This is a genomic window from Streptomyces sp. ADI96-02, from assembly GCF_003846185.1.
Taxonomy (GTDB): domain Bacteria; phylum Actinomycetota; class Actinomycetes; order Streptomycetales; family Streptomycetaceae; genus Streptomyces.
In genome coordinates this window covers 2,828,879-2,911,795 of the sequence record NZ_ML123034.1, presented here as the reverse complement: position 1 = coordinate 2,911,795, position 82,917 = coordinate 2,828,879, and the positions used below count along the sequence as shown (strand labels likewise).

Below are 82,917 nucleotides of genomic sequence, written 5' to 3'. Positions count from 1 at the left end.
ACTAGAAGGGTCCGTTGAGAAAGAGTTTGTCCGGCCTGTTTTGCTCGGTGAGCACGTCGCCCCTTACAGGATTTTGGGCGCCGACAAGGCCGTTCTGCCTATTGAGGGAACGAACACCCTCATGCACGGTGAACATGAGCACCTCGATCGTTACCCGGACCTGGCAACGTGGTGGCGCAACGCGGAACGCCTCTGGAATGACAACCGTTTCAGCGGGCGCCCTCGTTGGCCGAGAGGCTCAACTTCCGTAGGGGGCTGATTGACCAGCTTCCCGGTGCTCCGCTGAGAGTGGTTTACGGAGCCTCGGGCATGTACGTCACAGCAGCGCTCGTAGACGACCCGAACGCGGTCATCGAGCACAAGTTGTACTGGGGAACCGTCGCCACGCGGCAGGAGGGCATGTACCTGCTGGCGGTCCTCAACTCCCCGTACACCACCGAAGCCGTGCGCCCGCTCATGTCCTACGGCAAGGATGAGCGTGACATTGACAAGGCCGTATGGGAGCTGCCTATCCCGGACTTCGGCCCGGCCGACGCCAAGCACGCACGAATCGCGGAGATCGGAGAGGCGGAAGCCGAGCGGATCGCGGAGCTGAAGTTCGAGGACGGCAAGAGTTACATCCAGATCCGCCGTACCCTGCGTGACTTCCTCCTCAGCTCTACCGACGCCGAGGAACTGGACCTACTGATGACCGAACTGCTCGGCTGAGAGGCAGCGCCCCCTCAATCACTTCAATCGTTCGCCTCCCTTACTCGTCTTTGGCACTGACCCCTGGCGGCGAGGAGGGGCCGGAGGGGCTGCTCAGGTCTACATCGCCCCTATGTTGCGTGAGCGGACCCGCTGGCATCAGGGTGGATACGGTGTCAGGCTCGTGGCTGCACGCTCCTGACCAGCGGATACGAGATTCTGTGGCATCGAGCGACACCGTCCGGGATGATCTTGCAGGTCCTCGTGATGCGTAGGTCTCGGGTTCGAATCCCGAAGGCGGCTCAGAAGAGCCCCAGGTCGGATGCCTTCCGGCCTGGGGTTTTCTGTTGCTCGGGCGCGGCGGGCGCGGTCAGTCCGCGGGCTCGTTCGGGTAGGCCGTGCCGAATGCCGTGTGGAACAGGGCGATGACGTCCTGGCCCGTGAGGCCCTCGGTGCGGGCCTGGAGCATCCAGTCCGTCAGGGCCGTCCGCAGCGGGGAGTCGGGGCCGGACTGCGGCTGGGAGAGGGAGCGGGTGATGAACGTGCCCGCCCCCTGGCGCACTTCGGCCAGTCCGGCTCGTTCCAGTTCGCGGTAGGCCTTGAGGGTCGTGTTCGGGTTGACCTTGGTGGTCGCGGCGACCTGGGCGGCGGTGGGCAGGCGGTCGCCCTCCTCCAGTGCGCCCATGCGCAGCGCCTGTTCGACCTGGCGGACGATCTGGAGGTAGGTCGCCACCCCGCTGCGCCGGTCGATGCGGAACACGACCACACACTTCACCCATCGCTCGATTGCCGACACTTTACGTAGGAGGTTCCGGCCACTGCTACAGCGGTCTGCGCGAGACCCGCCACACGGTGACCGCCGTGAGCAGGGCCGTTCCGGCCAGGAGCAGGCCGGCCGCCGTCCACTGCATGGCGGCCATCTGGCCGAAGTCGAGGTACTCGACGACGTTGTCGACGATGCCCTTCTCCGCGACGCACGCGTTCTGCGCCTTCTCGGTCGCCTCCGCGCAGGAGCCCCAGCCGTAGAGGTTGCCCTGGGCGTCGGCGACCCAGCGGTCCACTTCGTACGACTCGCTCAGCCGGGCGGGGAGGTCCTCGTCCAACGGGAACGTGATCGTCCGCGCAGCGGCCAGGCGCGGGCGCACCTCGCTCCAGACCAGGTCCATGACGTACGTGAGGACGAACACGGTCACCATGGCCGGCAGCACCCGGCGCACCAGCACGCCGACGGTGACGCCCGCGGCCGTGAGGAAGAGCAGGAAGGCGGGCAGGACCGGGCCCGTCCTGTCGAAGATCCCGCTCTCGATCCACTCCTGCGTGAAGAAGGAGCGGTGCGGCCTCCAGTACCAGGTGAAGAGGACCGAGAGCACCACGCCGCTGAACAGGGCGAGGGAGTAGACCAGGCCCAGCTTGGCGACGATCCACTGGCGGCGGGTCATGGACTGGGTGGTGACCAGTTGCGCCGTGCCGTCCTGCTGGTCGCCCGCGATCAGCGGAGCGCCGATGGTGACGGCGAAGACCAGCGGCAGGACGCCGAGGACGGCGCTGATGAACGTGTGGCCCCGGTCGTCCTGGAGCGGGTTTCCGGCGTCCGGGTCCGGCCGGCCGGCCGCGTCGAGCAGTTGGATCAGGTCGTGGCGTTCCCAGACGATCAGGAGCGCGGTGATCAGGGTCAGGCCGAGGACGCTGTACACCGTGCCCCGGTGCTGGCGTACCACGAGCCAGGGCAGCCCGTGCAGCAGGCGGCGCTTGTGGGCGCGGAGTTCGGTGGGGCTGTCGGTGAGGGTGGTGCTCATGCGGCCTGGTTCCCTTCGGGCTCGACGCGGGCGCCCTGGGTGAAGAGGGAGGGAGCGTCCGGCGAGCGGAGATGCGCGAGCAGGACCTCTTCGAGCGAGGGTTCGGCGACGTTCCACGTGCTCGGCAGCGGGCCCTTCGGCCGGATCAGCGCCTGGAACTGCCGTCCCTCGACCCGTGCTTCCACCACGGTGTGCCGGGCGGACAGCTCGGGCGGCGGCGAGCCGTCCTGGGCCACGCCCGTCACCAGCGAGTGCGCCGGGACCAGCGCGTCGGCGTCACCGGCCATTCTGATCCGGCCGTCCGCGAGGACCAGCAGGTAGTCGCACATGTCCTCCAGCTCGGTGAGCATGTGCGAGGACATCACCACGGTGGTGCCGCGCTCGACGGCCTCCGCCATCAGCAGCGTGCCCATCTCGTGCCGGGCCAGCGGGTCCAGGTCCGACATCGGCTCGTCCAGGAGCAGCAGATCCGGCCGCTTGCCGAAGACGAGCGCGAAGGCCACGCGGGTGCGCTGGCCGCCGGAGAGGGTGCCGACCTTCGCGTCGAGCGGGACGTTGCCCGCGCGGACGATCCGCTCGGACGCCGACGCGTCCCAGCCGGGGTTCAGCTCGGCTCCCAGGCGCAGGGTCTCGGCTACGGTGAACCGCTTGAACAGCGGCTTGTCCTGGCCGAGGAAGGCGAACCTGGGCATCACGGCGGGGTCGTCGGACGCTACGCCGAACACGCTCAACGTGCCGTCCGTCGGCCGTACCTGCTGGGTCGCCAGGCCGAGCAGCGTGCTCTTGCCGGCTCCGTTCGGGCCGACCAGTCCGCAGATGCGGCCGGCCGGCAGGCGGAAGGAGCAGTCGCGCAGCGCCCAGCCGCGGCGGTAGCGCTTGCCCAGTCCGCGCGCCTCCAGGGCCCAGGCGCCCGACCCGCCAGGGATGCTCGTGTCTGCCACGCGCCTCACCTCAATTCCATGAGTCAATTAATGGAATCATGGTCTTGTGCGGGAATGACTGTCAAGGGCATGTGCGGGTGTGTCCTTGCGTGGGTCCGCCGGTGAAGTGGGCGTCGCGGGACGCCGTGTCCTTACGGTGCGCTGCTCAGCGCCAGGTCCACCGCGTCGTCCAGGCAGTCCCGTTCGGCCCCGGTGGCGTGCGGGTTCCGGCGCCCGCGGGTGGCGGCCAGCGCCAGGTCGGCGGCGGACGCGCCGCCGTCGTCGGAGATCTCGGCCAGGAGCGCCGCCAGCAGGACGCGGGCCTCGGCCGCCGCTGCCGGGAGCTCCGAGGTGAGCGCGGCGCGGGCCAGGTTCAGCGCCGACACCGCCCGGTCGAAGCCGGGCGGCCCCTCCTCGGCGGTGGACCAGTCGATCACCACGGGTCCCCGCTCCGTCAGCATCACGTTCTCCGGACGCAGGTCGAGGTGGAGGATGCGGTCCTCCGGGTCGGACGACACCCGGGGCGGTATCGCGTGCAGCTCGCGCAGGAGCCTGCCGAGCTGCGCCCCGGCGTCGCGGGCCCGCACCGCGCCCGCCAGCAGGGCCTCCGCCAGGGTCGGCCCCGCCAGCCGTTGCAGCACCAGGTCCGTGCGGCGGGCCCCGTCGGCGGGCGGGCCGATCCGCGGCACCGGGAAGCCGAAGGCGGCGACGTACGACATCACCGCCAGCTCGTCCGTGGTGTCGGTGCGGTCGCGGTAGCGGCGGAGGACCCAGGAGCCGTCGAGTGCGTACACGTCGGCGGTGCGTCCCGAGCCCAGAAGTTGCCCTGTGTGCATGGGGCCGAACCTACCCGGGCCCACTACCGAAGGGGAGCCGACGTCCGGCTTCGCGCCACCCGCCCGCGATCCCGCCGCACCAGGGCCCCTCGACACGGCGGCGGTTTCCGGGCGGCCCACCGGTCCTCCCGGGCGACGGCGCCGGTCTCACTTGGCGTCCGAGTACCGCTCGACCACCGCCGTCGTGAACGGGAACCGCACCGGCGTCGGGCCGAAGGTGATCCGCCCGGCCAGCTCGCCGGCGGCGCGGATCGCCTCCGTCACGGCGTCCGCCTCCTCCGCCGGGCAGTGCACGATCACCTCGTCGTGCTGGAAGAACACCAGCTCGGCGCGGAGCGCCTGCTCGTGCAGCGTCCGGCGCAGGGCGGCCAGGAGCAGCAGCGCCCAGTCGGCGGCGCTGCCCTGCACCACGAAGTTACGGGTGAAGCGCCCCCGGGCCCGGGTCGTGCCGCCGTCGGCCGCGGCCTCGCTCCCCTCCTGCGGAAGGCCCGCCTCCTCGTCCTGGCCCGCCAGGGCGACCGGCGGGCTGGTGCGGCCCAGCCAGGTGCGCACCAGGCGGCCCTCCTCGCCCGCCCGCGCCGCGTCGTCGACGTACGACACGGCGAGCGGGAAGCGCCGGCGCAGGGCGGCCAGGTTCTTCAGCCCGTCCCCGGAGGTCTGGCCGTAGACCGCGCCGAGCAGGGCCAGCTTGGCGTGTTCGCGGTCGCCGTGGAACGCCTTGGCGGAGAGCGACGTGTAGAGGTCGCCGTCGTGACCGGCCACCTCCATCAGCCCGGGGTCGCGGGAGATCGCCGCCAGCACGCGCGGCTCCATCTGGTCGGCGTCCGCGACGACCAGACGCCAGCCGTCGTCGGCGACGACGGCCTGCCGTATCACCCTGGGGATCTGGAGCGCGCCGCCGCCGTTGGTGGTCCAGCGTCCGCTGACCGTGCCGCCCGGCTGGTACTCCGGGCGGAACCGGCCGTCGCGGACCCAGTCCTGGAGCCAGCTCCAGCCGTGCGCGGTCCAGATCCGGTACAGCTTCTTGTACGCGATGAGGGGCTCGACCGCCGGGTGGTCCACCTCCTCCAGCTCCCACCGCCGGGTCGATTTCACCGCGATCCCGGCCCGCGCGAACGCCTTCACCACGTCGGCGGGCAGGTCGGGGCGGACCCGGCGGCCGAACGCCGCCGACACCTCGTCCGCCAGCTCGGCGAGCCTGCGGGGCTCGCCGCCGCCCGCGTACCGCTCGCCCAGGAGCCCGTGCAGCACCTGCCGGTGCACGTCCGCGCGCCAGGGCAGGCCGGCCCGGTGCAACTCGGCGGCCACCAGCAGCGCGGCCGACTCGGAGCCGGTCAACAGGCGCATCCGGTCGGGGTGTTCGGCGGCGTCGTGGCGGCGGAGCTGGCCCGCGTAGACCCGGAGCAGTCCGTCGAGCGGGACGCCGGTCCCGGAGGGCGGATCGAACAGGGAGGACTGCGCGCCGGGTTCGGCCGGGCGGGCGGGCGGATCGGGCGGCACCGCGGTGTTGTCCAGTCGGGCCAGGGCGGCGGCGGCCGAGCGCGGTTCGCCCAGGCGTCCCTCGTGGCCGAGCAGCAGCGACTCGGCGCACTCGATGTCGTAACACCGCTCGACGCGGACGCCGGCGGCGAGCAGGCGGGGATAGACCTCGGTGGTCGACCGCCACACCCAGCGCGCCACCTCGGGACGCGAACGGACGGCTTCGACGAGATCGGGCTCGGCCCGGACCGGTCCGTCGGGCGTGCCGTCCCGACGCAGCGGCGCGAGCAGCGCCCCGCCCCCCTCCGCCGTGGCCAGCGCCCACCGTTCGGTCATGGGTGCGAGTCTGACATCCGCCACTGACAGCGCCCCGAAGCCGTGCCGTGGTTGCCGGTCTGCCGGTCTGCCGGTCTGCCCGGACTGCCGGACTGCCGGACTGCCGGACTGCCGGTCTGCCCGGTCTGCCGGATTGCGCGGACTGCCGGAACCGGTCTGCCGGATCTGCCCCGCCGGGCCCGCCGGGCCTGCCGGGCCTGCCGGGCCTGCCGGGCCTGCCGGGCCTGCCGGGCCTGCCGGGCCCGCCTGCTGCCCGACAGACCGCCCCCTCCTCCGCCCTCGTCGACTGGCCGCACGGCCTCGCAGGGGTGAGGATCACTCCATGGAAGCGATCGTGTACGAGGAGTTCGGCGGCCCCGGCGTCCTGCACCTGGCCCGGCTCGACGCCCCCCGCCCCGGACCCGGCCAGGTCCGGGTGGCGGTGCGCGCAGCCGGGGTGAACCCGCTGGATCACAAGATCAGGAGCGGCGCGATGGAGCCGGTCTTCCCCACCGCGCTCCCCGCCACGCCGGGCGCGGAGTTCTCCGGGGTGGTCGAGGAGGCCGGGGAGGGCGTCACGGCCTTCGCACCGGGCGACGAGGTCCTGGGCTGGAGCGCCACCGGCTCCTACGCCGCCGAGGCGCTGGCCGAGGAGTCGTCCCTGGCCCCCAAGCCGCCGGACCTGTCCTGGGCGCAGGCCGCCGCGCTGCCGGTCGCCACCGACACCGCCTCCCGGGTGCTGGACGAGCTGGCCCTGGCGGAGGGCGAGACGCTGCTGCTGCACGGTGCGAGCGGTGGCGTCGGGTCGGTCGCCGTGCAGCTCGCGGTCGCCCGGGGCGCGACCGTCATCGGCACCGCCTCCCCGGCCAACCACGACTTCCTCCGAGTGCTGGGCGCGGTCCCGGTGGCGTACGGTTCCGGGCTGGTCGAGCGGGTACGGGAGTTGGCTCCGCAGGGCGTGGACGCGGTGTTCGACGTGTCGGGGCGCGGCGCGCTGCCGGAGTCGATCGAACTGCGCGGCGGTACGACGGACCGGATCGTCACGATCGCCGACGGAGACGCGGCCGAGCTGGGCGTGGCCTTCTCGTCGGGCGGCGGCGGACCGTCCGCCGGGCGCCTCGCGGAGAACGCCCGGCTGGCGGCCTCCGGCGAGCTGCGCGTGGAGGTCTCCCGGTCCTTCCCGCTCGCCGACGCCCGCAGCGCGCACGAGGCCAGCGAGGCCGGACACGTCCGGGGCAAGATGGTGCTGCTGCCGTAAGGGCGTTCCCCCGGGCCGGGTCCGTTTGAAGCTCCGGCCGCCCCCGGCCGGGTCCGCCCGAAGCCCCCTCCACCCCGGCCGCCCCGGGCCGGGGTGCCTCAAGCCCTCGGCCTCCTCGGCCTCCTCGGCCTCCTCGGCCTCCTCGGCCTCCTCGGCCGCCACCCCCGCCGCCCGCCTACCCTGGTCGGATGGAACCGGTGATCGACCAGGCATGCGCGGCGGCGCTCTACGCGGACGGCGACGCCGCCCTGGACACCGGCGCCTCGCTGCTCGCCGCCGCCCCCGACGCCGACGACGCGCTGCACCGGCGCGGCGAGGAGTTCGTCCGCCGGGCCTGGGACCGGGGCTGGCAGCCGGCCGACCTGATCCGCCTGGTGCGGCTGGAGCTCGACGAGCGGCGGGCCGCGCTCGCCGCGACCCTGGTCGCCGCCGAGACCGCCCGGTACCCGGCGCTGCCGCCCCGCTGGCGCGGGCAACTCGACGAACTGCCCGCCGCCGCCCCGCGCAACCGGCCCGACCGGTTCTCGTACGCCTGCGATCTGCTGGAGTTGTACCGCCTGCTGCTGCGGCTGCCCGCGATCGAGCCCGTCGGGCCGCCGCCCGGCACCGCCGCCGACCACCTCCACCGTGCCCCGGCCCCCGACGAGCCCCGCATGCTCACCCGTATCCGGGCGCTGCTGGCCAAGGCGGAGGCGACCGGCTTCCCGGAGGAGGCCGAGGCGCTGACCACCAAGGCCCAGGAGCTGATGGCCCGGCACAGCATCGACGAGGCCCTGCTCGCCGCCCGCACCCGGAGCGCCGAGTCCCCCGGGGCCTGCCGGATCGGGGTGGAGCCCCCGTACGAGAGCGCGAAGGCGATCCTGCTCGACGCGGTGGCCTCGGCCAACCGGTGCCGGGCCGTGTGGAACAGCGATCTGGCCTTCACCACGGTCGTGGGCTTCGAGCCGGACCTGGAGGCCGTGGAGCTGCTGTTCACTTCGCTGCTCGTCCAGGGCACGGCGGCGATGACCCGGGCGGAGGCCGGACAGCGGGCGGGCGGACGCAAGCGGACCAAGACGTTCCGGCAGTCGTTCCTCATGGCGTACGCGCAGCGGCTGGGCAGCCGGCTCGCCGACGGCGCCGAGCGGGTCACGGCCGAGGCCGGGGCGGCGGCGGGCGACGGCCCGGCCGGGGCGCCCGGCGGCGGGCTGCTGCCGGTGCTGGCCGCGCGGGACGTCGCGGTCACCGGCGTGGCCGAGCGGATGTTCCCCCGTACGACGACGGCCCGGGTGCGCGGGGCCACGGACGTGGACGGCTGGAACCACGGCAGGGAGGCCGCCGACCGGGCCCGGATGGGCGGCGGAGGCGGTAGCGACGGCGGACGCGGCGGCCGCTCCGACCGCGGAGGCCGCTCCGACGGTGACGGCGAGATCATGGCGTAAGTCCGGTTTGCCACGCCGGCTCGTCACGCTGGCTCGTCACGCCGGTTTGACACGTCGGTTTGTCACGCCGGTTTGTCACGTCGACTTGTCATGGTTTGCCGCAAAAGGCTGTCCAACGGGCTGTCCCGTAGGCTCGGGCCATGAGCTGGCTCCGGGCCCTGAAGGAGACCGCGCGATCCGGGCTGGAGATCGAGCGCCTGAAGCTGGAACCGCTCATCGCCCTGCGCGGCGCGGTGGGGCTCGCCCTCGTCGTCGGTACGAGCCTGGCCCTGTTCGGGCCGCAGATCGCGGCGAGTTCGGCGTTCGGTGCGTTCCAGGCGGCCATCGCGACCTTCCAGCGCAGTTGGCGCCCGCGCCCGGTGCTCGCGCTCGTCTCCGGCGTGAGCCTCGCCGTGTCGACCTTCGTCGGCTACGTCAGCGGCGCGCACACCGTCCTCTTCCTCTGCCTGCTCGGGGCCTGGACCTTCCTCGCCGGGCTGGCCTGGGCGGCGGGTCCGACCGGCGGGATCATCGCCGCGTCCAACGTCGCGATCATGCTGGTGACGATCACGCTGCCGACCTCCGTCGAGGACGCCGCCGCCCATGCGGGGATGATCGCGGTCGGCGGGGTGGTCCAGGCGGCGCTCATCGTCCTGTTCCCGGTCCGCCGATGGGGCGCCCAGCGCGACGCGCTCGCCGACGCACTGGCCGCCGAGGCCGACTACGCCCGACGGCTGCGCCTCGACCCGTTCGCCCCGTTCGACCCGCTGCCGCTGATGACCGCGCGCAGCGCCGCCGCCGTCACGCCGCGCGAGGCCCGCCGCCGCCCGGCCGAGCTGCACGGGGCCCGCGGCGTCGCCGAACGGCTGCGCCCGGTGCTCGCCTCGCTGGCCGACCCGGCGATGGGCGTGCCCGGCGAGGGGCTGGAGCGGGCCTGGGTGAACGAACTGCTGGGCGCGGCGGGCTCCGTGCTCGACGCCGCCGCCCGCGCCGTCCGGCACGGCGAACCCGTCCACCTCTCCGCCACCGACCTCGGCGTCCTGAAGACGCCCGACAACGACGTGATCCTCGTCGGCCCCGCCCGCCGCGCCGCCGACCGGCTCGCCGCGCTCCTCGACGACGTGCTGGAGATCGCGGAGGGCACCGGGACGGCCCGGGGCATCCCCTCCGACCTGGCCCCGGACACCCGGCACCGGCCCACGCTGCCGCGCCTGGCGCCGGTGGTCCTGGCCGCGATGCGCCGCGAACTGCACCACGGCTCGGCCATCCTGCGCCATGCGATCCGGGTCGCGGTGGTCGCGGTCGCCGGGTACTTCGTCGGCGCGGCGCTGCCGCTCGGGCACGGCTACTGGGCCCCGATGACGGCCGTCATGGTGATGCGCCCGGAGTTCTCGCAGACGTACGCCCGTTCCGTGGCCCGGTTCGGCGGCACGCTGGTCGGCGTCGGGCTGGCCACCGCCGTCGTGCGGGGCGCGCACCCGTCGGACACGCTCTCGGCGGTCCTCGCGGTGGTCTGCGCCGGGCTGATGTACCTGCTGATGCGGACCGGGTACGTGGTCGGCCAGGTCTGCGTCTCCGCCTACGTGGTCTTCCTGCTCGGCATGGCCGGCGGCGACTGGTCCCAGACCGTCACCGAGCGCATCGTGCTGACGCTCGTCGGCGGGCTCCTCGCGATGGTCTCGTACGCGCTCTACCCGGCGTGGGAGACGCCGCGGCTGCGCTACCGGCTCGCCGACTGGCTGGTGGCGGACGGGCGGTACGCGGCCACCGTCATCGACCAGTACGCCGATCCGGCCCACCGCGACCTGGACGCGGTCCGGTCCGCGGTGCTCGCCACCCGGGAGGCCCGGGTGGCCTGGCAGGAGGCGCTGGCCGCCGCGCAGCACGAGCCGGTGCGCCACCGCGGCATCTCCCGCGCCGCGGCCACCGACGCCCAGCACGCCCTCGGCCAGCTCGGCCGCTCCGCGATGGTGCTGGAGGCCCACCTTCCGGCGGCCTCGGCGGAACCGGTCCCCGGCGCGGCCGAGCTGGCCGAGGCGCTGCGCCGCGCCACGGAGCAGGGCGCCCGTGCCGTACGGGAGCGGCGGCTGCCCGACTGGCGCCCGGCTGCGGAGGCGGTGGCGCGGTGGGACGTGCCGACGGCGGACGGCGACGGCACGTCCCCGGCCGGCGACCCGGTCGTGCGCCGGGGCGCGGCGCTGCTCCTGGAGGCGCTGGAGGAGTTCACCCGCGCGCTGGACGAGCGCGGCGGAAGCACCCGCGTCAGCAGCACGCTCGCGGGGAAGTGACGCGGAGGCCCGCGCCGGGAGAGACCGGCGTCAGGGGGACTCGACGTCCGGGAGGTCGGGCAGGTCGGGCAGGTCCGTGGGCAGCTTGCCGGGGTCGGCCTTGGTGAGCGTGTCCTTGGGCCCGCCGTCCCAGGCGACGACGAGCTTGCGGCCGTCGTTGGAGTCGATCGAGCCCATCGTGCGGTCGGCGCCGCCGCCGGTGCACGTCAGCGCGAGCATGACCTCGCCCATGTCCTTCACGTCGCCCTGGCAGACGGACTCGTCGGCGACGAGCGCGACCTTGCCCGAGGTGATGGAGACGGTGACGTTCCGGCCGTCCGTCAGCCCCACCCAGGTGCCCTCCAGCGCCGCCGCGTCGGCGTCGGCGCTCCCGGCGGACCCGGCCGTTCCACCGCCGTCCGGCGTCGCGCCCGCCTCGGCGGCCGGGGCCTTCGCCGCGGAGTCGTCGCCGCTGCCGCAGGCGGTCAGGGCCAGCGAGGCGGCCAGAGCGGCGGCCAGAACGGCGCCGGTGGTTGCGAACCTGTCCACGTGGAGTTCCCCCTTGCTGATTTCCGGTCGAAAGACCGCGCCAAGTTACCAGGGGTTCTCCGGCCGACTCCGGTAACCGGGAGCCAAATAGGCGTGCCGTTCGTCTCTCTTCCGGGGACACTGCCGGGAGCGCCGTTCGCGCGGAAAGCCTGTAATCGCGGCAACACCCCGCGTGCACGTGCATCTGCTCATGCATTGGCATATGAACACAGCTATGATCCGAGCTAGTTGACACTTGCACCTTGCAACTCGGGGAGCGTCCTGTGCACCACGTGTACAACGGCATGGCGGCCACGGAGCTCCGCGGAGCCGTCTGGCAGAAGAGCCGTCACAGCAACTCCCAGGGATCCTGCGTGGAGTTCGCGAAACTACCCGGAGGGAGTGTGGCGATGCGCAACTCGCGCCATCCCGACGGGCCGGCCCTCGTCTACACACCGGCCGAGATCGAGGCCCTGCTGCTGGGCGTCAAGGACGGTGAGTTCGACCACCTGGTGGCCGGAGCCTGACGCGGCCACGCACCCTGCGTACGGGCAGTCCGCGTACACGTGCCAGTGGCCGTGAGCGTACACGTGCCACCTCGCGCGCGTGTGCCGCCGCTCGGCCTGCCCGCGCGCGGGAGCGCAACCCCGGATCCGCATCCGCACCCGCGCTCGTATCCGCGCCCGAAGCCCGCCCGGCCCGGGGCGCGTGGCGCCTCAGCGGCCGGGCGGGGTGTTCTCCGGGAGCCGGAAGAGGGCCCAGACGACCTTGCCGCAGAACGGGCCGGCGGGCGAGAGGTCCCCGGGCAGCGCGGGGGAGGGGTGCCAGCCCCAGCTGTCGCTGACGCACTCCACCAGGAACAGGCCGCGCCCGGACTCGGCGGAGTCCGCCGCCTCGCCCGCGACCGGGCTCTCCCGGCTGGGATCGCGCACCGCGCACACCAGCCGCGTGGCCCAGCGCATCAGGTGCAGCCGCACCGGCGACTCCGGGAACTCCCGGGGCGGGTCGGTGGGCAGCGCGTGGCGCAGGGCGTTGGTGACGAGCTCGGACACGACCAGGGCGACGTCGTCGAAGCGTTCGCCCAGCTCCCACCGCTCCAGGGTGGATCTGGTGAACTTCCGTGCCCCGCCGACCGCTTCGTAACGGGCGGGAAGCGCGCAGGAAGCCGATCCGGCGACCCCCGAGGGGTCGGTGGGGGGAAGCCCCTGCCGTAACGGCTCGAGCATCGTCGATCCATTCGTCCCCATACGAGGCACTCCCGGGATTCGCGGCTGTAGCGGTACTGCCTGTAGCGGTACTGCGGGGGTACAGCGGCACAACACGAGCACGCAGGTGCGCGAGGACCATGCTTCCGAATGCGCAGGGCAGATGCAAGGGCAGATGCACGTGCACGCGCCGGACCTGCCCGATAGCGTGGTGGTTCTGGGGCATTTCTTCCCGTGGGCAGTTTCGGAGCTTTCTGGACGTCTTCTCATTTCCGTAATCGAATGAGTACGGGCTGAAGCGTTTTGGTGGCAGAATCCGGCACTTGGGGTTCGGGGGCCCCGACTGACCGGTTGGCGATGGGGAGGGTCGGACCTGTGTCCGCAGGCGAGTCGAGTGGATCGGTGGTGCGGCGCATCCTGCTGGGCTCTCAGCTCAGACGGCTGCGGGAGTCGCGCGGCATCACCCGTGAGGCGGCCGGCTACTCCATCCGCGCCTCCGAATCGAAGATCAGCCGCATGGAGTTGGGACGGGTGAGCTTCAAGGCCAGGGACGTCGAGGACCTGCTCACGCTCTACGGTGTCGCCGACGAGGCGGAGCGCGAAGCGCTCCTGGGGCTGGCGCGCGAGGCCAACGTGGCGGGTTGGTGGCACAGTTACGGCGACGTGCTGCCGGGGTGGTTCCAGACCTACATCGGTCTGGAGGGGGCCGCCTCCCTCATCCGCATCTACGAAGTCCAGTTCGTGCACGGGCTCCTGCAGACCGAGGCGTACGCGCACGCCGTCGTCGAACGCGGCATGCGCGGCGCCTCCGCGGCCGAGATCGACCGCCGCGTCGCGCTGCGCCTGGAGCGCCAGAAGGCGCTCGTCTCCGAGCGGGCCCCCACCTTCCACGCCGTCCTCGACGAGGCGGCCCTGCGCCGCCCGTATGGCGACCGCGAGGTGATGCGCGCCCAGTTGAGGCATCTGATCGACATGTCGGAGCAGCCGAACATCACGCTCCAGGTGATGCCGTTCAGCCACGGCGGGCACGCGGGCGAGAGCGGCTCCTTTACGATGCTGCGTTTCCCGGAATCCGATCTGTCGGACATTGTCTATTTGGAGCAGCTGACCAGCGCGCTCTATCTGGACAAGGCCGAGGAAGTCGCGCAGTACGAAAAGGCCATGGCCTGCCTGTGCGAGGACAGCCCCGGGCCGGAAGAGAGCCGCGATCTCCTCCGTGGGCTTCTTCAACTCACGTGATTAATCAGTACGATGACGTCTCATCAGGAGTCTGCGAACGCCTGCAGTAAGGGATTGCATGTCCTACTTCCATGAACTGGCCCACCAGTACATCGACGGCGAGTGGTGCAGTGGCGGCGGCTCGTGGGACATCATCGATTTCAATCCCTTCAACGGTGAGAAACTCGCCGCGATCACCGTGGCCACCGCGCGCGAGGTCGACCGGGCCTACCGCGCCGCCGAGCGCGCCCAGCGGGAGTGGGCCGCGACCAACCCGTACGAGCGGCGCGCCGTGCTGGAGCGGGCCCTGCGCATCACCGGCGAGCGCACCGAGCAGATCGTCGAGGCGATCGTCGACGAACTGGGCGGCACCCGGCCGCGCGCCGAGTACGAGGTCCGCGCCGCGGAGGAGTTCCTGCGCGAGGCGGTGCGGCAGGCGCTGCGCCCCGCGGGCCGGCTGCTGCCCTCCGTCACGGACGGCAAGGAGAACCGCCTCTACCGGCTGCCCGTCGGCGTCGTCGGCGTCATCAGCGCCTTCAACTTCCCTTTCCTGGTGACCATGAAGTCGGTCGCGCCCGCGCTGGCCCTCGGCAACGCCGTGGTCGTCAAGCCCCACCAGGCCGCGCCCGTGGTGGGCGGCGGGCTGGTCGCGAAGATCTTCGAGGAGGCCGGGCTGCCCGCCGGGCTCCTCAACATCGTGATCACCGACAGCGCCGAGATCGGCGACGCCTTCATCGCCCACCCCGTGCCCAAGGTGATCTCGTTCACCGGCTCCGACCGGGTCGGACGCCATGTCGCCGCCACCGCCGCCGGGCTCTTCAAGCGGACCGTCCTGGAGCTGAGCGGCAACAGCGCCCTGGTGGTGCTGGAGGACGCCGACGTCGAGTACGCGGTGCGGGCCGCGCTCTTCAGCCGCTTCCTCCACCAGGGCCAGGTCAGCATGGCGGCCAACCGGATCCTGGTGGACCGCTCGATCGCCGCCGAGTTCACCGGGTTGTTCACCGCCGAGGTGGCCGCGCTCGAGGCGGGCGACCCGCGCGACCCGCGGACGCGCATCGGCCCGGTCGTCAACGCCTTCCAGGCCGACGCGCTGGCCGCCCTGGTGGACCGGGCGATCGCGGACGGGGCGCGGGCCCTGGTGCGGGGCCGCACCCGCGGCAACGTCGTCGAGCCGACCGTCCTGGCGGGCCTCGCCCCCGACTCCCCGCTGCTGGACCAGGAGATCCTGGGCCCGGTCGCGCTGCTGATGACGTTCGACGGCGAGGAGGAGGCGGTGCGGCTCGTCAACGACAGCCCGTACGGACTGAGCGGTGCGGTCCATACGCGCGACACCGAGCGCGGAGTGCGCTTCGCCCGGCGTATCACCGGCGGGATGTTCCACGTCAACGACTCGACCATCCACGACGAGCCGCTGGTCGCGTTCGGCGGCGAGAAGCTGTCCGGCGTCGGGCGGCTGAACGGCGAGGCCGCCGTGGAGGCGTTCACGACGCAGAAGTGGATGTCGATCCAGCACGGCCGCACGGTCTTCCCGTTCTGACCGCCCGCCCGGGCCGCCGTCCCCGCCACGGGCTAGCCTGGGACGGCCCCTGGCCGAAGCCGTACAGGAAGACGGGAAGTGTGGGCGCATGTCGGCGATCCGGCTGCTGGTCCTCGGCGCGGTGCGCATGCACGGCCGCGCGCACGGCTACCAGGTCCGCAACGACCTGGAGTACTGGGGCGCCCACGAGTGGTCCAACGCCAAGCCGGGCTCGATCTACCACGCCCTGAAGCAGATGGCGAAGCAGGGCCTGCTCCTCGCGCACGAGACCGCCCCGTCGACGGCGGGCGGCCCGCCCCGCACCGAGTACGAGGTGACCGAGCAGGGCGTCCAGGAGTACCGCGCCCTGCTCCGTACGGCGCTCCGCTCCCACGACCAGGGCATGGACGTGCTCTCGGCGGCCGTCGGGTTCATCGTCGACCTGCCCCGCGAGGAGGCGGTGGCGCTGCTGCGGGAGCGGGTCGAGGGCATGAAGCGGTGGCGGACCGCGGTCACCGGGTACTACACCCCCGAGGGCGGCCCCGAATCCCTCGGCCACATCGGCGAGATCATGAACCTGTGGGTGCACACCGCCGACGCGGACGCCGAGTGGACGCAGGGGCTGATCGCCCGGATCGAGGGCGGCGCGTACACCTTCGCCGGCGAGGGCGACCCGTTCGTCGGCGTCCTCGCAGAGGGGCAGGAGAACCCCTACGCGACCGGCGTCCGCGACCCGGGGGACGACGCGTAGCCGTCCTTCGGCACCGGCCTCAGTGGTGGAAGGCCGTCGGCACCGGACGGTCGTGGCTCAACGGGTGGCGCTGCGACCGCAGGTCGGGCAGCAGCAGCCGCAGGTCCTCGATCAGCAGCTCGCCGAGGTCCGAGGAGAACCCGTTGCGGCACACCACGCGCAGCACCGACAGGTCCTGCCGGTTGGCCGGGAAGGTGTAGGCGGGAACCAGCCAGCCGTGTTCCCGCAGTCGGCGCGCGACGTCGAACACGTCGTACGCGTGGACGTCCTCGCCCGTCGTGAAGGCGAAGACCGGCAGCTCGTCGCCCCGGGTGAGCAGCCGGAAGTCGCCCAGCTCCTCCACCGCGCGCGCCAGGTCGCAGGCCACGTCCCGGGACGCCTGCTGCACCGCCCGGTAGCCGTCGCGCCCCAGGCGCAGGAACGTGTAGTACTGCGCCACCACCTGCGCCCCGGGCCGGGAGAAGTTCAGCGCGAAGGTCGGCATGTCGCCGCCCAGGTAGTTGACGCGGAAGACCAGCTCCTCCGGCAGCGCGTCGGCCGAGCGCCACAGCGCCCATCCGACGCCCGGGTAGACGAGCCCGTACTTGTGGCCGGAGGTGTTGATCGACGACACCCGGGGCAGCCGGAAGTCCCACACCAGGTCCGGGTCGAGGAACGGGGCGACCATCGCGCCGGACGCGCCGTCCACATGGACCGGGATGTCGAGGCCGGTGCGTTCCTGGAGGTCGTCCAGGGCCGCGCAGAGCTCGGCGATCGGCTCGTAGGAGCCGTCGAAGGTGGAGCCGAGGATGCCGACGACGCCGATCGTGTTCTCGTCGCACAGCTCGGCGGCGGCCTGCGGGTCCAGGTGGAACCGGCCGCCCTCCATGGGGACCTGCCGCGCCTCCACCTCCCAGAAGGCGCAGAACTTCTCCCAGCACACCTGCACGTTGACGCCCATCACCAGATTGGGCCGCGCGGTCGCCGGGTAGCGGTCGGCGTTCCGCAGCGCCCAGCGCCGCTTGAGGGCCAGCCCGGCGAGCATGCACGCCTCGCTCGAACCGGTGGTCGAACACCCCACGGTGGACGTCGGTTCGGGCGCGTTCCACAGGTCGGCGAGCATCGCCACGCAGCGCCGCTCCAGTTCGGCGGTGCGCGGGTACTCGTCCTTGTCGATCATGTTCTTGTCCCGGCACTCGCCCATCAGCACCCCGGCCTGCGGCTCCATCCAGGTGGTGACGAACGTGGCCAGGTTGAGCCGGGAGTTGCCGTCGAGCATCAGCTCGTCGTGGACCAGCCGGTACGCCGTCGACGGCGGCAGCGGGCCGTCCGGCAGCCGGTGCCGGGGCGGGGCGGTGTTCATCCCGGCCGCCGGATTCGCCTCCCCGAAGAAGGGGTTGAGCGCCAGCTTGCTCGGCTCGCCGGATTCGTCGTCCCGCGCCGGCCGGGTGCCTCGGTGCAGTGCCATGGATACGTCCGCCCTTTCGGTTCTCTTCGGCCGTCCGTTCTGTCCGGCCGCCGGCCCGGGTCGCGTCCCGGTACCGGCTCGCTCCGCCCGGCTGCCGGGCCCGGCGGCTCGCTCCGCCCGGTTCGCCGGTCAGCCCTCGGCGGCGAGTCCGGCCTTGATGGCCCGTGTGAACTTCACGACCCGCTCCGCCTGGACACGGGCTGCGGTCAGGGTCTGCGCGCCGACCGGGATGTCGCCCTGGCCCGCGACGTGCGAGGTGCCGTACGGGTTGCCGTCGACGAACTTCGACGGATCGGTGTAGCCGGGGGCGACGAGGATGCCGCCGAAGTGGTGGATCGTGTTGTAGAGCGCCAGCAGGGTGGACTCCTGGCCGCCGTGGGTGGTGGCGCTGGCGGTGAAGCCGCTGTACACCTTGTCGGCCAGCTGCCCCGACTGCCACAGCCCGCCGAGCGTGTCGATGAACTGCTTGAGCTGCGCGGTGACGTTCCCGTACCGCGTCGGCGAACCGAAGATCACCGCGTCGGCCCAGACGATGTCGTCGGGCGCGGCCTCGGGAACGGAGGCGGTGGCCTCCACGTTGGCCGCCCAGGCGGGGTTGGCGTCGACGGCGGACCGCGGGGCCAGCTCCGCCGCCCTGCGCAGCCGCACCCGCGCCCCGGCCCGCTCCGCGTCCTCCGCCATGGCCTTGGCGATGGCGGCCACGGTGCCGGTGGACGAGTAGTAGATGACGGCGACGTTCACGGGCGTGGGCATGCGGAGACCTCCGTCGGGACAGCATCGGCGCGTTGGGGCGTAGCCATACGAAGGTGACAATACGGATATCCGACGCAAGCGGCGCGTCGGATGCGGCCCGTCGGATGCGGCGTCGCCCCGGCGTCGCCCCGACGGGGCGGCGCCGGGGCGCTCAGCGCCGCGGGAGGCCGTTCCGGTCCAGCTCCATCTGGGGTCGCCCGGTCACCAGCAGCCAGGCCGGCAGCGTGGCCGCGCACAGCAGCGGCAGCACGGACGCCTCGCTGACCAGCACCGCGGCGGTGAACAGGCTCAGCCAGCCCTGCCGGGTGACGGCCAGCAGCACGCCCAGCACCGCGCAGGAGACCGCGAGCGAGGTCGGCACCGCGTCGACCAGCGCGTGGGCGCCGAGCCCGAGCGACACCCCGACGAAGACCGACGGGAAGATGCGTCCGCCCCTGAAGCCGCAGGTCGCCGAGACCACCAGCGCGGCCATCTTGACCACCGCCATCCCCGCGAACTCCCCGGCCGACCACCCGTCCGGGGTCTCGGCCAGCTGCTTGACCTGGTCCAGCCCCTTGAACAGGGTCAGATGGCCGCCCAGCGCGCCGAGCAGCCCCAGCACCAGCCCGCCGAGCGTCAGCGCGAGCACCGGATGGCGCAGCGCGCGGAAGAGCCGGTGCGCCGGCGGGAACGCGTACACGCCCAGCAGTCCGAGCACCGCGCCCGCCGAGGCGACCACCAGTGCCGAGAGCAGGTCGCCCCAGTGCGGGCCGCTGTAGGCGGGAAGCGCCAGGTCGAAGCTGGGCTCGTCGAGGAGCGACATGGTCAGCGCCCCGGCCGCGCCCGCCGCCAGCGGGGCGAACAGCCGGTCCCAGAACGCCCCCGGACCCGGCTGCGAGGCCAGCGTCTCGGAGAGGATCAGGGCGGCGGCCACCGGGGTGCCGAAGAGCGCGCCGATCGTCCCGGCGGCGGCGAGCGCGATCCACAGCTGGGCCGGCGCGCCCGGCGCCACCCGCCGGCCGAGCCAGTAGGTGAGGGCGATGTTGGCGGCGGTGATCGGGTTCTCCGGCCCGAGGCTCACCCCGCCCGCCAGCGCCAGCACCGTCACCAGCAGCAGTCCGGGCAGCACGCCGGGCCGCATCGGCGGATCGACGAGCCCCGTGGTGGCCGGATCGGGACCGCCGTGGCCCGGCACCGTCCACAGGGCCAGGCCCACCGCGAGGCCGGTCGCGGTGAGCATCACGATCATCCACAGCGAGGAGTACCGGCCGACGCCCAGCGCGTCCGGCAGGTCCTTCCACAGCACGTCCTGGAGCTGCTCCGCCAGCAGGCTCACCCCGAGCAGGATCAGCGCGGACACCACGCCGACGGCCAGGGCGGGCAGGACGAGCGGCAGCAGCCGCCGCACCGGGGCCGCCGCGGGCCGCGGGGGAGCGGGTGGAGCGGAGGCGGGGGGTTCAGGGGCCACCGGCTCACCATAGAGTCACGAAAGCCGCGAAACGCCCACCCGGCGGACCGGACCCCTCCGCGCCGCGCCGCCCCTCCGCCCGGCCGCGCCGCGCCGCCCTGCCTCTCCGCGTCAAGCGTCCCGCCCCGCGCTCACGGACGGCTGATCACGGCCGCCGTGCCGTACGCGCAGACCTCCGTACCGACGTCCGCCGCCTCGCTCACGTCGAAGCGCATCATCAGGACCGCGTTGGCCCCGCGCGACCGCGCCTGCTCCACGAGCCGTTCCATGGCCTGGTTGCGCGTCTCCACCAGGGTCTTGGTCAGCCCCCGCAGCTCGCCGCCGATCATCGACTTCAGCCCCGCCCCGATCTGGCTGCCCAGATGGCGCGAGCGGACGGTCAGCCCGAAGACCTCGCCGATGACCTGCGTCACCTGGTATCCCGGTACGTCGTTCGTGGTGACGACCAGCACGTCCGCCTGGGCCGTCTGCCCGCCGCCGTATTCCTCAATGCCCATGTCCGTGGCACCTCCTGCGACCAGCTTCGGCCCGCTCCGCAGGATGCGCATTCCCGTTGTGCGCCACTGGGACCAACGACCACTGGATCCCGGGGCACGCGCGCGGCGTTGATAGCTTGGGGCGCCCACGCAGCCGCCCTCGCACACATCCTGGAGCCCGGACCTTGAATACGCTTGCGCTCGGCCCGAGCTGGCTGGACCCGGACTATCTGCTCAACACGTTCGGCCTTCCCGGTCTGCTCCTCATCGTCTTCGCCGAGTCCGGACTCCTGATCGGGTTCTTCCTGCCCGGCGACTCCCTGCTGTTCACCACGGGGCTGCTGGTGACCACGGGCCAGCTGAAGTACCCGCTCTGGATGGTCTGCGCGCTGATCGCCGCCGCCGCGGTCATCGGCGACCAGGTCGGCTACCTCTTCGGCCGCAAGGTCGGCCCGGCCCTCTTCAAGCGCCCCGACTCCCGCCTCTTCAAGCAGGAGAACGTGGAGAAGGCCCACGAGTTCTTCGAGAAGCACGGCCCGAAGTCCCTGGTCCTGGCCCGCTTCGTGCCCATCGTGCGCACGTTCACGCCGATCATCGCGGGCGTCAGCCGGATGAACTACCGCTCCTTCATCACGTACAACGTCGTCGGCGCGGTCCTCTGGGGTGTCGGCGTCACCGTGCTCGGCGCGCTGCTCGGCAAGATCCGGTTCGTCCACGAGAACATCGAGCTGATCCTCATCCTGATCGTGCTCATCTCCGTCGTGCCGATCGTGATCGAGGTCCTCCGGGCCCGCAGCCAGTCCAGGAAGGCCGCCCCCGACCAGCAGGAGGGCGGCCCCGGCGGCGGTCCGGCCTCCGGCCGCGGGCGGCACGCCAAGCGCTGACCGGCCGCGTACGGACAGGTCCCAAGGCGCCCCTCCCGGCACGGCCACCGCCGCGCCGGGAGGGGCGCCTTCCGGTCAGAAGCCCCTGGTCCGCTTCGCCGCCCGGCGGCTCGAACCGCCCACCGCCCCCGGCACCCGCATGAACAACCGGGAGATCTCGCTCCCCAGGTTCACCCCGATCGCGATGGCCAGCGCCGTCGCCACCGCCGTCGACAGCGACGCGAGCCCGGCGTCCAGCTCGTTCTGCGCCACGCCCAGCAGACCGAAGTACGTCGCCGAACCGGGCAGCAGCGGCCCGATCGCCGCCGTGATGAACGGCAGCGACGACGTGTACCGGTAGCGCGAGAACAACTGCCCGAACAGCCCCACCAGGCCGGCCGCCACCGCCGTCGCCGCGACCGGCGAGATGCCGCCGGTGCGGGCCATCGCCCCGAAGACGACCCACGCCACACCGCCGTTCAGCGTCACCACCAGCACGGTGGAACGTTCCTGCTGGAGCAGGACCGCGAAGGCCAGGCTCAACGCCATCGACGACAGGATCTGGATCACCGGCCGGTCGCTGGGCACGAACTGCGCCTCCGGATTGAGCGCCGCGCCCAGCTGGACCCCCAGATACAGGACCAGCAGCACCCCCGCAACGATCCCGATGACCAGGTACATGACCTCCAGCAGCCGGGCCGAGGCCGTGATGTAGTAACCCGTCAGACCGTCCTGCACCCCGGCCACCAGCGCCCGCCCCGGCAGCAGCGCGAACAGCCCACCGGTGATCACCGCGGACGGGCGGACCTCGGTCGAGTGCGTCAGCGTCAGCGCCACGCCCAACGCCGCCGGCGGCATCGCCGCCACCGTGAACTGGTAGAACTCCGGCAGCCCGCGCCCGGCGCACAGCCACGCCAGCCGGTCGCCGAGCATCGCGCCCGCCGCCGCCACGAGGAAGACCAGCACCCCGCCGCCGACCAGCACGGAGGCCGCACCGGCCAGCAGCCCCGCCGCCGCCGTCAGCACCCAGCCCGGGTACGGGTGCCGGTTGCGGCGGATCTCCGCGAGACGCCGGTACGCCTCCTCCAGCGACACCTCCGCCTCGTGCGTGGTGATGTCGTCGATCAGCCGGAACACCGCCGCCAACCGGGTGTAGTCGGTGCCCCGCCGGCGCACCGTGCGGCTCGCCGTCACCGGGTCCTCGACCAGCGACGGCTGGTGCGAGATGGAGAGCAGCGTGAACGTGACCGTCGGCTCGCACCGGTCCAGCCCGTACGAGCGGCACACCGCGAACATCGCCGCCTCGACGTCCTCGGCGCCCTCGCCGCCCGCCAGCAGCAGCTCCCCGATACGCAGCGTCAGGTCCAGGACGCGGGGCACGGCGGGCCCCGTGTCGTCGTCGGTGCGCTGCACGGTCTCCGGCGCCGGCCGCTCGGTCACCGGCATCCGGAGCATCGTGCGCATCCGGTCCTGCCAGGGCGCCTCCTTGGTCAGCCGGACCATCGGAATGCCCTGCGCCGGAGTGAACGCGGGCGGCGACTGCTGCGCGTTGTACGTCCGGGGCGGAGTGAAAGCGGAACCGAGCGCGTCCGAGGGGGAGCCGCCCGCCGGACCGCCGCCCGGTCCACCCGGACCGTTCGGATCGGGGTGCACCCCGGTCGGCAGCGCGAACTCCGACGTCGGGTGGTCCTCCTCGGGCGGCGACGCCGGCTGACTCGTCCCGGCGGGCGGGACGAAGGCGCTGCGCGCCTCGTCGGACTGGGGCTTCTGGTCCTCCGGACCGCCCGGTTCCGCCACCACTCGACCTCGCTCCTCCTCGGCTGCACGTCCCTGGCCGCACGTGTGCCCAGTATGGCCACCGGCATGGGCCGCGCACGCCGGACGGTGCGGGCAGCGAAACGGGCGGCACACCCGCGAAGGTGCGCCGCCCGTTCCCGTACGGCCGTCCGGTTCACCGACAAAACCGGAGGAGGGACGTCAGTGCTTGCCGCCCTGCGCCTCAAGGCGCTTGTACGAGGCCTCGATCTCGGCCTCCGCCTCGGCGCGGCCGACCCAGTCGGCGCCCTCGACGGACTTGCCGGGCTCCAGGTCCTTGTAGACCTCGAAGAAGTGCTGGATCTCCAGGCGGTCGAACTCCGACACGTGGTGGATGTCGCGCAGGTGCTCCACCCGGGGGTCGGATGCCGGGACGCACAGCAGCTTGTCGTCGCCGCCGGCCTCGTCCGTCATCCGGAACATGCCGATGGCACGGCACTTGATGAGGCAGCCGGGGAAGGTCGGCTCGTCCAGGATGACCAGCGCGTCCAGCGGGTCGCCATCCTCGCCGAGGGTGTTCTCGACGAAGCCGTAGTCGGCCGGGTAGCTGGTCGAGGTGAAGAGTCGACGGTCCAGGCGGATCCGACCGGTCTCGTGGTCCACCTCGTACTTGTTCCGCGAACCCTTCGGGATCTCGATGGTGACGTCGAACTCCACGGGTGGCTCCTCCATGATCAACACATACGACGGGTGGTTAAGTGTCCCCCACGCAGAAGAGTGCTCGCGAAAGGGGCTGGTCAAGGGTGGCCGAGCCGGTGGAAAGATCCTCGAACTGGCCGTTGGACACATGGGGCGGACTCAAGGACCTCGCGCAACGCGACACGCAGCACACCTGGCGGCTCACCGCAGGCTCCGCGGTGCTCGGCCTGGTCGTCGCCACCGGCGCCGTCCTCGCCGCCGGCCCCTGGGACAACGGTCAGCGTAAGGCCGAGCGGCAGCTCGCCGCCGCCCCGGACCGCACAGGTGGCGCACATCACGGCCGCACCGCGCCCGGGGCCGTCGAAGCCGCCCCCAGCGCCCCCGCCGTCCTCGACGCCCTCGCCGCCGCCGTCGCCCGGACGGCCCCGCAGGACGCCGCCCGTCTGCGCTCCACCCTCGCCCCGCTCCTCGCCGCCCCCGCACTCGGCAAGCGCCCCGCCGCCTCCGTCATCGACACGGCCACCGGCAAGCAGCTCTACGGGCACGCCGCCTCCGCCCCCAGGACCCCCGCCTCCACCGTCAAGATCGCCACCACCGCCGCCGCGCTCTCCGCCCTCGGCCCCGACCACCGCATCGCCACCACCGTCCGCCTCTCCCCGGACTCCCGCACCCTCACCCTGGTCGGCGGCGGCGACCCCACCCTCACCTCCTCGGCCCTGCGCTCCCTGGCCGGAACCGCCGCCCGGACCCTGCGCGACGCGGGAGCCCCCGCCGTCCGCGTCGCCTACGACACCTCCCGCTACACCGGCCCCGCCCGCCACCCCATCGGCCCCAACGACAACATCGCCCCCGTCACCGCCCTGATGGTCGACGAGGGCCGCCTCGACGGCACCGACCGCGGACCCGCACCACGCAGCCAGGACCCCGCGGGCGACGCCGCCCGCGCCTTCGCCGCACACCTGGAGAAGGCGGGCGTCGAGGTCACCGGCCGGCCCCGGCACGCACAACCGCCCGCCAAGGCCCGCACCGTCGCCACCCACCGCTCCGCGCCGCTCTCCGCCCTCGTCGAGCGGACCCTCACCAACAGCGACAACGACATCGCCGAAGCCCTCGCCCGGCAGACCGCCATCGCCGCAGGGGAGAGCGCCGACTTCGCCGGAGCGCGCCGGGCCGTCACCGCCGAACTGAAGAAGCTCAAGGCCCCCCTCACCGGCGCCCGGCTCGCCGACGGCAGCGGGCTCGACCGCGAGGACCGCGTCTCCGCCGACCTCCTCGCCACCCTGCTCGCCCGCGCCGCCGACCCCGAACGGCCCGAACTGCGCCCCGTCCTCACCGGACTCCCCGTCGCCGGCTTCACCGGCACCCTCGGGGGCCGCTACACCGGGACCTCCGGCGGCACCGGCCTGATCCGCGCCAAGACCGGCACCCTCACCGGAGTCAACTCCCTCGCCGGAACCGTCGTCGACCCGCAGGGCCGGCTCCTGGCCTTCGCCTTCCTGGCCTCCGGCACCCCCTCCGGTCCCGAGGCCGAATCCGCCCTCGACGCCCTGGCCACCGCACTCTCCCGGCCGGCCCGGTGAACGGCCCCCTCCACCCGAAGAGCCGCGCAACACCCCACCACCGGGCGACGCGCTCACGTACGGTTGACGCATGACGAGCATCGGTGGTGCCGAGATGGTCGACTGGAATCTCGCGGTCGCGACCGCGACCCGACTGGTCCGACCCGGACCCGAGATCAGCCGCGAGGACGCCCGCGCCGTCGTCGCGGAGCTGCGCCGCCACGCCAAGGCGTCGGAGGAGCACGTCCGCCTCTTCACCCGGATGATCCCGGAAGGGACCGAACCGGAGGACACCCCCGTCCTGGTCGTCGACCGGGCCGGCTGGATCAGGGCCAACGTCGCCGGCTTCCGCGAACTGCTCCGCCCGCTGCTCGCCAAGATGGAGAGCCGCCGCCCCGGCGGCCCCGGCGGCGTGGTCCTCGGCGCCGTCGGGGGCAAGGTCACCGGCGTCGAGCTGGGCATGCTGCTCTCCTTCCTCGCCTCCCGGGTGCTCGGCCAGTACGAGACCTTCGCCCCGGCCACCCGCGAGCTGCCCGGCTCCGCCTCCGGCGGCGGCCGGCTCCTCCTCGTCGCCCCCAACATCGTCCACGTCGAGCGCGAACTCGACGTCGACCCGCACGACTTCCGGCTCTGGGTCGCCCTCCACGAGGAGACCCACCGCACGCAGTTCACCGGCGTCCCCTGGCTCCGCGACCACCTCCGCGGCGAGATCCAGACCTTCCTCGACGAGACCGACGTCGACCCGATGACCTTCCTGGAGCGCCTGCGCGAGGCCGCCCAGTCGCTCTCCGGCGCCGGCCGCCCCGAGGGCGAGCAGGGCGACGAGGGCGGACGCAGCCTCGTCGAGCTCGTGCAGACGCCCGCCCAGCGCGAGGTGCTCAGCCGCCTCACCGCCGTGATGTCCCTGCTCGAAGGCCACGCGGACTTCGTCATGGACGGCGTGGGCCCCGAGATCGTCGGATCCGTCGCCGAGATCCGCGAGAAGTTCCAGCAGCGACGCGCCCGCGGCGCGAGCCGCCTCGACCAGGCCCTGCGCAAGCTGCTCGGCCTGGACGCCAAGCTCCGCCAGTACCGCGACGGCGAGAAGTTCGTCCGCGCCGTCGTCGAGGAGGTCGGCATGGACGGCTTCAACCGCGTCTGGACCTCCCCCAACACCCTCCCGACCAAGGCCGAGATCGCCCGGCCCGCCGACTGGGTCGCGCGCGTGCACCGTAAGGCAGAGTGATCTCCGCGGGCGGCCCCGCGACCGGATATCCACCCACCAATCACCCATCCGAGGGACCGTAGAGGCATGGGAAGGCGTGCAATGCTCGATGAACAGCTTATCTCTGTCACCATCGACGCACTCTGAGTGACGGGACTCACGCGTTCCGGCGCTCGACGCTCCTCCCGAACTCCACGAAGGGCACCGGACATGGGTCCCCATCCTGCGGTCGCGGCGATACGCCTGGCGGTCCGCCGCGTACTCCACGACGTACTCACCGAATTCCACCGGCACGCCGAGAACGAACGGCCCGCCGGTCAGGCGCGGCGCCCCGCGCACGCGGCCGGCCCCCGGCTCGCCGAAGCCGCCGCGGGCGGCCACCGCGCCCCCCTCGCCGAACACCCCGACACCCCGCTCGTGCTCGTCGCCTGCTCCGGCGGCGCCGACTCCATGGCACTCGCCTCCGCGCTCGCCTTCGAGGCCCGCAAGCTCGCCGTCCGGGCCGGCGGCATCACCGTCGACCACAACCTCCAACCGGGGTCCGACCTCCGTGCCGCCGAGGTCGTCGCCCGGCTCTCCGCCATGGACCTCGACCCGGTCGAGGCCGTCGCCGTGCACGTCGGCCGCGAGGGCGGCCCCGAGGCCGCCGCCCGCGACGCCCGCTACGCCGCCCTGGACGACGCCGTCGAGCGCCACGGCGCCGCCGCCGTCCTGCTCGGCCACACCCGCGACGACCAGGCCGAGACCGTCCTGCTCGGCCTCGCCCGCGGATCCGGCATCCGCTCGCTCTCCGGCATGGCCGCGGCCTCCGGACCCGCCGGCCGCTACCGCCGCCCCTTCCTCCAGCTCGACCGGCAGACCGCCCGCAAGGCATGCCTGGTCCAGTCGCTGCCCGTCTGGGACGACCCGCACAACATCGACCCCGCCTACACCCGCTCCCGGCTCCGCCACGAAGGACTGCCCGCCCTGGAGAAGGCCCTGGGCAAGGGCGTCGTCGAAGCCCTCGCCCGGACGGCCCAGCTCTCCCGCGACGACGCCGACGCCCTGGACACCTGGGCCGCCGAGGCGGAGCGTTCCGTACGGGACGAGACCGGGCAGCTGGAGTGCGCCAAGCTCTACGGCCTGCCGCCCGCGGTACGCCGTCGGGTCCTGCGCCGGGCCGTCATCGAGGCCGGCGCGCCCGCCGGCTCCCTCTTCGCCCGGCACCTCGAAGAAGTCGACCGCCTGATCACCGGCTGGCGCGGCCAGCGGGCCATCAACCTGCCCGGCCGCGTCGAGGCCCGACGGCAGGGTGGCAGACTGGTCATTCGGCAGAGCTGACGCGCAAGCGGCTGAAGTGCAGGCGAACAGCCGGGCAGGGCCGGGGCGCGCTCCGGGCCGGCAGGCGAGAAAGAGACGCGGGTGAACGAGAAGGACATGGGCTCCGACCTCCAGTCGGTGCTCCTCACCAAGGAAGAGATCGACGCGAAGCTCGGGGAGCTGGCCGCGAAGATCGACGCGGAGTACGCGGGCCGGGACCTGCTCATCGTCGGCGTCCTCAAGGGCGCCGTGATGGTCATGGCCGACCTGGCGCGCGCGCTGTCCACCCCCGTCACGATGGACTGGATGGCCGTCTCCTCGTACGGGGCGGGCACCCAGTCCTCCGGTGTCGTCCGGATCCTCAAGGACCTGGACACCGACATCAAGGGCAAGCACGTCCTGATCGTCGAGGACATCATCGACTCCGGCCTGACGCTGTCCTGGCTGCTGTCCAACCTGGGCTCCCGGGAACCGGCCTCCCTGGAGGTCTGCACCCTGCTCCGCAAGCCGGACGCCGCGAAGGTCGCGATCGACGTGAAGTGGATCGGCTTCGACATCCCCAACGAGTTCGTCGTCGGATACGGGCTGGACTACGCCGAGAAGTACCGCAACCTCCCGTTCGTCGGCACGCTCGCCCCGCACGTGTACGGCGGCTGACGCCCGGGGAACCCTCGCCGCCTCCGGGCCGTTGAAGGCTCCGAAAGCAGGTTTCTCCGCCGTACCCGGCAGTCGTTGGTGACAATGCTGGGGTACCGTCCGAAGAACAGTCTTTTCTCACAGCAGCATTTACCTACGGGCAGGAGGGACGGGGCGTCTTCGCTCCGTATGGATGGACGTGAAGCGATACTTCCGTGGGCCGGTCATGTGGATCGTGCTGGCCGTCCTCGCCGTGGTCGTGTTGATGCAGGTCGTCGGCTCGTCGGGCGGCTACAAGACGGTGGACACCGGCAAGGTGATCCAGGCGATCAGCAAGGACCAGGTGGAGCAGGCCAAGCTGACCACCGGTGACGAACAGATCCTCAAGATCGAACTGAAGGACGGGCAGAAGCTCCCCGGAGAGTCGGGCAGCAAGTTCCAGGCCAGCTACATCGGCAACCAGGGCGTCGAGCTCGCCAATACGCTCCAGCAGAAGTTCGAGGCGGGTGACATCGACAAGGGTTACACCGTCTCGCCGTCGAAGCAGTCCCCGTTCGTCTCGATCCTCCTCTCGCTGCTGCCCTTCGTCCTGATCGTGGTCGTCTTCCTGTTTCTGATGAACCAGATGCAGGGCGGCGGCTCCAAGGTCATGCAGTTCGGCAAGTCCAAGGCCAAGCTGATCACCAAGGACACCCCGAAGACGACCTTCGCCGATGTGGCGGGGTCCGACGAGGCTGTCGAAGAGCTCTACGAGATCAAGGAGTTCCTGCAGGAGCCGGCGAAGTTCCAGGCCGTCGGCGCCAAGATCCCCAAGGGCGTCCTGCTCTACGGGCCGCCCGGTACGGGCAAGACGCTGCTCGCACGCGCCGTCGCCGGCGAAGCGGGCGTGCCGTTCTACTCGATCTCCGGTTCCGACTTCGTCGAGATGTTCGTCGGCGTCGGCGCCTCCCGGGTCCGCGACCTCTTCGAGCAGGCCAAGGCGAACGCCCCGGCGATCGTCTTCGTCGACGAGATCGACGCCGTCGGACGCCACCGCGGCGCCGGCATGGGCGGCGGTCACGACGAGCGCGAGCAGACGCTCAACCAGCTGCTCGTCGAGATGGACGGATTCGATGTGAAGGGCGGGGTCATCCTGATCGCCGCCACGAACCGCCCGGACATCCTCGACCCGGCGCTGCTGCGCCCGGGACGCTTCGACCGGCAGATCGCGGTCGACCGCCCCGACATGCAGGGCCGCCTGGAGATCCTCAAGGTGCACAAGAAGGGCAAGCCCGTGGCGGAGGGCGTCGACCTCGGCGCCGTCGCGCGGCGCACGCCCGGCTTCACCGGCGCCGACCTGTCGAACGTGCTGAACGAGGCCGCGCTCCTGACGGCGCGCAGCAACAGGAAGCTCATCGACAACGAGATGCTCGACGAGGCCATCGACCGCGTCGTGGCGGGCCCGCAGAAGCGGACCCGGATCATGTCCGAGAAGGAGAAGAAGATCACCGCGTACCACGAGGGCGGACACGCCCTGGTCGCGGCGGCCTCCCCCCAGTCGGACCCGGTCCACAAGATCACGATTCTCTCCCGCGGTCGCGCCCTCGGTTACACGATGGTGCTCCCGGAGGAGGACAAGTACTCCACGACCCGCAACGAGATGCTCGACCAGCTGGCGTACATGCTGGGCGGGCGCGCGGCCGAGGAGCTGGTCTTCCACGACCCGACCACCGGCGCGGCGAACGACATCGAGAAGGCCACCGCGACGGCCCGCGCGATGGTCACGCAGTACGGCATGACGGAGCGTCTCGGCGCGATCAAGTTCGGCGGCGACAACACCGAGCCCTTCCTGGGCCGGGAGATGGGCCACCAGCGCGACTACTCGGAAGAGGTCGCCGCGCTCGTCGACGAAGAGGTCAAGAAGCTCATCGAGACCGCGCACAACGACGCGTGGGAGATCCTCGTCGAGAACCGCGACATCCTCGACGCCCTCGTCCTGGAACTCCTGGAGAAGGAGACGCTCGGCAAGGAGGAGATCGCGGAGATCTTCGCCCCGATCGTCAAGCGTCCGGCCCGCCCGGCGTGGACCGGCTCCGCCCGGCGCACCCCGTCGACGCGGCCTCCGGTCCTCTCCCCCAAGGAGCTGGCCCTCACCAACGGCGCTTCGACCGCCAACGGTTCGGCCACTCCGGAGATCGCGCCGACGGACCTCACGAAGGACCGCCCGTCGCCCGAGACGCACCCCGAGGAGCGTCCCGAGAGCTAGGCCGGTCCCTCCGGTGAGACCCCCGTCACGGGGGCCTCACCGGGCCCGGAATGGATGCCGCGCCCCCCCAGGTTTTAGCCTGTGGGGGCGCGGCTCTTCCGTATGCCGGCGATGTCTGCGCGCGAACCCGCGCACGGGACAGCACAGAGGAACGAGGCACAGATGACCGACCCGGTGACGCTGGACGGCCAGGGTTCGATAGGCGAATTCGACGAGAAGCGGGCCGAGGCAGCCGTACGCGAACTGCTCATCGCCGTCGGAGAGGACCCGGACCGCGAGGGGCTGCGCGAGACGCCGGGTCGGGTGGCGCGGGCGTATCAGGAGATCTTCGCGGGCCTGTACCAGCAGCCCGAGGACGTCCTGACGACCACGTTCGACCTGGGACACGACGAGATGGTGCTGGTCAAGGACATCGAGGTGTTCAGTACATGTGAACATCATCTGGTCCCCTTCCGGGGTGTCGCACACGTCGGGTACATCCCGGCGGTCAGCGGCAAGATCACCGGGCTGTCCAAGCTCGCCCGGCTCGTGGACGTCTACGCCCGGCGTCCCCAGGTCCAGGAGCGGCTGACCACCCAGATCGCCGAGTCGCTGATGAAGATCCTGGAGCCGCGTGGGGTCATCGTCGTCATCGAGTGCGAGCACATGTGCATGTCGATGCGAGGCATCCGCAAGCCGGGGGCGAAGACGCTGACCTCGGCCGTGCGCGGCCAGCTCCGCGACCCCGCGACGCGGGCCGAGGCGATGAGCCTCATCATGGCGAAGTGAGGCCACCGGCGGACGATCACCGGGCCGCAGTCGCGCCGCGGCCCTCGTCGTCGCCGTCCTGGGGGAGCTTGCAGACGCGCTCCAGGAAGAAGGCCGCGGCGACGACGCCGATGCCGGCCACGACCGCCGCGCCCGCGTAGATGGCCTGGTCGCGGCGGGGCGGGATGTCGAGGTAGCCGAGGAGGAAGACGCCGATACCGCCGTACAGCCCGGCGACCAGGGCGGTGACCAGCGCGCTCGCCTGGCCGAAGACGACGGCGCGGGCCGCCATCAGGGGTTCGACGCCCTTGGCGCCGGGGCGGCGCTCGCGCTGGGCGCGCAGGCGGGCGCGGATGGACAGGGCGGTGGCGAGCAGGATCACCGCGATCACGGCGAGGACGACGGACGCGGCGAGCGGGACGCTCGGAAGGCCGCCGAAGGAGTCCCAGAGACGGGCGCCGCCCCAGGCGAGCACTCCGGCGCCGGCGAACAGACCCGCCAGCACCCCGAGCCGTAGTTGCTTCACCGCGTGAGCCGCCCTTCGCGCCTGTGTTCCGTGGTCCGTGTCGCGGGTCCGGCCGCCCGGCCGGTCCCGCGTCCGTCGAGCCTAACGATTACTCGGGCAGGCGCAGTTCCAGGTCGGCGCGGGGCAGGACGCCGTCGCGGCCGACCCCGTCGAGCAGCTCGGCCACCGGCCCCGCGCCCGGCAGCTGGGCCTCGGGGTCCACGTCGTGCCAGGGGGCGAGCACGAACGCCCGCTCGTGGGCGCGGGGGTGGGGGAGCGTGAGCACCGGGTCGTCGGAGAGGACGTCGGCGTACGCCACGATGTCGACGTCGAGCGTGCGGGGGCCCCAGCGCTCGTCGCGGACCCGGTCGAACGCCTCCTCGACGGCCTGGCCGCGCTCCAGCAGGGAGGCCGGCGGCAGCGTCGTCTTCACGACGATCACCGCGTTGAAGTACGCGGGCTGCGAGTCCGCCTCGACGCCCCAGGGCTCCGTCTCGTACACCGGGGAGACGGCCTTGACCCGCAGGCCGGGCGTGTCCTCCAGGGCGTCGATGGCGCCCTGGAGCGTCTCCAGCCGGTTGCCCAGGTTCGAGCCGAGGGCGATGACGGCGAACTTGGGGTTGGAGAGGGTGACGTCCGCGGCATCCACCTGCTCGACCACGGCGGCCGGAACCGGCTGTACGGTCGGGTCGCTCTGCCCCTCGGTGGAAAATGCAGTCATGCTCGGCTCCGGGTGATGGTGATGGTCACGTCGTCGAAGGGGACGGTGATCGGCGCGTCCGGCTTGTGCACGACGACCTCGACCTCCTGGACGCCCTCGTGCTTCAGGCACTGCTGGGCGATGCGTTCGGCGAGCGTCTCGATCAGGTCGACCGGTTCGCCGGTCACCACGCCGACGACCTCCTCCGCCACCACGCCGTAGTGCACGGTGCGGGCCAGGTCGTCGGTGGCCGCCGCGGGGCGGGTGTCGAGGCCGAGCACCAGGTCGACGATGAAGGTCTGGCCCTCTTCCCGCTCTCTGGGGAAGACGCCGTGGTGCCCACGGGCCTTGAGGCCGCGCAGCGCGACACGATCCACGCGAATCACTCCTGCTGTCGTTGGTCCGGAGGCACCCGGCCGCGGGCGGGCGGCGACGTGCCTTCTTCCGAATCTACCTGCGAGCACCGACAGGACTCCCCCGCGGGGGCCACGGACAGCGCCGCACGGGGCTGGTAGCCGCCCTTACCCCGTGCCCGCGGGTCCAATCCCCGTCGGCCGGCCGACCGCTCAGGAGGGTGATTCCTCGTCGTCGTCCTCGCCGGTCTCGGCCAGGACGGGCGAGCCGTGGTGCGACCACAGCTTCCAGCCGTCCGGGGTGCGGCGGAACACGTTCGTGGCGACGACCAGCTGGCCGACGAGCGGGCCCAGCGCGTCGCCGTCCTCGGCGGGGCCGCCGCTGAGGATGTTCTCGGTGCAGGTGACCAGGGCGGTGTCGCCGGTCATGGCGACGGACACGTCGGTCAGGAAGAACTGGATGTACTCCGTGTTCGCCATGATCACGGCGTAGCTGCGCAGGACGTCGCCCCGGCCCGTGAGCACCGGCCAGCCGGGGTGGACGCAGGAGACGGTGAGGTCCTCGCCCGGCAGCCAGAGGGCGGACAGGTCGTCGTGGTCGCCGCGTTCCATCGCGTCGTAGAAGGCGGTGTTGGCCGCCTCGACCTCGGCGATGTCCGCCGCGGCCCGTGCGTGCTCCTCGTTCACGCGGCTCCCTCGACGGCGCGGGCGACCCGTACGGCGTCGGCGGTGGCCCGTACCTCGTGGACCCGGACCGCCCAGGCGCCGGCGCGCGCGGCCAGGGCGGAGACGGCGGCGGTGGCCGCGTCGCGCTCGCGGGCGGGCGGCGGTGTGGAGCCGGGACCGGCCAGGACGTGCCCGAGGAAGCGTTTGCGGGAGGCGGCCACCAGGAGCGGGCGGCCCAGGGCGTGCAGGTCGGCCAGGTGCGCCACGAGGGCGAGGTCGTGCGGGGCGCTCTTGGCGAAGCCGAGCCCCGGGTCGATGACGAGGCGTTCCGGCGCGATCCCGCCCTCGATCACCGCGTCCACGCGCTGCCGCAGCTCCGCGAGGACTTCGGCGACCACGTCCTCGTACACCGCCAGGCTGTTCATCGACTCGCTGAAGCCGCGCCAGTGCATGACGACGAACGGCACGCCGGCGGCGGCGACGGCCGGGACCATGCCGGGGTCGGCGAGGCCGCCGCTGACGTCGTTGACCAGGACGGCGCCGGCGGCGACGGCCTGCTCGGCGACGCGGGCGCGCATGGTGTCCACCGAGACGGTGACGCCCTCGGACGCCAGCCCCCGCACGACCGGGATCACCCGCCGCAGCTCCTCGGACTCGTCCACCCGGCTGGCGCCGGGGCGGGTCGACTCGCCGCCCACGTCCACCAGGTCGGCGCCCTCGGCGACGATGTCGAGTCCGCGCTTGACCGCGGCCCCGGTGTCGAACCAGCGGCCTCCGTCGGAGAAGGAGTCGGGCGTCACATTGACGACGCCCATGACCGCACAGCGGCCCCACTCCGGCAGCCCCTGCACCGTGCCGCGCCCGCGCAACGTACTCATGCGACCAGCCTACGGGCTGTCCCGTGACCTCCGGGTGCCGCTGGAGCGAGCGGCCTCAGGCCGCTCGCACCCGGTCTCCCGGGGGTGCGGTTCCGGCTCTCGCGGAGGCTCGGGCCGAGGACCCGACGAGCGGGGGCCTGTTCCCCGGCGGGCCCGGCAGGCGGCAGGTCGGCGGTAAGTCGGCGGCAGGCCCGGCGGGCCCGGCGCGCGGCAGGCCGGCGACGGGCTTCAGGCGGTGGCGGCCCGTGCCACCGTCTCCACGGCGACCTCGGCGCGCGGCACGTGCTGGGCGTCGGCGTCGATCGAGCGGCGCAGGGCCTCGTGCAGCCGGGCCGGGGTGAGGACGCCGAGGAAGCGGCCCTCGCTCTCCTCGTCGATCACCGCGATCCAGCCCGCGTCGTGCTGGAGCATGGTGGCGAACGCCTGCTTGAGCGGCGCGCCGAGCGGCAGCCATGCCTCCATGCGGCGGGCGTGCTCGCGGACGGTGCCCGTGGCGTCGGGGGAGGCGGTGGCGTCCGCGGGGATCCAGCCGTGCAGGTTGTCGCGGCCGTCCAGGACGACGGCCCAGCGCGCGCCCTCGGCCCTCAGGCGGTCGGTGGCCGCGGTGAGCGGGTCGTCGAGGTGGACGACGGGCGGCTGGTCGAGGTCGCTCTCCTCGATGGGCGTCACCGAGAGCCGCTTCAGCCCGCGGTCGGCGCCGACGAAGTCGGCCACGTACGGGGTGGCGGGAGCGCCGAGGACGGTGGCGGGGGAGTCGAACTGCTCGATGCGGCCCTGCCCGTAGACGGCGATCCGGTCGCCGAGGCGGACGGCCTCCTCGATGTCGTGCGTGACGAACAACACGGTTTTGCGGACCTGTGCCTGGAGTTTCAGGAATTCGTTCTGGAGGCGTTCGCGGACGACCGGGTCGACGGCTCCGAAAGGCTCGTCCATCAGCAGGACCGGCGGATCGGCGGCCAAGGCCCGTGCCACTCCGACGCGTTGGCGCTGGCCGCCGGAGAGCTGGTCGGGATATCGGTCGCCATAAACGGACGGATCGAGTCCGACGAGGTCGAGGAGTTCGGCGGCGCGGTCGCGTCCCTTTCCGCGCTTCCAGCCGAGGAGGTGGGGGACGGTGGCGGTGTTCTCCAGAACCGTCTTGTGCGGGAACAGCCCGACCTGCTGGATCACATAGCCGATCCGGCGGCGGAGCCGGACGGGGTCGACGGCGGATATGTCGTCCCCGTCGAGGAGTATCCGGCCGCCGGTCGGTTCGATCAGCCGGTTCACCATCTTCATGGTGGTGGTCTTGCCGCAGCCGGAAGGTCCGACGAGCGTGACCAGTTCACCCTCGGCGACCTCGAAGGAAAGGTCGTCGACGGCGGTGGTGCCGTCCGCGTACCGCTTGGTGACGTGCTCGAAACGGATCATGATTCCCCATTGTGGCGGGTGTTCTGTGAAGGACATGTTGCTGGAATACGACAGCCTCCGCGATTGTCAGTGGTCGAGGATAGGGTCGCCAGACATCGGTTCGGGTCCGTACGACGAGGGAAATCAGGAGGTGGGGGCGGGATGGCCGGAGAGAACTGCCTGGTGGCGAACGACTGGATCTGCGGTGAGTATCTGCGCTCCCGCAGCCAGGAGTTGACCGACGCGACCGTCCAGCACATCGGGATCACGGTGGTCTCGGTGCTGATCGGGCTCGCGGTCGCCTTTCCGCTGGCGCTGCTCGCGCGCCGGGGCCGGCGCTTCGCCGGGCCGGTGCTGGGGCTGACGACCGTGCTCTACACCGTGCCCTCGCTGGCGATGTTCTCGCTGCTGCTGCCCCTGTTCGGGCTGTCCGCCGCACTGGTCGTCACGGGCCTGGTGCTCTACTCGCTGACCATCCTCGTGCGCAACATCCTGGCCGGGCTCGAAGCCGTGCCACCGGAGGCCAAGGAGGCCGCCCGGGGCATGGGGTACGGGCCGGGCAGGCTGCTGTGGGAGGTGGAGCTGCCGCTCGCGCTGCCCGCGCTGATGGCCGGACTGCGGATCGCCACCGTCTCGACGGTCGCGCTGACGACGGTCGGCTCGCTCGTCGGCAAGGGCGGCCTCGGCAATCTCATCGAGGACGCGCTGCCGAGCTTCTTCAAGGCCCAGGTGCTCACCGCGTCCGTGCTGTGCGTGCTGCTCGCCCTGGTCGCGGACCTGCTGCTGCTCGGGCTCCAGCGGCTGCTGACGCCCTGGACGCGTATGTCCGCGGCGGCCGGGGATACGCGTAAGGGTGCGGACGCCGGCGAGGGCGTGCGTACGGGCCCGGGTGCGTCGGGCGATCCGGCGGGCGGCCCCGCCCCGGCGAAGGTGGAGGCGGGCTGACCGTGGGAGTCATCGGCGAAGCCTGGACCTGGCTGACCACCGGCGCCAACTGGTCCGGGGACGGCGGGGCGGCGCAGCGGCTCGGCGAGCACCTGTACGTGAGCGGGGCGGCCCTCGCGGTGGCCTGCGCCATCGCGCTGCCGCTCGCCCTGCGCCTGGGGCACATCGGCCGGGGCGGCGCCCTCGCGGTGAACGTCTCCAACGTGGGACGGGCCGTTCCGGTCTTCGCGGTGCTGGCCCTGTTCATGGTCACGCCCCTGCGCAACTCCGGCTACTGGCCCACGATCATCGCGCTGGTGCTGTTCGCGGTGCCGCCGCTGCTGACCAACGCCTACGTCGGGATGCGCGAGGTGGACCGGTCGGTGGTGGAGGCCGCGCGCGGCATGGGGATGTCCGGCGGGCAGCTCTTCGTCCGGGTCGAGCTGCCGCTCGCCTACCCGATGATCATGACCGGGCTGCGGTCCGCCGCCGTCCAGGTCGTCGCCACCGCCTCCATCGCCGCCATGGTCGGCCTCGGCGGGCTGGGCCGGATCATCACGGCCGGGTTCAACACCTACGACACGGCCCAGGTCTTCGCGGGCGCGGTGCTGGTCGCCGGGCTGGCCCTGCTGGTGGAAGGGGTGCTGGTGGCGCTGGACCGGCTGCTCTCGCCGCTGCGCCGCCGCCGGGCCGTGTGATGAGCGCGTCCGGCGCCCCGCCGCCGCTTCCCCGCGCCGCGCCCCCACTGTTTTGTCATCGCCTTTCTGGTCGGACGGAGAACAACACATGAGCAGGACCTCGCGGATAGCCGGAGCCGTCATCGGCATGGTGGCGCTGGCCGGGTCGCTCGCGGCCTGCGGCGGCGACAGCCTGGAGCAGGAGAAGGGCGGTTCCGGCTCCTCGGCCGGCGACGGCACGAAGGGCTCGCTCGTCGTCGGCTCGGCCTCCTTCACCGAGTCCAAGGTGCTGGCCGAGCTGTACGCGCAGATCCTGGGCGACGCCGGATACAGCACCTCGGTCACCACCGTGAAGAACCGTGAGCTGTACGAGCCCTCCCTGGAGAAGGGCGAGATCGACGTCGTCCCCGAATACGCCGCCACCATCGCCGAATTCCTCAACGCCAAGGTGAACGGCGCGCAGGCGGCGCAGGAGAAGCCGGTCGCCTCCGGGGACGCCGCCGCCACGGTCGCCGCGCTGGAGAAGCTCGCCACGCCGCTGGGCCTCAAGGTCCTCCCGGCGGGCGGGGCCGTCGACCAGAACGCCTTCGCCGTCTCGAAGGAATTCGCCGAGAAGAACAACCTCAAGACCCTTTCCGATCTTGGAAAGTCGAAGCTCAAGGTGAAGATCGCGGCGGGCGACGAGTGCGAGGTGCGGCCCTTCTGCGCGCCCGGCCTGAAGAAGACGTACGGCATCGACGTCACCGGTATCGACCCCAAGGGCGTCGGCACCCCGCAGTCGAAGCAGGCCGTCCGCGACGGCAAGGACCAGTTGGTCCTGACGACCACCACGGACGCCGTGCTGGACGGGCTGGTGTTCCTGGAGGACGACAAGAAGCTCCAGAACGCCGACAACGTCCTTCCGCTTCTGCACGCCAAGGACGCCGGAGCCCCGGAGATCGCCGACGCGCTCGGAAAGCTGACCTCGACGCTCACCACGGAAGACCTCGCCGAGCTCAACCGCAAGGTGGACGCCGAGCGGGCCAAGCCCACCGACGTGGCCAAGGACTATCTCCGCTCGAAGGGCCTGATCAAGAAGTAGGGAAGAGGAAGAGGAGAGGAAGAGGAGAAGGGGGCGGAGAGAAGAAGAAGGGGAGAAGAGCGGGAGGAAGGGTGCGGGAAGCACCGCGCGGGAAGCACCGCGCGGGGCACCGGGAAGAACGCGGGAACGGGCCTTGGATGATCTTGCTGCACTTCTTCCGCTCCCCGTCAGGTAACCGGCGGGGAACAGATTGCCGGGCCGCCCCCCAAGTGCCCCGTACACACGGTAAATTTCAGGCCATGCCACGTGGACGCCACCGCCATTCGCCGCCCCTTCACAGAATCCTGCCTCCCTCAGCGGTGGCGGGAGTTTCCGTCGTCGGTGCCGCCGGCGCCTGGTTCCTGGCCGAACCACTGGTCCTGCGCGGCCTGGTCGCCGCCGTGGCCGCCAGTGCGCTGACCGGCGCGTACCTGATGCGCAGCTGGGACCGGGCCGCGGGACAGCGGGTCGCCGAGCTGACTCGCGCCCGCGCCGGGGACGAGTGGCGGGCCGAGGAGCGGATAGCCGAACTGGAGCAGGACCTGGAGGAGTCGCGCGCGCTGCGCACCCGCCTGGAGACCAAGCTCCGCAGCAAGCGCGGGGAGCTGGCCGGGCTGCGCGGCGAGCACGCCGGGCTGCTGCGCCGGTACGCCAACGCCGAGGCCGAGCGGGCCAGTGCGCTGGAGGGCCGCAGGCAGCTCGCCGTCGAGGCGGCCTCCACGCCCCGTGAGCTGACCGCCTCGGGATCGAAGCCGACCCCGGCCGCCTACCGCCGCGCGGACGAGGCCCTGATGAACCTCACGCGCAACGCCGCGCTCCAGGAGGCCCGCCGCCGGGCCGGGGCGGGCCGCCCGCGCGGCCTCGCCGAGCGCCCCGGGCCGCAGGGCGCGGAGGCCGAGGGGGAGGCGGAGGGCCCGACGGGGAAGGCGGAGGCGGCCGACACGGCGAGGGACCACCGCCGTTCGTCGCCCGCCCTTCCCGCCGCGAACCCGCCCGCCGCGAACCCGCCCGCCCCGGCCACCGCGCCCGCCTCGGCCGAGACGACCTCGGCGGAGACGACCCCGGCAGGGACGGCTCCGGCCGAGACGGCGGTTCCGGCCGAGACGGCTCCGGTGCATGTGCCGCGCACGGTGCCGGCCGCCTCGGCCGTCGTTCCGTACGCCGCCGCCCGCCGTCATCTCGTCCCGCAGGGCAGCTTCGACTTCTTCGGGACGCAGAAGTCGAGCGCCGCGATCGAGTCCGTGCAGAACGAGGACCTCGCGGACGTCGTCGGCGAGGAGGCGCTCGCCGCCCACCGCACCGGGACCGCCGACGACCGGACCGTCGGCAAGGTCATCGACCTCACCGCGCACGACGAGACCGAGCAGTTCGACGTCGCCGAACTGCGCGGCGCGGTCTCCTGACGACCGCCCCGCCCCTCTGCGAACGCGCGCGTCCTCCCGACGGCTCAGGCCGCCGGGAGGACGCGTACGAGGAGGAAGCGGGCAGGCCGGCCCGTCGCCGGCCGGCTACTTGTCGATGTCGCCGACGACGAAGAACAGGGACCCCAGGATCGCGACCATGTCGGCGACCAGGGTGCCCGGCAGCAGTTCGGTGAGCGCCTGGATGTTGTTGAACGAGGCGGAGCGCAGCTTCAGCCGGTACGGGGTCTTCTCGCCCTTGGACACCAGGTAGTAGCCGTTGATGCCGAGCGGGTTCTCCGTCCAGGCGTAAGTGTGCCCTTCGGGGGCCTTCAGCACCTTGGGCAGCCGCTGGTTGATCGGCCCCGGGTCCAGGCCGGCCATCCGGTCCAGGCACGCGTCCGCCAGATCAAGGGAGTTGAGGGTCTGCTCCAGCAGGCACTCGAAGCGGGCCAGGCAGTCGCCCTCGGCCCGGGTGACGACCTTCAGGGTGTCCGCCAGCTCCCCGTAGGCCAGATACGGCTCGTCGCGCCGCAGGTCGAAGTCGACGCCCGACGCGCGGGCGATCGGCCCGGACACCCCGTACGCGTGCACGGCGTCGGCCGACAGCACGCCCACACCGCGCGTACGGCCCCGGAAGATCTCGTTGCCGAGGACCAGGTCCTCGTAGACGTCCATGCGGGAGCGGACCGAGGCGACGGCGTCCCGGACCCGGCCGGACCAGCCCGCCGGGACGTCCTCCTTGAGGCCGCCGACCCGGTTGAACATGTAGTGCATCCGGCCGCCGGAGACCTCCTCCATCACGGCCTGGAGCTCCTCGCGTTCCCGGAATGCGTGGAACACCGGGGTGATGCCGCCCAGTTCGAGCGGGTAGGAGCCGAGGAACATCAGATGGTTCAGGACCCGGTTCAGCTCGGCCAGCAGCGTCCGCGTCCAGACCGCCCGTTCGGGGACCTCCATGCCGAGCATCCGCTCGACGGCCATCACGACGCCCAGTTCGTTCGAGAAGGCGGAGAGCCAGTCGTGGCGGTTGGCGAGCATGATGATCTGGCGGTAGTCGCGGGCCTCGAACAGCTTCTCCGCACCTCGGTGCATGTAGCCGACGACCGGCTCGGCGTGCTGGACGCGCTCGCCGTCCAGCACGATCCGCAGCCGGAGGACGCCGTGGGTCGAGGGATGCTGCGGGCCGATGTTCAGCACCATGTCGGTGCTCTCCGCCGCGCCGCCGATGCCGACCGTCGTCTCCGTCATGCGGGACAGTATTCCCTGCCCGCCCGCTTCCCCGCCCGCCCGCCGAGGATCACGGGACGAGTCCTCGGAGCGCCGGCCGGCGGGTCACGGCGGCGGACGGCACGGCGGCGGCTCGCTCACCGCGCCCCCACCCGGTGCAGCAGCCAGCCGAAGTCGCCCAGCCCGCCCCGCGCGGTCAGCTCAGCCGCCTCGCCCGCCGCCGACAGCGCCCGCAGATAGCCCGCGGGATCGGCGGCGGCCAGGCTCAGCGGCGGGCGTCCGCCGTCCACCCCCAGTCCGCGCAGCGCCGAGCGCTGGTCGGTGAGTTCGGGCGGTCCGGCGGCGGCCGGCACCTCCCGCTCCACCGCCGCCGCGCATGCGTCCAGCGCCACGTGCGCCGTCAGGTCGCAGGAGCCGTCCGGCACCGCGCGCACCTCCCGCCCGTCCCGGAACCCGGTCAGCGTCCCGAAGAGCGGCCGGGCGCCGCGTACATGCGCGTAGTCGACCGCCACCGCCAGACCGGCGGACAGCGAGCTCACCGCCCGCGCCCAGGCGGCGTCCCGGGTCCGCCCGATCTCCGCCCGCCCGCCGGGCGCGGACAGCGGCCACCAGCGCTCCAGCCAGTCGGCGTCCGCACCGCTCACCGGCGGACCCAGGCGCTCCGCGCCGTCCGAGGCCCGCACGCGGACGTACCGGGCGACGCCGTCCCCGTCCGCCTGCACCACCTCGGCCGGCACGTTGTCCAGCCACTCGTTGGCGAAGAGCAGCCCGCGCACCCCCTGCGGCGGTTCGGCGCACCACACGATCCGGGCGTCCAGCCCCGGCGGCCGTCCGGCCCGCTCCACCGCGTACGCGGCCACCCGCAGCCCCGCCGGGACCGCCGCCAGCACCCCGGTCAGCAGCTCACCCCGCCCCGCCCCGACGTCGACCAGGGCGACCGTGTCGGTGTCCAGCTCGTCCGCCGTCGAGGCCAGCAGCCGGGCGACCGCCGCCGCGAACAGCGGCGAGGCGTGCACCGACGTACGGAAATGGCCCGCGGGCCCCTCCGGACTCCGGTAGAAGCCCCCGTCCCCGTACAAAGCGGTCTCCGCCGCCTCCCGCCACCCACGCCACTCATCCGTCACACCCGCAAGTCTCCACCTTGGGGAGTACGGTCCCGGGACCTGGATCGGCCCTCCGGTTGACCCGGGCACCGATCCTCTGTCCCTACGCTGGATCCCGTGCAACGCCTCTACGATTTTCTGCGCAGACACCCGACGGGCGTCGACGTCTTCTGGGCCGTCGTCCTGCTCGGGCTCTCCGGCACGTCGATCGTGGCAGGCAAGTACGAGACGGGTCGTGAGCAGCTTCTGGCCGTTCCGGTTGCGCTCGGCCTGGCCACGGTCGTGGCGCTGCGCCGGCGGGCCCCGGAGAAGATGCTGCTGCTCGCCGTCGCGGGCGGCGTCTTCCAGCTCGTCCTGGACGTCCGGCCGGGCGTCTGGGACTTCGCGATGCTGGTCATCACCTACACGGTGGCCGCGGTCGGCGAGCGCTGGGCCTCGCGCCTCGGCCTGGTGTGCAGCCTGTGCGCGGCGGGTCTCTCGCAGGCGCGCTGGCCCGATTCCGCCGAGCCCGACGGCTGGGCGCAGTCGGTCTTCCTCGTGATCGTCATGACGGTGCCGTTCGTACTGGCCTGGGTGCTGGGCGACTCGCTGCGGACCCGGCGCGCCTACTTCAGCCAGCTGGAGGAGCGTGCCGCCCGGCTGGAACGGGAGCGCGAGGCGCAGTCCAAGGTGGCCGTGGCCGCCGAGCGCGCGCGCATCGCCCGCGAACTGCACGACGTCGTCGCGCACAACGTGTCCGTGATGGTGGTCCAGGCCGACGGCGCGGCCTACGTCCTGGACGCCGCCCCCGAGCAGGCGCGGCAGGCGCTGCAGACCATCTCCGGCACCGGCCGCCAGGCGCTCGCCGAGATGCGGCGGCTGCTCGGCGTGCTGCGGACGGGCGACGCCCCGGAGAGCGGCGAGTACGTGCCGCAGCCCGACGTCGAGCAGATCGAGGACCTGGTCGAGCAGGTCCGCCGCGCGGGCCTCGAAGTCGACTTCAAGGTCGAGGGGACGGCCCGGCCGCTGCCCAGCGGCGTGGAGCTGACGGCGTACCGCATCGTGCAGGAGGCCCTGACGAACACCCGCAAGCACGGGGGCCCCGAGGCGGGCGCCAGCGTCCGGCTGGTCTACTTCGACGACGGCCTCGGGCTGCTCGTGGAGGACGACGGGCGGGGCGCGGCGCACGAGTTGTACGAGGACGGCGGCGCGGACGGCGCCGGGCACGGGATGATCGGGATGCGGGAGCGGGTCGGCATGGTCGGGGGCACGCTGGACGCCGGGCCGAGGCCCGGCGGCGGATTCCGGATCAGCGCCCTGCTGCCGCTCAAGCCCGCCGACTGACCGGCCGGACGCGACGGCCGCGCCCTCGCCGCGGCCGTCGCGGCACCCCGCCGGACCCGTCGGGACGTATGCCGGAGCCATCCAACGTATGCCGGGCCCATCGAACGTATTCGGACCACAGGAACAGGACAGACCCATGGCCATCCGCGTGATGCTCGTCGACGACCAGATGCTGCTGCGGACGGGCTTCAGGATGGTCCTCGCCGCCCAGCCCGACATGGAGGTCGTCGCCGAGGCCGGGGACGGCGCGGAGGCGATCGAGGTCGTGCGCTCCACGGCCGTGGACGTGGTGCTGATGGACGTCCGCATGCCCCGGCTGGACGGCGTCGAGGCGACGCGCAGCATCTGCGCCGGGCAGGACCCGCCCAAGGTGCTCATCCTGACGACGTTCGACCTCGACGAGTACGCGTTCTCCGGCCTGAAGGCGGGGGCCAGCGGGTTCATGCTCAAGGACGTGCCGCCCGCCGAACTCCTCTCCGCGATCCGCGCGGTGCACAGCGGCGACGCCGTCGTCGCCCCGTCCACCACCCGCCGTCTGCTCGACCGCTTCTCGCCGATGCTGCCCAGCGGCGAGAAGAAGCCGAGGAACAAGCACGTCGACAAGCTCACCGACCGTGAGCGGGAGGTGATGCTGCTGGTCGCGCAGGGCCTGTCGAACGGGGAGATCGCGGCCCGGCTGGTGCTCTCCGAGGCCACGGTCAAGACGCACGTGGGCCGCATCCTCACCAAGCTGAGCCTGCGCGACCGGGTGCAGGTCGTCGTCCTCGCCTACGAGAGCGGGCTGGTACGGGCGGGCGGCGGCGCGCTCTGAGCCGCGCGGGCGGGACGCCGGTCGGCGTCCCGTGTCGACCGACGAGCGGCGGAGCCCGGACCGGCGCACGCTGAAGGCATGGACGCGATGCAGCAGCACATGCTCGACACCTACCGCGCCGCCCGGCTGGGCGAGCCCGCACCGCCGCCGCCGGGCCGCCACGACCGCTCGGTGCTGCGCTCCCTCTACCGCCACTGGCTCTCCCACCCGCCGGGCCGCCGCGTCGCCGAGGACCCGCCGCCGGAGCGGTCGGACACCTGAGGCCGGCGGGTGGCGGACCCGCCTCCCGTGACCCTCGGGACAACCGACGGGTCACGCCCCGGCCGCGACGGCCTCCAGCCGCGCCAGGAACCCCGCCAGCGCCTCCCGTACGTCCCGATCCGTCCACTCCAGGCCCTCCGCCGCCACCGTCACCTCGGTGAACGACATCCCGAGCGGCAGCCCGGCCGCGCCCGTGAACCAGCGCCGGAACAGCGTCACGCCCGTCTCCTCGGCCTGCCGCACCGACGCCTCGTCCAGCACCTCGGTCCCGTACGGCAGCCAGACCCGGAACTGGTGCGTGTGCGGCTGCTCCGGGGTCAGTCGGAACCACGGCGTCCCCGCCCCGGCGAACCCCTCCGTCAGCGCCGCGGCCACCGTCCTGGCCCGCGCCACGTACTCCGGCAGCCGCGGCAGCTCCCGCTCCAGGCCCAGCAGCGCCGACAGGGCCGCCGGATACTGCTGGAAGACCTGGCCGCCGTACCGGTGCCGCCAGACCCGCGCCTCCTCGACCAGCTCCGCCGGACCGGCCAGCGCCGCCCCGGACAGCCCGCCGAGCGACTTGTAGAACGACACGTACACGCTGTCCGCGAGCCCGGCGATCTCCGCGACCTCCCGCCCGAAGTGCGTCCCGCACTCCCACAGCCGGGCCCCGTCCAGGTGCACCACCGCGTCCCGCTCCCGCGCCGCCGAGACCACCGCCTCCAGTTCGTCCCACTCGGGCAGGACGAACCCGGCGTCCCGCAGCGGCAGCTCCAGCATCAGCGTGCCGAAGGGCTCCGGGGCCTCCCGGACCTCCTCGGCCGTCGGCAGCCGGGGCTCGGACGTCGGGTGCACCGTGCGCAGCCCGCTCACCGATCCGAGCGCGCCTCCCTCGTGCACCTCCGGGTGGGAGAGCGGATGGAGGGCCACCGTCGCGTTCCCGGTGCGCCCCGCCCAGCAGCGCAGCGCCACCTGCTGCGCCATCGTGCCGGTCGGGAAGAACGCCGCCGCCTCCATGCCGAGCAGCCCGGCGACCCGCCGCTCCAGCTCGCCCACGACCCCGCCGCCGTACAGGTCCACGTAGTCGTCCGGATCGTGGACGGACCCGGCGTCGGCGGCCAGCGCCGCCAACTGCTCGCCCAGGGTGCGGTCCGTGCTCATCCGCGCCAGCACCCGGTGCGAACGCCGCCAGGCGGTCACCCTGCGCCGTCGCCGCTCCTGCTCATCCGTCTCCGCCATGGGACGATCATCACCCGGGCGGGCCGGGCGCGGCCACGGGGTTTCCGTCCGGCCCGCGGAGTTACCCACAGGCTGTGGACAGCGGGGGAGTTCCGCCGAAACGCTGGCGTAGCATGCAGATAAATCGTCCGGTACCCCCCGCGGACTGGAACGGAAGGCCGTCGCCGCGTGAACGCACCACATTCCCCAGAAGCCCTCGACGCGAGGGACCGCCCCGCCCGCCTCGCCGTCGGCGTCGTCGGAGCCGGCCGCGTCGGCCCCGCGCTCGCCGCCGCGCTCCGGCTGGCCGGACACCGCCCGGTGGCCGTCTCGGGAGTCTCCGACGCCTCCCGACGCCGCGCCGCCGACCTGCTCCCCGACGTCCCCCTGGTCGAGCCCGCCGAGGTGCTGGCCCGCGCCGACCTGGTGCTGCTCACCGTGCCTGACGACGCCCTGGTCCCGCTGGTCGCGGGGCTCGCCGAGACCGGCGCCGTACGGCCGGGACAGCTGATCGTCCACACCTCCGGGCGGTACGGGGCCCGGGTGCTGGACCCGGTGCTGCGGGCCGGCGGGCTGCCGCTCGCGCTGCACCCGGCGATGACCTTCACCGGCACCTCCGTCGACGTCCAGCGCCTGGCCGGCTGCCCGTTCGGGGTCACCGCCCCCGAGGAGCTGCGGCTGGCCGCCGAGGCGTTGGTCATCGAGATGGGCGGCGAGCCGGAGTGGATCGCCGAGGAGTCCCGGCCGCTCTACCACGCGGCCCTCGCACTCGGCTCGAACCACCTGGTCACCCTGGTCGCCGAGGCCATGGAGCTGCTGTCGCTGGCCGGGGTGGCGGCACCGGACCGGATGCTCGGCCCGCTCCTCGGCGCCGCGCTGGACAACGCCCTGCGCTCGGGTGACGCGGCCCTGACCGGCCCCGTCTCCCGGGGGGACGCGGGCACCGTGGCCGCCCATGTCGGCGAGTTGCGCGCACACGCGCCGCAGATGGTGGCGGGCTATCTGGCGATGGCCCGCGCCACGGCCGACCGGGCGCTCGCCCACGGCCTCCTCAAGGCGGAGCAGGCCGAGGACCTGCTCGTCGTGCTGGCCGACCAGGAGAAGGGGCCCGGCGGCACGGGCCCCGGCGGCGGCGGACCGGGAGGGGCCCGATGAGGACGACCGGAGAGGACGGCGGACGGCCGGTGCCGGCCGAGGGCGGCCGGAGCGGCGCGGCGGGAGCGCCCGCGCCCGCCCTGCTGCGCACCGCCGCCGAGCTGGACGCCCTGGCCCGGCCGTCCGGGGCCGCGCGCGCCGTCGTCATGACGATGGGCGCGCTCCACGAGGGCCACGCCGCGCTGATCCGCACCGCCCGCACGGCGGTGGGCGCCGGGGGCCAGGTCGTCGTGACGGTCTTCGTCAATCCGCTCCAGTTCGGCGAGGCGGCCGACCTGGACCGCTACCCGCGCACCCTGGACGCCGATCTGGCCCTCGCCGCCGCCGCGGGCGCGGACGCCGTCTTCGCCCCCGGCGTGGACGAGGTCTACCCCGGCGGCGAACCGCTGGTCCGGATCTCCGCCGGTCCGATGGGCGAACGCCTGGAAGGCGCGGCCCGCCCCGGCCACTTCGACGGCATGCTCACCGTCGTCGCCAAGCTCCTCCACCTCACCCGGCCCGACGAGGTGTTCTACGGGCAGAAGGACGCCCAGCAGCTCGCCCTGATCCGCCGCATGGTCCGCGACCTGAACTTCGCCGTCCGCGTCACCGGCGTGCCCACCGTCCGCGACCCCGACGGCCTCGCGCTCTCCAGCCGCAACCGGTTCCTGTCCACCGCGGAGCGGCACACCGCGCTCGCCCTGTCCCGCGCGCTGTTCGCGGCCCGCGACCGGCTCGCCGCCCAACAGGCCCTGCACGAGCGGGCCAGGGCCACCGCGCCCGGCGGCGACCGGGCCGCCGGGCTCGACCGGCTCGGCGAGTCCCGCGCCGCGGCGGACGCCCAGGCCGTCGCGCTCGCCCGGCCCAACGGGGCGCCCGCCGCCGTGCGGGCCGCCGCCCAGGCCGTCCTGGACGAGGCCGCGGCCCGGGGCGGGCAGCCGCTCGCCGTGGACTACCTGGCGCTCGTCGACCCGGCGGACTTCACCGAGATCCCCGACGACCGCGAGAGCGGCGAGGCGGTCCTCGCCGTCGCCGCCCGGGTCGGGGCCACCCGCCTCATCGACAACATCCCCCTCACCTTCGGAGCCCTGACGTGACCGGAATACGGCTGACCGCCCCCGCACCCGGCTGGGCCATCGACGCGGACGTCGTCGTGGTCGGCTCCGGCGTCGCCGGGCTCACGGCCGCGCTGCGCTGCGCCGCCGCCGGACTGGACACGGTGGTCGTCACCAAGGCCCGGCTCGACGACGGCTCCACCCGCTGGGCCCAGGGCGGCATCGCCGCCGCGCTCGGCGAGGGCGACACCCCCGAGCAGCACCTCGACGACACGCTCGTCGCCGGGGCCGGCCTCTGCGACGAGGAGGCCGTCCGGGTGCTGGTCACCGAGGGGCCGGACGCGGTGCGCCGGCTCATCGGCACGGGCGCGCACTTCGACACCACCGAGAGCGGCGACATCGCGCTGACCCGCGAGGGCGGCCACCACCGCCGCCGGATCGCGCACGCGGGCGGCGACGCGACCGGCGCCGAGATCTCCCGCGCCCTGGTCGACGCGGTCCGCTCGGCCGCCCTGCACACCATCGAGAACGCGCTGGTGCTGGACCTGCTCACGGACGGCGAAGGCCGTACGGCGGGCGTCTCGCTGCACGTGATGGGCGAGGGCCAGCACGACGGCGTCGGCGCGGTCCGCGCCCCCTCGGTCGTCCTCGCCACCGGCGGCATGGGCCAGGTCTTCTCCGCCACCACCAACCCGCCGGTCTCCACCGGCGACGGCGTGGCCCTCGCGCTGCGGGCCGGGGCGGAGGTCTCCGACCTGGAGTTCGTCCAGTTCCACCCGACGGTCCTGTTCCTGGGCGCGGACTCCGAGGGCCAGCAGCCCCTGGTCTCCGAGGCGGTGCGCGGCGAGGGGGCCCACCTCGTCGACGGCGACGGAGTCCGCTTCATGCTCGGACAGCACGAGCTGGCCGAGCTGGCCCCCCGCGACATCGTCGCCAAGGCCATCACCCGCCGGATGCACGAGCAGGCCGCCGAGCACATGTACCTGGACGCCCGGCACTTCGGGGCGCGGATGTGGGAGCAGCGCTTCCCGACGATCCTGGCCGCCTGCCGCGCCCACGGGATCGACCCGGTCACCGAGCCGATCCCGGTGGCCCCGGCCGCGCACTACGCCTCCGGGGGCATCCGCACCGACCTGCGGGGCCGCACCACCGTGCCCGGTCTGTACGCCTGCGGCGAGGCCGCCTGCACGGGCGTGCACGGCGCCAACCGGCTGGCGTCCAACTCCCTCCTGGAGGGCCTGGTCTTCGCCGAGCGCATCGCCGCCGACATCGCCGCCGCCCGCCCGGCCCGCACCGACCCGGCGCCCGGCCCCGACGAGGCCGCGCACGGCACGGCCGACGGCACGGTGCACGGCACGGCCGACGGCACGGCGCACGGGACGGCGGACGGACCCGTCGCGCTGCTCGCGCCCGAGGCCCGCCCGGCGATCCAGCGCATCATGACCCGGGGCGCCGGAGTCCTGCGCTCCGCCGCGAGCCTGGCCGCCGCCGCCGAGGAGCTGGAGTCCCTGCACCGCTGCGCCGCCGCCGACGCGGCCGGGCCCGACGCCAAGGCCGTCGTCCCCGGGGTCGACGCCTGGGAGGTCACCAACCTCCTCCTGGTCTCCCGCGTCCTGGTCGCCGCCGCCCGCGAGCGCGAGGAGACCCGCGGCTGCCACTGGCGCGAGGACCGGCCCGACCGCGACGACGCGCACTGGCGCCGCCACCTCGTCGTCCGCGTGGCCCCGGACCGCACCCCGGTCGTCCACCGCACCGGGACCGCCGCGTTCCCACCCGTACGCACGGCGGATTGAGCAGACTGCTGGAAAGCAGCCGCACCGCCGAGCCGCCCACGCCCCACCCGCACCACCCGCCACGCCCCCGAGGAGCCGCAACCGTGAGCACGCCCGAAGAGAATCCGCGCCCCACTCCCGTGGACGTCCCGCTCATCCGGGTCGGCGCGCCCGCAGCGTCCGCAGCGCCGGGGGGCGGCTGCGGCGACGACTGCGGCTGCGGCGACGGATTCGACCCCGACGCCCTGGAGTGCGGCCTCGACCCCGCGCTCGCGCTGCTGCTGGCCGAGGCGGGTCTGGACCCCGTACAGGTCGAGGACGTCGCCCATGTCGCGATCGAGGAGGACCTCGACGGCGGCGTGGACGTGACGACCGTGGCGACCGTCCCCGAGGACGCCGTGATCACCGGGGACTTCACCGCCCGCGAGGCGGGCGTCGTCGCCGGGCTGCGGGTCGCCGAGGCGGTCCTGTCGATCGTCTGCACCGACGAGTTCGAGGTCGAACGGCACGTCGAGGACGGCGACCGCGTCGCCCCCGGCCAGAAGCTGCTGACCGTCACCACCCGCACCCGCGACCTGCTGACCGGCGAGCGCAGCGCGCTGAACCTGCTCTGCCGCCTCTCCGGCATCGCGACCGCGACCCGCGCCTGGGCGGACGTGCTGGAGGGCAGCCGGGCGAAGGTCCGCGACACCCGCAAGACGACGGCCGGCCTGCGCGCGCTGGAGAAGTACGCGGTCCGCTGCGGCGGCGGGGTCAACCACCGGATGTCGCTCTTCGACGCGGCCCTGGTCAAGGACAACCACGTGGTGGCCGCGGGTGGCGTCGCCGAGGCGTTCAAGCGGGTGCGCGAGGCGTTCCCGGATGTGGCCGTCGAGGTCGAGGTCGACACCATGGAGCAGGTCCGCGAGGTGCTCGACGCGGGCGCGGACCTGATCCTGCTGGACAACTTCACCCCGGGCGAGACCGCCGAGGCGGTCGCGCTGGTCGCCGGCCGGGCGGTTCTGGAGTCCTCCGGCCGCCTCACGCTCGACTCGGCCCGCGCCTACGCGGATACCGGCGTGGACTACCTGGCCGTCGGCGCGCTCACCCACTCCTCGCCGATCCTCGACATCGGCCTGGACTTCCGCGACGCGGCCCCCGCCACCGGTGAGGCCCGCGCCTGATGCTGCTCACCATCGACGTCGGCAACACGCACACGGTCCTCGGCCTGTTCGACGGCGAGGAGATCGTCGAGCACTGGCGGATCTCCACCGACGCCCGCCGCACCGCCGACGAACTCGCCGTCCTGCTCCAGGGCCTGATGGGCATGCACCCGCTGCTCGGCGTGGAGCTGAGCGACGGCATCGAGGGCATCGCGATCTGCGCCACCGTCCCGTCGGTCCTGCACGAACTGCGCGAGGTCACCCGCCGCTACTACGGCGACGTCCCGGCCGTGCTCGTGGAACCGGGCATCAAGACGGGCGTGCCGATCCTCATGGACAACCCGAAGGAGGTCGGCGCGGACCGCATCATCAACGCGGTCGCCGCCGTCGACCTCTACGGGGGCCCGGCGATCGTGGTCGACTTCGGCACGGCCACCACCTTCGACGCGGTCTCCGCGCGCGGCGAGTACGTCGGCGGCGTGATCTCCCCCGGCATCGAGATCTCGGTGGAGGCGCTCGGCGTCAAGGGCGCGCAGCTCCGCAAGATCGAGCTGGCCAGGCCGCGCAGCGTGATCGGCAAGAACACCGTCGAGGCGATGCAGTCCGGGATCGTCTACGGATTCGCCGGCCAGGTGGACGGAGTGGTGGCCCGGATGAAGAAGGAGCTGGCCGGCGACCCCGACGACGTCACCGTCATCGCGACGGGCGGGCTTGCTCCGATGGTGTTGGGCGAGTCCTCCGTCATCGACGAGCACGAGCCGTGGCTGACCCTGATCGGGCTGCGCCTGGTGTACGAGCGCAACGTCGCGCGGAGGTAGCCGCGGCCCCGCCGCCCCGGGCGGCGGGCGGCGGACCAGCGGGAACGGCTGCCGGCGGGCTCACCGGCAGCCGCGACCGGCCGGACGCGGACGCCGCGCCACCGACGACCAGTTAAGCGGATTTTGTCCCTTTAGCACGTATTGTCGCGTCATGCCCACGCCCTACGGTTCACGAGGCGGCATGGCGTTCAGCGCGGACGAGCTGCGGGTGCTCCGACGTGCCCTCGCCATCGCCCTCCACCCGACGCCCCTGCCCGACGAGGATGTCCAGGACTGCCTGCGGCTCGCGGGCGCCGTGGACGAGGCGGTCGGCGAGGCGGGTCGGCTGCGAGCGTTCCTCCTCGCCGACCTCGCCCGCTACCGCAACGCCCTCCCCGGCTCGGTCAGCGGCTACCTGGAACTGCTCCAGGACGCCCTGGCGGCCGGATACGACCCGCGTCCGGACGATCTGGCCGCCCTGCGCGCGCTGCGGGGCAGGCCCCTCGCCGCGGCGCTCCTGGACCGCTGCCAGGTGCTCGCCGAGCGCTCGGTGCGCGCCCGGCTGGCCGGCCGCCCGGCCGGGCTCACCGCCCCGGCGCCCCGCAGCAGGCTCCTCGCCCTGCCCGGCGGGCGCGCCGCGGACCGGGAGCCGGAGCGCCCGAAGACGCCCGCGCCGCCGGACCGCCCGCGCACTCCGGCGGCTCCGGGCCGCCGCCCGGCCCCCGGCGAGCGGCCGATGCCCAAGCCCTCGGAGGTCTTCCCGCCGCGCCGCCGCCCCTCGCCGCCGCCGTCCGAGGAGCGCGAGGCGGGCTGAGCCCGCGACCGCCCCGCGCCGCGCCGGACGCGGCGGCCTCCGCCGGGAGGTCGCCGCGTCCGGCGGTCAAGGGGTCGCTACTCTGGACGGCATGGACTACGTATCCGCGCTCGTGCCCCCCGTGGTGATGGCCGCCTTCTTCATCGGCCTGGTCGTGACGATCGTCAAGAGTCAGGGCGGTCCGAACAAGACCAAGGAGGACGCCGCCGTGGACGCCGCGGTCGCCCGCGCGGAATCGGCGAAGCAGACCGCTCGTCCGGAGAACGCCTGACCGTCCGGATGCGGCGGCGACCGCCGCCGGCCCCGTCGCGAACCCTCTGGGAGCGCACGGCTCATGAGAGCTGTGCGCTCTTTTGCTGTGTAATAAGCAGCCATTCGGGACATCTGGCACTAAAGTGATGCCGTGCCCCGCCAATTGGGAGAGCTTGAGGACGCCGTGATGACGCGCGTCTGGCAATGGAACCGGCCGGTGACCGTGCGGGAAGTCCTGGAGGACCTTCAGCAGGAACGGTCCATCGCCTACACGACGGTCATGACGGTAATGGACAATCTCCATCAGAAGGGCTGGGTGCGCAGGGAAGTCGACGGCCGGGCATATCGATATACGGCCGTCTCCACCAGGGCCGCCTACTCGGCCGCACTGATGAACGAAGCCTGGTCGCGCAGCGACAACCCCGCCGCCGCTCTCGTCGCGTTCTTCGGGATGATGTCCGCCGAGCAGCGCGAAGCGCTCCAGGACGCCGTTCGCATGGTTTCCCCCGGTTCGGAACCGTCCGCGAGTGCCCCCGAGGACTCCGCCCCGGCCGATGGCGCGGAGCCGGAGGCCGGGCGATAGCGTCGGCCCATGTCCTCAGAGCAGCCGCAGAGCGATCCGGATACCGAAATCCATACCGACCCGTCGGTAAATAAGCCCGCCATCACCGTCCGGCGCGCCAGGACGAGTGATGTGGCGGCCGTACGCCGGCTCCTCGACGGGTACGTCTCCGGGGGCATCCTGCTCGACAAAGCGACCGTCACCCTTTACGAGGACATCCAGGAGTTCTGGGTCGCGGAACGCGCTGAGGACGGCCGGGTCATCGGCTGCGGCGCACTTCACGTGATGTGGGAAGACCTCGCGGAAGTCCGGACGCTCGCCGTCGACCCGGGCGCCAAGGGCGCCGGAGTGGGACATCAGCTGCTGGGCAAGCTCTTGCAGACCGCGCGCCGGCTCGGTGTGCGCAGGGTTTTCTGCCTCACCTTCGAAGTGGACTTCTTCACCAAGCACGGCTTCGTCGAGATCGGAGAGACGCCGGTCGACACGGATGTCTACAGTGAGCTGCTTCGTTCCTACGACGAGGGCGTCGCGGAGTTCCTCGGTCTCGAACGAGTGAAGCCGAACACCTTGGGCAACAGCCGGATGCTTCTGCACCTGTGATCTGCACAAGGACCGGATCCCTATGTCCGAATCGCGCATGTTTCCCGCGTTCTCGGGCTCCTGAACCTCTCCCGGGGGTTTGTGTTTTCCCCGGAAAAGCGGTTTCCTTTCCGCGTACTCTATTTTCGATGAAAGGAAATCCAGTGGCGCAGAAGGTTCAGGTCCTTCTCGTGGATGACCTCGACGGTGTCGAGGCCGACGAGACCGTGACGTTCGCTCTTGACGGCAAGACGTACGAGATCGACCTCACCACGGCCAACGCGGACAAGCTTCGCGGTCTTCTTGAGCCCTACACCAAGGGCGGTCGCCGCACCGGCGGCCGTGCCGCGACGGGCCGGGGCAAGGGCCGTGCCGTCGCCGGCGGCAACAAGGACACCGCGGAAATCCGCCGCTGGGCGCGCGAGAACGGCCACAATGTGAATGACCGCGGCCGTGTTCCCGCCGAGATCCGCGAGGCTTACGAGAAGGCCAACGGCTGATCCGCCGCACGGTCGCCGTACCGCCCGGCGCGGGCACGCGACAACCGGACCCGATGGCACTCCGTCGCCGCGGCGTCCACCAGGCGTACGAGATCGGGAGCGGCCCCGCCGCCGTTCCCGAAGCCCGCGAGAGCCGGAAGCAGCGGTTCGGGCGCACGCCCCGGCTCTGGGGGCCGCAGCCATAAGGCGGCCCCCGGCGAGCCTCCCGCGCCACCCGGGGCCGCCGGGGCCGGAATCCGGCCCCCCGCACCGACGGCGGCCAGCCCCAGAGGGATGGGCCCCCACTCCAGCCAGTCGAGCAGCCCCGGCAGCTCGTCCGCGCCGCCCGCGGCGATCAGCAGGCCCACGCGGTCGCCGCTCAGCAGCGCGGGCCCCGTCCGCACCGGTGACCGCAGCACCGCGTGACCGGCCTCGGCCGGCAGCACCAGCACGTCGAAGCGCAGCCCGGTCAGCAGCCGCACCGGCGCGCGCCCCTCGGTGGCCCAGCCGAGCTCCCGCTCGTACCACCGCGCCAGTGCGGCCCCCGCGACCGCGTCGAAGGGGCGGACCGGTCCGGTCCGGCGGACCGGAGGCGCGTCCGGTGACGAACGGGGCGACGGGACGGTGAAAGCCATGCCGGGTGAACCGCCGAACCCTCCCCGAAGTTACGCAGCGCTCTGTGACGATCACACCGCGTCCCGCTCCCCGGGGCGCGCGGGAGCGTGAAGTCGCGCAAGGGTGTTCGCCCGTAGCGGAGGGAACCGGGGCGCGCCGCATGGACTGTCAGTGGTTGCGGGTAAGACTTTCCTAGTGGGAAGGGGCGACACGCCGCCCGAGGCGTCTCGCGTTCGCCATCGGCGTACTGGCGAAAGGGGTATCTGCCTGGCCTGCGGGAACATCGTCTCGCACCATCGGGTTGGAGCAGTTGTCAGCTGTTCGGCAGTAAGAATCCCCGCCGGTGCGGGGGTGATCCGGACGGATGTCGGCAGTTGGAATGAGCTGTCCCGTCCTGCGGGACTAGCATGCGGAAGGACTGGGAGGGGACCGACCCCTCACTGACCGACCGCTCTGAGGAGCGATTAACGATGTTCGAGAGGTTCACCGACCGCGCGCGGCGGGTTGTCGTCCTGGCTCAGGAAGAAGCCCGGATGCTCAACCACAACTACATCGGCACCGAGCACATCCTCCTGGGCCTGATCCACGAGGGTGAGGGTGTCGCCGCTAAGGCCCTGGAGAGCCTCGGGATTTCGCTCGAGGCGGTCCGCCAGCAGGTGGAGGAGATCATCGGGCAGGGGCAGCAGGCTCCTTCCGGGCACATCCCCTTCACTCCGCGAGCCAAGAAGGTCCTGGAGCTCTCGCTCCGCGAGGCTCTTCAGCTGGGCCACAACTACATCGGCACCGAGCACATCCTGCTCGGCCTGATCCGCGAGGGCGAGGGCGTCGCCGCCCAGGTCCTCGTGAAGCTGGGCGCCGACCTGAACCGGGTCCGGCAGCAGGTCATCCAGCTGCTTTCCGGGTATTCGGGCGGCAAGGAGGCGGCCACCGCCGGCGGTCCCGCCGAGGGCACGCCCTCCACGTCCCTGGTGCTCGACCAGTTCGGCCGGAATCTCACCCAGGCCGCTCGTGAGTCCAAGCTTGACCCGGTCATCGGGCGCGAGAAGGAGATCGAGCGGGTCATGCAGGTGCTGTCCCGCCGGACCAAGAACAACCCGGTCCTCATCGGCGAGCCCGGCGTCGGCAAGACGGCGGTCGTCGAGGGCCTGGCCCAGGCGATCGTCAAGGGCGAGGTGCCCGAGACCCTCAAGGACAAGCACCTCTACACCCTGGACCTCGGCGCCCTGGTCGCCGGCTCCCGGTACCGGGGTGACTTCGAGGAGCGCCTGAAGAAGGTCCTCAAGGAGATCCGCACCCGCGGCGACATCATCCTGTTCATCGACGAGCTCCACACTCTCGTGGGTGCGGGCGCGGCCGAGGGCGCGATCGACGCGGCGAGCATCCTCAAGCCCATGCTGGCGCGGGGCGAGCTCCAGACCATCGGCGCCACCACGCTCGACGAGTACCGCAAGCACCTGGAGAAGGACGCCGCGCTGGAGCGCCGCTTCCAGCCCATCCAGGTCGCGGAGCCGTCGCTGCCGCACACCATCGAGATCCTCAAGGGTCTGCGCGACCGCTACGAGGCCCACCACCGGGTCTCCATCACGGACGAGGCCCTCGTCCAGGCCGCCACCCTGGCCGACCGGTACATCTCGGACCGCTTCCTGCCGGACAAGGCGATCGACCTGATCGACGAGGCCGGTTCCCGGATGCGCATCCGCCGGATGACCGCGCCGCCGGACCTCCGCGAGTTCGACGAGAAGATCGCCGGCGTCCGCCGCGACAAGGAGTCGGCGATCGACTCCCAGGACTTCGAGAAGGCAGCCTCCCTCCGCGACAAGGAGAAGCAGCTGCTGGCGGCGAAGGCCAAGCGGGAGAAGGAGTGGAAGGCCGGCGACATGGACGTCGTCGCCGAGGTCGACGGCGAGCTGATCGCCGAGGTCCTGGCCACCGCCACCGGCATCCCGGTCTTCAAGCTGACGGAGGAGGAGTCCTCGCGTCTGCTGCGCATGGAGGACGAGCTCCACAAGCGCGTCATCGGGCAGAAGGACGCCATCAAGGCCCTTTCGCAGGCGATCCGCCGTACGCGGGCCGGCCTGAAGGACCCGAAGCGCCCCGGTGGCTCGTTCATCTTCGCCGGCCCGTCCGGCGTCGGTAAGACGGAGCTCTCCAAGACGCTCGCCGAATTCCTCTTCGGCGACGAGGACGCGCTGATCTCCCTCGACATGTCGGAGTTCAGCGAGAAGCACACGGTTTCCCGCCTCTTCGGTTCGCCCCCCGGTTACGTGGGCTACGAAGAGGGCGGCCAGCTCACCGAGAAGGTGCGCCGCAAGCCGTTCTCCGTCGTCCTCTTCGACGAGGTCGAGAAGGCCCACCCCGATATCTTCAATTCCCTGCTCCAGATTCTGGAGGACGGTCGCCTGACCGACTCCCAGGGCCGGGTCGTGGACTTCAAGAACACGGTCATCATCATGACGACCAACCTCGGGACCCGGGACATCTCCAAGGGCTTCAACCTGGGCTTCGCCGCCCAGGGCGACGTCAAGACCAACTACGAGCGGATGAAGGTCAAGGTCAACGAAGAGCTCAAGCAGCACTTCCGGCCGGAATTCCTCAACCGTGTCGACGACACGGTCGTCTTCCACCAGCTGACCGAGGAAGACATCATCCAGATCGTCGACCTCATGCTCGACAAGGTCGACGAGCGGCTCAAGGACCGCGACATGGGCATCGAGCTCAGCTCCGAGGCCAAGTCGCTCCTGGCGAAGAAGGGCTACGACCCGGTGATGGGCGCCCGGCCGCTGCGCCGGACGATCCAGCGCCAGATCGAGGACATCCTCTCCGAGAAGATCCTCTTCGGCGAGCTGCGTCCCGGTCACATCGTGGTCGTGGGCACCGAGGGCGAGGGTGACGACAAGACCTTCACCTTCCGCGGCGAGGAGAAGTCGGCTCTGCCCGACGTCCCGCCGATCGAGCAGGCGGCAGGCGGCGCCGGCCCGAACCTCTCGAAGGACGCGTAACGCGCGGAGCGTGTGAGCGTTCGCCCGAGGGCGTTGGACGAAGGGGCTGCCCCGGACCGGTTTCACCACCGGTCGGGGGCAGCCCCTTTTCCGCTGCTCAGTGACGGGTGACGGCAGGCGGTCGCCCGTTTCCCCGGCCCCGACGAGCAGACGGTGCTCCTGTCCGCGGGGGTGCTCCTCGACGTCCAGCTCGATGCCCTCCGGCTCCCCGGTCCGGCGGCGGCGGCGCGGGGCGCGGATCGCCGCGCAGGGCAGGGGCGTACGCGCCAGGTCGTGCGGCGCGCGGTCGCCGGACGGCTCGGCAGGGCCCGGGAACGTACCGCCTCGCGCGCAGGGTGCGCAGCGGCACCACGAAGGGGACCGGGCCGTTCCGCGGGGCCAGGGCGTGGGTGTCTCCGGGGCGCGGTCCGGCTTTCCCGCCGGCGTAGTGACGTGGCGGGCCGAAGGTCCCGAATCGGACGGTCCGAGGTCCCACCGGCGGTGACAAGGCGCACAGCCCGAATCGGGCCTACTACGCGTGCTAGGAGACGGTGCCGTGACCGTCGCGGGGACCTTCGGCCCGCGCCGGCCGGGTCCTTTCGTGGTTTCGGGCGAAACGACCGAATCACTGGCTCATGTCCGAAAAAGTACGCATGGAACAGGGGGTAAACCTCTTCCGGGACACGGATTCGGCCGGGCGTTCCGGCCTGCCGAACCGGGGCGATCGCGACGAATTCCCGATGCGGCATCTACGGCTTTTCTTCGTAGATGGGGGGTTTGAGCATCGGCGGGGGTGCGGGTTACCAAGGTTCGACCAACCCGGACAGCACGCCGGGTCCACTCACCTTCGGAGGATTACCCCCGCATGTCGAAGCGCATCACGAACCAGCACCCCACCCGCCCGTCCGCCTCCCGTGTCCGCGCCGCCGTCGTCGCCGCCGGACTCGGCGCGTCGATGGTGCTGGGCGCAGGCGCCGCGTTCGCCTCCGGCACCTCGGGTGCCGCCGGCACCGCCGTTCTCGCGGCGAGCACCACCGCCCACTCGGTCGCGCAGCAGGCGACCGCGCAGAGCAAGGCCGCGGACGCGGCGAAGAAGGCCGAGGCGAAGAAGGCCGCCGACGCGAAGAAGAAGGCCGAGGCCAAGAAGAAGGCCGCGAAGAAGAAGGCGTCCTCCTGGGAGCGCCCGGTCAAGAAGTACACGCTGAGCGCCAGCTACGGCACCGGCGGCGCCCGCTGGGCCGCCAAGCACTCCGGCCAGGACTTCGCCGTGCCGACCGGCACCAGGGTCGACGCCGCCAACACCGGCACCGTCGTGAAGGCCGGCCCGAACGGCGGCGGCGACGGCCCCGCGTACGGCAACGCCGTCGTGATCAAGCACTCCAACGGCAAGTACACCCAGTACGCGCACCTGTCGAAGGTCAACGTGAAGGTCGGCCAGCACGTGAAGACCGGCCAGAAGATCGCCCTCTCCGGCAACACCGGAAACTCCAGCGGCCCGCACCTGCACTTCGAGATCCGCACCAGCCCGAACTACGGATCCTCGCTCAACCCGGTGTCCTACCTGCGTACGGTGCACGTCTCCATCTGATCCGTCTGACGTGCCCGCGCTGACGCGCCGGGGACCGGCGCCCAGCACAACCGAAGAGAGTCAGTGGACCCGTTGCACCCCGGTACCCGGGGCGTGCGCCCGGGCCACCCGCCCGACGGCGATGTCGAGGAGAGCCCCGCGCTTCTCCCCGGTGTCGCCGTCGGCGTCGTCGCCCCCAACGTTACGACCGCCGCCCGCGCCCGGCCCTGGGGAAGGCTCCTAGGTACGTGCTCGGGGCGGCTCCGGCCCGGCTCAGCCCCGTACCCGGCTCAGTCCCGCGCGGCTCCGTCCCGTACCCGGCTCCGGCCCGGCTCAGTCCCGCGCCCGGCGCTGCTCGGCCAGCTCCAGCATCGGGAAGCTGCCGGTCGCCGTCGGAGCGTGCTCCGGGAGCCACAGCACCGCCACGGCGCCGCCGCCCTCCACCGCGCCCTGCGGGGCCGCGTTGCGGAAGGTCAGCCGCGCGCCCAGCACCCTGGCCTGACCGGTGGCGATGGTCAGCCCCAGCCCGTGGCCGTGCCCGGCCCGGTCCACGCTTCCGGTGCGGAAGCGGCTCGGCCCGTCCCGCAGCAGCTCCTCCGGGAACCCGGGCCCGTGGTCGCGGACCCGCACCACCCGGCCCTCGACCGTGACCTCCACGGGCGTGGAGCCGTGCTTGGCCGCGTTGCCGAGCAGATTGCCGAGGATGCGCTCCAGACGCCGCGGATCGGTGGCGACCCACGAGTTGTGCACCACCTCCACCGCCACGCCCGGGTCCAGCAGCGCGACCCGGCGGGCGACGAACTCGCCCAGCGGCAGTTCCTGCAGTTCGGCGCGTTCCGAGGCGCTGTCGAGCCGGGCCACTTCGAGGACGTCCTCCACCAGGGTCCGCATCGCCTGCGCCCGGTCCCGCACCAGTTCCGAGGGGCGGCCCGGCGGCAGCAGCTCGGCCGCCGTGAGCAGCCCGGTGACCGGGGTGCGCAGCTCGTGCGCGATGTCCGCGGTGACCCGGCGCTCCGCCTCGATCCGTCCGTTCAGCGCGTCGGTCAGCGCGTCCACCGCCCGTGCCAGCTCGTCGGTCTCGTCGCGGACCACGCCGCCGACCGCCTCCCGGACCCGTACGTCCGTCTGCCCCTGCGCGACCCGGCCGGCGGCTGCCGCCGCCTTGCGCAGCCGGCGCGAGAGCTGGCCGCCGATCAGCACGCCGAGCGCGCAGCCGACGAAGACGACCGAGACCGAGCCGATGATCAGGGCCCGGTCCAGGTCTTTCATGATCGTGGCGGAACGGTCCGCGAACCGGGTGTGCAGCGAGAGCACGTCCCCGTTGCCCAGCGGCACCGCGGCCCACACGTCGGGCACTCCGTCCGGCCCGTGGGCGACATGGGTGGCCCGCCGGTTCCTGAGGACCTCCTCGCGCAGGCTCCGGGGCATCGCCGGATCGTTGAGCTCGGTGCCGAACTTCGGCACGCCCTTCTGCATGTTCGTCGAGTTCGTCGCCTCGTAGAAGCGCTGCGCGCCCAGCAGCCGCTCCAGCTGCACCTCGCGGGCGTTCTCCAGCATCGAGACCCGGGCCGCGTTGTGCACCACGAGGCTGAGGGCCACCGCGATGAGCGCGCCGACCGCCGCGATGGCGATGCTGATCTTCCAGCGGACACCCGTCCGCAGGGCCGGTCGCATCATGCCCGCAGCTTGTAGCCGAAACCGCGGACCGTCTCGATGCGGTCCTGGCCGATCTTGGTACGCAGCCGCTGCACGTGCACGTCCACCACCCGGGTGTCGCCGCCCCAGCCGTAGTCCCAGACCCGCTCCAGCAGGCGGTCGCGCGAGAGCACGGTGCCGGGGGCGGTGGAGAACTCCAGCAGCAGCCGCATCTCGGTCGGCGTCAGCGCCACCTGCTCGCCGCCGCGCCGCACCTCCATGCCGTCGGTGTCGACCTCCAGGTCGCCGAAGGCCAGCACCCCGCCCAGCGCCTCGCGCGCGTCGTCCGCCCCGGGGTGCTGGGCGCCGTCCGGTCCGGCCGCGTGGCCGAAGCGGCGCAGCACCGCACGGATCCGCGCCACCAGGACCGCGCCGTCGAACGGCTTGGTGACGTAGTCGTCCGCCCCGGCCTCCAGGCCGAGCACCACGTCGATCGCGTCGGCCCGCGCCGACAGCATGATCACCGGTACGGTCGACTCGTCCCGGATGCGGCGGCACAGGCTCACCCCGTCCAGCCCGGGCACCATCACGTCCAGCAGCGCGATGTCCGGCCGGTCGGCCCGGAACGCCTCCAGGCCCTGGAGCCCGTCGGGCATCGCGGTGACCGTGAAGCCGACCCGCTCCAGGGCGAGCTGGGTGGCCTCGCGGATGACGTCGTCGTCCTCGACGAAGAGGACGTGGGTCTCGGCCATGGGACTGCTTCTCACTCCTTGCTCGGTTCCGGCCGTGCGCCGGGCACGGGTCGGTCCTGCTCAGTTCTGCGGGCTCGCCCCCGGGACGACCGGATCCATCGGCATGGTCTGCTCGGGCAGGTCGACGCTCGCGCCGCCGACGGCACGGCTGAACTCGTTGTGCACCCGGTCGCGCTCGGCGAACCGCTCGTTCGCCCAGCGGTAGGTGACCACTTCCGAGCCGGACGGATAGGCGAGAGGGTCCTTCGAGCCGTAGATCTGGGTCGTCACCACCAGTTCGCCCCGGTCGATGGTCCCGTAGACGGCGGGGATCTCGGCGGCGAAGACGTTGTCGTACGAGCCGTCGGCGCGCGGCCGGTAGACGTACGTCCCGATCCCCACCGAATCGGCGCAGCTCATCACGTTGACCACGACGTCCGTCCCGGGGCCGCCGGTCAGCGAACCGTAGGAGGCGTCCACCGGGTAGGCGTCGCCGCCGCAGGGCCGCAGCCCGGACCTGACCCGCTTGCCCACCTTCGGGTCGCCCCTGAGCAGCGTCACCGGGTTGATCCGCCGCTGCGGCGGGGTCGTGCCGGAGGCCGTCGGCTCCGCGGAGACCCGGGCGACCGGCTGGCTGCCCGCCGGACCCTCGTCCCGGGTGCCGGTGCCTCCGGTGGAGCATCCGACGCAGAACAGCCCGAAGGCGGCGAGTCCGGCCAGGGCCGTACCACTCGCCGCCGCTCCCGCCCGCACACGGCGCTTCCGCCCCGGTCCGCCGCGGGCTCCGTCCGCCCCGTCCCCGTCCCCCGTGACGGCTGAACCGTCGCTTCCGCCGTCCCCGCCGCTGCTGCCTCTCAGGCCGCGCACCGCTCCCGCCCCCGCTCGTCGTGACGCCCGTCCCGCTGCGCCGGTACCTGTCCCCGCGCACGGACGGCCGTGACCGTCGCCTGCGGGGCGGAGGTACGGCCGACGGCGCGGCCTGCCGCGCTCCGCCGGTTCTCGGTCTCCCGGGCGACCGCCTCGCGGTTCATCAGCTCGCGGCTCTCCAGCTCCTGGCGCAGTCGTGCCAGCGCCCGGTGCAGCGTGCTCTTGACCGTACCGGCGGACATGCCCAGCGCCGCGGCCGTCTCCTCCGTGCTCATCTGCTCCCAGTGTCGCAGCACGACGACGCTGCGTTGCTTGGGAGCCAGAATGCCGAGGACGTCCATGAGGAGGGCGCGGTCGGCGCGCTGGTCGCTGCCGTCCTCGACGCTCGCGTCGGGCAGCTGGTCGGTGGGCACCTCTTCGAGCTTCCGGGCCCGCCACCACTCCGTACGGGTGTTGATCATGACGCGGCGGAGGTAGGCGTCGGCGAGCGACTTGTCCGTGATGCCGTCCCACCGGCCGTAGGTCCGGACCAGGGCGGTCTGGAGCAGGTCCTGGGCGTCGACGGGGTCGGGGACCAGCCGGCGCGCACTGCGCAGCAGGGCCTCCTGCCGCGTGCGTACGTAGTCCTCGAACGCGAGCACCTCGCCCTGCGCCATGACAACCGCCTCCGTCCCCGTCTGGGCCCCGTGCCCCGCTGAACTGCTGTCGCAGACGCTACGGAGGGGTTGTCACGGCGGTGTGCGGAGCAGCCGTACGCGGACGCACGGCTGTCCATCGGTTGTGTAACAGCGCCGGTGGGGACGGGGGCGGGCCCCACCGGCGTATCGGCACGGATCAGGTCAGAGGCAGCCGGTACCGGCCGTCGGCCAGCGGCTCGACCAGTCCGTCGGCGACGAGCCCGTCCAGCGCCCGGGCCCGCTGGACCGGCTCCTCCCACACCGCGTCCAGCGCGGCCTGCGGCACCGGGTGCACCGCCTCCCGCAACACCGCCAGCAGCCGTCCGCGCACCTGCCGGTCGGTCCCGGCGTACGTCTGGCCCTTGCGCGGCGGACCCTGGTGCGCGGGCTTCCCGGCCAGCCGCCAGGCGCACTGCGAGGCGATCGGGCAGCGGTCGCAGTCCTCGTTGCGCGCGGTGCACACGAGCGCGCCCAGCTCCATCGTGGCGGCGGCCCAGCGCGCCGCGCGCTCGTCCTCCTCGGGCAGCAGCGCCCGCGCGAGCTTGCGCTCGGCGGCGGTGGTCGCGTTCGGCGGGTACTGGATGCCTCCCGCGGCGCGGGCGAACACCCGGCGGACGTTCGTGTCGAGCACCGCGTGGCGCTGCCCGTACGCGAACGAGGCCACGGCCGCCGCCGTGTACTCGCCGATGCCGGGCAGCGCCAGCAGCTGACCGTGCTCGCTCGGCACGTCGCCGCCGTGCCGTTCCGTTATCGCCTGCGCCGCGCCGTGCAGGCGCAGCGCACGGCGCGGGTAGCCGAGCCGGCCCCAGGCGCGGACCGCCTCGCCGGGCGCCTCGGCGGCCAGGTCGGCGGGGCGGGGCCAGCGGGCGAGCCACTGTTCGTAGACCGGGAGGACCCGGCTCACCGGGGTCTGCTGCAGCATGAACTCGCTGACCATCACCCCCCAGGCGCCCGCTTCGGGGCGGCGCCAGGGGAGATCGCGGGCGTGCTGCTCGAACCACCCGATGACGGGGGTGTGGAGGGATGCGGGGGGCGTCTGTGTCGAAGTCATGGCAGTCATCGCACTCGAGATCCTGGCACGGAAGAGGGGACGGCGGTCACGGGTGAGGGGGTGTCGGCCCGCGCGGCGGCCCCGCCGGGTGACAACGCCACCCGTTCTGTCCCCTGTGACCGGGTCCCCGGGATGATGATCGGCAAAACTTGGCGATCGGACGGCGGGTGGGGCCGGACTCGGCACGGATCTCTCGTAGAGTTCTGGACGTGGGATCTATGCGCAATCCGGTCGGTCCGCTTCCCTCCAGCATCTACTGGCGACGAAGGGCGGTAGCGGGACTTCTGGTTGCGCTCCTCGCCGTGCTGCTCGCCTGGGCCGTCACCTCGGCGGGGGGCGGCGGTGGCGGCGGGGACGACGGCAAGCCGAACGGTTCCGACCCGGTCGAGTCGATCACTCCCGGGCCCTCCGGTTCCGGCCCGGCGATCAGCCAACAGCCCGGCGGCCGTGGGGAGTCGGGCGAGAACGGCGGCTCCGGCGGTACGGACGGCAGCAACGGCGACACCGGCGCGGGCTCCGGCGGGGCGAGGGGCGGCTCGGCGTCCGACGGGGCGTCAACAGGCGGTGCGGGCGAGGGCGGTTCGGGGCCGGGCGGCGGTGGCGGCACGGCGGGGCAGCGGGTCCCGGCCGGATCCGCGCTCCCCGACTGCCGGCCCGGCGTCGTCGAGTTGAACCTGCGGACGAAGGTCAGCTACGGCCCCGACGACCGGCCGAAGTTCGAACTCGTCGCCACGAACTCCTCCTCCGCCACCTGCAAGGCCGACGTCGGACCGAAGAACGTGGTCCTCACGGTCACCGAGGCCGGCGGCGAGGACGACGACGCGGTCTGGTCCTCGAAGGACTGCCCGGCGGCCCCGGGCCCGCTGTTCCTGCGCGTTCCGGCGGGCGCGACGGTCGTGCACACCGTGGACTGGAACCGCGTCCGCTCCACGCCCGGCTGCGAGACCCCGCCGCCCGGCAAGGCGGGACCGGGCACCTACCTGCTGGAGGCCAAGGCCCCGGGCGAGCCGGTCCGGCGGGCCTCCTTCGTCCTGGCGAAGGACTGACCCCCGCCGCCCTCGGACCGCCCGGCGCACCGCGTACGCGACCCCGCCGGGCGGCACGCGAATCGGGTGACAGGCGAATCGGGTGGCAGGCGGACGGGCGGCACGCGAAAGAGGGCGCCCACCGGACGCCCTCCCGAAAACCCTGCCCCTGCCCGGCGCCCCGTAGGGCCCTCCGGGCGGGGGCCGCTACACGTACCGCTCCAGGATCGACGACTCCGCCAGCCGCGACAGCCCCTCGCGCACGCTGCGCGCCCGCGCCTCCCCGACGCCGTCCACGGCCTGGAGGTCGTCCACGCTCGCCGCCAGCAGCTTCTGGAGGCCGCCGAAGTGCTCCACCAGCCGCTCGATGATCGCCCCGGGCAGCCGCGGCACCTTCGCCAGCAGCCGGTACCCGCGCGGGGACACCGCGGAGTCCAGCGTCTCGGGCGAGCCGCTGTACCCCAGGGCCCGCGCCACCACGGGCAGCTCCAGCAGTTCCGTATGGCTCAGCGCGTCCAGCTCGGTCAGCGCCTCGGCGACCGTCCGCGACCGCTTCGCCGTCGGCTCGGGCACGTAGTCCCGCACGACCAGCTCGCGCTCCGGCTCCACGCCCGCGATCAACTCGTCCAGCTGGAGGGCCAGCAGCCGTCCGTCGGTGCCCAGCTCGACCACGTACTCCGCGATCTCCGTGGCGATCCGGCGGACCATCTCCAGCCGCTGCGCCACCGCCGTCACGTCCCGGACGGTGACCAGGTCCTCGATCTCCAGCGCGGAGAGCGTGCCCGCCACCTCGTCCAGGCGGAGCTTGTACCGCTCCAGCGTCGCCAGCGCCTGGTTGGCCCGCGACAGGATCGCGGACGACTCCTCCAGGACCCGCCGCTCCCCGTCCACGTACAGCGCGATCAGCCGCATCGACTGCGATACGGAGACGACGGGGAACCCGCACGCCTTGGAGACCCGGTCCGCCGTGCGGTGCCGGGTGCCCGTCTCCTCGGTCGGGATCGAGGCGTCCGGGACCAGCTGCACGCCGGCCCGCAGGATCTTGGTGATGTCCTTGTCGAGGATCAGCGCCCCGTCGAGCTTGCACAGCTCGCGCAGGCGCGTCGCGGTGAACTCCACGTCCAGGACGAAACCGCCGGTGCACATCGACTCGACGGTCTTGTCCATGCCCAGGACGATCAGCCCGCCGGTATTGCCGCGGAGAATGCGCTCCAGGCCGTCCCGCAGGGCCATTCCGGGCGCGACCGCGCTCAACGAGGCGCGCATCAGCGCCTCGTTGCCGGTGCCTTGGCCGGACTTTCCGGGCGTCGTCGCCCGGTCGTTGGCTGCCACTGCACTCCTCCGGTCACAGGTTGCGGTGCCCTTGCGTCCCCCATGTCGTGTCCACGGGCGGGCGAGACCAGGGCAAAGTCTACCGGCGCGCGTTGTCCTCCTGTGGTGCCTCCTGGCGGGAGCGGCGCGGGAGGACCCGCAGAGCATCGCCCATGTCGGCCACTTCCGTGACCTTCATGCCGGCCGGGACCTTCCCCGGGTCGGTCGGAACGAGGGCGTGGGTGAAACCCAGCCGGTGCGCCTCGGCCAGCCGGCGCTGGACCCCGGTGACCCGTCTGACCTCCCCGGCGAGGCCCACCTCGCCGATCGCGACGAGGTTCTTCGGGAGCGGGGTGTCGCTGGCGGCGCTGGCCAGCGCCAGCGCGATGGCGAGGTCCGCCGCCGGCTCGGTGAGCTTCACGCCGCCGACCGTCGCGCTGTAGATGTCCCGCTTGCCGAGCGCGCTGATCCGGCCGCGCTGCTCCAGCACGGCGAGCATCATCGAGACCCGCGAGGTCTCCAGGCCGGAGGTCGTGCGCCGCGGCGAGGGGATCTGCGAGTCCACGGTGAGCGCCTGCACCTCGGCGACCAGCGGGCGCTTGCCCTCCAGCGTGACGGTCAGACAGGTGCCGGGCACCGCCACGTCGCGCCGGGTCAGGAAGAGGCCCGACGGGTCGGCGAGACCGGTGATGCCCTCGTCGTGCAGCTCGAAGCAGCCGACCTCGTCGGTCGCGCCGTAGCGGTTCTTGACGCCGCGCACCAGGCGCAGCCGGGCATGCCGGTCGCCCTCGAAGGACAGCACCACGTCGACCAGGTGCTCCAGCAGCCGCGGTCCGGCGATCGCGCCGTCCTTCGTGACGTGGCCGACCAGGAGCGTGGCCATCCCGCGCTCCTTGGACGCCCGGATCAGCGCCCCGGCGACCTCCCGCACCTGGGCCATGCCCCCGGGCGCCCCGTCGATCTCGGGCGAGGCGACCGTCTGGACCGAGTCCAGGACGAGCAGCGACGGCTTGACCGCGTCCAGATGCCCGAGCACCGCCGACAGGTCGGTCTCGGCGGCGAGGTAGAGGTGGTCGTCGATCGCCCGGATCCGGTCGGCGCGCATGCGCACCTGGCTCGCGGACTCCTCCGCGGTCACGTACAGCGTGGGGTGGTCCTCGTTCGCGGCCTTGGCCGCCACGTCCAGCAGCAGCGTCGACTTGCCGACGCCCGGCTCGCCCGCGAGCAGCACGACCGCGCCCGGCACCAGCCCGCCGCCCAGGACCCGGTCCAGCTCCCCGACGCCGGTCGAGCGGGCGGTGGCCTGCCGGCTGTCGACCTGCCCGATGGGAAGGGCCGCGGTGGAGACCCGGCCCGCCGCGGTGGTGCGCACGGCGGGGGCGCCGCCGAACTCCTCGACCGTCCCCCACGCCTGGCATTCGGGGCAGCGGCCGAGCCATTTGGCGGTGGTCCAGCCGCACTCGGTGCAGCGGTAGGACGGACGGTCCTTCGCGGATTTCGTACGGGCAGCCATGGCGTCACCGTATAGGTGCGGTACGACAGTCCCGCCCGCGCGGCCCCGGGGCTCCGCGCGCGCCCGGGGGCGCACGGCCGCGCGCCCCTCCGCGCCTCCGACTTCCTGTCCCCTTTCGAGGGATACGTTCACCCGTAAGGATTAAATGTGCTCAAGGGCCATTAAGGGAATGCACTCCGTTGCCTACGGTCGCCGGGTGACGAGCAGCAGGCTGGAGACACCCAGGCACACCACCGGCGCACACCGGGCGCATCGACGAGCACCGCACGCCTCCGCACAGCGTCCGTCCGCACGTTACGAGCCGTACCTCGACGGCCTGTTCACCTACTGCCTCTCCGTGCTCTGCGACCACGACGACGCCACCGAGGCGCTGGGCACGGTCCTGGCGATCGCGGACCGGCAGCACACGCGCTGCCCCGCGCCCGAGGAGGAACGTCAATCCTGGTTGTACGCCCTGGCCCGGTGGACGTGCCTGCGCGCCCTCACCGAGCGCCGCCGGGGCCGCCAGGCCCACCGCAGGACGTCCGCGCCGGCGCGGCCCTCCGACGCGGCGCGCCCCTCCGGGCCGACGGCGTCGGCCCACCAGCCCCGGCCGCCCGAGCCGGCCGAGGCCCCCGCCCCGCAGGGGGCGCGCGCCCGCCGCCGCACGCCGGGAGGCGCCCCGGGCGGACGGCGCTCCGCGACCGCTCCCCATGCCACCGCCGCCGCCGCCCACCCGAACGTCGCCGCCCGGTCCGTACCCCTGCCCGTACGGCCCGCCCCGCCCGCGACGCCCGAGGAGGCCGTCGTCCCGGCCGCCTCCGAGACCCCCGCCGCCGAGGCGCACCGCCGGGAACTCGCCCAGCTCGCCTGGCCCGAGGCCGCCGGCACCACCCCGGAGCAGCGCGAAGCCCTCGAACTGGCCGTGCGCCACCGGCTCACCCCGCGCGCCGTCGCCTCCGTCCTCGGCCTGGAACCGGTCGCCGCCCGGGAGTTGCTGGCCGCCGCTGCCTGCGAGGTGGAGCGCACCCGTGCCGCCCTCGCCGTCGTCGAGAGCGGCGGCTGCCCGGCCGTCGTCCGGCTCACCGGCGACCACCGGATGCTGCTCTCCACCACGCTGCGCCGCGAACTGGTCCGGCACGTCGACGACTGCCCCCGCTGCCGCCGCGCCGCCGAGCGGGTCGACGCCGCCGGGCCCTGGCCCGGGGCCGCGGTCGCCCCGGCCTCCGCGCTGCCGGTCGTCGAGGCCCCCCGGCCCTCCGTGTACGTCGCCCTGGCCCAGGCCCGCCGCTCCCGGCCCCCGGCCCCGCGCTTCGGCCGCACCGGCTATCCGCTGGACCCCAAGGACCACGCCGCCCGCCGGGACCGGCTGCGGGCCCGCGTCGTGACGACGACGGTGGTCGCGACCGTGGTCGCCGCCCCGGTGATCGCCCTGTGGGCCGCGTACCGGGGAGCTCCGCAGACCGGCGAGGGCCATGACGGCTCCTCCGTCACCGCCACGGAGGACGGCACGGGGGAGGCCCGCGACCCGTACCAGAAGGCGGGCAGCGCCCGGCCCGGCGGCCGTCCGGACGACGTCACCGCCGAGGTCGTGGACGTCGGGGGCGCCCGGGGCGCGGGGCTGCTCACCGTCGCCGCCCGGACCGCCGGAGCCATCACGGTGATCACCCTCACCGCGCCCGACCGGGGGCCGGTCCGGTGGACGGCCGTCGCGGACGCGCCGTGGCTCATCCTCAGCCGCACCTCCGGCACGCTCGCCGCCGGGGCGAGCGTCACCGTCCTGGTCTCGGTGGACCACGCCGTCGAGCCGACCGGACCGTGGACGGCCCGCATCACGCCGTCGCCCTCGGGGTCCGCCGTGGTCATCGACGGGCACGGCGCCGCCCGGCCGCCCACCGGCGGACCGGACCGGCCCACCCGCCCCGGACCGACGCCCCCGCGCCCCACGTACCCCCATCCGACCGACCCGGGCCCGACCGATCCCGGCCCCACGGATCCGGGCCCGACCGATCCCGGTCCCACGGACCCCGGCCCGACCGATCCCGGCCCGACGGACCCGGGCCCGACCGATCCGGGCCCCACGGACCCCGGCCCGACCGATCCGGGCCCGACCGACCCCGGCCCCACGGACCCGGGCCCGACCGATCCGGGCCCCTCGGACCCGCCGCCGGGCTCCTCGGACCCGACCGCGCCCGCCCCCACGGGGTGAGCCCCCGGCGTCAGCGCTCGCGCGCGAGCGGCGGGTCGGCCGGGTGCGGGGCCATCGGCAGCAGCGACGACAGCCGCTCCTCGCACAGCTCGACCAGCCGGTCGTAACCCTCCTTGCCCATCAGCTCGGTCAGCTCCGGGCGGTAGGACACGTACACCGGCTCGCCCGCGCCGTGCGCCGAGGTCGCCGAGGTGCACCACCAGTGCAGGTCGTGGCCGCCCGGACCCCAGCCCCGGCGGTCGTACTCACCGATCGTCACCTGGAGGACCCGCGTGTCGTCGGGCCGGTCGATCCAGTTGTACGTCCGCCGCACCGGCAGCTGCCAGCACACGTCCGGCTTCGTCTCCAGGGGCTCCTTGCCCTCCCGCAGCGCCAGGATGTGCAGCGAGCAGCCCGCGCCCGCGGCGAACCCCGGCCGGTTCTGGAAGATGCAGGAGCCCTCCCAGCGGCGCGTCTGGCGTTCGCCGTCCTCGTCGACGCCGACCCAGCCGGTCTCCGTGCCGACGTCGTGGAACTGCCACAGCTCCGGTGTGAGCCGCGCCACGTTCTCCGCGACGCGCTTCTCGTCGTCCTCGTCGGAGAAGTGCGCACCGAGCGTGCAGCATCCGTCGTCCGCGCGGCCCGCCTGGATGCCCTGGCAGCCGCTGCCGAAGATGCAGGTCCACCGGGAGGTCAGCCAGGTCAGATCGCACCGGAAGACCTGCTCGTCGTCGGCGGGATCGGGGAACTCCACCCAGGCCCGCGCGAAGTCGATGCCCTTCTCGTCGGACGGGTCCGACCCCGCGGCCTGAGATCCAGTCGCCTCCCGGTCCGTCTTCTGCTTCTTCGTGGCTTTGCCCGGCTTCGCCTTTTTCGTCTTTGGCACGCGCCCAGAGTAAGTCCGACCGGCCGCCGACGGGCGGCGTCCCGGCCGGGCCCGGCGCATCCGCGGCGAAGAGGTCCGCCGGGCCCGGCGCATCCGCGGCGAAGAGGTTGGCCGCGTCCGCGCCGAAACCGCCCCTCCCCGACGCCCGCCCCGCCCGCCTCCACCGTCACGCGCCGCCTCCGGCCACCCTCCCGCGACCGCGCGCCCGCCCTGCTCCTTCTGCCACCCCCGGCCGCCGGTCGGCCCGGATCGGGGGCGCAGTAGCGTTCCGGTATGAGACTCGGAGTCCTCGACGTGGGTTCGAACACGGTTCATCTGCTGGTGGTCGACGCCCATCCCGGCGCGCGTCCGCTGCCCGCGCACTCGCACAAGGCGGAACTCCGTCTGGCCGAACTCCTCGACCCGGACGGAGCCGTCGGCCAGCACGGCGTGGACCGGCTCGTCGCGACGATCGCCGGCGCGGTCCAGGCCGCCGAGGACAAGGGGTGCGAGGACGTGCTCGCCTTCGCGACCTCCGCGGTGCGCGAAGCCACCAACGCGGACGTCGTCCTGGAACGCGTACGGGTCGGGACCGGCGTCGACCTCGCCGTGCTCAGCGGCGAGGAGGAGGCGCGCCTCACCTTCCTCGCGGCCCGGCGCTGGTTCGGCTGGTCGGCCGGGAAGCTGCTGGTCCTGGACATCGGCGGCGGCTCCCTGGAGATCGCGGCCGGCATCGACGAGGAGCCGGACACGGCGGTGTCGCTGCCGCTGGGCGCGGGCCGTCTCACCGCCGCCTGGCTGCCGGGCGGCCTCGCCTCCCCCGAACAGGTACGGGCGTTGCGCCGGCATGTGCGGGCCGGCATTGCGCGGACGGTCGGCGAGTTCGCCCGGGCCGGCCGCCCCGACCACGTGGTCGCCACCTCCAAGACGTTCAAGCAGCTCGCCAGGATCGCGGGCGCGGCCCGCTCCACCGAGGGGCTGTACGTCCAGCGCTCCCTCACGCGCAAGGCGCTGGAGGACTGGGTGCCCAAGCTCGCGGCGATGACCGTCGAGGAGCGTGGCCGGCTGCCCGGCGTGTCCGAGGGCCGGGCCGCCCAGCTGCTCGCCGGGGCGCTCGTGGCCGAGGGGGCGATGGACCTGTTCGGCGTGGAGGAGCTGGAGATCTGCCCGTGGGCGCTGCGCGAGGGCGTCATCCTGCGCCGCCTCGACCACCTCCCGGCGGAGCAGGCGGCCCTGGAGGGGTGAGACCTCCCTCCGGAGCGGGCAGCCCCGGAGGGGTGAGCGGCGTCCATGGCCCTTCTCACTTTCGGCCGGGAGCCCTCGGCGCTGCGCACCGCTGCCCGTAGGCTGTCCCAGTGGCAGAACCCGTGGTGCGCATTCCCGATGCGAAGGTCGCCCTGTCTACGGCCTCGGTCTATCCCGAGTCCACCGCGACGGCCTTCGAGATCGCCGCGCGCCTGGGGTACGACGGCGTCGAGGTCATGGTCTGGACCGACCCCGTCAGCCAGGACATCGACGCGCTGCGCCGCCTCTCGGACTACCACCGGGTGCCGATACTCGCGGTGCACGCCCCCTGCCTCCTGATCACCCAGCGGGTCTGGTCCACCGACCCGTGGGTGAAGCTCCAGCGGGCCAGGGCCGCCGCCGAGAAGCTCGGCGCGTCCACCGTCGTCGTCCACCCGCCCTTCCGGTGGCAGCGCAACTACGCCCGGGACTTCGTGTCCGGGATCTGGCGGATGGCGGGCGAGACGGACGTGCGGTTCGCCGTGGAGAACATGTACCCGTGGCGCTACCGGGACCGCGAGATGCTCGCGTACGCCCCGGACTGGGACGTCACCAACGACGACTACCGGCACTTCACGGTCGACCTCTCGCACACCGCGACCGCCCGCACCGACGGGCTCGCCATGGTGGAGCGGATGGGCGACCGGCTGGCCCACGTCCACCTCGCCGACGGCCGGGGGTCGGCCAAGGACGAGCACCTGGTGCCCGGCCGGGGCGACCAGCCGTGCGCCGAACTGCTGGAGCGCCTGGCCCGTACGTCCTTCGACGGCCACGTCGTCATCGAGGTCAACACCCGGCGCGCGATGTCCTCCGCCGAACGCGAGGCCGACCTCGCGGAGGCGCTGGCCTTCACCCGCCTCCACCTCGCCTCCGCCGCCCGGCCCTCCCCGGCCGCCCGGCCCTCCTCCGGCTCCCGGCCCTCCGCCTAGGGCCCCTGCCCTGTGACGGGCGAGGGCCGCGGCAGGGTCCGCCTCGTCCCGGCGTGCCCACCCAGCGAGCACGGCATCCCGCGATCCGGACAGCCTGTCCAGATCTTGGATTCGGGGCGTACGCTCGAAGACAGTCCTTTTCTGTCGAAGGAGCGATCCGCGATGCCGCACCTGAGGTCCCGCACAGTCACCCACGGCCGCAACATGGCGGGCGCCCGCGCCCTGATGCGCGCCTCGGGCGTAGCGAGCGAGGACATCGGCAAGCCGATCATCGCGGTGGCCAACTCGTTCACCGAGTTCGTGCCCGGCCACACGCACCTCGCCCCGGTCGGCCGGATCGTCTCCGAGGCCATCCAGGCGGCGGGCGCGGTGCCGCGCGAGTTCAACACGATCGCCGTCGACGACGGCATCGCGATGGGCCACGGCGGCATGCTCTACAGCCTGCCCTCGCGCGACCTGATCGCCGACTCCGTCGAGTACATGGTCGAGGCCCACTGCGCGGACGCGCTGATCTGCATCTCGAACTGCGACAAGATCACCCCCGGCATGCTGATGGCCGCCATGCGCCTCAACATCCCGACGGTCTTCGTCTCCGGCGGCCCGATGGAGGCCGGCAAGGCCACGCTGGTCGACGGCACCGTCCGCAAGCTCGACCTGATCAACGCGATCAGCGACGCGGTCGACGAGAACGTCTCCGACGAGGACATCCTGCGCATCGAGGAGAACGCCTGCCCCACCTGCGGCAGCTGTTCGGGCATGTTCACCGCCAACTCGATGAACTGCCTGACCGAGGTCCTCGGCCTCTCCCTCCCCGGCAACGGCTCCGTCCTCGCCACCCACACCGCCCGCAAGGCGCTGTACCAGGAGGCCGGCCGCACGGTCGTCGAGATCACCAAGCGCTACTACGAGCAGGACGACGAGACGGTCCTGCCCCGCTCCATCGGCACCCGCGCCGCGTTCGACAACGCCATGGCGCTGGACATCGCGATGGGCGGCTCCACCAACACGATCCTCCACCTCCTCGCCGCCGCCCAGGAGGCCGAGCTGGCGTACGGCCTGGACGACATCAACGAGGTCTCGCGCCGCGTCCCGTGCCTGTCCAAGGTCGCTCCGAACGTCGCCCCCGGCGGCACGTACTACATGGAGGACGTCCACCGGGCCGGCGGCATCCCCGCCCTCCTCGGTGAACTGCACCGCGGCGGCCTGCTCGACGAGAACGTCCACTCCGTGCACTCCGACACGCTCGCCGAGTGGCTCAAGACCTGGGACGTGCGCGGCGGCTCCCCGTCCCCCGAGGCCGTCGAGCTGTGGCACGCCGCCCCCGGCTGCGTCCGCTCCGCCACCGCCTTCTCGCAGTCCGAGCGCTGGGACACCCTCGACCTGGACGCGGCGGGCGGCTGCATCCGCGACGTCGAGCACGCCTACTCCAAGGACGGCGGCCTCGCCGTCCTCAAGGGCAACCTCGCCGTGGACGGCTGCGTCGTGAAGACGGCCGGCGTCGACGAGTCGATCTGGACCTTCGAGGGCCCGGCCGTCGTCTGCGAATCGCAGGAGGAGGCCGTCGACAAGATCCTCCGCAAGGAGATCAAGGAGGGCGACGTCGTCGTCATCCGCTACGAGGGCCCGCGCGGCGGCCCCGGTATGCAGGAGATGCTCTACCCCACCTCCTTCCTCAAGGGCCGGGGCCTGGGCAAGGCCTGCGCCCTGGTCACCGACGGCCGCTTCTCCGGCGGCACCTCCGGCCTCTCCATCGGCCACGCCTCGCCCGAGGCGGCGGCCGGCGGCACGATCGCACTCGTCCAGGACGGCGACCGCATCCGGATCGACATCCCCGGCCGCTCCATCGAGCTGCTGGTCGACGACGCCGAACTGACCGCCCGCCGCGAGGCCCTGAACGGCGTGTACGCGCCCAAGGCCCGCGAACGCAAGGTCTCCGCCTCCCTGCGCGCGTACGCGGCGATGGCGACCAGCGCGGACCGGGGCGCGGTCCGCGACGTCTCCCAGCTCGGCTGACGGCGACGGCAGGGCCCGGCCGCCACCAACCGGGCGGGCTCTGCCGCCACCAACCGGGCGGGCTCTGCCGCCACCAACCGGGCTCTGCCGTCACCAACCGGGCTTTGCCTACCCGGCCGTCACGAGCCGGGCTCTGCCTATCCGGCCGTCACGAGCCGGGCCCCTCGCCTTCCGGCCCGCCCGTCACCAGCCGGCCGGGTCCTCGCCGTCCACCGCGAAGACCGACCCGTCGGGAGCCGTGCCCACGACCGCCCGCCCCGCCGTCACGGGAGCGGGCAGCCGCGAGGCGTAGGCGAGCTTCCCGCCGGTCAGCCGCGCACGGGTCTGCCCCAGCAGCGCCCCGCGCTCCGTGTCCACCGCCAGCAGCCGGCCGTCCGCGGCGGAGAAGTACAGCCGCCCGCCCTCGCCCAGCACCGGCGCCGAGGCCCGCCCGACGCCGGTCTCCAGCCGCCACAGCTCCGCCTTCCCGCCGCCCGCCGCCGTGTCGACGCCGAGCAGCGAACCGCCCCGGCCCAGCAGATACGCCGCGTCCTCGGCCACGGCCACCTGCGGCTCGTCCATCCGGAAGGGCAGCGCGATCCGGCTGACCGCCCGGGTCGCCGGGGCGTACCGGACGAGGGCGAAGATCCGCGAGTCCGCGTCCATCGAGGTCAGCACCAGCTCCCCGGCCCCGGCCGTGCCGACCGGGGTCAGCATCCCGTCCAGCCGCCGCTGCCAGGCCGTCCGGCCGCTCGACGCCTCCACGGCGGTGACCAGCGTGGACGAACCGGTGGGCGAGTGCTCGAAGGCGTAGGCCAGCCGCGCGTCCCCGTCGTAGAGGGCGAAGTCGGGCCGCCCGTGCCCGGGGACCGCGCGCTTCCAGCGCGCCGCGCCGCTCGCGCCGTCCAGCGCCGTCACCGTGCCGCCGTCCGCGACGGCGAGCAGGACGTCGCCCGCCGGGAACACGCCGTCGGGGCCCGCCGGGAGCCCGGTGTCCCGCACCACCGTGCCCCGTACCGGGTCGAACGCGCGCAGCTTCCCGTCCGGGCCCGCGCCCAGCACCACCGTGCCCGAGACGACGGGGGCTGCGGCGGTCCCGGACGAGGTGTTCCGGTCCGTCCACAGCACGCGCCCGTCCGCCGGGTCGATCCGCGCCGTGCCGGTCCCGGCCGCCGCGCAGTACAGCGCCGAGCCGGCCCCCGCCGAGGCGCAGACCGGCGTCCCGCCGCCCGACCCGCGCAGACCGGTGCTCCACGGCGGGAAACCCCCGGGCCGCTCGGGCTCCGCGCCCGTACCGCCCGCCCCGGCCCGCTTGCCGCCCGGCGCACCGCCCCACGCGGCGAACGCCCCCGCGCCCGCCGCCAGCACGAGCACCGCCGCCGCCACGACCAGCCGCCCGCGCCGGGCCCCGGCCCGCGGGCGCGCGACGTCCGGCGATCCCTGCCGCTCCACCGCCGCGACGGCCGCCGGGCGGCGCGGGGCCGGCAGGAACGCGTCGGCCGCGTACGACGGCGGCAGCAGCGCCGCCATCACCTCGTCCGGCGTCGGCCGCTCCCCGGGGTCCTTCGCCAGGCACCGGGCCACCAGCGGAGCCAGGTCCTCCGGCACTCCGCCCAGATCCGGCTCGTCGTGCACCACCTGGTACGCCACGACGTACGGGCTGTCCGAGTCGAACGGACCCCGGCCCGTAGCCGCGTGGACGAGCACCGCCCCCAGCGCGAACACGTCTGCGGCCGGCCCGACCTCGCGCGGACGCTGGAACTGCTCGGGGGCCATATAGGGCGGCGAGCCGATCAGCTTGCCCGTCTCGGTGCGCAGATCACTGTCGTACGGGCGCGAGATGCCGAAGTCGATCACCTTCGGGCCCGCGTCGGTGAGCAGCACGTTGCTCGGCTTCAGATCCCGGTGGATCACCCCGGCCCGGTGGATGTCCCGCAGCGCCTCGGCCAGCCCCGTGGTCAGCCTGCGCAGCTCGGCGGGGGCCATCGGCCCGTTCCGCTTCACCTGCTCGGCGAGCGTCGGCCCGGGGACGTAGAGGGTGGCCATCCACGGCCGCACGGCCTCCGGGTCCGCGTCGACGACCGGCGCGGTGAACGCCCCGCTCACCCGCCGGGCCGCCGCCACCTCCTGCCGGAACCGGGCCCTGAACTCGCTGTCCGCCGCGTGCGGCGCGTGCACGACCTTGACCGCGAGCTGCATCCCCGAGGCGGAGCGCGCCAGATGGACGGTGCCCATGCCGCCGGAGCCGAGGCGGGCCTCAAGGCGGTAGGCGCCGGCGTACTCCGGAAACTCCGCTTCCGGATACGTCCCGGCCCCTCGCAGCGGCGGCATCGCCCACCCCCGTGTGTCCGTGCGCAAGCGCGACGCACGGAGCCTAGTCGATGGTGCGTACGAGAGGCACGGGGCTTGTTAGCCTGCGCGTCGTACGCGCCCGCGTACACGGATTTCGTACGGGGGAGGCGCTCATGGGCGTTGACGGGCACACCGCGGAGCCACCGGCCGGCACGCCGCCGGGGCGGGACGGAGCGGACGCCCCGGCGATCGCCGGGGCGCCGTCGGCCAAGGGCGCCACGTACCCGATCGCCCCGGGATACCGGGTCAACGTCCGCACGGGCCCCGGCACCGCCTACCGGATCGTGCGGACCCTGCCGTACGGGCAGCGGATCCCGGTCTACTGCCAGAAGCCGGGGGAGCGCGTCGCCGGCCCCTACGGCACGTCGAACCTCTGGGACAACATCGCCAACGGCCAGTTCGTCGCGGACGCCTATGTCGACACGGGCAGCGACGGCTACATCGCCCCGCGCTGCGACTGACCGGCCCGACGCGCCCCGGGAATACTCGACGTGCGCCGGGAACAGCTCGACGCGCCCCGGGGACACTCGCCGCGCCCCGGGGATAATCGACTCCGTGAGCGAGAACAGCGGAGCACCCGCAGACCTGTCCCCGGACCCGTCCCCCGGAGCGAACACCGCCGGGAGCACGCCCACGACGCCCGGCCCGCAGCCCGAGCCGATCCGCTTCTTCGGCACGACCTGGGTCGCGCGCGACGGCGGCTACGGGCTGCGCCGCGTCGCCGCGGCGGCCGGCTCGCTCGCCGCGGCCGTGGCCGCCTGCTTCGTGCTGCGCTTCGCCTACCAGGGCCTGGAGATCGCCGACGTCGGCGGATTCGTCGGGCTGCTGGTCATCGTGATGTTCGCCGTGTGCAGCGCCATCGCCTTCCGCAGGACCTGGGAGGGGTTCGGCGCGCGCCCGGCGGACCCGGCCCGCGAGGACTCCCTGCGCGGCCTCACGTCGATCGGGTTCATCGGCTCGCTGCTCGCGTACTTCGTCCGCTCGCTCCAGGAGGCCCCGGGCGAGAAGCTGCGCCGCACCGAGTACGAGACCGCCCGCGCCCAGTACGAGAAGCGTCGCGCCACCCGTACCGGCAACCCGGCCGCCCGCAAGGGCCCCAAGCGCTCCAGGCGCTCCTGACCCCGGACGGGGGCCGGGAGCCCGGCATGTTCGCCACGACGCCCACCAGGAGAAGCGCCCCGTGACCTCACCCGACCGCCGGCCGCTCGACCGCCGGCCGCTCGACCGGGAGCCGTCCCCACGACGGCCGGCCGACCGCCGGGCGCCCGCGCGGCCCGCCGCCGCGCCCCGCGCCCTCTCCTTCGACCGGGCCGCCGCCGAGTACGCCGCCGCGCGCCCCGGCTACCCGCCGGCCCTGCTCGACGCGGTCCAGGAACTGTCCGGCCGCCCCCTGCACGGGGCGCGCGCGATCGACGTCGGCGCGGGCACCGGCATCGCCACCCGGCTCCTCGACGCCCGCGGGGCCCGCGTCCTCGCCGTCGAACCGGGCCCCGGCATGGCGGCCGAACTGCGTCGCGGCCTCCCGCACGTCCCGGTCGTCCGCGGCGACGGCAACCGCCTCCCGCTCGCCTCCGCCTCCGCCGACCTGATCACCTACGCGCAGTCCTGGCACTGGACGGACCCGGAACGCTCGCTGCCCGAGGCGTACCGCGTGCTGCGCCCCGGCGGCGCGCTGGCCCTGTGGTGGAACGTCTTCGACCACTCCCTCGACTGGATCGCGGAGCAGGGCGCCCGGCTCCACAACCGCCTGGGCACGTCCGCGCACGGCGCGCACGGCGCGCCCGTCCGGGCCGGCGCGCAGCTGGGCGCACTGCCCGGGCCGTGGGCCGACGCCTTCGTCCACAGGCTGCTGCCGTGGTCGCGCCGGATCGGGATCGACGACCACCTGGCCAACCTGGCCACCCACTCCGTGTTCCTGGCCGGCGAGTCCGCGGGCGGCGCGGGAGAGGAGCGGGCCCGCGCCATCCTCGCCGAGGAACGCGCGTGGCTGCTGGCCGCCTTCCCGGACGGCACGGTCGAGGAGCGTTACGTGGTGGAGTTGAGCGTCGCCGTCCGCTGACCGTCCTCCCCGGGCGGCCCGCCCCCGGCGGCGGCCTGCCGCGCCTCGCGCAGGGCCGTCCACCCCGCCAGTTCTGCGGCGCAGGCGTGGTCGGTGTGGCGCAGCCCGCTCAGGTCCAGCTCGACCGGGCGGTCGGCCGGCAGCGCGTCCAGCGCGTCCAGCAGTTTCGGCAGCCGCAGGAAGGTCGCGTTCCCCGTCACCCGTACGAGCAGCCTGCCCCCGCGCGCCCGGGACGGGTCGCCCTCCGTCACCTCCACCTGGACGTGGCTCACGTCCCACGCGGTCTTCGCGACGGCCAGCAGCAGCCCCGCCAGCACCCCTTCGAACAGGCTCGTCGCGACCACCGTCACCGCCGTGGCCACCAGGACCACCGCCTCACCCCGGTGCCCGCGCCACAGCCGGGCCAGCGCCCGCAGCGGAACGAGCTTGAAGCCCGCGTGCACCAGCACACCGGCCAGCGCCGCCACCGGAATCACCTCGAGCGCGCCGGGCAGCGCGACCACGAAGAGCAGCAGCCACACCCCGTGCAGCACCCGGGACGCCTTGGTCCGGGCCCCCGCGCCGACGTTGGCCGCGCTGCGCACGATCACGGCGGTCATCGGCAGGGCGCCCAGCGCCCCGCACACCGTGTTGCCCGCGCCCTGGGCGATCAGCTCCTTGTCGTAGTCCGTACGCCTGCCCGCGTGCATCCGGTCCACGGCCGCCGCGCTGAACAGCGACTCCGCCGAGGCGATCAGCGCGAACGCCAGAACCGTGCCGACGAACCCCAGGTCGACGAAGAGCGCCCAGTCCTCGCCACCCGGCGGCCGTACGGCGTCGAGCAGCCCGCTCACCCGGACCCGGGCCACCGGCAGCGCGAACAGGGCCGTCGCGCCGGCCGCCAGCCCGACCGCCACCAGCGGCGCGGGCAGCACCCGCGCCGCCCGCCGCCACCTCGGCCACAGGACCAGCACCGCGACCGTCCCCGCCCCCACCGCGAGGGCCTGCGCCGACACGTCCGCACCGGTCAGCAGCCCGCCCAGCCCGGCGAGCTTCCCGGCTATCGCGGCGGGCATGTCCGCCCCGGCGAGCACGTACACCTGACCGGCCATCAGGACGAGCCCGATACCGGCGAGCATGCCCTGCACCACGGCCACCGAGACGGCCCGGAACCACCGTCCGAGCCGCAGCACGCCCAGCGCGACCTGGACCGCCCCGGCGCCCAGCACGAGAACCCCGAGGGCGTCGGCCCCGTACCGCTGGACGGCCTCGAAGACGAGCACGGTGAGCCCGGCGGCGGGCCCGCTGACCTGGAGGCTGCTGCCCGGCAGGGTCCCGACGAGCACTCCGCCGACGATGCCGGTGATCAGCCCCAGTTCGGCCGGTACGCCGGAGGCGACGGCCACACCCACGCAGAGCGGGAGCGCGACCAGGAAGACGACGAGGGAGGCGGCGATATCGGCGCGGTACGCCGAGAACGCCGGGAGGAACGAGGACGACGTCGGAAACACGGGGAAGCCACGCACGAGAGGGACACCTCCGGCACCGCGGGGACAGTGAAAATCATTGTCCTTTGGCGGAACCGGCCATGGGCGGCGATCCGGCCCCCGGTTGGCGGACGCGGAAGCACGGAGGAGCGGAATACCTGGAACGTTCCCTTCCGTTCACGCCCGTCGTCCCACCGCGCCCCCGCACTCCCCGCCCTCTTGACGGGGTGGAACGCCGCCGTACGGCACGAGGACCCCGATGCGAGGATGGCGGGAAGAAGACGGCCCGCAACAGAACCCCAGATCCCGAGCACCGCCCGGAGGGTGAACGCATGACCCAGACAGTCGCAGTCCTCGGCACCGGCAAGATCGGCGAGGCGCTCCTCAGCGGCATGATCCGGGGGGGCTGGCGCCCGGCCCACCTCCTGGTGACCACCCGCCGCGGCGACCGGGCCCGGGAACTGCGCACCCGGTACGGGGTCGAGTCCGTCACCAACGCCGAGGCCGCCAAGAACGCCGACATCCTCATCCTCGCGGTCAAGCCGCAGGACATGGGCACGCTCCTGGACGAACTGGCGCCGCACGTCACCGCCGAACGCCTGGTGATCAGCGCCGCCGCCGGCATCACGACCGCGTTCATCGAGGAACGGCTCGCCGAGCGCACCCCGGTGGTCCGGGTCATGCCCAACACCCCGGTCCTCGTCGACGAGGGCATGTCCGTCATCTCGGCGGGCGGCCACGCCACCGCCGCCCACCTCGCCACCGCGGAGGAGATCTTCGGCGGCGTCGGCAAGACCCTGCGCGTCCCGGAGTCGCAGCAGGACGCGGCCACGGCCCTCTCCGGCTCGGGACCGGCCTACTTCTACTTCCTCGTGGAGGCGATGACCGACGCGGGCATCCTGCTCGGCCTGCCGCGAGCCCAGGCCCACGACCTCATCGTCCAGGCCGCCGTGGGCGCGTCCGTGATGCTCCGGGACAGCGGGGAGCACCCGGTCAAGCTCCGGGAGGCCGTCACCAGCCCGGCCGGCACGACCATCAGCGCCATCCGCGAACTGGAGAACCACGGCGTACGGGCCGCCCTCATCGCGGCCCTGGAAGCGGCCCGCGACCGCAGCCGCGAGCTGGCCTCCGGCAACGGCTGACCGGCCGCTCACGTCCGGCCCCGGGTGGCGCCGGGGCCGAGGTTGACACTCCCCGGGCAGATCCGTAGTGTGCTCCGAGTTGTCCGACGTGAGCGCCGACCCCGGTCGGTCCCCGGACAGCCATTCCGCAGTAACCATGACAAGCCCGCGACCTGGTGTCGCATGCTTTTTCGTGCGCATTCGCGAAATGAGGAATCCGCGTTCGAACGGACGCGCCCCGATTAGCGTCGGGGCCCAGGATTCCGCTAAAGTCTCACTCGTCGGAACGGCCCAACGGCCGGGATGACAAGCCCCGCTGACTGGGAATCAGGCCCGAAGGGAT

At 73.2% G+C, this 82,917-nt stretch carries 76 protein-coding genes and 1 pseudogene; 44 read left to right on the top strand and 33 right to left on the bottom strand.

Translation table 11 applies throughout. The features are described 5' to 3' along the window. Both EES43_RS31270 and EES43_RS31265 read left to right on the top strand, forming a co-directional pair. A pseudogene (locus EES43_RS31270) lies at positions 1 to 259 on the top strand (hypothetical protein); the annotation flags it as partial. A gap of 50 nt (positions 260 to 309) precedes the next feature. After that, on the top strand, positions 310 to 708 hold the full coding sequence (locus EES43_RS31265; protein ID WP_241192394.1) for a hypothetical protein: 399 nt from the start codon (positions 310 to 312) through the stop codon (positions 706 to 708). A gap of 349 nt (positions 709 to 1,057) precedes the next feature. On the opposite strand, the gene EES43_RS12600 is transcribed toward EES43_RS31265, so the two are convergent. From EES43_RS12600 to EES43_RS12580, 5 genes are all read right to left on the bottom strand, one after another. Beyond that, positions 1,058 to 1,462, bottom strand: coding sequence for a GntR family transcriptional regulator (locus EES43_RS12600; protein ID WP_206430041.1), 405 nt, complete (start codon positions 1,460 to 1,462; stop codon positions 1,058 to 1,060). Between the two features lie 46 nt (positions 1,463 to 1,508). Next, entirely contained in the window at positions 1,509 to 2,483 is a 975-nt protein-coding gene (locus EES43_RS12595) for an ABC transporter permease (RefSeq protein ID WP_124268823.1), read from the bottom strand. Further along, positions 2,480 to 3,424, bottom strand: a complete 945-nt coding sequence (locus EES43_RS12590) for an ABC transporter ATP-binding protein (RefSeq protein ID WP_124268822.1) — start codon at positions 3,422 to 3,424, stop codon at positions 2,480 to 2,482. The genes EES43_RS12595 and EES43_RS12590 overlap by 4 nt, the downstream gene beginning before the upstream one ends. A gap of 131 nt (positions 3,425 to 3,555) precedes the next feature. Continuing rightward, positions 3,556 to 4,239, bottom strand: coding sequence for a phosphotransferase (locus EES43_RS12585; protein WP_124268821.1), 684 nt, complete (start codon positions 4,237 to 4,239; stop codon positions 3,556 to 3,558). 147 nt (positions 4,240 to 4,386) lie between these two features. Further along, on the bottom strand, positions 4,387 to 6,054 hold the full coding sequence (locus EES43_RS12580; RefSeq protein WP_124268820.1) for a bifunctional 3'-5' exonuclease/DNA polymerase: 1,668 nt from the start codon (positions 6,052 to 6,054) through the stop codon (positions 4,387 to 4,389). Positions 6,055 to 6,376: 322 nt separating this feature from the next. Here EES43_RS12580 and EES43_RS12570 point away from each other — a divergent pair, with 322 nt between their 5' ends. The 3 genes from EES43_RS12570 (at position 6,377) to EES43_RS12560 (ending at position 10,979) form a co-directional block, all read left to right on the top strand. Then, positions 6,377 to 7,291: an NADP-dependent oxidoreductase gene (locus tag EES43_RS12570; RefSeq protein ID WP_124268818.1), complete on the top strand. Its 915-nt coding sequence runs from the start codon at positions 6,377 to 6,379 to the stop codon at positions 7,289 to 7,291. Between the two features lie 188 nt (positions 7,292 to 7,479). Then, the gene (locus EES43_RS12565) at positions 7,480 to 8,712 is read left to right on the top strand and encodes a DUF2786 domain-containing protein (protein ID WP_124268817.1); all 1,233 of its coding nucleotides are present in this window, start codon (positions 7,480 to 7,482) and stop codon (positions 8,710 to 8,712) included. Between the two features lie 140 nt (positions 8,713 to 8,852). After that, positions 8,853 to 10,979, top strand: a complete 2,127-nt coding sequence (locus EES43_RS12560; protein ID WP_124268816.1) for an FUSC family protein — start codon at positions 8,853 to 8,855, stop codon at positions 10,977 to 10,979. Between the two features lie 30 nt (positions 10,980 to 11,009). On the opposite strand, the gene EES43_RS12555 is transcribed toward EES43_RS12560, so the two are convergent. After that, complete coding sequence (locus EES43_RS12555) at positions 11,010 to 11,507, bottom strand: hypothetical protein (protein WP_124268815.1); 498 nt, start codon at positions 11,505 to 11,507, stop codon at positions 11,010 to 11,012. Between the two features lie 263 nt (positions 11,508 to 11,770). On the opposite strand from EES43_RS12555, the gene EES43_RS12550 reads away from it, so the two are divergent. Beyond that, positions 11,771 to 12,013, top strand: coding sequence for a DUF397 domain-containing protein (locus tag EES43_RS12550; RefSeq protein ID WP_124268814.1), 243 nt, complete (start codon positions 11,771 to 11,773; stop codon positions 12,011 to 12,013). A 189-nt stretch (positions 12,014 to 12,202) separates the two neighbouring features. On the opposite strand, the gene EES43_RS12545 is transcribed toward EES43_RS12550, so the two are convergent. Continuing rightward, the gene (locus tag EES43_RS12545; protein WP_124268813.1) at positions 12,203 to 12,712 is read right to left on the bottom strand and encodes an ATP-binding protein; all 510 of its coding nucleotides are present in this window, start codon (positions 12,710 to 12,712) and stop codon (positions 12,203 to 12,205) included. A 336-nt stretch (positions 12,713 to 13,048) separates the two neighbouring features. On the opposite strand from EES43_RS12545, the gene EES43_RS12540 reads away from it, so the two are divergent. From EES43_RS12540 to EES43_RS12530, 3 genes are all read left to right on the top strand, one after another. Then, positions 13,049 to 13,930 (top strand): helix-turn-helix domain-containing protein, encoded by an 882-nt coding sequence (locus EES43_RS12540; RefSeq protein WP_206430184.1) that lies wholly within the window; start codon positions 13,049 to 13,051, stop codon positions 13,928 to 13,930. Between the two features lie 58 nt (positions 13,931 to 13,988). Continuing rightward, entirely contained in the window at positions 13,989 to 15,446 is a 1,458-nt protein-coding gene (locus EES43_RS12535; protein WP_124268811.1) for an aldehyde dehydrogenase family protein, read from the top strand. A gap of 88 nt (positions 15,447 to 15,534) precedes the next feature. Continuing rightward, positions 15,535 to 16,176 (top strand): PadR family transcriptional regulator, encoded by a 642-nt coding sequence (locus EES43_RS12530; protein WP_124268810.1) that lies wholly within the window; start codon positions 15,535 to 15,537, stop codon positions 16,174 to 16,176. Positions 16,177 to 16,195: 19 nt separating this feature from the next. Here EES43_RS12530 and EES43_RS12525 read toward each other — a convergent pair whose 3' ends face one another. The 4 genes from EES43_RS12525 to EES43_RS12510 form a co-directional block, all read right to left on the bottom strand. Further along, a complete protein-coding gene (locus EES43_RS12525) occupies positions 16,196 to 17,623 on the bottom strand; it encodes a glutamate decarboxylase (protein ID WP_124268809.1) in 1,428 nt (475 codons plus the stop codon). A 129-nt stretch (positions 17,624 to 17,752) separates the two neighbouring features. Next, positions 17,753 to 18,376, bottom strand: coding sequence for an NAD(P)H:quinone oxidoreductase (wrbA, locus tag EES43_RS12520; RefSeq protein WP_124268808.1), 624 nt, complete (start codon positions 18,374 to 18,376; stop codon positions 17,753 to 17,755). Between the two features lie 151 nt (positions 18,377 to 18,527). Then, complete coding sequence (locus tag EES43_RS12515) at positions 18,528 to 19,823, bottom strand: ion channel protein (RefSeq protein WP_124268807.1); 1,296 nt, start codon at positions 19,821 to 19,823, stop codon at positions 18,528 to 18,530. A 131-nt stretch (positions 19,824 to 19,954) separates the two neighbouring features. Next, on the bottom strand, positions 19,955 to 20,320 hold the full coding sequence (locus EES43_RS12510) for a YbjQ family protein (RefSeq protein WP_124268806.1): 366 nt from the start codon (positions 20,318 to 20,320) through the stop codon (positions 19,955 to 19,957). A gap of 164 nt (positions 20,321 to 20,484) precedes the next feature. Between EES43_RS12510 and EES43_RS12505 the strand changes: the two genes are divergently transcribed. After that, the gene (locus tag EES43_RS12505) at positions 20,485 to 21,183 is read left to right on the top strand and encodes a DedA family protein (protein ID WP_124268805.1); all 699 of its coding nucleotides are present in this window, start codon (positions 20,485 to 20,487) and stop codon (positions 21,181 to 21,183) included. A gap of 75 nt (positions 21,184 to 21,258) precedes the next feature. On the opposite strand, the gene EES43_RS12500 is transcribed toward EES43_RS12505, so the two are convergent. Beyond that, the gene (locus EES43_RS12500) at positions 21,259 to 22,962 is read right to left on the bottom strand and encodes a threonine/serine exporter family protein (protein ID WP_124268804.1); all 1,704 of its coding nucleotides are present in this window, start codon (positions 22,960 to 22,962) and stop codon (positions 21,259 to 21,261) included. Between the two features lie 177 nt (positions 22,963 to 23,139). Then, a complete protein-coding gene (locus EES43_RS12495) occupies positions 23,140 to 23,634 on the bottom strand; it encodes an inorganic diphosphatase (RefSeq protein WP_037691000.1) in 495 nt (164 codons plus the stop codon). An 86-nt stretch (positions 23,635 to 23,720) separates the two neighbouring features. On the opposite strand from EES43_RS12495, the gene dacB reads away from it, so the two are divergent. From dacB to folE, 6 genes are all read left to right on the top strand, one after another. After that, a complete protein-coding gene (dacB, locus tag EES43_RS12490) occupies positions 23,721 to 25,196 on the top strand; it encodes a D-alanyl-D-alanine carboxypeptidase/D-alanyl-D-alanine endopeptidase (RefSeq protein WP_124268803.1) in 1,476 nt (491 codons plus the stop codon). A gap of 70 nt (positions 25,197 to 25,266) precedes the next feature. Further along, positions 25,267 to 26,400 (top strand): zinc-dependent metalloprotease, encoded by a 1,134-nt coding sequence (locus tag EES43_RS12485; RefSeq protein WP_124268802.1) that lies wholly within the window; start codon positions 25,267 to 25,269, stop codon positions 26,398 to 26,400. 189 nt (positions 26,401 to 26,589) lie between these two features. After that, positions 26,590 to 27,699 (top strand): tRNA lysidine(34) synthetase TilS, encoded by a 1,110-nt coding sequence (tilS, locus tag EES43_RS12480; RefSeq protein ID WP_124268801.1) that lies wholly within the window; start codon positions 26,590 to 26,592, stop codon positions 27,697 to 27,699. 96 nt (positions 27,700 to 27,795) lie between these two features. After that, the gene (gene hpt, locus EES43_RS12475; RefSeq protein ID WP_124271944.1) at positions 27,796 to 28,335 is read left to right on the top strand and encodes a hypoxanthine phosphoribosyltransferase; all 540 of its coding nucleotides are present in this window, start codon (positions 27,796 to 27,798) and stop codon (positions 28,333 to 28,335) included. A 172-nt stretch (positions 28,336 to 28,507) separates the two neighbouring features. Continuing rightward, the gene (gene ftsH / locus EES43_RS12470; RefSeq protein WP_124268800.1) at positions 28,508 to 30,559 is read left to right on the top strand and encodes an ATP-dependent zinc metalloprotease FtsH; all 2,052 of its coding nucleotides are present in this window, start codon (positions 28,508 to 28,510) and stop codon (positions 30,557 to 30,559) included. Between the two features lie 162 nt (positions 30,560 to 30,721). Beyond that, on the top strand, positions 30,722 to 31,327 hold the full coding sequence (folE, locus tag EES43_RS12465; protein ID WP_124268799.1) for a GTP cyclohydrolase I FolE: 606 nt from the start codon (positions 30,722 to 30,724) through the stop codon (positions 31,325 to 31,327). 16 nt (positions 31,328 to 31,343) lie between these two features. Here folE and EES43_RS12460 read toward each other — a convergent pair whose 3' ends face one another. From EES43_RS12460 to EES43_RS12435, 6 genes are all read right to left on the bottom strand, one after another. Then, entirely contained in the window at positions 31,344 to 31,832 is a 489-nt protein-coding gene (locus tag EES43_RS12460; RefSeq protein WP_124268798.1) for a DUF3180 domain-containing protein, read from the bottom strand. Between the two features lie 88 nt (positions 31,833 to 31,920). Then, positions 31,921 to 32,532: a 2-amino-4-hydroxy-6-hydroxymethyldihydropteridine diphosphokinase gene (folK, locus tag EES43_RS12455; RefSeq protein WP_124268797.1), complete on the bottom strand. Its 612-nt coding sequence runs from the start codon at positions 32,530 to 32,532 to the stop codon at positions 31,921 to 31,923. Continuing rightward, the gene (gene folB, locus EES43_RS12450; RefSeq protein ID WP_124268796.1) at positions 32,529 to 32,888 is read right to left on the bottom strand and encodes a dihydroneopterin aldolase; all 360 of its coding nucleotides are present in this window, start codon (positions 32,886 to 32,888) and stop codon (positions 32,529 to 32,531) included. Before folB ends, folK begins: the two co-directional genes overlap by 4 nt. Before the next feature lie 189 nt (positions 32,889 to 33,077). Then, complete coding sequence (locus tag EES43_RS12445) at positions 33,078 to 33,551, bottom strand: nuclear transport factor 2 family protein (RefSeq protein ID WP_124268795.1); 474 nt, start codon at positions 33,549 to 33,551, stop codon at positions 33,078 to 33,080. Beyond that, entirely contained in the window at positions 33,548 to 34,345 is a 798-nt protein-coding gene (folP, locus tag EES43_RS12440; RefSeq protein ID WP_206430183.1) for a dihydropteroate synthase, read from the bottom strand. Before folP ends, EES43_RS12445 begins: the two co-directional genes overlap by 4 nt. Before the next feature lie 291 nt (positions 34,346 to 34,636). Beyond that, positions 34,637 to 35,818, bottom strand: a complete 1,182-nt coding sequence (locus tag EES43_RS12435; RefSeq protein WP_124268793.1) for an ABC transporter ATP-binding protein — start codon at positions 35,816 to 35,818, stop codon at positions 34,637 to 34,639. A 141-nt stretch (positions 35,819 to 35,959) separates the two neighbouring features. Here EES43_RS12435 and EES43_RS12430 point away from each other — a divergent pair, with 141 nt between their 5' ends. From EES43_RS12430 to EES43_RS12415, 4 genes are all read left to right on the top strand, one after another. Continuing rightward, a complete protein-coding gene (locus EES43_RS12430) occupies positions 35,960 to 36,742 on the top strand; it encodes an ABC transporter permease (protein WP_124268792.1) in 783 nt (260 codons plus the stop codon). Between the two features lie 2 nt (positions 36,743 to 36,744). Next, complete coding sequence (locus tag EES43_RS12425) at positions 36,745 to 37,419, top strand: ABC transporter permease (protein WP_124268791.1); 675 nt, start codon at positions 36,745 to 36,747, stop codon at positions 37,417 to 37,419. A gap of 88 nt (positions 37,420 to 37,507) precedes the next feature. Next, complete coding sequence (locus EES43_RS12420; protein ID WP_124268790.1) at positions 37,508 to 38,479, top strand: ABC transporter substrate-binding protein; 972 nt, start codon at positions 37,508 to 37,510, stop codon at positions 38,477 to 38,479. A gap of 239 nt (positions 38,480 to 38,718) precedes the next feature. Beyond that, the gene (locus tag EES43_RS12415) at positions 38,719 to 39,861 is read left to right on the top strand and encodes a hypothetical protein (protein WP_124268789.1); all 1,143 of its coding nucleotides are present in this window, start codon (positions 38,719 to 38,721) and stop codon (positions 39,859 to 39,861) included. Between the two features lie 105 nt (positions 39,862 to 39,966). Here EES43_RS12415 and EES43_RS12410 read toward each other — a convergent pair whose 3' ends face one another. After that, positions 39,967 to 41,109, bottom strand: a complete 1,143-nt coding sequence (locus EES43_RS12410; RefSeq protein WP_124268788.1) for an NADH-quinone oxidoreductase subunit D — start codon at positions 41,107 to 41,109, stop codon at positions 39,967 to 39,969. 116 nt (positions 41,110 to 41,225) lie between these two features. Continuing rightward, on the bottom strand, positions 41,226 to 42,212 hold the full coding sequence (locus EES43_RS12405) for an SAM-dependent methyltransferase (RefSeq protein WP_124268787.1): 987 nt from the start codon (positions 42,210 to 42,212) through the stop codon (positions 41,226 to 41,228). A 96-nt stretch (positions 42,213 to 42,308) separates the two neighbouring features. Here EES43_RS12405 and EES43_RS12400 point away from each other — a divergent pair, with 96 nt between their 5' ends. The 3 genes from EES43_RS12400 to EES43_RS12390 all read left to right on the top strand — a co-directional run bounded on the left by EES43_RS12400 (position 42,309) and on the right by EES43_RS12390 (position 44,586). After that, entirely contained in the window at positions 42,309 to 43,514 is a 1,206-nt protein-coding gene (locus EES43_RS12400; protein ID WP_124268786.1) for a sensor histidine kinase, read from the top strand. 136 nt (positions 43,515 to 43,650) lie between these two features. Further along, positions 43,651 to 44,325: a response regulator transcription factor gene (locus EES43_RS12395; protein WP_124268785.1), complete on the top strand. Its 675-nt coding sequence runs from the start codon at positions 43,651 to 43,653 to the stop codon at positions 44,323 to 44,325. Positions 44,326 to 44,403: 78 nt separating this feature from the next. Then, the gene (locus tag EES43_RS12390; protein ID WP_124268784.1) at positions 44,404 to 44,586 is read left to right on the top strand and encodes a hypothetical protein; all 183 of its coding nucleotides are present in this window, start codon (positions 44,404 to 44,406) and stop codon (positions 44,584 to 44,586) included. Positions 44,587 to 44,637: 51 nt separating this feature from the next. Here the strand turns inward: EES43_RS12390 and EES43_RS12385 are convergent, their stop codons facing one another. Further along, the gene (locus EES43_RS12385; RefSeq protein ID WP_124268783.1) at positions 44,638 to 45,804 is read right to left on the bottom strand and encodes a threonine aldolase family protein; all 1,167 of its coding nucleotides are present in this window, start codon (positions 45,802 to 45,804) and stop codon (positions 44,638 to 44,640) included. Between the two features lie 168 nt (positions 45,805 to 45,972). On the opposite strand from EES43_RS12385, the gene EES43_RS12380 reads away from it, so the two are divergent. From EES43_RS12380 to EES43_RS12335, 10 genes are all read left to right on the top strand, one after another. Further along, on the top strand, positions 45,973 to 46,938 hold the full coding sequence (locus EES43_RS12380; protein ID WP_124268782.1) for a Rossmann-like and DUF2520 domain-containing protein: 966 nt from the start codon (positions 45,973 to 45,975) through the stop codon (positions 46,936 to 46,938). Beyond that, positions 46,935 to 48,014, top strand: coding sequence for a pantoate--beta-alanine ligase (gene panC / locus EES43_RS12375; RefSeq protein WP_241192393.1), 1,080 nt, complete (start codon positions 46,935 to 46,937; stop codon positions 48,012 to 48,014). The genes EES43_RS12380 and panC overlap by 4 nt, the downstream gene beginning before the upstream one ends. Further along, a complete protein-coding gene (locus EES43_RS12370; RefSeq protein ID WP_124268781.1) occupies positions 48,011 to 49,765 on the top strand; it encodes an L-aspartate oxidase in 1,755 nt (584 codons plus the stop codon). Before panC ends, EES43_RS12370 begins: the two co-directional genes overlap by 4 nt. 83 nt (positions 49,766 to 49,848) lie before the next feature. Then, the gene (gene nadC / locus EES43_RS12365) at positions 49,849 to 50,907 is read left to right on the top strand and encodes a carboxylating nicotinate-nucleotide diphosphorylase (protein ID WP_124268780.1); all 1,059 of its coding nucleotides are present in this window, start codon (positions 49,849 to 49,851) and stop codon (positions 50,905 to 50,907) included. After that, positions 50,907 to 51,704, top strand: a complete 798-nt coding sequence (locus EES43_RS12360; protein WP_124268779.1) for a type III pantothenate kinase — start codon at positions 50,907 to 50,909, stop codon at positions 51,702 to 51,704. The genes nadC and EES43_RS12360 overlap by 1 nt, the downstream gene beginning before the upstream one ends. A gap of 181 nt (positions 51,705 to 51,885) precedes the next feature. Continuing rightward, complete coding sequence (locus EES43_RS12355; RefSeq protein ID WP_124271942.1) at positions 51,886 to 52,497, top strand: hypothetical protein; 612 nt, start codon at positions 51,886 to 51,888, stop codon at positions 52,495 to 52,497. A 91-nt stretch (positions 52,498 to 52,588) separates the two neighbouring features. Next, the gene (locus tag EES43_RS12350) at positions 52,589 to 52,768 is read left to right on the top strand and encodes a hypothetical protein (RefSeq protein WP_124268778.1); all 180 of its coding nucleotides are present in this window, start codon (positions 52,589 to 52,591) and stop codon (positions 52,766 to 52,768) included. A gap of 132 nt (positions 52,769 to 52,900) precedes the next feature. Next, a complete protein-coding gene (locus EES43_RS12345) occupies positions 52,901 to 53,332 on the top strand; it encodes a BlaI/MecI/CopY family transcriptional regulator (RefSeq protein WP_124268777.1) in 432 nt (143 codons plus the stop codon). Between the two features lie 9 nt (positions 53,333 to 53,341). Further along, the gene (locus tag EES43_RS12340) at positions 53,342 to 53,911 is read left to right on the top strand and encodes an amino-acid N-acetyltransferase (protein ID WP_241192392.1); all 570 of its coding nucleotides are present in this window, start codon (positions 53,342 to 53,344) and stop codon (positions 53,909 to 53,911) included. Positions 53,912 to 54,054: 143 nt separating this feature from the next. Then, positions 54,055 to 54,390 (top strand): histone-like nucleoid-structuring protein Lsr2, encoded by a 336-nt coding sequence (locus EES43_RS12335; protein ID WP_003968298.1) that lies wholly within the window; start codon positions 54,055 to 54,057, stop codon positions 54,388 to 54,390. Here the strand turns inward: EES43_RS12335 and EES43_RS12330 are convergent. Beyond that, positions 54,369 to 55,004 (bottom strand): SCO3374 family protein, encoded by a 636-nt coding sequence (locus EES43_RS12330; protein WP_124268776.1) that lies wholly within the window; start codon positions 55,002 to 55,004, stop codon positions 54,369 to 54,371. The genes EES43_RS12335 and EES43_RS12330 overlap by 22 nt on opposite strands. 450 nt (positions 55,005 to 55,454) lie before the next feature. Here EES43_RS12330 and EES43_RS12320 point away from each other — a divergent pair, with 450 nt between their 5' ends. Together EES43_RS12320 and EES43_RS12315 are read left to right on the top strand one after the other, a co-directional pair. Next, entirely contained in the window at positions 55,455 to 57,983 is a 2,529-nt protein-coding gene (locus EES43_RS12320; protein ID WP_124268775.1) for an ATP-dependent Clp protease ATP-binding subunit, read from the top strand. A gap of 844 nt (positions 57,984 to 58,827) precedes the next feature. Then, a complete protein-coding gene (locus EES43_RS12315; RefSeq protein ID WP_124268774.1) occupies positions 58,828 to 59,550 on the top strand; it encodes a M23 family metallopeptidase in 723 nt (240 codons plus the stop codon). Between the two features lie 312 nt (positions 59,551 to 59,862). Here the strand turns inward: EES43_RS12315 and cseC are convergent, their stop codons facing one another. The 5 genes from cseC to EES43_RS12290 form a co-directional block, all read right to left on the bottom strand. Continuing rightward, a complete protein-coding gene (gene cseC / locus EES43_RS12310; protein WP_124268773.1) occupies positions 59,863 to 61,206 on the bottom strand; it encodes a two-component system sensor histidine kinase CseC in 1,344 nt (447 codons plus the stop codon). Continuing rightward, the gene (gene cseB / locus EES43_RS12305; RefSeq protein WP_124268772.1) at positions 61,203 to 61,916 is read right to left on the bottom strand and encodes a two-component system response regulator CseB; all 714 of its coding nucleotides are present in this window, start codon (positions 61,914 to 61,916) and stop codon (positions 61,203 to 61,205) included. Before cseB ends, cseC begins: the two co-directional genes overlap by 4 nt. 60 nt (positions 61,917 to 61,976) lie before the next feature. Beyond that, on the bottom strand, positions 61,977 to 62,648 hold the full coding sequence (locus EES43_RS12300; RefSeq protein ID WP_241192391.1) for a hypothetical protein: 672 nt from the start codon (positions 62,646 to 62,648) through the stop codon (positions 61,977 to 61,979). 101 nt (positions 62,649 to 62,749) lie between these two features. Next, positions 62,750 to 63,418 (bottom strand): SigE family RNA polymerase sigma factor, encoded by a 669-nt coding sequence (locus tag EES43_RS12295; RefSeq protein WP_124268771.1) that lies wholly within the window; start codon positions 63,416 to 63,418, stop codon positions 62,750 to 62,752. 178 nt (positions 63,419 to 63,596) lie between these two features. After that, positions 63,597 to 64,499: an HhH-GPD family protein gene (locus EES43_RS12290; RefSeq protein WP_124268770.1), complete on the bottom strand. Its 903-nt coding sequence runs from the start codon at positions 64,497 to 64,499 to the stop codon at positions 63,597 to 63,599. A 293-nt stretch (positions 64,500 to 64,792) separates the two neighbouring features. Here EES43_RS12290 and EES43_RS12285 point away from each other — a divergent pair, with 293 nt between their 5' ends. Beyond that, positions 64,793 to 65,536: a hypothetical protein gene (locus EES43_RS12285; RefSeq protein WP_124271938.1), complete on the top strand. Its 744-nt coding sequence runs from the start codon at positions 64,793 to 64,795 to the stop codon at positions 65,534 to 65,536. Between the two features lie 186 nt (positions 65,537 to 65,722). On the opposite strand, the gene disA is transcribed toward EES43_RS12285, so the two are convergent. After that, the gene (gene disA, locus EES43_RS12280) at positions 65,723 to 66,847 is read right to left on the bottom strand and encodes a DNA integrity scanning diadenylate cyclase DisA (RefSeq protein WP_124268769.1); all 1,125 of its coding nucleotides are present in this window, start codon (positions 66,845 to 66,847) and stop codon (positions 65,723 to 65,725) included. 79 nt (positions 66,848 to 66,926) lie between these two features. Further along, the gene (gene radA / locus EES43_RS12275; protein ID WP_124268768.1) at positions 66,927 to 68,339 is read right to left on the bottom strand and encodes a DNA repair protein RadA; all 1,413 of its coding nucleotides are present in this window, start codon (positions 68,337 to 68,339) and stop codon (positions 66,927 to 66,929) included. A gap of 169 nt (positions 68,340 to 68,508) precedes the next feature. On the opposite strand from radA, the gene EES43_RS12270 reads away from it, so the two are divergent. Continuing rightward, positions 68,509 to 70,527, top strand: coding sequence for a hypothetical protein (locus EES43_RS12270; RefSeq protein ID WP_206430040.1), 2,019 nt, complete (start codon positions 68,509 to 68,511; stop codon positions 70,525 to 70,527). Between the two features lie 10 nt (positions 70,528 to 70,537). On the opposite strand, the gene EES43_RS12265 is transcribed toward EES43_RS12270, so the two are convergent. Further along, positions 70,538 to 71,392: a hypothetical protein gene (locus tag EES43_RS12265; protein WP_124268766.1), complete on the bottom strand. Its 855-nt coding sequence runs from the start codon at positions 71,390 to 71,392 to the stop codon at positions 70,538 to 70,540. A gap of 273 nt (positions 71,393 to 71,665) precedes the next feature. Here EES43_RS12265 and EES43_RS12260 point away from each other — a divergent pair, with 273 nt between their 5' ends. The 3 genes from EES43_RS12260 to ilvD all read left to right on the top strand — a co-directional run bounded on the left by EES43_RS12260 (position 71,666) and on the right by ilvD (position 75,597). After that, positions 71,666 to 72,616 carry a Ppx/GppA family phosphatase gene (locus tag EES43_RS12260; protein ID WP_124268765.1) on the top strand — a complete coding sequence of 317 codons (951 nt, stop codon included), beginning with the start codon at positions 71,666 to 71,668 and terminating at the stop codon, positions 72,614 to 72,616. A gap of 122 nt (positions 72,617 to 72,738) precedes the next feature. Continuing rightward, complete coding sequence (locus EES43_RS12255; protein WP_206430182.1) at positions 72,739 to 73,584, top strand: sugar phosphate isomerase/epimerase family protein; 846 nt, start codon at positions 72,739 to 72,741, stop codon at positions 73,582 to 73,584. Between the two features lie 162 nt (positions 73,585 to 73,746). Beyond that, entirely contained in the window at positions 73,747 to 75,597 is a 1,851-nt protein-coding gene (gene ilvD, locus EES43_RS12250) for a dihydroxy-acid dehydratase (RefSeq protein ID WP_124268763.1), read from the top strand. Between the two features lie 183 nt (positions 75,598 to 75,780). Here ilvD and EES43_RS12245 read toward each other — a convergent pair whose 3' ends face one another. Next, the gene (locus EES43_RS12245) at positions 75,781 to 77,907 is read right to left on the bottom strand and encodes a protein kinase domain-containing protein (protein WP_124271937.1); all 2,127 of its coding nucleotides are present in this window, start codon (positions 77,905 to 77,907) and stop codon (positions 75,781 to 75,783) included. A gap of 134 nt (positions 77,908 to 78,041) precedes the next feature. Here EES43_RS12245 and EES43_RS12240 point away from each other — a divergent pair, with 134 nt between their 5' ends. From EES43_RS12240 to EES43_RS12230, 3 genes are all read left to right on the top strand, one after another. Further along, entirely contained in the window at positions 78,042 to 78,389 is a 348-nt protein-coding gene (locus EES43_RS12240; RefSeq protein WP_124268762.1) for an SH3 domain-containing protein, read from the top strand. Between the two features lie 124 nt (positions 78,390 to 78,513). Next, complete coding sequence (locus EES43_RS12235) at positions 78,514 to 79,047, top strand: hypothetical protein (protein WP_124271936.1); 534 nt, start codon at positions 78,514 to 78,516, stop codon at positions 79,045 to 79,047. 61 nt (positions 79,048 to 79,108) lie between these two features. Then, positions 79,109 to 79,987 (top strand): class I SAM-dependent methyltransferase, encoded by an 879-nt coding sequence (locus tag EES43_RS12230; RefSeq protein ID WP_124268761.1) that lies wholly within the window; start codon positions 79,109 to 79,111, stop codon positions 79,985 to 79,987. Here EES43_RS12230 and EES43_RS12225 read toward each other — a convergent pair. Further along, positions 79,954 to 81,492 (bottom strand): SulP family inorganic anion transporter, encoded by a 1,539-nt coding sequence (locus EES43_RS12225; RefSeq protein ID WP_241192390.1) that lies wholly within the window; start codon positions 81,490 to 81,492, stop codon positions 79,954 to 79,956. The two genes, EES43_RS12230 and EES43_RS12225, sit on opposite strands and share 34 nt — an antisense overlap. 293 nt (positions 81,493 to 81,785) lie before the next feature. Here EES43_RS12225 and proC point away from each other — a divergent pair, with 293 nt between their 5' ends. Then, the gene (proC, locus tag EES43_RS12220; RefSeq protein ID WP_124268760.1) at positions 81,786 to 82,595 is read left to right on the top strand and encodes a pyrroline-5-carboxylate reductase; all 810 of its coding nucleotides are present in this window, start codon (positions 81,786 to 81,788) and stop codon (positions 82,593 to 82,595) included. The last annotated feature ends 322 nt before the right edge of the window (positions 82,596 to 82,917 follow it).

Coding starts and splice junctions, on each gene's coding strand:
- EES43_RS12415 (WP_124268789.1), top strand. CDS start 38,719: ATGCCACGTGGACGCCACCGCCATTCGCCGCCCCTTCACAGAATCCTG.
- EES43_RS12260 (WP_124268765.1), top strand. CDS start 71,666: ATGAGACTCGGAGTCCTCGACGTGGGTTCGAACACGGTTCATCTGCTG.
- EES43_RS12395 (WP_124268785.1), top strand. CDS start 43,651: ATGGCCATCCGCGTGATGCTCGTCGACGACCAGATGCTGCTGCGGACG.
- EES43_RS12595 (WP_124268823.1), bottom strand. CDS start 2,483: ATGAGCACCACCCTCACCGACAGCCCCACCGAACTCCGCGCCCACAAG.
- folP (WP_206430183.1), bottom strand. CDS start 34,345: ATGGGCGTCGTCAATGTGACGCCCGACTCCTTCTCCGACGGAGGCCGC.
- folK (WP_124268797.1), bottom strand. CDS start 32,532: ATGACTGCATTTTCCACCGAGGGGCAGAGCGACCCGACCGTACAGCCG.
- EES43_RS12510 (WP_124268806.1), bottom strand. CDS start 20,320: ATGGGCATTGAGGAATACGGCGGCGGGCAGACGGCCCAGGCGGACGTG.
- folE (WP_124268799.1), top strand. CDS start 30,722: ATGACCGACCCGGTGACGCTGGACGGCCAGGGTTCGATAGGCGAATTC.
- EES43_RS12330 (WP_124268776.1), bottom strand. CDS start 55,004: ATGGCTTTCACCGTCCCGTCGCCCCGTTCGTCACCGGACGCGCCTCCG.
- EES43_RS12570 (WP_124268818.1), top strand. CDS start 6,377: ATGGAAGCGATCGTGTACGAGGAGTTCGGCGGCCCCGGCGTCCTGCAC.
- EES43_RS12485 (WP_124268802.1), top strand. CDS start 25,267: ATGACGAGCATCGGTGGTGCCGAGATGGTCGACTGGAATCTCGCGGTC.
- cseB (WP_124268772.1), bottom strand. CDS start 61,916: ATGGCCGAGACCCACGTCCTCTTCGTCGAGGACGACGACGTCATCCGC.
- wrbA (WP_124268808.1), bottom strand. CDS start 18,376: ATGCCCACGCCCGTGAACGTCGCCGTCATCTACTACTCGTCCACCGGC.
- EES43_RS12410 (WP_124268788.1), bottom strand. CDS start 41,109: ATGACGGAGACGACGGTCGGCATCGGCGGCGCGGCGGAGAGCACCGAC.
- EES43_RS12580 (WP_124268820.1), bottom strand. CDS start 6,054: ATGACCGAACGGTGGGCGCTGGCCACGGCGGAGGGGGGCGGGGCGCTG.
- EES43_RS12295 (WP_124268771.1), bottom strand. CDS start 63,418: ATGGCGCAGGGCGAGGTGCTCGCGTTCGAGGACTACGTACGCACGCGG.
- EES43_RS12545 (WP_124268813.1), bottom strand. CDS start 12,712: ATGCTCGAGCCGTTACGGCAGGGGCTTCCCCCCACCGACCCCTCGGGG.
- EES43_RS12245 (WP_124271937.1), bottom strand. CDS start 77,907: ATGCCGCCGCTGCGAGGGGCCGGGACGTATCCGGAAGCGGAGTTTCCG.
- tilS (WP_124268801.1), top strand. CDS start 26,590: ATGGGTCCCCATCCTGCGGTCGCGGCGATACGCCTGGCGGTCCGCCGC.
- EES43_RS12385 (WP_124268783.1), bottom strand. CDS start 45,804: ATGGCGGAGACGGATGAGCAGGAGCGGCGACGGCGCAGGGTGACCGCC.
- ftsH (WP_124268800.1), top strand. CDS start 28,508: ATGGACGTGAAGCGATACTTCCGTGGGCCGGTCATGTGGATCGTGCTG.
- EES43_RS12340 (WP_241192392.1), top strand. CDS start 53,342: ATGTCCTCAGAGCAGCCGCAGAGCGATCCGGATACCGAAATCCATACC.
- radA (WP_124268768.1), bottom strand. CDS start 68,339: ATGGCTGCCCGTACGAAATCCGCGAAGGACCGTCCGTCCTACCGCTGC.
- EES43_RS12270 (WP_206430040.1), top strand. CDS start 68,509: ATGCACTCCGTTGCCTACGGTCGCCGGGTGACGAGCAGCAGGCTGGAG.
- EES43_RS12585 (WP_124268821.1), bottom strand. CDS start 4,239: ATGCACACAGGGCAACTTCTGGGCTCGGGACGCACCGCCGACGTGTAC.
- proC (WP_124268760.1), top strand. CDS start 81,786: ATGACCCAGACAGTCGCAGTCCTCGGCACCGGCAAGATCGGCGAGGCG.
- EES43_RS12535 (WP_124268811.1), top strand. CDS start 13,989: ATGTCCTACTTCCATGAACTGGCCCACCAGTACATCGACGGCGAGTGG.
- cseC (WP_124268773.1), bottom strand. CDS start 61,206: ATGATGCGACCGGCCCTGCGGACGGGTGTCCGCTGGAAGATCAGCATC.
- EES43_RS12290 (WP_124268770.1), bottom strand. CDS start 64,499: ATGACTGCCATGACTTCGACACAGACGCCCCCCGCATCCCTCCACACC.
- EES43_RS12355 (WP_124271942.1), top strand. CDS start 51,886: ATGGCGTTCAGCGCGGACGAGCTGCGGGTGCTCCGACGTGCCCTCGCC.
- EES43_RS12320 (WP_124268775.1), top strand. CDS start 55,455: ATGTTCGAGAGGTTCACCGACCGCGCGCGGCGGGTTGTCGTCCTGGCT.
- EES43_RS12435 (WP_124268793.1), bottom strand. CDS start 35,818: ATGATCCGTTTCGAGCACGTCACCAAGCGGTACGCGGACGGCACCACC.
- EES43_RS12430 (WP_124268792.1), top strand. CDS start 35,960: ATGGCCGGAGAGAACTGCCTGGTGGCGAACGACTGGATCTGCGGTGAG.
- EES43_RS12420 (WP_124268790.1), top strand. CDS start 37,508: ATGAGCAGGACCTCGCGGATAGCCGGAGCCGTCATCGGCATGGTGGCG.
- EES43_RS12315 (WP_124268774.1), top strand. CDS start 58,828: ATGTCGAAGCGCATCACGAACCAGCACCCCACCCGCCCGTCCGCCTCC.
- hpt (WP_124271944.1), top strand. CDS start 27,796: ATGGGCTCCGACCTCCAGTCGGTGCTCCTCACCAAGGAAGAGATCGAC.
- EES43_RS12565 (WP_124268817.1), top strand. CDS start 7,480: ATGGAACCGGTGATCGACCAGGCATGCGCGGCGGCGCTCTACGCGGAC.
- EES43_RS12350 (WP_124268778.1), top strand. CDS start 52,589: ATGGACTACGTATCCGCGCTCGTGCCCCCCGTGGTGATGGCCGCCTTC.
- EES43_RS12540 (WP_206430184.1), top strand. CDS start 13,049: ATGGGGAGGGTCGGACCTGTGTCCGCAGGCGAGTCGAGTGGATCGGTG.
- ilvD (WP_124268763.1), top strand. CDS start 73,747: ATGCCGCACCTGAGGTCCCGCACAGTCACCCACGGCCGCAACATGGCG.
- EES43_RS12525 (WP_124268809.1), bottom strand. CDS start 17,623: ATGGCACTGCACCGAGGCACCCGGCCGGCGCGGGACGACGAATCCGGC.
- EES43_RS31265 (WP_241192394.1), top strand. CDS start 310: ATGTACGTCACAGCAGCGCTCGTAGACGACCCGAACGCGGTCATCGAG.
- EES43_RS12390 (WP_124268784.1), top strand. CDS start 44,404: ATGGACGCGATGCAGCAGCACATGCTCGACACCTACCGCGCCGCCCGG.
- EES43_RS12240 (WP_124268762.1), top strand. CDS start 78,042: ATGGGCGTTGACGGGCACACCGCGGAGCCACCGGCCGGCACGCCGCCG.
- EES43_RS12360 (WP_124268779.1), top strand. CDS start 50,907: ATGCTGCTCACCATCGACGTCGGCAACACGCACACGGTCCTCGGCCTG.
- panC (WP_241192393.1), top strand. CDS start 46,935: ATGAGGACGACCGGAGAGGACGGCGGACGGCCGGTGCCGGCCGAGGGC.
- EES43_RS12530 (WP_124268810.1), top strand. CDS start 15,535: ATGTCGGCGATCCGGCTGCTGGTCCTCGGCGCGGTGCGCATGCACGGC.
- EES43_RS12560 (WP_124268816.1), top strand. CDS start 8,853: ATGAGCTGGCTCCGGGCCCTGAAGGAGACCGCGCGATCCGGGCTGGAG.